The sequence below is a fragment of the Bacillus sp. FJAT-44742 genome (assembly GCF_002797315.1).
In the GTDB taxonomy this organism is placed as follows: Bacteria; Bacillota; Bacilli; order Bacillales; family Marinococcaceae; genus Thalassorhabdus; species Thalassorhabdus alkalitolerans.
Genome location: NZ_KZ454936.1, coordinates 486,475 through 600,714, shown reverse-complemented (window position 1 = coordinate 600,714; position 114,240 = coordinate 486,475). Strand labels below are relative to the sequence as shown.

Below are 114,240 nucleotides of genomic sequence, written 5' to 3'. Positions count from 1 at the left end.
CAAGAATTCAAATCGTATCGTCACATAAATGATAATACCAACAGAGGCAATCAGAATTGAGATCAAAGCGTTCATTGCCAGCTCCTGGCCAACCTGGGGCGAGACGGTACTTACATTCGGCTCGACTCCATATTCCTCGATAAAATAAACTTGAATTTCTGCAATCTCTTCTTGCTCAAGCATACCGATGAACCGGGCATGAGCCAATTCATTGTTGTCACCAGCTAACGTTACATCGTCAGGCTCATATCCCTCACCAATTTGAGCGAATTCCTCATACACCATTTCTTCCGTAAAAGGCTCATCGCCTTGTATTTCAACCCGAGAGCCGCTTTCAAAATCAATCCCTAAATTTAATCCAAGAGTGGACAAAAGGATGACACCAATTAACATAAACGCGAGTGAAATACCAAAAAACTTTTTTCGGTGCTTAACAAAATCAATGTTCCGATTCTCAAAGTTATAGTTCACTGATTTCACTCTCCTTTACACCAAAAACCCTGGGCTTTTTATTAAATACCCGGCTTTTCACCCATAGACCTAAAAGGAGACGTGAGCCATACACTGAAGTTAAGAAGCTGGTTAAAATGCTGACGATCAGCATGACTGCAAAGCCTTGCACTGAACTGGTCCCGTAATAGAACAGAACACCTGCAGCCAGAATCGTCGTAATGTTTGCATCAAGTATGGTTGATAACGAACGGCGGCTTCCAGCTTTAAATGCCGACATTACAGATTTCCCTGATTTCAGTTCTTCTTTTATCCTCTCATAGGTAATAATGTTCGCGTCAACAGCCATACCGACACCAAGGATCAATGCTGCTATTCCAGGGAGAGTCAGCACGCCTTGAATCAGATTGAACATTAACATCACGATATAAATATAAGCAGAGAGGGTGATCGCGGCAATAATGCCCATAAACCTGTAATAGATGAGCATGTAGGTCAGGATTAACGCAATCCCGATAAAACCTGCATAAATTGTCATTTCCATTGCCTGTTCACCTAAAGAGGCACCAACGGCGTTTGAATATACTTCATTTAATTCAACGGGCAGGGCACCGGCATTCAATACTTCTGCTAAAAACCTGGCTTCCTCAATGGTGAAGTCGCCTTGAATGACTATATTTTCTGTATACAGAGGCTGGTGTACCGTTGGTGCTGACAAGTACTTAGGATCAGCCTGCTGGGCTTCTTCATAAAATGAATCACCCTCTTCATAATCAAGCCAGATAACAAGGCGGCTTTCATACTGATCATAGCGTTCCATAATGTCTTCTGTAATTTCACCAAAAGCATTTCCGTCTCTTAATGTCACTCCGACTTCCGGCTGATTGGCTTCATTAAACGTGACACTTGCTCCATTTTCCGCAAGCTCGTCCCCAGAAAGCATTAAATTATCGTCCACATCCCGGAAAGTAAGATTGGCTTCTGTAGCCAGTAGCTCTCGTGCCTGCTGCTGATCCTCAACCCCAGCTAACTGCACACGAATTCTGTCCTCTCCTTCAATCGAAATGTACGGTTCGGATACACCAAGGACGTTTACACGTTGATTTAAAGCACTTACGGTTGCATTCAAAGCGTCTTCCGTAATCTCTGTATCCTCTGTAGGCTCTACTTGATACAAAATTTCAAAGCCGCCTTGAAGATCGAGTCCTAAGTTTGTATCAGCTGCAAGATCGTCTGCAGTCTGGTAAATGACGCCTCCCAGCAAAAGGACAATCACAAAAAACACAGCAATTCTCCACATTCTTCCCATGTACCTTTCATCCTCCTTCGGCTCTATGAGCCTTTTCCCTGCTTTCAAACACAGGGAGAACCCCGGACAGATTAGCTCTCCGGGGTCAATGCTTAAGCTATGATCTATGTACGGTTTACAATAGTGTGCGCTGCAATATTTAGATTATACTGATAGACTCTTACACCTGTCAATCTGCTCTGGTACCTTCCGGCTTTTCCACTTCCCCCAACAAAGCCCCAAGTTCATCTTCATAGGAACTGCTAAGCAGGTCTGGGCCTTTATACGCTTCAATTGTAAGCTGATTCATATAATCGCTTACCCTTAATGTGAAAATTTCGTTAACAAGAGCATGAAACCTGATAAACTCTTTTTTCTTCTTAACTTTGTGCATGACACACTGCCATACTTCCTCATTTGTGGCCTTATCATAACCCATTAATTGAAATTCCTCAGTTTTGCTTGATAAGACTGGTTCAAGGTCATTCTTCCATACGTCGAATTGCTGTTCATTCTTCACAACAAAACCTCCTTGATAGTTAAATGAAAAGAGGGTATGAAGCAATCCCTATAATGGTGGTGGCAATCACTACTCCAAAGCTTATCGCAAAAAAAGCGGCACGAAAAGGGATAAAAAATAACACTGCCGCCAGGCAGGCCGAATAGGCCCCGGTCGTCGGGAACGGAACGGCCGTAAATAATATTAAGCCTGCAGCCCCCCATTTTTGAACTTGTGCCCCTTTTTTCATCGTGCGTTCAAAAACCCAATCATAAAACTTCTTGTAATACTGAAACCTGAGCAGCCACCTGCTGACAGGACGAAATAATAAAAGCACAGGTGCAATGGGCAAGAGGTTGCCTAACAGGGCAAATAACAAAGCCGATTCAAACGGTACCCCTAACAAGGCAGCTGCAGGAATACCTCCTCTTACCTCAATGACTGGAAATGCCGACAGAAGCAGCACAAGCAGTTCAGAAGGAAAAAAACCAAAAGTCTCCATTACCAACTCTGAAAAGGCCTCTTTCATGAATGACTCCCTTTCTGTCTGATTTCTTTCATTCTATGAAAACTTGTCATGCTTGACCCTCTTCTTAGCATATTAATTATTGCGCGGAAATACCATCCTTTTTTGAAGGAGGAGGGAGATGTCAAAACAAACCTTCCTGCAGGGAACATTGATTTTAATTATGGCAGGACTGATCACACGCTTTTTAGGCTTTATTAATAAAATCGTCGTAGCAAGGATAATGGGTGCTGAAGGCGTAGGATTATATATGATGGCTGTTCCTACCCTGTTATTAATTATCACTTTAACTCAGCTTGGGCTTCCCGTTGCTATATCAAAATTAATTGCCGAGGCTGATGCTGAAAACGACACAAAAAAGATGAAAAAGATTTTGGTTGTTTCATTAGCTGTAACAGGATCTTCAAGTATTATCTTTACAATAGGAGTCATGGCAGCTGCTCCTTTTCTTTCCTCATTTCTGCTGACAGATGCCCGGGCTCTTTATCCCTTATTAGCGATTATTCCTATTGTGCCTATTGTTGCCTTGTCTGCCGTGCTGAGAGGTTATTTTCAAGGCCGCCAGAATATGAGACCTACCGCATATTCTCAAGTTATAGAGCAAGTTGTCCGCATTACCTTAGTTGCTATATGTACGAAAGCTTTTCTTCCTTATGGCGTTGAATATGCTGCTGCCGGGGCTATGCTTTCAGTAGTGGCTGGTGAGCTTATATCTTTACTCTATATGATCTGGATGTTTAAAGCTAAAAAACCTATGAAGGTTCGCAAACAGTTTTTCTCCTACGTCAAAGGAGGGAAGAAAACATTTAACGATCTCATGACGATTGCCCTGCCGACAACAGGCAGCCGTCTTGTAGGGTCCCTTTCGTTTTTCTTTGAACCAATTGTCGTTGCCCAGAGTCTTGCCATTGCGGGCGTCGCTACTGCAGCTGCCACTGCCCAGTACGGTGAGCTCAGCGGCTTTGTGATTCCATTACTCACTCTGCCTACTTTCATCACTGCTTCCCTTTCTGTCTCACTCGTACCTGCCATTAGTGAAGCTGCAGCGAGAAATGATTACCGTACAATTCAAAAAAGGCTCAGACAGGCTTCCAGAGTCGCTTTTATTTCTGGTGGTATTTCAGTCGTGGTCTTATATGTATTTGCTGTACCAGTCATGGACCTTATGTATGACGCTCCTCATGCAGCTGTCTTTTTGCATGTAATGGCTCCTTTTACCATATTCCTTTATTTCCAAGGACCGCTCCAGGCAACCCTGCAAGCTTTAAATATGGCAAAGGCTGCTATGTACAACAGCCTGGCTGGGGCGATTGTTAAAATAGGAACTATTGCTGTTCTAGCCTCTCAGCCTGGTTTGGGAATCATGGGTGCAGCTCTAGGAATTACTGTCAGCATGGTTTTAGTGACACTGCTTCATTTTACAGCTGTGGCAAAAACAATCAGCATCACAATCGAAACAAGAGAAATTCTTTCCATACTGGTTATCATGCTTGGTTCAGGTTGGGCTGGACACTGGTTTTTTCATGAAGCCCTCCAGCATTCCCTCCTTCTTCCAAGGACAATACTTGCCCTCATTCTTACAGTGCTTTGTTACGTGGCAGGGTTATTTCTCTTTAGAATCGTAACCATAAAGCATGTTTCACGCTTGCCTTTCTTTACACTTTTTCAAAAAAAATAGCCCTTACGCGGGCTATTTTTTATTGTCATCCAAATCGACAAACATGGTGCCATCTGTCCGAAAGGCACAGTATGATACTTCTTTAACTGTTTTAATTCCAGCTTTTCTTAATTCCCTTCTCAGCCAAAGTTCATTTTTGCCTGCTTTTTTTAAATGAGAATGCTGAATAACCCCGTCAATGATAAAGGGGAGGGGCATAGAAACTTTGTCTTCGTCATTTTCTTCAAATACAGAGAGCTCTCCTGAAGGCTCCAAGATAGCAAATTCTACATCAGAAAGATCCTTTATGTTTTTTTGCCTTAACTGCATCATCAAGTCATCAAAATTGTATCTCTGTCTGCGCATTTCCTTTTCATCTATTTTTCCCTCTTTAATGATGTATGAAGGTGTACCGTCTACCAAGTGACGGATTTTTTCACTTTTCAATGATAGAAATGCTAAAGCAATTTGGATGACAGATAAAAGGACAATAGGGAGAAATGCTTCTACCATGGACATCCGAATGTTTTCTATGGAGATGACCGCTAATTCTGCAATCATTATCGATACAACAAAATCCAATATAGAAAGCTGTCCAAGTTCTCTTTTACCCATGACTCTCAGGATGATCAGCAAGAAAATATAAACAAGCAATGTACGAATAAGGATAGTTACCGGATCCATACCATTCACCCTTCTTCCCGCTGCAAATTCTAACCACGGAATTTTAGTATGCCCCTTTACGTTTTTTTCATAAAAGAAACAAAGATACAAAAAATCCCACGCTTATTACAAGCAGGGGATTTTTTAGTTTGCTCTTGAAGTTGAAGTCAGTTTTTAGTAGAACATTAAATACCTTACATAAAGATAAATCGTTGAAATAAGAAAAGACACTAACGCGGTAGGGGCACCGACTTTAAAAAATTCATAATAAGAAAATCCCTGGTTTGCTTTTGCTGCAAGACCAGCAACAATCACATTAGCCGTGGCTCCAATAATTGTGGCATTGCCTCCAAGGCATGCTCCAAGAGCCAACGCCCACCATAATGGCTCAAGATTGCCAATACCATAGCTTTCAAATTCCAGAATGACTGGAATCATCGCTGCCACAAAAGGAATGTTATCAACAAACCCTGATACAATGCCTGAAACCCAGAGAATAAGCAAGGAAGTCTGGGGTACATCTCCCCCTGTATAATAAATCAGACTTCGTGCCATTTCTTCAATCAAACCTGATTCTTCTAAACCTCCAACGAGCATAAATAAGCCGATAAAAAAGAAGATTGTCACCCATTCAACCTGTTTAAAAACCTCTTCAACATTAGACTCTTCATGCGTTAAAAACAAGAGAAGAAGGGCTCCACCCATTGCAATAGCCGTTAATTCCACCTGAAGCATCGGCTGGGCAATAAAAGCTGTTACGGTCAGAAGCAAGACAAACACAGATTTGATCAACACAGATTTGTTTTTAATATAAGAAGCAGCGTTGATTTCCATCAGCTTCTTTTGAGCCATATTGTTTTGATTCGTTTGAAACTCACCCTTGTAATAAAACGCCAGCCCAGCCATCACCACGATGAAAATTAACACTACTGGAGGCCCAAGGTGAACAAGAAAATCATTAAAGGTTAAGTGAGAAACAGCCTGGCCGATCATAAGATTTGGCGGGTCTCCAATTAATGTGGCCGTCCCTCCAATATTTGACGCCATTACGATAGCTATCAAAAAAGGAACAGCGTTCATTCCCAGGATTCCGGTTAAGGTAAATATAATAGGTGCTACCAAAAGAACTGTTGTGACGTTATTTAAAAATGCAGATCCGACTGCAGTGAGAACCGAAAACATAATTAACAAGGATATTGGCTTTCCACGCACAATTTGCGCGGCTTTCACGGCTACATATTCAAACATACCACTCTGACTGGAAACAGACACCAGGATCATCATCGAAAAAAGTAAAGCGATGGTATGCCAGTCGATGTACCGAAAAAAAGCCATATCCAAGTCAATAATTCCTGCAAAGAGCATTAATGAACCGCCTGCACATGCCACTAAAGCCCGGTTCCCCTTTTCTGTAATAAGAAAGAAATAGCTGAAAATGAAAATAGAGATGGTTAAGATAGCTTCAATCACAAGGCCGCCACCTTTTCTCGGGGTTTGTACTATTTGTATGACCAGGCGGCCCTTAACATGAGACTTGTTTTACTGCTTCGTCCAAATCAATCTCCAATGGCAGGGACTAACAAGCTCTTTCTCTTTATTGATCTATAAAAAAATTTTGAAAAGATCCTTTGAAAAGGAAAGTACATTCTATTTAAGACGGGCCATGAATATACATGAGTACAAACTGTAAAAGAGGTGTGGACCATGGCGGAACAGCAACGGTTAATGACGGCAGTGTTCTATGGAACCGGGACCATCATTGCTCTTGTTTTTTTGTTTAGCTTCGTACTGTCTTTGATTCTCCGATTCACTAATTTTTCCGAGCATTCTCTTACATGGCTTGTGATTACTCTGTCTATTGGCGCAATGCTGATTGGAGGAATCACAGCAGGGGCCCGGTCCGCTTCAAGAGGTTGGCTGACAGGATTTCTTGCGGCTCTTCTTTTTGTTTGCTTAGCTTTTTTAGTTCAATTCTTAGGCTATGATAATGCCTTTACAGGACACCAAATGTTAATGCATGCCTTATTTCTCGGAACTGCAACGTTAGGGGGCATGATAGGAGTCAACCTTTCTTCTAAGTAAGACTGTTTAAAACGCTGACACCCTTGCGCTGCAGCTATTAAGAAACAGTTCCTTTTCGTATAAAGGATCTGACTCGTTGAATAAAGTGTTACTTCTATAAGCAAAAAAGCACACAGCCCTTAGTAGGAGCTGTGTGCTTTGTATGTAGAAGTCATGAAGACTGAATTAATCTTCATTGACAACTTCTCTTACTGCACTGCGGTCAAAAGTCAGCTTACGGTTATCGTTTACAAGAACGATAATCGTATTTTCATCTAACGCATCGATCGTTGCGTGCAGTCCGCCAATTGTGACAACCTTGTCGCCTTTTTGCAAGTTATCGTGCATTTCACGCACTTGCTTTTGACGTTTTTGCTGAGGACGAATCAGCAGGAAGTAAAAAATAGCAAACATCAGGATCAGCATAATTATAGCTTCCATGAATGAATTCCCTCCCTTCTTAACCTAATTGAATGAAATGTTAGAAGTTCTTGGCACCGGGCTTATTAAACCCATATTTCTCAAAGACCTCGTCACGGAAGTCCAGCAGACCGTCTTCTCGAATCGCTTGTCGAACCTGCTCCATTAATTCTAACAAGAAATAAAGGTTGTGGTAAGAGGTTAACCGAAACCCGAATGTTTCGTTGCATTTGACTAAATGACGAATGTAAGCCCGAGAATAATTTCTGCAAACATGACAGCTGCAATTTTCATCTAGTGGCCCAAAGTCTCTGGCATACTTAGCATTCCTGACCACAACTCTTCCAGTACTTGTCATACAGGTCCCGTTGCGCGCAACACGAGTAGGCAGGACACAATCAAACATATCAATGCCTCTGATAACTCCGTCGATCAATGAATCAGCTGAACCTACCCCCATTAAGTAACGAGGTTTCTCTTCAGGCAGCAGGGGTGTGGTGAATTCAAGCACCTTATTCATTACATCTTTCGGCTCTCCTACCGATAATCCACCTACAGCATACCCGGGAAAGTCAAGAGAAATCAAGTCTTCTGCTGATTGTTTCCTCAGATCTTCATATTCTCCTCCCTGTACAATCCCAAATACAGCTTGTTTTTCAGTATTTTTATGAGCCTCCAGACAACGCTCTGCCCATCTGCTTGTCCGCTCTACTGATTTCTTCATATAGTCTCTCTCTGCTGGATAAGGAGGACATTCATCAAACGCCATCATAATATCTGAGCCGAGAGAGTTTTGAATCTGCATTGCCTTTTCAGGGGAAAGAAAGAGTTTTTCACCGCTAATATGATTACGAAAATGCACTCCTTCTTCCTTTATATCCCGAAGATCACTCAAACTGAATACTTGAAACCCTCCAGAGTCTGTAAGAATAGGCTTTTTCCAGTTCATAAAGCTGTGAAGGCCGCCTGCTTCTTCAATAATATCTTCCCCAGGCCTGAGCCAGAGGTGATAGGTATTGCTTAATATAATCTGAGAACCCATTTCTTCTAGTTCCTCAGGGCTCAATGTCTTTACTGTGGCAAGGGTACCTACGGGCATAAAAATCGGAGTCTCTATCGAGCCATGAGGGGTATGGAGGCGGCCTAAGCGCGCCCCGGATTGCTTACATGTCTTAATCAATTCATATGTTACTGCTGTCATTTGAATCCTCCCTGTGGGTAATAAACATAGCGTCTCCAAAACTGAAAAAACGGTATTTCTCCCTCACCGCTTCGTTATAGGCCTTTAGGATAGTTTCTCTTCCGGCGAGCGCACTTACGAGCATGACTAACGTGGACTTTGGCAAATGAAAATTTGTAAGGAGAGAATCAATACCTTTAAACTGATAACCTGGATAAATAAAAATATCTGTCCAGCCTGATTCTTCATGAAAAGACCCATTATTTCTTCCAGCTATTGTTTCCAGTGTCCGTGCTGAGGTTGTCCCTACTGCAATTATGTTACCGCCCTGCTCTTTTGTTCTATTCAATAAATCTGCCGTTCCTTCACTCATTTGATAAAATTCAGCGTGCATGACATGATCACTAATTTCATCTACAGCAACAGGGCGGAAGGTACCTAATCCTACGTGAAGCGTAATGGTTGTCACGTGTATACCTCTGGCTCTTGTCGCGCCCAGAAGCTCATTAGTAAAGTGAAGGCCTGCTGTTGGAGCAGCAGCCGAGCCATCTTGTTCCGCGTAAACGGTCTGATAGCGTTCACGATCATCCAGCTTCTCTTTAATATAAGGAGGAAGCGGCATTTCTCCTAAAGACTCAAGGACCTCAAGGAAAACACCTTCATATTGAAAATCAAGCACACGTCCTCCATGTTCTAACACATCAGTGCAAACAGCTTTTAATCGTCCGTCTCCAAATTCAATCACTGTACCTGGTTTGATTCTCTTGGCGGGCTTTACCAGCGTTTCCCATTCGTCGCCTTTTACTTGTTTTAATAGCAGGACTTCTGCCTGACCACCGGTTTCCTTTTGGCCGAGAAGGCGAGCTGGAAGCACCCTTGTGTCATTTAATACAAGGGTGTCTCCTTCTTTCATGTAATCTAATATGTCCGGAAAATGTCTGTGCTCTACATTTCCATTAACAGGGTTTACAATCATTAATCTGGAAGCATCTCTTTTTTTCAGAGGAGTTTGAGCGATCAATTCCTCTGGCAAAGTAAAATCAAAATCATTGACGTTCATTACGTCTACCTCTTTTCTTTCTGGCGCTGCGTAAACAATCTTTCTCATCATACAAAAAACAGGTATCTGTGACAAGCTTTACCTAAATCGTCCAATAATAAAAAGGATAATCGACAATACGATACTGATAATGATTGAAGTAACAATCGGGAAGTAAATCGTTGTGTTTCCTCTTTTAAAAAGAATATCCCCTGGCAGCTTGCCAAGAGATATGAATTTTCCTCCCACTTGCCAAATCAGCCCAAAGATAATTAATGCTATTCCTATTCCAATAATTATTTTGGGGAAATCAGCCATTTTTGGGCACCTCCATATTGAAATGCTCGTAAACAAGGTGGGTTACAACTCTTCCTCTCGGGGTTCTTTGCAAAAAGCCGATTTGCAGCAGATAGGGCTCATATACGTCTTCAATGGTGTGTGACTCTTCGCCTATTGTAGCAGCAATGGTTTCAAGACCTACAGGACCGCCGCGGAACTTTTCAATAATGCTTAATAGAAGCTTGTGATCGATATGATCTAATCCCAGCTTATCTACCTGCAGCCTTTCAAGAGCATCCACTGCAAGCTCTGTTGTAATGATCCCGTTTCCCTGCACCTGGGCAAAATCTCTGACCCTTTTTAACAAACGGTTTGCTATTCTCGGGGTTCCTCTGGATCTGCGGGCCATTTCCCCGGCTGCCTCTTCCTCCATTTCTACCATAAGCAGGTCCCCTGTCCGACTCACAATATCAGCAAGTTCTTCTTCTTTATAGTATTCCAGTCTTGAGAGGACGCCAAACCTGTCTCTTAACGGAGCAGACAGCATCCCCGCCCTCGTAGTAGCTCCTACCAGGGTAAAAGGAGGAAGGTCCAAGCGGACGGATCGGGCGGTTGAATCCTTTCCGATGACTATATCAATACAAAAATCCTCCATAGCCGGATAAAGAACTTCTTCGACCGACCTTGGCAGTCTGTGGATTTCATCAATAAATAATACATCCCCAGGCTCTAAAGCAGTCAGAACTGCTGCTAGATCGCCAGGCCTTTCAATGGCAGGACCAGAAGTCGTCCTTATATTGACTTGCATTTCATTAGCTATGATCATCGCAAGCGTTGTTTTACCAAGTCCGGGGGGACCATAAAGCAGGACATGGTCCAGGCATTCCTCTCTCATCCTGGCTGCTTCAATAAAGATCTTCAGGTTTTCTTTTACCTTTGTCTGCCCAATGTATTGGTCAAAATCAAGAGGGCGTATCCCTTGATCAAAGGATTCTTCTTCAGCCTGGGCTTCTTGTGAGATAATTCTCTCGTCCATACTTACCACCCTCTTTTCATTAATTTAACATGAGCTGAAGAGCTTTTTTCACATATTGGTCAGCAGAAAGCTCTTCTTGTTTGAGTTTCGGAGTGACTTTGCTGATTTCCTTTTCGCCATAGCCTAAGGCCCTTAAAGCCTCCAGTGCCTCCTCAAGGGGTGACATTGTAGCTGTGGATTCCTTTTGGGATGCTTCTGCAAACAAGCCTTCGGCCTCTACATATCCCAGCTTCCCTTTCAGGTCTAAGATCATCTGTCTGGCTGTCTTTTTGCCGACACCAGGAAATTTAACTAGAAATTTTTCATTTTCCTGTTCGATGGCTTCAACTACTTGATCCGGTCGTCCAGATGCTAAAATGGCCAACGCACCTTTCGGACCAATTCCTGAAACCTGTAGAAGCTGCTGAAAAAGCTCTCTTTCCTGACGATCCGAAAAGCCGTATAAACGAATTGCGTCTTCTCTGACATGCTGGTATGTATAAACGGTTACTTCTTTTCCTTCATCCTTTTGATAAATGAAGGGATTAGCACAATAAACAAGGTATCCGATTCCTTGAACATCCATCGTAATAAATTCTGTCTCTATATAAACGATCTTTCCTCTGACAAACTCAATCACTGTTGCTTCTCTCCCCATGGCATTCAATTATAAATGCGAACGTGCATTTCCTTTATCATAGCAAATATATGCCAAGGTGGAAAATAACTCTTTTGTCGAATCTTTTCCAAGTCAATGATTTTCCCCTATTCGAAGGCTTTCATTTTGACTAATCTCATAAAAAAAGCAGCCTCTCGGCTGCTGGAGCTTAGAGCTGTTGGGTAAGTCCTCCCAACTGCCTGCTATTTAGTTATAGGTTTTCTTGCACCATAAGCGAGTTTCTGGGGCCATGAAATATATAAAGTAGTGGCTCTCACCAACGGTGAAGCCCCTTGTTTACCAGACTTTTATCCAGGGCCTCATTCACATTTGTTCTGCTTTGGCTTCTTCAAGGACTTTTAGTACACTTTCGTATGTTTCTTTGGTTTTTACAGGAATTCCTTCCCCCAACTGCTCAAGGTAATGACTTTCCAATCTCTCAGTATCAATTTGGTAAAAAGACTGAATGACTTCATTTCCCTCTGGCCTTCCTTTAAATATAGTAAGAACACCGTTTTCATCTAAGCCAAAATAGCCGCTCCATTTTAACAGGGGAGAAATATCTTCAATGTCCTGTGTAAAAACAATTCTTTCATTATTTTGATCCTTTAACGACCATCCAGAATAATGAGCCCAAAAATCTTCTTGTGCCCAAATAGTCTCCTCAATTGTCTCTTCACTTATCTGGCCATCTAAATAACGTCTTTCGAGCACCACTTTTACGGTTTTAGGCCCTTTGACCGTTTCAATACTCTTTTCTAATTCCATTTTTTCTTCTTGATTGATTCTGCTTTCTCCATTTGTATTTTCTTCAGAACCAAGTAGAGCTGTAGAGGCATAAGAAATGACAAACAATAGGGATAATAAAGCAGTCATCAAGAATATAGCTGATTTCTTTACGCTTACTTCTTTTTTACTCATAACTTTTCACCGCCAAAAAAGCTTCCATTTTGGTATAGTGTCACCAATAATGGAAGCTTTTATGCAGGGGGTTAAACCTCCAGTCGCTCAAGCTGCTTTTCCTCTATTTGAAAATTATGGTACACACTTTGTACATCATCGTTATCTTCAAGGGCATCAATAAGCTTAATCATTTTCTCAGCATCGCTGTCTCCAAGCTCGGACATGGTTGAAGGAACCATTGTAACTTCTGCTGTTTTAAAAGTGTATTCAGATTTTTCAAGGGCATTTTTTACGCTCTCAAAATTCTCCGGATCAGTCAATAATTCGTATGCCTCTTCCAACACTTCAACCTCTGCAGCCCCGGCTTCTATAGCATCCAGCATTAACTCCTCTTCATCTCCCCCTGCCGATTCCTTATCTATGGCAAGAACCCCTTTCCGTTGAAACATAAAGGATACACACCCATTTTCACCTAGGTTTCCGCCGTTTTTGTTAAAAGCCAGTCGCACATTAGCGGCAGAACGGTTCTTATTGTCCGTAAGAACTTTCACCATAACAGCAGCCCCTCCCGGACCATACCCCTCATAAGTTAATTCTTCGTATGTAACTCCTCCCTCTTCACCTAGAGCTTTCTTAATTGTACGTTCAATATTATCGTTTGGCATATTCTCAGCTTTGGCTTTGCTTAATGCCAGCCGTAATCTCAGGTTCGTTTGTGGATCATCTCCACTTTCTCTCACTGCTGCAAATATTTCAGTGGAAATTTTGGTAAAAACCTTCGCTCTTTTAGTATCCTGGCTTTCTTTTCTTCGTTTTATATTATTCCATTTAGAATGTCCTGCCATTAGGCTTCACCCCTCTCCTTGCATTTCCGTATTCTATACTATCATAACAGAGGTCAGCGAACTTCCTGAGTAAAATGAGCGAGTAAATACCAGAAAAATTTATTACCTGTCATATTTCTCATATTTAAAAAAGGGCCCGACAAAAGCTAGGCTTTTGGGACCCTCTTTCAAAGTTAACGGCTGCGTTCAAAAGGCCGTTGAGCAAAGTTTGCTACATCTTGAATCATATCGGTTATTGTTTCTCCAACTTCTTCAACAGGCGCTCCGCCTCTAAGCTGCTCATCAATGTTTCTAACGTTGGTATATTGCTCTTCATCAGACACAACATAGACATTTTTTCGACCGTCAAATGCCTGCTCTACTTTTCTCTCGATACGGTTGCCTAACGTTTGTTTTTGTTCATCATTAATACCAGTAGTGTCAATACCAATCAATACATCATCTTCTCTTACAATGACCCGAGAGTCGTTAACAGTGTCCATTTTTTCAACTGCATTTGAAATCTTCTGTGCTGTTTGTGCATCATAATCTTGATGGTAATTTCCTAATGCCTGAGGCTGCTGCTGAGTTCCAAATCCTCTATTTCTCTGAACTCCCAGACCAGCTTGCCCTTGCTGTTTATGGGCCCCCTGACCTGTAATTCCTGCCCCGGCACCTGCTCCATGCTGCTGGCGAGCATTCAACGTGCCATCTTCACCAACCATACCAGGACCGCCAACACGGCCGGTACGAGGAGCCAGCTGGTTTTGCATTCCATGGGTCATCTGCCGTCTTTCATTAAAAGCGCCAGTACCTGTCATTGTTCCGCCATAGGTACGGTCACCTCCAGCAAATCCGGTAGTTCCTCCCATTTGGCCTGCTCCCCTGCGGTTGCCTTGCCCCAATCCAGCTCCTGCTCCCATGCCATCTCCTGCACGGTTTGCACCTACATTACCAGTACCTGTCTGGTGTCCTCTTGTTCCCATATTCCCAGCGCCCATACGGTGACCAGTTCCCATACCTGCTCCCCAGCCTGTTCCACGCTGGATATTGTCACCTGTACGGCGGTCATCCACAGTCAGCATATCTGTAACAGGCCCTTCACCACGATAATTATTACGCTGGCCAAATTGACCAGTATCACCCCGTTGATCTAAACCTTCATATCCAAAGTTTCTTGTATCTTGAGCGCCCATGTCGCCATTTTGATCATCTGCTCCACATCCAGCCAGTCCCCCAGCAATTATAGAAGCTGCTGTAATACTTAAAGCGAATTTTTTCATATTTTAAAACCTCCTTTCACCGATTAGGGTGAGTAAAGGAGGCTTAAAATAAACTGTTAGTTAGAGGAAAGAGTGGTAATCTCCTTACCGTACTTTTACACGGGCTTTATTCGTCGTCTTCCTCTCGCTGATATGGCTGAGCTCCCATCTGACCATTGGGCCACATTCCATTATAGAAATTTTGAGGGAACTCACCATTCATTGGCTGCATCATACCGCCACTGGTAAAATAATCTTCAAAGCCTGCTTGTGACCACTGCTGATCTGGCCATTGCTGAGCCGGATCAAGGTCGTGCATAGGCATCATCGGCTGCATTGGCTGCATCATTGGCTGCATTGGCTGCATCATTGGCTGGGCTCCATATCCAAAATAATCCGGATAAGCTCCCATCCCCATACCATAAGGATGATGTGCAGGATGATAACCTAGAGGAGCACACCCTGGCATCACCGGAGTTACAGGGATCCAATGCACAGGAGATGGCGGGCACGGATAAGGTTGCTTCATTGGCTTATGGACCTCTGGTGCTTTTGGCATTGGCTGGTGAACTGGCAATTTAGGTGCTGGAGCTGTAGGTGCCACTTTTTTAGGTTTCTTCATCTCAGGTTTTTTTATCTCGGGTTTCTTTATCTCGGGTTTTTTCATGTAAGGCTCTTTTTTAGGTGCAGGTTTTTTTACAGGAGGTTTCACTGGCATTTTTTTCTTAGGTTCTGCTTTCGGTTTTGCAGGGGGCTTTGGTTTAGGCTGAACCTGCGGCTGGTAGGGTGATTTGTAAAAGTTGATATTCATCTGCTGCTGCGGCTGAATGTGTGACACATGAGGCTGCTGTGGTTTCATTTCTGGCATTTTAATTTCTGGCATTTTAATTTGTGGCGGTTTTGGCGGCTTTGGAGCTTCTTTTTTCTTTGGCGCTTTTTTTACAGGCTCTTCATAAACAGGCTTTTCCTTCACCGGTTTCTCTTTCACCGGCTTTTCCTTCACTGGCTGTTCTTTTACAGGTTTTTCTTTTACCGGTACTTCTTTTACTGGTTGCTCTTTAGGTTGATATTCTTCTTTTACTTGCGGTTTTTTGTGTTCTTCTTTTTTAATTTGTACACTTTTGGAAGGGACCTTAATTTTCATTCCTGGCATAATCATGTCAGGGTTAGCCAGATGAGAGTTCGCTCCCTTTAATTCTTCAAAGTCCACCCCGTATTTTTGTGCCAGATTCCACAACGTATCTCCTTTTTGGACGATATGAATTTTCATGCATTTTTCCCTCCTATAGGAACTGTCAATATTTATATAAATAACAATAAGGCCACACATTCTTCCTTGAATACAAACTTAATTTCGTTCAAGCTACTCAGCACAACATATGCTGAAATCTCTAGTCATATGCCAAGTGACTCTTCGCAAACGATAAGGGGAGCATGGTACAATAAGGAGTGTTCTTAATGTTTTTATACAGGAAAATAAACAAGATAAAATCTGCACAATTTTGGCATGCACTTTACCATAAACGGAAGGGAGAATAGTGGTGGAAGTTAATAAAGAAAAGATACTTGGGGAAAAACGCAGGAACTTACTTTTACAATGGCTTCGAGAATCTTCCAGCCCATTAACCGGAAGCAGACTTGCTGAACGTACCAATGTAAGCAGACAAGTCATTGTACAGGACATCTCTCTCCTTAAAGCAAGAAACTACCCAATTTTAGCAACAGCACAGGGATATATGCTTATTCCAGGGGAGACGGAAAACACGAAACGCAAAAAAATTGTCTGTTTTCATGAAGATGACCCTGCAGTAACTGCTAAAGAGTTAAACTTGATTGTAGACCATGGCGCCACAGTTATCGATGTTTCCATTGAACATCCTTTATATGGTGATATCACTGCCTCTTTAATGCTTTCAAGCCGAAGAGATGTAAAACAGTTTATCGATAGGCTCTCATCAAGTAATGCCGGCCTGCTTTCAGCCCTGACTGATGGAACCCACTTACACACGATAGAAGCCGCATCAGACGAAGTCCTTGATGAGGTAGTACAGATTCTTGATCAGGAAGGATTTCTCTTAAAATAGTTAATAACATGCAAAAAACCCTGTTCCACTTATTTAGGAACAGGGTTCTTAACACCTTCTTCTACGTTTTGTAACGAAAAACAGGGATAACTCCCAAGGACTCTTACCCCACAGCCGAGCGCTTCAAGCTCTTGCACTACTCCTGGGATTAACACTTCATCCATTGCCTGATCCACATCGATCACAAAAAAGTAATTACCCAGACCTGTTTTCATAGGGCGAGACTCTATCTTTGATAAATTCAGCTTTCTCCATGCAAAGGCTGAAAGCACCTGGTGAAGAGCTCCTGAATAATCGGAAGGGAGCGTCACCATTAAAGTTGTTTTCTCACCGGTTTTTAAAGAAGAAGAAACATGAAACGAAGTCTCTGGCCTTTTTAAAATGACAAACTTTGTATGGTTATTCACATAGTCGTGAATGTTTTTTTGGGCGATTACCAGGCCGTATTGTTGTGCTGCAAGTTCATTGGCAATAGCAGCAATAGGCCGGTCAGATTCTTCCAGCACCTTTTTAGCGGCCGCTCCTGTTGAATTTGTATATTGCAAGTCACTCCCAGGCAGCTCTTTGTTGAGAAAATCATGGCATTGTGCAATGGCATGGGGATGAGAATAAATTTCTGTACATCCCTTCCATTTATCTGCCATTGAGGGGGCTACCAGGAGATGCTGTTCTATAGGAACAACTATTTCTCCTATTATCGGGAGGGTATGCTTGTGTATTAAGTAATCCATGGATAAGTTAACTGAACCCTCAATTGCATTTTCCAAAGGCACAACTGCAAGATCTGCTTCCTTGTTTGCAACAGCATCCATACACGCTGGAATAGTTGAAAACGGAAGGTGGGATCCTTCTTTAAATAACCCTTTTACCGCCAACTCCGTAAACGTTCCTTGGGGGCCTAAATAACCTATGGTCTTCATATTCTTTCAACAATCCTTTCTTCCAGGTCTCCTGTCATCTCTTCTTATGAACCTGAACCGACGATTTCCACGCTTACCACCGCTTCAATTTCCTTAATCTTGGAGACAAGCTGACGCAGCTCCATGCTTATAGCAGCAGTATCTATGGTTAATGTTACATTTGCTCTCCCTTGCAGTGGGATGGTCTGGTTTATCGTAAGAACATTAGAGTTCGCTTGTGCCACTACTCCTAACAACTCTGATAAGGAACCAGATCGGTCTTCTAAATGTATAGACAGAGTAATAATTTTCTCTTTTATCATCGTATGAAAGGGAAAAATGGCGTCCCTGTATTTGTAAAACGCACTTCTGCTCAAATCCACCCGTGTGACAGCGTCTCCTACTTTCGTTTCCTTGCCGCTTTCTAAGAGTGCTTTTGCATCTAATGTCTTTTGCATCGCTTCAGTGAGCATATCCTGCCTTACTAAATAAAATCGGTCAATGCGATCTGCCACAATTGTTCACCACCAGCGTTTTACTAATACTTGAAATAAGACTAGTCATGTCTTTACTCATTTGTCATCCTGACAAATAGTATAACTGTTTATTCATTATAAAGATGTATGACTTTTTTGACAATGTTTCTTGTTATGATATGGGGCCCTCATACATGGAAGAAGGCTGCTTTTACAGCAGCCTTCTCGCTATTCGATAAATTCAAATTCAAAATCAAGGAGACGTACGGTATCTCCGTTTTTTGCTCCTCTCTCTCTTAACGCTTCATCTACTCCCATGTTACGAAGCTTTCTTGAGAACCTTCGAACAGATTCATCATGAGTTAAGTCTGTCATCTTAAAGAGTTTTTCAATACCGGCCCCTGACAAAACAAAGGTGCCATCATCATCCCTTGAGACGATAAAAGGTTTCTGTTCTTTTTCATATTTGTAAAGGACTCGCTGCTCTTGTTCTTCTTCATCATAAAGTGGAAATTCAGGGGTCTGTTCAATTAAGTCAGCGACCTTTAATAACAGCTCTCTCAGTCCTTGTCTAGTCAGGGCTGAAATTTGGAAAACAGGGTAGTCTTCTGTAAGCTGTTCTTTGAATAATTCTAATTGAGCTTCGCTATCCGGCATGTCCATTTTGTTTGCTACGATGATTTGAGGGCGTTCAAGAAGTCGCATATTGTATTGTTTCAGCTCATCATTGATCTTAAGGAAATCTTCATAAGGATCTCTTCCCTCAAGGCCAGACATATCAATGACATGAACAATAACTCTCGTCCGTTCAATATGACGAAGGAATTGGTGGCCAAGACCTACTCCTTCATGTGCTCCTTCTATTAAACCAGGAAGGTCAGCCATCACAAAGCTTCTTCCGTCACCTGCTTCTACTACTCCAAGATTTGGGCTCAACGTTGTAAAGTGATAATCAGCGATTTTAGGTTTAGCGGCTGAAACAACGGATAGAAGGGTTGATTTACCTACACTTGGGAAACCCACCAGCCCCACATCAGCAAGCACCTTTAACTCCAGGTTTATAAATCGTTCTATTCCTGGTTCCCCATTTTCACTGATTTCAGGAGCCGGATTTGCAGGAGTAGCAAAGGTTGAATTTCCCCTTCCTCCTCTCCCTCCGCGTGCAACTACAGCTGTCTGCCCGTGAGTAAGAAGATCTGCTAATACTTCTCCTGTCTCATCATCGGTTACAGTTGTCCCCGGGGGAACTTTGATAACCAGGTCTTTTGCATTTTTCCCATGCTGGTTTTTGGACCTTCCATTTTCCCCGTGTCCTGCTTTAAAATGCTGCTGATAACGAAAGTCCATCAGCGTCCGCAATCCCTCATCCACTTCCAAAATAACATTAGCACCTTTTCCACCGTTCCCGCCAGCAGGCCCGCCTTCCGGTACATACTTCTCACGGCGGAAAGCTACCATTCCATTCCCGCCGTCACCACCTTTAACAAAGACTTTTACCTTATCTATAAACACTAGGGTCACCTCATTTATCATTCATCATTAAAACTAATACTTCTTCGTTCTTTATTACAGCTTCCTTGGGAATCCAGGAAGTCTTTTGCTGCCACTGCCGCTCCACCCATTCTTCCATGGAAGCTTTATTCTTTAACTCCCCTTGAAAGTCCATTTCAATGTAAGGGGCATCTGTTAAATGGAACGTTACCAAAAGGTGGTTGTCTCCCTTTTCACTCACTGTTTTGTCAAGATGCTTTGTAAAAGAAGTGATTAGTGTATACCAGTCTTCTTCAAACCCGGCATAATCATTTGTTTCCCCCAGTACTTCTACATCTAAGATAAACCAATGGTTTCCCCAGTTGAAGGTTAGTAAAAAATCAGCAACTTTTGGTACATTCATTGTCGACAGTCTGCTCTCGTGTCTTGCCTTCTGGACAATACCCCTTATAATTTCTTCCACGCGCTCATATCTGCCCAATGATATATTTCCCTGAATGAGCTGTATTTGATTCAGCCAATCATGTCTCGCATGCTTTAGTATTTCTACTGCCCTTGTACTATTTTCCGCCATAATTGCACTCCTATAACTCTAAACTTCGAGCTTTTTATTGCAGATAACTCATATTGTACCATAAAGTAACAAAAAATTGGCAGAGAGGCTTTTTTAAGGACGGATCCTTGATTTATATCGCTGTTGCTTACTGATGTATATTCTAGGAGCCAGGGGACAATATAAATATCGCTACACCATTTATCTTTTCAGGGAGGTTCATTATGCCACAACAAAACCAGCAAGCTCAACAAGCTCAACAAGCAATTCAGCAAGCTCAACAAGCTGTACAAAATGCCCAGAATAATCCTCAGCAGCTTCAGCAGGCTCAACAGCAGCTTCAGCAAGCTCAGCAAATGCTTCAACAGGCTTCCCAGCAGGCTCAGCAGCCTCAACAAGCCCAGCAGCAGCAGTTCCAGCAAATTCAACAAGAGCTTCAGCAGGCTCAGCAGCAGCTTCAGCAGGCTCAACAGTCTCAACAGTCTCAACAGTAAATGAAGCAATGTTAAGCGGAGTCGGACCTATCCGATTCCGTTTTTTTTTTAGAAATGCCGGTTAGTAGAACAACCAAAAACATTTATCCATTCACACTCTGGGACATAGCTGCTTCAAAATCATTAAGGCATGAGAATTTTAATGTTTTATTATTTTTAATTAGGGAATTTTTAACCTTATACTTATGTTGAAAGGAGCCGCCTATGTCAGGGGAAACAATTTATGGAAATACTCCTTGCTTTTTAAACAGTGAAAAATTAGTTAATAACCGGGATAAAATGAGCGAAAAGGATATAGTTTTTTATGGAGTGCCATGGGAAGGAGCTGTCACATGGGGGGATTACACAGGGTGTGAACTTGCACCTAAGGTAATCCGCCTCTGTTCAGCTAGATACAGCTGTTATCTGCCAGAACTTAATCATATGGACATGGCAGAACACCTTGCCATGGGCGACCTTGGAGATGTGGATGTAGTGCCCGCTCAAGTTGACGAAACAATGGAAAGAATCCAATCTTTTTCCGGAGAGATATGGAAAAGCGGTGCCTTTCCGATTGCTTTTGGGGGGGATCATGGCATCACCTATCCAATTATCGAATCCTTAACTAAGGAGACCGAAGGCAAAGTAGGTATCATACACCTTGATGCCCATTATGATAATAACCTCCGCTCCGGGGGCGATTTGTATGGACGCGGATCTCCCTTTGCCCGCCTGTATGAAACCGAAGGAGTAAGAAATGAAAGCCTTGTACATCTTGGAATACACGGTCCTAGAAATAAACCGGAAAATGGAAAGCTTGCTAAAGAAGCAGGAGCTTCAACGTTCACGATTAAAGATATTCGTGAAGCTGACAGCCTGCAGAACTTTTCAAAGAAAATTTATGATATTGCCTCTGAAGGGACAGAGAAAGTGTACCTGAGCATTTGCAGTGATGTGTTAGATTATGCTTTTAATCCAGGGGGGCCGGCTGACGGAAACGGACTTACATCTTATGAACTTGTCACTATGATACATGAGTTTGCCAGCATGGGCCTTTGCGGGATGGACTATGTAGAAGTATATCCTCAGCAGGACACAAACGACTTTTCCTCTCACTTTGTTTCGACTGCTGTGCTTTATGCGCTGGCAGGTGTAGTAAAGAATCGCCAGCCTGATCAAGCTTAAGCGTAGAATAAAAAGAAGAAGCCGCTCTCTTTTATAGTAAAAGGAGCAGCTTCTTCTTTTATTTAGAAACAGCCATAGGTTTTTCGGGAACAGAAGAAAGAACTTTGTGTACTGCTTTTTCCCCTTGAGTAATGCAATCAGGAAGACCAAGCCCTTCATAAGAAGCCCCGGCCAAATGTATACCCGGCATTTCCTTATCAAGGAGTTCCCTCATTTTTTTAAGTTTCTGCTTGTGTCCGACTTCATATTGAGGCATTGACTGCCTCCACCTTGTAATCCGGGAAAAGGAAGGCCTGCCCTCTACGTTCATGATTTTGTTTAAATCTTTCAATACAACCTCAAGGATCTCTTCATCACTTTTCTCAACGATTTCTTCTTCTCCTGCTCTTCCTACATAGCACCTGAGTAATGCTTTGCCTTTAGGAGCAACATGTGACCATTTTTTATGAGTCCACGTACAGGCAGTAATCGTATAGTTACTTTTTTTCGAAACGACAAAGCCAGTCCCTTCAAATTCCTGTTTTACCTGTCCTTCGTCAAAGGCCATAGCCACTGTTGCTACTGATGTTGCAGGAATTTCCATAAAATCGTCATTATGGAGATCTTCAGGCAGCATGTTCTTCACTACGTCGAGCGGGGTTGTGATAATGACTCTGTCAAAATAAGCTGGGGACTGATCTTTAAAGTTAATTTCATACCCGCTTTCCTTCTTTTTAATAAGGGTAATAGGCGCATTTTTATGAACTACATCCTCATCAAGATGATTTTCAATACTATCAACGAGGGATTGCAGCCCTTTTTTAAAAGAAAGAAAATTACCTTTTGCTTTTCCCTGAGAAGGCTGTTCTTCCTTCTGAGCCATTGAGGACTTCATGCCAAGGATTAAACTTCGATGTTTCTGTTCTATTTCTTCAAATTGCGGGAAAGTTGCTTTTAAGCTTAAATTATCTATATTCCCGGCATAAATACCTGAAAGAAGCGGATCAATTAAGTAATCAACCACTTCATCACCCAGGCGAGTGCGAAAAAATTTTCCTAGTGATTGATCATCGCTTCCATCACCAGACTTAGGGATGATTAAGTCTCCGGCAGCCCTTGCCTTCCCAAGAGGAGAAAAAAGCTTGGTCTTCACAAATGGCCCCCACTTAGTCGGAATCCCCATCACAGCCCCTCCTGGAATGGGATGCAATGTTTCCTCTTTAAGCACATATGCCTGGCCTGTCTGGTTGTAAAGGAGCTCCCCTTCAAGTCCAACTTCTTTTGCAAGACGGGAAGCGCTCATTTTTCGTGCCAAAAATGAATCTGGTCCTTTTTCAATAATAAATCCATCCGAGTAATCAGTTTGTATTTTTCCACCTAAGCGGCTGTCTGCTTCATACAAATGATACTCAGCATCCAGATTCTTGGCCAAAATTTCTTTTTGCAAGTAATAAGCGGCTGATAACCCAGTAATTCCTCCACCTATAATGGCTATTTTCATATCTCATTCCCCGTTTTAATTGATCCGTACTTTTTCAAGCTTGTCACTCACAATATCTGCCAACGCATCTATAAAAAGCGGCTCGGCATTAGGCATGTCCGGACGATAATACTTGGCTCCAATTTCATCAGTCACCAGCTTACATTCCACATCGTTGTCAAACAGTACTTCTAAGTGGTCCGCGACAAACCCAACCGGACAATACACAAAAGAGGTATACCCATGTTTGTTGTACAAGTCCCTGGTTAAATCCTGAACATCAGGACCAATCCATGGTTCAGGAGTGTTCCCTTCGCTCTGCCACCCGATTTCATAATTCTTAATGCCAGCTCTCGCAGCAATCAAGTCAGCGGTTTCTCTCAGCTGTTCAGGGTAAGGATCATTGTTCTGGATAATTTTCTCTGGAAGGCTGTGCGCAGAGAAAATGACGACGGCCTCATCCTTATTTTCAATTTCGGCAAAAGTGCTTTCAACTTGTTCTGTCCAATATTGAATAAATTTGGGGTGATCATACCAGCTTTCGATACTGGCAATCTCTGGACCTTGGATTCTCCCTGTTTCTTCCTGGGCCCGTCCGTTATAAGACTTCACACTAAACGTGGAGAAGTGAGGAGCGAGGACAATGCTCACGGCTTTTTCAATCCCATCTTCCTTCATTTGTGCAACAGCATCTTCAATAAACGGGTCAATATGCTTCAGGCCAAGATAAGGAATAAATTCTTGATCTGGGTGAATTTCATTTAGGCGCTCCGCAAGGCGATGTGCCTGCTCTTCTGTTATTTTTGCTAAAGGAGAGATTCCCCCAATCGCTTCATACCTGGAAATCAAATCTTGAAGGGCTTCATCGGAAGGTTTTCTTCCTCTGCGAATATGCGTGTAATAAGGCTCCACTTCTTCAAGACTTCTAGGTGTTCCATACGCCATGACCAATAACCCTATTTTTTCTCTAGTCATGCCTCTCTCTCCTTTTTTCTCTGTGAAGTATATTCATGTACAAATGCAGTTAACTTTTTTAAAGTTTCCGGCTTTACTTCTGGAAAAACGCCATGACCTAAATTAAAGATGTACCCATCATCTTCCAAACCTTGCTCCAAAATTTTTCTTGCATGCTCTTCGATTACTTCCCAAGGTGCCAATAAAATGGAAGGATCAAGGTTCCCTTGCAGCGTCTTGGTTACACCCATTTCCCTTGCTTCTTTTACTGACAGGCGCCAGTCAAGACCAATTACATCCAGCGGAAGGTCATCCCATTCTTTAATTAAATGACTTGCACCGACACCGAACATGGTCAGTGGTACACCTTCTTTTCTAATGGCTGTAAAAATCTTGTTCATAACGGGCTTTACAAATGTGCGGTAGTCCTCTACATTCAGCGTTCCCACCCAGGAATCAAATATTTGGATGGCCTGGGCTCCTGCTTTCACTTGTGCCTGCACATAAGTTATTGTCATTTCACCAAGCTTATCCATCAATTCGAACCAGGCTTCTTGCTCAGCATACATAAAGGCCTTTGTTTTATGATAGTTCTTTGAGGGGCCGCCTTCTATCATATAGCTTGCAAGAGTAAAAGGCGCACCGCTGAAGCCGATTAAGGGAACAGATAACTGCTCTCTTAAAAGTTTAATCGTATCAAGGACATAAGGAACGTCTTCTTCCGGGTTGATTTCCCCCAGCTTTTTCACATCGTCTAGTCCTTTTATCGGGTTATCAATTACCGGGCCTATCCCTGATTTAATCTCTACATCTACCCCTATGGCAGGAAGAGGAGTCATAATATCTTTATATAAAATAGCTGCATCATTGTTATATTGATCAACCGGAAGCTTCGTCACATAAGCACACAGTTCAGGCTGCCTTGTAATTTCAAATAATGAATATTTTTCTTTAAGCTTTCGGTATTCGGGCTGAGACCGTCCTGCCTGCCTCATGTACCACACTGGTGTATGAGCTGCTTTTTCCTGCCGGCAAGCTTTTAAATAGGTATTATTTTTTGGCTGTTGCGCCATATATAGCACTCCTTTATTTCCTAGTAAGTTATATCAGTATGTACTCTTTATTATTGTTTCACACGAGCAAATTCCAATCCCTTTTTACCATAACCCCATCCTTTTGTCATGTATAGTCCAAATAAAAAATGTTCATAAAATAGAAGAAAACAAAAACCCTTATTCTGTTTGTTGCCCCCTAAAGTCAGCGTAGTGTTACCTTCACCACGTTCTATTAAAAATTTGTACCGCAGCACAAACCATTATATCCTGACAAGTTTGTCATAGGAAAAAGTTATGCTTACAAGAAGGGATTTATCAATTATCTTAAGTTCCTTATTTCCTTTTATGTAAAAAATACCCATATCCTTCAAACAGAATAGCATAAAAAATGAGCCGGGACATTTAATCCTGGCTCATTTATTGCGAAGTAAGGTATGGGACAGTCCCTGCATGTCGAACACGCATGTTCAGGAAAGCATTAAAAAGAGAAACCGATATTGACCTCAGCCACATTAGAAGGTTCGCCTTCTGTTTCTGTAAGTGGATTATAGGGGACGATCATGTAATCATCTAATGAAAACATATTGACACCGTCAACTGTAAATTCACCTTTCCCTTCCACTTCTCCAACCTTTTCACTTTCACCATTTTTCACTTCATAAACTTGATAAATAATTCGATCATCCTGCGAGGGCGTCCAGGATAAGTTTACATTCAGCAGACCTCCCCCTCTCAAGCTGAGTGAGGCATTTAAGTCACCAATGTTTGCCAGCTGTATCGGTTCTTCTAAATCTTTCACGTCTTCCGGCTTATGAAAGGCAATGCTCTCTCGATCCAGATCCTTTCCATTCAAAATCCGTTTAAATAAGGCCGTGGGATAGGAGCTGCTGGCAATCGATTCTTCTTCAACAGCTTCGTCGTACCCCATCCACAGAGCCCCGGTCCATTTTGGTGTGTAACCGACAAACCATGCATCTCTCGCTCCTGTTGTAGTCCCTGTCTTGCCTGCTAATGCATGCTCTGTGGACCCGGCAGTACCTGTACCTTCCGTTACAACATTTTCTAACAGCCTTGTCATATACCAGGCATTTTGAGGATTTATCACTTCATTTAGTTCAGGCTCTGCTCCCCCTATTTGCCGCCCATTCCTATCATAAATTTCTTCAATGACATAGGGCTCTACTCTATTTCCTTCATTTGCAAAGGCTGTATATGCTGAGGCCATTTCAAGGGGTGTATAGCCTGTAGAAAGACCGCCTAATGCCACTGCCAGCCCGTCATCCTCAACAGGAAGTCCGAAATCCTCCATCCAGGAGGTTGCATAATTAACTCCTAGTTCATTAAAAAGCCAGACAGCAGCTGTGTTAGTTGACTGTGCCACAGCCTCAGCCATTGAGATTTCCCCTTGATACTCTCCATTAAAGTTAGCAGGTGAATAACCATCGTAATCAATCTGCTCATCCACCAGCATGGAATAGGGATGGTAGCTTCCTGATTCCAGTGCAGGACCATAAACCGCAGCGGGTTTAATAGCAGATCCTGGCTGCCGTTTTACATTAACCCGGTTAAGGCCGTGCCTTACATATTCTCTTCCTCCTTGTAGTGCAGCCACACCGCCGGTATGGTGATCAATCATCACATATGCACCCTCTACAACATTTCCTGGGAAATTCCCGGAATCCTGAAACATGTCATAGGCTTCCAGCTGTAGCTCTTCATCTACTGGTACCACAATATCATACCCGCCTGTATGGATTTCTCTGGAAGTCAGATTATACTTTTCTTCTGCCTCTTGAAGAACCATATCAATATATGTGAAAAAAGCAGGATCATTTTCATACCTCTGCAAATCCTCAGAAAGAGACCTTCCTTGATAAGCCACCGTTTCCTCTGCAGTCAAAAAGCCATGGCGTTCCATAACAGCTAGTACTGTATTTCTTCTTTGTTCTGCTCTTTCAATATCATTGGCAGGAGAATAATGGCTAGGTGCTTTAGGAAGAGAAGCAAGCAGAGCTCCTTCGTCCACTGTGAGTTCCCCCACATCTTTGCCAAAATACAATCGTGAAGCTTGTTGAATGCCGTAGGCTCCGTGCCCAAAATATATATTATTTAAATAAAAACCAAGGATTTCATCCTTGCTGTATTTTCTTTCAAGGCTCATTGCAATGAGCACTTCTTTTGTTTTTCTCAAAAGCGTTTTGTCGTGGGTCAAGAAGACATTTTTTGCTAATTGCTGAGTGATCGTGCTGCCGCCTTCTACCCTTGCACCAGCTAGAATATCTCTATACAGGGCGCGGCCAATTGCTCGCGGGTCAATCCCCTGGTGATTGTAAAATCTTACATCCTCTATTGCCACAAAGGCATTTTGAACGTGAGATGGTACGTCATTAATGTCTACAACCTCTCTGTCTTCCTGAAATAACTTTGCTATCAATTCGCCATCTGTATCATAAATATGGGATGTTTCATTCATAACCAGCTGTTTCTCATCAATCGCTACTGTCCCGATGACAACCACTGCAAAATATATAGCAACACCAAGCCCAAAAACAGCGCTGAGCATGGCCATCCATAATAAAATTTTTCTTTTTATCTTCATTCGACAACTAACTCCTTTTGTCGATCACTTCTTTATGTAAAATCATTATAGTATAGATTCGTCCATACCTGAATATATTTTCTCCAATTGTGGTGCCTGGCACCCCATCTTTTTGTAACATTCCTGTAACATACAACTCGTGGTCAGTTAGCACTTCCTCATCCCTTTCTGCTGTTTCGTTTGTAAAAATGTCAATGTTCGTCCATTGTTTCTTTACTAAAATAAGCTATAATTTACTATGGTGCTTTTTTTTAAATATCTTTCGAATTGGAGGTGCCTTATTTGACTGAGGTAACCATCTGGTTAGCATTTGGAGCTGGTGTCATTTCTTTCCTGTCTCCTTGTATCTTTCCCCTGGTGCCAGCGTATCTGGCTCAATTAACAGGGACAACCATATCTGAAAACCAAATTCATGCCGAACGCCGCATGATTGTATCAAGAAGTCTTGGTTTTATTTTAGGATTCACTATTATTTTCCTTATTTTAGGAGCATCCTCTACCTTTATCGGACAATTCTTTGCCAGATACAACACGCTAATTGAACAGCTCGGCGGAATTATCATTGTAATTTTTGGTTTGCAAATGGCCGGGGTTATTTCTATTCGTGCTCTTCTATCTGAAAAGAAAATGAAACATAACCCTAAAAAGTCAACTAGCTTTGCAAGCTCAGTCGTATTCGGACTAGTGTTTGCTGCTGGCTGGTCACCGTGCATAGGACTTGTTCTTGGAGCTATCCTGACTCTTGCCAGTCAGGCAGAAACAATGACTTCTGGAATGGTGATGCTCTTTGTCTATTCTATCGGACTCGGGATTCCTTTCCTTTTAGTTGCTCTTTTATATTCACGCTCCTTAAACAAAATGAAGAAAATAAATAAGATTATTCCTCGCATTCAAAAGGTAAGCGGGTATATCATGATTGGCCTTGGAATTATGCTCTTTACCGGGTACTTTCAACTGATTTCCAGTTATTTGGCAAGGTTCGTTCCTTTCGGTATTTAATTTAATTCTGGTAGAATAAAAGAATAACATTGTCTCTCAATAAGGTTGGGCTCATACAGCAATACCTTCGGGTTATCGCATAAGCTTTGCTGTATGAATAATTGGGAGACTTCTTTGTTGATAACTATTTCGCTTTACGAAAAAATTTCAAAAAGGGGGCTAAGAAACTATGGAAAATAAAGTATATGATTATCTGGACACGCTATACAATGAAATGGTTGATATCCGCAGATATCTCCACCAGCATCCTGAACTATCTTTCCAAGAAGTACATACACCAAAATACATCGCCGAGTTTCACGAAAAACTTGGCCACAAAGTTGAAACAAACGTTGGCGGTCGAGGAGTCGTCGCGCGTCTGGAAGGGGGATATCCTGGCCCTGTCATTGCGCTGCGTGCTGATTTTGATGCTCTTCCTATTCAAGATGAAAAAGAAACCCCTTATAAGTCAACCGTTGATGGCGTAATGCATGCCTGTGGACATGATGGTCATACTGCCACATTACTCGGTTTAGCTAAAGCACTGAACAAAGTTCAGAATGAACTTAAAGGTACGATTGTTTTTATCCACCAGCATGCAGAAGAGTATGCTCCAGGCGGAGCGATTGAAATGATAAAAGACGGCTGCCTCAATGGTGTCGATGTTATCTTTGGAACCCATTTGTGGGCCACAGAGCCAGTTGGAAAGATTCAATATCACTCAGGGCCAGTCATGGCAGCCGCAGACCGTTTTGAAATCAAAATCCTTGGAAAAGGTGGACACGGTGCTATGCCTCACCTTACAAAGGACGCCATAGTCATTGCTTCTCAGCTTGTTGGAAATATACAACAGCTTGTAAGCCGCCATGTAGATCCTCAGGAATCTGCAGTAGTTTCTATCGGAAAGTTTGAAGCGGACAATGCCTTTAATGTGATTGCTGATACAGCTAAGCTTGTTGGCACGGTCAGAACTTTTAACGAAGAGGTCCGGGATCAAATTGAAGCAGATTTAAAAAGATTAGTAGATGGTGTATGCCTGGGAGCAGACGTGCAAGCTGAATTTGATTACTTTAAAGGTTATCCTCCTGTAGTGAACCATGAGGAGGAAACTGCCTATCTAGCTGCTGCTGCTAAAGGTGTGCCAGGAGTAGAGATTATTGAAGATATGAAACCAATGATGGGCGGCGAGGATTTCGCCCATTATCTGGAACATGTAAAGGGAACCTTTTTCTTTACAGGGGCTAAAAACCCTGAATGGGAAACTGCCTACCCGCATCACCACCCAAAATTTGATATTGATGAAAAAGCCATGCTGATTGCAGCAAAAACCATGGCTAAGGCAGTTATTCATTACAAATAGAAAAAGAGGATCCTATTTATGAGGATCCTCTTTTTCTATTAAAAGACGAAGACGATATCCGTTCTTTGCTGTTTCTGCCAGCACATCAAGGAAATGATAATTCGCGGCTGCCCCGACAATAGCACCAAAGCCCGGGATCAGCTGAAGCGTTTTAGGGAGGTCTATAAAGTCCCGGTATTCAAGCTGGAACTCAGTCCAGTTCACCTCATCATTTAAGGAAAGCTCTTTGGGTTTATCTTTAATATACTCTCCCCAATTTTCTAGTCTGTCGACTACTTCCAAACGCTTTCGTTCACTTGAAAATGCTGTTTGAAATAAATGGAGAATGTATAATCTTTCTCTGTAATCAGACGTATCAAAGCCATATATGGCAGCTGCTGAAAACAAGAACCTCATCTTTATTCCCAGAAGAAGAGGAAAATCAGCCATTCCTAAAAGAATTCCTCCTGCGCCGGTGCCAGCTCCCTCAGCTGCTGCTGTTCTTCTGTATGCAGCAATGGTTTCTTCTAGTTTTCTTTCCCTTTCTTCTAGTGAAGCGTGCAAGATGACTTCTTGTTTTTTACCATACTCTGTCCCTGCCAGAGCTGTGTTTACCATATGCCTTACGGCTTCCCCTATAGAGTCATGAACTTTCTTTGGAATATAGCTGTTCATTTTCATCTGCATTGTTTTTGTTAGTTTCTTAGACATAGAGGAAGGCTTTTTTACCTTTCTCAGCCAGCTTTCAAGCTCATCATGAGCCCGTTGTTCATATTTATAAACAGTCACAACAACCCTCCTCTTTGATCAAAGGTGCTGACTCTTTATCCACCTTATGCAGCTTTCCTTTTTTTAAATACCAGTTTTCTTGCATAATACGAGCTAAATACGACACCGGCAGCTAAAGCGGTTATGAGAATAAGGATGTTGACTCCATAAAGTCCTAATATGACACCAAACAAAAGAGCCTGCACCCAAAGGAGTCTCTCTATGATAAACGTAAAAGACTGCTTTTTTAATGTATGTCTGACCGGGTACAAGTCAGTCCAAATTTTCACATCATAATGATTCCAAAGTGTGGAAAGCTGAAGTCCGGTCATGTAAATAAACAAGACTGCTAAAAAACCTCTCCCCAAGTCTGAAGGAATAACAGACATCACTAAGCTTCCTACGATAAACAACCGAACGTAAATGCCAAAGTAATCATTTGCTCTAATAAATGTTTTTCCATAAAGATATGTGTATACGGAGGTCTTATTATGGGCTGCTTTATCTACCCATTTAGAAGCCCATAAACGTCCCTTCACGCTTGACTTCAAGTGAGGAACGTCGGTAAATGAGTTAGCAATCCTGTAGAAGAAGCTGACCATTCTCTCTTCCATTTCTAATACATGCTGCCATTTTAATCCATGTTGGGTATGAAGTTTCTGGTAGTAAAAAAGATAGACAAATACCATAGCCCCCATGATGACAAGCGGGTAAACGACAGGAGCAGCTGAAAAAAGAAAAAACGTGAAAGTAACGTTAACTAAAAACCTTAAACCAATGTGAATATCCCGAGTGGTGACAGATTGAATTCTCATCTCTGCCCACCTGCTAATAAGGTTCCACCATTTCCCTGCAGCAAGCCAAAGAAGGACAGTAAATAGATAACCTGTACCCGGATGAATTCGGTCTAAAAATAAGGGACCGAGAACCATAAATAACAAAGCGATGAAAAAGAGCTGCATGATAAAGGTATATATCAATGATTTTCTAAAATAGGAAGTAAGCTGGGTCTCGACTGGAAGCAAGAAAACCAGGTCTCCTTCTTTTAAGAAGGTACGGATGGGGCTTCTTGTCAAAAGCAATGCAAACAGCACTGAAAAAAACAGAACAGCTGGAAAGGCCGGAGGCAGCCATTCTAGAAATGAACTGTAATAATATCCCCCCATCAAAAACAGGACATATAAAGTGAACACAAACCCGCTGTTCCCTATCAAACGCAAATACCTGACAGCTTCACTCCAAAATGTTTGAGATCGATGTCCCCACAATTCATGAACCTTCATGATTCTTCTTCCTTTGTCATTTCAATGTAAATATCATCCAACGTGGCTTCAGGCATTCCAGCTTGTTCTCTTAGTTCACTCAGGCTGCCCTGCATACGAATTCTTCCTTCGTGCAGCAATACGAACCTGTCACAATAGCGTTCGGCCGTAGAGAGAATATGCGTAGACATTAAAATCCCTGCCCCCTGAGACTTCATTTCCATCATCATGTCAAGTAGTGACTTAATAGCCACTGGATCCAGACCTACAAACGGTTCATCAACAATATACAAATCAGGTTCTACAAGGAAGGCACACATAATCATAACCTTCTGACGCATCCCTTTAGAAAAATGGCTTGGAAACCATTTGCGCATTTTTTCCATTCTATATTCTCGAATAAGTTTATCAGAACGTTCTTTAAAGGTTTTTTCGTCAATGTTATAAGCCATAGCGGTCAGACGCAGATGTTCCATTAATGTTAATTCTTCATACAATACCGGTGTTTCAGGGATAAAAGTAAAATTCGAACGGTATCGGTCAGGGTCCTGCTGAAAGGTCTTTCCATTTATGCGAATCTCACCTTTAGAAGGCTCCATAAGCCCTAAAACATGTTTAATGGTAGTACTCTTACCTGCTCCATTTAAACCTATTAAACCGACTATTTCCTCTTCATTGATAGAGAAAGATAGGTCGTGAAGAATTGGTTTATGTATGTTGTACCCTCCGCTTACTTCCTCTATTTCGAGTAACCGTGCCATAGTGGATGCCCCTTTATATATAAAGATAATCGTCTCTGACTTTTAATGTATGTAATTAGATATTATACGTTGCTCCGGTTCCTATAGCAAAACGTACTGCCTTAGAGTCTGTTTCATAGAAAAAAACAGCTTTCTCCTATAAAGAAAAGAAAGCTGTTTTTGTAGTCTTTACGCTTCTGGCTGCGGAGTCGGAGTAGCTTCAGGGTAGTCATCTGTATTATAGTAGTCATCAATAGCATCTCTGATTTCTTTGTCTGAAGCACCATTTTCACTCATTTGAACAGCAGAATATGCTATTTCAAGACAAACACCGCATTTCATGCCATGATCATCCCAAGTAATTGTACCATCTTCATTTACTTGATTTACAAAGCAGTCATACACATTCCGGTGGCCTGCAGATTCATAACAACCACAGTAACAGGGAATATGTTCAAGAAGGTCTTTATGATGGACAGACTCAGCATAGACAGAGGAAATATCTTCATGAGTATGCTCTAGAAACTCAGGAAGTTCTGCAGCTGAAGCTGTTGTTTCTAAGATATCAAAGCCGTGCTCCTTTTGTTCCCCGACAGCTGGACTTCCGTCTGCATTTTCATTCCCGCATCCTGCTAATCCTGTCAGTAGAACTGCAAGCATTAGAATACTCAGCCATTTCATAACAGCTCTCTCCTTTACTATCGATAAGATACCTAGAAAAAATTATAGCACAGCAAATAGGAGGTTTGAGAGATAATTTTTGTCGATGAAATGACAGAATAGGGCTCACTGTAATATCCTAAAACCAACCTTTTCATCCTGGGGCCGAGCCCTTACCTTTTAATTTACCATCCTGCCGTTTTCTCCCCAGAATTCCTTTCTGATTTGTACTTTTTGTATCTTTCCAGAGGCAGTTTTTGGCAGGGCGTCTGTAAAGGTGATCCCTTTTGGTGCCTTAAAATGAGCCATTTTAGAGCGGACAAACGAAATTAATTCTTCTTCACCAGCTTGGGCTCCTTGTTTACGTACAATCACAGCGTGAGGAACCTCTCCCCATTTCTCATGGGGAACAGCGATAACGGCTGCTTCCAAAACAGCTGGGTGATTATACAGCACCCCTTCCACTTCAATTGAAGAAATGTTTTCTCCTCCGCTGATAATAACATCCTTTCTCCGGTCTACTATTTCTATATAATTATTATCATAGACCACAGCCATATCCCCTGTGTAAAGATACCCGTTTCGAATCGTTTCTGAGGTTGCTTCAGGATTTTTCAAGTATCCTTCCATTACATTATTGGACCGGACGGCGATTTCTCCAATCGTTGTCCCGTTACGAGTAACTTCCTCCCCCTTTTCATCTAATACTTTTACATCAGTGCCTATCATGGAGTACCCTGTTTTTGCTTTTAACAAGTGTTTCTCTTCTTTTGGCAAGTGTTCTAACGTAGAAGGAATATCTGAGATGGTAACTAAAGGGGAGATCTCCGTCATTCCATATACCTGGATAAATTCCCAGCCAAAGTCCTCCTCCACTTTTGTGACAAACGCCGGCGGCGGCGCTGACCCGGCAATGACAACTCTCATATCCTGTCCGAGCACATGCTCTTCAGGGTTCAGACTATGCTCTTCAAGAAGCATATTTAAAACGGTCGGAGCCATATGAGCAATGGTTATCCCGTATCGGTCGACTTTTTTAAAAATTTCCTTCGCGTCGACTTTACGCTGCATAACCTGTGTTGCCCCGTTAGCAGTATAGTAGAAAGGCGATCCCCACCCATTAACATGAAACATAGGAAGCACATGAAGAAGCGTATCTCTGTCAGAGACTCTAAGATGATGCATAACGGTCAGAGCATGCAAGTAATTAGACCGGTGCGTTAATAACACTCCTTTAGGGTTTCCAGTGGTTCCGCTCGTGTAAAGGAGGCTTGCTATATCAGATTCATCAAGTTCCTCCCGGTCAAAGGCTGAGTCTGGAAATTGCGTAAGCCACTGGTCGTAGCTATAATAATTCTCCTGATCTTCGGCTGCTCCATGGGCAATGATTGTTTCAATTGTAGTCAGCTGATCTTTGATCGGTTCTATTAACGGGTAAAGTTCCTTTTCAACAAACAGCACTTTACTTTCACTATGGTTTAAAATAAAAAGATAATCTTCTGGCTTTAATCTTGTATTTAGCGGAGTCATTACCGCGCCAAGCTGAAATACTCCATAAAACCCTTCAAGCATTTCTAACGTATTAGGGGCTAAGTACGCTACCTTGTCCCCTTTTTGAATGTTAAGCGCTTTCAATCCATGAGAAAGCTGATTTACCCTGCTGTTTAACTCTCTGTACGTGGTTTCCCTTTCTTCATCAATTACAGCAACCTTTTCACTATACAGCTTTACGGCCCGGTCTAGAAATTGTGTTAATACGAGAGGGACATACATAACAGTTCCACCTTTCCCTTCATTGCTATTTCAATATTTTTCTGCCTCACAACTATAGTACAACACATTTGTTAAAAGTGTAAGAAAATTTAGAAATACGGTAAAATGCTTTTCTATTGATATATTTTTCTGACCAATTGTTATACAACATGAGTATTCTTGTACAGGCAATACCATTTTTTGCTACACTAAGGCTAGGATGTCTTTTCATAAGGAGGAAATCATATGTCTCACTCACCCGATTGTATATTTTGTAAAATAGTAGGTGGAGAAATACCTTCAGCAACTGTTTATGAAGATGAACACGTAGTAGCATTTATGGATATTGGACAAGTGACTAAGGGACACACCTTGTTAATTCCCAAAGATCACCAGGAAAATATTTTTGAACTTGAAGAGGAAACAGCTGCTCATTTATTTTCAACTGCTCCGAAAATCGCACGTGCATTACAAAAAGAATTCCAGCCTAAAGGGATGAACCTTGTGAATAACAACGGAAAAGCAGCATCTCAGTCTGTGTTCCATTATCATTTACACTTCATTCCTCGATATGACGAAAATGATGGATTCCAACCGACGTGGGAGGACAATAGTTCCGATTACTCCCCGGAAAAGTTACAGGAAATGGCGAAAGCTGTGCAACAAAATATGTAAAAAGTGCACCATAAAGGTGCGCTTTTTTTATCGGTTGGTTATGACTCTTTGGTTTAAAAAAATCACAAATTATTCTTTTCCCGGAGTGTTTGCTTTAAATTTTCTTTTTTTATGTTGTTAGAAGGTTCACAAATTTAAAAGAAAACTGTAACGTATTAAATATGTAAAGCAAAGTAACCCTAATTACCAGAGATAAAAAAGGAGTGGAAAGAGAAAATGAACCGAGCCCATAATTTTAACGCCGGTCCTGCTGCCTTGCCAGCCGAGGTATTAGAAAAAGCGAAAGAGGAACTTCTTAATTTTGAAGAAACAGGCATGTCTGTCATGGAATTAAGTCATCGGAGCAAAGAATATGACAACGTACATAATAAAGCAATATCGCTTCTAAAAGAGCTTCTTAACGTACCTGAAGATTACGAGGTTATTTTATTGCAAGGTGGTGCAAGTCTGCAATTTTCCATGATCCCTATGAACTTTTTAAAGTCAGGAGAGACAGCAAACTATATACTTACCGGTTCATGGTCTGAAAAGGCTTTAAAGGAAGCCAAAATTCTTGGTGAAACGAAAACAGGAGCTTCTTCCAAGGAAACGAATTATGACCGTATCCCGGAACTTTCAGAAATAGACATAGATCCAAAAGACTCTTATGTCCACCTTACTACCAACAACACCATTTTCGGTACACAGTGGCCATCCTTTGAATTTGATTGGGATACACCCGTAATGGCTGATATGTCCAGTGACATATTATGCCGTCCAATTCCATTGGAAAAATTCTCTCTTATTTACGCTGGTGCTCAAAAAAACCTTGGTCCTTCAGGTGTTACAGTGGTTATACTTAAGAAATCCCTTCTTGAGAAAATTCCTGATGACATTCCTACGCTGCTGAAGTATGACACACACACCAAATCTAATTCGTTATATCATACCCCTCCAACCTTTGGTATTTATATGCTGAAAAACGTTCTTGAGTGGATTCAGGAGCATGGAGGATTAGAAGGCATGGAGAAAAGAAATAAAGAAAAAGCAGATATTCTCTACAAAGCTATTGATGAGAGTGATGGCTTCTATAAAGGCCACGCTGATAAAGACAGCCGCTCCTTAATGAACGTGACTTTCAATCTGCCTAATGATGAGCTTAACAAACTGTTTTTAAAACAAGCCAAAGAACGTAACATGATTGGCTTAAACGGCCATCGTTCGGTTGGCGGCTGCCGCGCATCCATATACAATGCTGTTTCACTTGAGTCTTGTAAAGCCCTTAGAGATTTTATGCTTGAGTTTCAGCAACAGCACGGATAATAAAATTAATTGCACAGGACCTCCGTCCTGTGCTTTTTTCTCAAAGGTATCTTTAAATAATAGTTTGAAGGGATACAGAAAAGAGGAAAATAACCATATAAGACTTTTCCGTAAAAATATTTCCAAAAAGGAGCGAGAATTGTGAATACAAAATCAATTGTTTCCGGAATAGCAGCAGGTGTTTTGATAGGAGGAGCCTACGTGCTGTTAACCACTCCCCAATCAGGAAAAGAGCTAAGAGAAAAGGCTAAAAGAAAAGAGGAATGGACAGCGTTTAACGAACAGACGCTCAATAAAAAGGATGAGATAAAAGAAAAGTGGAATGAAATTTCTACAGAAGGAAAAGAAGCACTCTCAAATCTTTCTTCAGAGATGCAAAGAACCTATAACCTTTATGAGGAGGACGTAAAGCCTGAAGTACAGGCAATTCAAAAGGAAGTGCAGGAAATTTCAGACACTATTGCCACTTTAAGTGAAAAAGTAAGGGAAGAAGCTGATGGAAAAGAAAATAAATAATATTATTTTATAAAAAAATCTTAGTTCTCCTTTATTCCTTACTCAATTGTTGTCATAATAGTAAGAAAGTATCTGCCTATAATAAGGGGGGGAAATCTATGGCTAACTATTCTTCTGACTCCATTCAGGAGTCCATTATTTTCAGCCACAAAGTGGCCCAATTAAGTAAAGCATTGTGGAAATCCGTTGAAAAGGATTGGCAGGCGTGGATTAAACCGTTTGACTTAAATATTAATGAACACCATATCCTATGGCTCTCTTACCAGATGAAGGGTGCCTCTATATCTGATATCGCTAAATTTGGTGTCATGCATGTTTCAACTGCTTTTAACTTTTCAAAAAAATTAGAGGAAAGAGGCTATTTAACTTTCTCTAAGCGTGAAAAAGACAAAAGAAATACCTATATAAAATTAACTGACAAAGGTGAAGAGCTTCTGCTAAAAACTTTTGAAAGCTATGACCACAATACCTATAGTGTTTACCAGGGGGCTATGCCAATTAAAGAATTGTATGGAAAATTCCCAGAATTTTCAGAATTATATACCATTGTTCGTTATATATACGGTACTGAATTTATGAATTCTTTAGATGAGTCCCTTCATACATTTGAAGAGGAATTTAAAGAAGAAGAGGGGGCTCTTCGTCCAACTTCTGCAAAGTAGCCGGGTTTAGTCATTCCCCCCTATTCGTCTCTCCCTTATCCGATCCTGAAGGACCGTCACCAAATCTATGTACAACCCCTGCTTTTTCAGTGCCATGATGGTTTCTTCAGGATTTAACTTAGGGTTCAGTTCTCCTATAAATTCATCCAGCAGTTCCCCGTGATAGACCATTCCCTGTTTTCTTTCTTCAGCCAGCTTTCGCTCTAACACCGCGCACAAAGAATACAGTTTACTCATTTCCTTTTCTGTTATCTTTCTTTTTATAATTAGTCGGTAAAAGGGATGCTTTTCCTCAATAAGCTCCATCAAAAGCTTTTGATGAAACTCCAGCCTTTCAATTCTCTCTCTCCATTCTTCATCCATATAACAATTTTTCCTCCTTCCCTTTTCTTTTTTGACTCTGTTAAAGGCTAATATTTTTTAAAAGTTATATGCGTGTAGATAAAGTCGTGAAGACCACGTGAATTCGGATAAAGGGAAACAAGGTACCTTTAGGTGCAAGCGAGCTTATAAAAAACACAAATCAACGACAAATGGAACAAAGCTTTTTTATAAGAAAAGTACAAAATTGTCGAAAATCTATGTTTTTTAATAATTTATGTCTTACCTATTGATTTTTTAAGCAAATCCCTCTAAATTAATCAAAGAGATGGCTGAAGGGAGGAGATTGGGATGAACTGCTGGAAATCAGTAAATACACTCAAAGATTTCGATTCATCACGACTGATGCTCATTTCATTAGGTATAACATTATGTATTTTCATTATAACTTACCTGATTTTTAGTCTCTATTATGGAGATATCAGCTCACAAGGCATCGGTTTCACGCTTACAGTTGCTGCCATAGTCACTTTATATCCAGTTCATACCATGTTGCATTATGTCCCCCTTTGGTTTTCAGGGATCAAGACGGACGTACGGCTTTATAAAGTGAAAAAAAAAGGAAAACAAAAAGTAACAATGAAAGTAGAGTTTAACAAGCCTGTCGCAAAAAACCTCTACATTACAGCTTTACTATTTCCCTCATTTTTGATTACGATAGGGGCTCTTCTTGGAGCATTAACATGGCCTGAGTACATGCATTATTTTCTGTTAATCACCTCAATCAATGCAGGGCTTTCTGTTTATGACTGGGTATATGTAAAACAATTAATAAAAGCACCTAAAAACAGCGTAGTAGAGAGAAATAAAAATGGTGTAGACATTTTAGTAAAGCAGCCATCTTAAGACGGCTGCCTTACCATTTATTCCTGAATTCTTAGAATATCAATTTCAATATTATTTTCCAGTAAATCAATTTCTCTGATCGCTGGTACATATTCATCATTAATCTCTATTTCTGAAAGAGAGATATAGATGGCTCGCTCTTCCGGATAAATTTCTGCCCATTCAGGCAAGTCTGCTTGTGATTTGAGGACTTGTAATGCTTCGGGTCCTGGCAGCTGCAAAATGCCAAGACGGAGACCATCCTCGCGAAGTATAAGATCTCCATTTTCCTGAACTTCTGGAGCAAAGTTCATCTCTAATTCAATAGACCTCCCAAGAAGCTCTATTGAAGATTCAAGGATTAGGCGGTCCTCTGCTGCTTCTACACTGAATTCTTCATCTTCCAGTTCTTCATACAAGAAATAGTTCAGTTGTTCCTTTGTAGTAGTAAGGGTAAAAACAGGTTCTTCTGGCTCTTCCACTGTCGTCTCAGGCAGCTTTTTAGAATCTTCTGTCTCAGGTAAGTAATGGTTGATAGCTGCCACCCCTCCGATTATAACAATTATATTTACACTAAGGAGGAGGAAAAAGGCAATCATCCAAATATTTTTCATTTTTTTGCTCTCCTTTGCCACACACCTGCTTTATAAATTATTTCCTCCGCTTTCTTTGTAGTTTCCTTTTTTGGAAGTGAAAAAACTATCTTTTTCCTTGAACTTTTGGTAAGGTAAAGAAGATATGAGTTATTGGGGGTAACATTATGTTCGTTGTCTTCTTTGTAATTTTTGCTCTTTTTTATTTATTTGTAATCAATTCCATGACTAACGCCCTTTGCACACAAAAAGAAATTTCGGAAGAGCGTCAGCCTAAAGTGTTTCGTACAATTAACGTTCTCATTACCATTTTGTTAACATCAACGTACGTCAGAATGTTAATTGCAGCCTAGACGCATTTCAATCCAGGCTGCTATAGTATGCAATTCAAGCCTGAACCAGGTCGTTTATCAATAAGGGTCTCCCTTGAGGCTTTTCTTCATGTTTCCAGCAGGAAATGGTTCTGTTTCTATCTGCCCATTTCTTATTGGTTCCAGTGAGGAGAAGACATCATAAGGGAGACCTTTTTTTGGTTAAATAAGCTGCTCGAAAGCTAACTCTTTATCTTAATACCATGAAGCTCCAACAATAACTAGTAAGATGAACAGGACTACAATTAACGCAAACCCGCCGTAATATCCTTTAGACATGAGAACACCTCCTCCTGCCTCATTTACGATAGTTTATTCTTTCCCCCTTTGGCATGCGTGGGCTTTTGCCCAAAAACTCTTTTTTCTTCTATAGCGTTTATGGTATAGTATGTTTGTCTATAGAAAGGCACTACTTGAGGAGTGAACAACAATAATGAATAAGCGATTAATCACGTTGTTAAGCATTGGCGGAGCTGTAGCAGCTTTAACTGCTTGTAACAACAATGAACAAGATGCACAAAACGGTGAAACAATTGTTGAAGTCAACGATACTGTTATTACTGAAGAGGAATTTATAAATGAACTAAAGGAAACTTACGGCGAGCAAATGTTAAATGAAATGGTACAAACAACTGTGCTTGAAGATAAAGCTGAAGAAGTTGGAGTGACAGAAGAGCAGGTTCAAGAGGAATTAGACCAGTATAAGGAAAACTTTAATGCAGAAGATGATGATGAGCTGCTCATGCTGTTACAGACACAATATCAGCTTCCTGTTACTTCTATAGAGCAATTTAAGAATGAACTTATCCGACCACAGCTTATTCTAGAAGAGCTTACACGTGAAGATGTGGACCTGTCTGATGAAGCGAAACAAGAATATTTTGAGGAGAATGAAGAAGACCTGGCTGAAGTCAGGGCTCGTCACATTCTCGTTGAAAGTGAAGAAGAAGCAGATGAGCTTTATGAAGAATTACAAGAAGGTGCTGACTTTGAAGAGCTGGCAACAGAACATTCAATTGATCCAGGATCCGGGGCACAAGGCGGAGATTTAGGATTTTTTAGCCGCGGAGAAATGGTAGAAGAGTTTGAAGAAACTGCATTCTCACTTGAAGAAGGCGAAATCAGTGAACCTGTAGAATCAGATTTTGGGTTCCACATTATCGAAGTCATAGAAAAAAGAGAATCTTTTGAGGAGCTTGAAGAGCAAATTGAAGAAGCTCTCATTCAGCAAGAAGCACGCAGTCCAGAAGAAGTAATGGAGGAAATTATGGCTGATGCAGAAATTAATGTGCAAAACCCTGCATACAGCGATTGGATTGAGCAATAAGAAAAAAGCGCGGGACAGGCTGATGGCCAGTTCCGCGCTTTCTACACTCAAGAAAGAGAATTTTCCCTGCTTCTTTTTGCCTTTTCATCTTCCATCCGCCGAATAAAGATTCTACCTTCCTGCTCTATCCACTTTTGTTCTTCCTGCCGTTCTTCTTTCGATGTTTTATACCACATATACCCGCAATATACTGAGCCGACAGCTATTAAAATAACCCACCAGGGCAAGGCTATCCCGCCCATCTCGGCAAGCCGCTGTAAGGTTACCAACACTAAGAATAAGGCCACTGATATAAAAAGCAATCGCTTGGAATGAAGGTTCATGGTCTCCCCCTCCTCTTACATTTAAACTTGTCCTCCTGGTTATTAACTTATGAGCGGGAGCACCATTATATGCCAGGGTTATTTACGATTTAGGAATCGTAATCTTAAAACTTACACCATCTTCTTCATTAAAGACCTCGTGATAGCCGTGATGAAGCTCAGCTATGCGACGGACGATAGCCAGTCCTAATCCGAATTGCCCTTTGTTCCCTTTTCTGAAAGGATCAAATAAATGAGGGATGTCCTCTTCTTCTATCTTTTCACCATTGTTTTTTACAATAATAGCTATATTTGTTCCTTCATCAACGGCCCGAATCCATATGGTATCCTTGGCATACCTCATCGAGTTTTCTACAAGGTTTTCCAAGAGAACTTGAAGATGCTCAGAGTCCCCTTTGAACTTCAGATCGGCTCCCTCAATGACAAAGCTTATATCCTCCCTTTGCATCCGGAATCTCTCTTCTATTCTGAATGCTAATGCGCCAAATACAAGTTCTTCCAAGTTGATTGTTTCTTTTTTTAAGGCATCAAGTTTTGTAAAATAAAGCATGTCCTTTACACGCTTATCCATCCGATCCGCTTCCTCCAAAATAACATCCATTGTCTGCCCGAGATCATCTTTAGGCATGATGCCGTCTTTTACTGACTGGGCATACGTTTTTACCACCATAATGGGTGTCTTTAATTCATGGGAAGCATGCTGGATAAATGTTTTTTGAGAACGGTCGTACCTGATAAGATTTTGGCGCATCCTCTCAAACTGATCTGAAAGCTTTTGAAAATCTTCGTCCCCTTCCCATCGAAATGGCTCTTTCCAATTTCGCTTGGCAATTTGCTCAAATCGATCTCCAAGCACTCTTAAAGGCTGCCTTAAATATCTTTTCAGCCAAATAGCCGGCAGAAGACTGAGGGCACTTGTAATTAACATTAAATAAACTAGTCTTTCCCAAAGACGATTTACCATCAAATCTCTATATGTGTCCCACATATAAGAGATCTGATAGGCCTCTTCTCCATCAGATTCGATACGAGAAATTACATAGAATAAAGTAGCTCCGTGGTACGTTAACTCATACCTTTGCCGGTTTCCCTCCTGGTTTACTGCATTTGAAACGATCTCCTGCAGTACTTCATCAGGTGGAATAGGCTCTCCGCGCAGAGTGCCGAGCTGGTCAAATAAAAATAAATGACCTACTGACCTTTCTGCTTCCCTTCTTTCAATAAAATCAAGCTCTGATTGCGGTGGAGAGAAATAGTCACTGAATGGATTGGCAAACCTGGCCTGCTCCTGTTCTATAATCCTGTACGTTTCATCAGTCAAGGTGCCGCGAATCGAAATTGGATAAATAACCGTAATTGTCAGACCAACCAGAACAATAATTGCAATAAAAGAAAGCCAGATTCTCTGGGTTAAATTTACCTTCATCATGATGATAGAACACGGTATCCATAACCATACAGTGTTTCAAGATGTATGCGATCCATCTTCTTTCTAACTCGGCGCACAACATCATCCACTGCCCGTTCAGACCCGAAGTAATTTTCCCCCCATACCTGTTCAATGATATCCTCTCTGGAAAGAGCTTTCCCAAGCTCTTCTGTAAGCAAAAGAATTAAATCCATTTCCTTTGTTGTTAAATCAATGACTTCATTATTATTAAGTCTGTCTGTTACTGTTCTTGCCTCAGGGTCGATGACGTAATCGTTAAGCTCCCTTTTCTTTACTTCCTGAACCTGAGAGCCATATACGCGAGAGAGAAGCTTTTTCGCACGTATGATTAACTCCTGGGGGAGAAAAGGTTTAGCTAAATAATCATCACTTCCCATTTCCAGCCCCAAAACCCGATCAAGATCCTGGTCCCGGGCTGAAATAAAGATTACTGGGACCTCTCCTTCTTTTTCACGGATCCCTTTTAAAATTTGGTATCCGTCTGTTCCAGGAAGCATAATATCCAGGACCCACAGGTGGGGAGGCTTATCGATCGCGGAAATGGCATCATCCCCATTATCATATACCTCTACTGTCCAGCCCTCTTTTTCCATATATGCTTTTAAAACTTCCGATAAATTCTGTTCATCTTCCACTAAGTAAACGGTATAACTCATAAGCCTCTATTCCTTTCACCTTAACGTTATTTGGCCTTACAAGGCTTTACCTTCGATCTCTTCCCACACATCGTATCAATCTTTTTATGAAAGTGCCATCTCTTTGTAGTAGATACCAAATTTTTAAACACTTTCTCCGTATTCCTCAGATAAGTGATTAACTCTAGCCGGACTTATCTCTTCTTTACTATGAGAATGACATGAAAAGTAAATAATCTGCCGGGTTTGTGACAATTGGCTTAACAGGGAAAAAGCTCGTTTTCTTCGCTGGTCATCAAAATTCACAAAAGGATCATCCATAATCAGCGGAAAGGAAAGGGCAGGATCATGAATTTCGGCCAGTGCTAAGCGTAAAGCCAGATATAACTGTTCAGCCGTTCCCCTGCTTAATTCCTCAGGGGAAAACCTTAGACCTCGTTTATTTTCTGCCACAAACCGCTGTTCCCCCAAAGGGGCAAACAAATTTACGTATTCCCCTTCTGTAAGAACAGCAAAGTATCTGGCTGCCTTTTTCATCACTTGCGGCTGTCGTTCTTTTTCATGGACAGCTTTTGCCTTATTAATCATTACTAAAGCCGTTTTGTAAACTGCCCATTCTTTTGCCAGTTCATTTACAGTTATTGTATCTTCTTTATACCGTTGGAGTTGCTCTTCATAGGTTCCTCCCTTCTCTATAGAGGTCAGCCTTTGTTTCTTCTCTGCTTTTTTTTCTTGAATTTCCTTTTCTCTGGCTTGATAATATTTTATTTTTTGTTCCTTCTCACCAAGCAATACAGAGGAGGGCTTTTCCATTGCTCTTATTTCAGCCTTTAGTGCTTCAATAGTCTCTCCTTCATCCCTGTACGGTTTCATTTGACCCAAAATGAGTTCATATCTTTCAGCCAAGCGGTCATGCTCACGCTTTTTTGTCATTGCGTTATAATACTCTTCAACTGTGTTTACATGAAAAGAAGAGAGGATTGAATTGATAGAATCCTTTATTTGATACATGCTTTCTTTTTTCTTTTTCATTTCTTTTTGCAGATTCAACCATTCTTTTTCTTTATCGCTTTTTTCTGTTGCTTTTTCTTTTTCCAGGTCGAGAGTTTTTTCCATTTGGTAAATCAACATTCGAGTCTCCTTGACAGATGAAATCGCAAACGTATCAGCCAGCTGTAAAACCTCTTTTTCATACTGATTGAGGCTTTTTTCTAAATGCCCGATATCTTCTTTTTTTTGAGCCAGGGAACGACTCTTGTTTTGCATTTCTTTTATCCGGTAAAACACTTTCTCAGCTAACCTGGTATTCAGGTAATCTGGGAAACCATACTCTTCTTTCCAATAAACAAACTCGGTTTCTTTTTGGAGGCGAGTGCGGGAAAATTCTTCTTTCTTTTTATGAAGCTCCTGTAAAGTCTTTTCTTCTTTTTCTTTCTTCCATTGCAATTGCTCCAACTGTCTTTTTAAAAAATCATCATCCTCTATTCTTCTTCTTGCATCCATGCTGTTGTCATCCTTTAAAGAGCCTTGAGTTGCGTTTTTATTTGCTCCTTGTGTCCTTACCAGCCATAAGTAACCTCCTAACGCCAAGGCAAAGAATAACACCCCGAGAAAGGGAGAAGCTGTAAAGACCTGCCAGCTTCCTAGGAATACGAAGCTTATAATAAATAACGATACTGCAAAGATAGAAGAAGAGGTATCCTTGTCTTCTCGTTTATCATGAACCTTTTCTTGTACATTTGCTCTTTCCTCATAAGAGAGCAGCCACCTCTTCGCTTCTGTTGCTTCTTCTTCTGCCAATCTGACTTTCTCTTCCTGAAGGGAAAGTTGTTCTTGAAAAAAGCGTTCACGATCAAGTGCCTGCCTTACGGCTTCTGTAATGGTTACCAGTTCCTGCTCTGCTGCAACTGAGGTATTTGGATAAAAAACGCCTTCAGGTCTTTCGCTTTTCCAGCCCGTATCTCTTGCCAGCGATAAAATTTCTTCTTTTTCTTTTTCCGCTTCTTTTTTTATCCCGGCGATTTCTTCTTTTTCTCGTTCGTGAACTCCAAGGCGGTCTTTTAGAGCATAAAAATGTAATTCGTTTTTCAATACTGTTTCATTTATCTTAATAGAAGAGATATCCTCTTCAAGCTCTGTCATTTTATATGTTTCTGTTTCAATCCTTTCAGAAAGCTCCTTTTCTGCTCTCTGTAAACGCTCTAATTCTTTTTCAGCACTCACTGAAAACATACTGTACACTTGTAATTCTTGTCCTCTTTTTTCAAGGTGGTCCATTTCTTCTACCAATGTTTCTAAGGCAAGAAGACGTTTTGTTCTCTCTATTTCCTTAGCTGTTTTTTCTTTTTTCTTTTGTATCAGCTGAACTTCTTCTTGTAACGATTTATGTTCCTCCTGAAGTTTATCATATTCAGAAAAGTAAGCTTCCCATTGGAGTAAAGCCTTCTTTTTCTCTTGTAAATCATTGACACCCTTATTAAGAGAAGGATTTTGGCCTCTGGGCTTAAACAGTTCATCAAGCTTCTGTTTATATTCCTTTTCAATATAAGACACCTGTCTGGTTCCAGTCATTCCTGCTTCATATAGGTAATTGCTCAATGTCTTACCGCTTGCCTGCTGTATATGATAAAGGCCCTCAAGGCCAAAGCTGTAAATGGCTTTATATAAAGAACGGTCCATTTGATGCAAAAAGACATTCAGCCATTCTTCCCCTTCGGTTGTACCGTCCTCCAAGAAAACACTTACATCTCCTGTTGCTTTTTTTCCTTTTACACGCTGTATTTTCACCTTATTACCATCTTTTGAGATAAGAGTAATAATACCTCCATATGCAGAAGAAGATCGCGGTTCTAAGCGCTGCTCTTTCTCCTTTTTTGTAGGAAATCCGAATAATACAGCTTGAATGAATGCCATTATCGTAGACTTTCCAGCTTCATTTTTCCCATAAATCACTTGAAAATGATCATCAGAAAAAGATAGAGAAAAATCCTGAAACTGCCCGAAGCCAAATATATAAATTTCCTTTATTCTCATCAGCATTACTCCTTCATCCAAGCATCACCAAGCAATTTTTCTGCTTTTTCAATGATTTCCCTGCTTTCATCTTTATCAGGCTTCGTAATAAACTTTCTTGCCTTGGGGTGGGAAAAGAGCTCCTCCCATTCTTCCCATATAGATTCAGCGTCATTTTTGAGGACTTCTCCAGCTTTAAAAACGTCACCTAGAAAATGACCTTCCCTCGCCAATGCTGCTTTGTCCCATTCGAGGTTTGTCTCGTTTTCTACACCAATGACTTGTAGAAACGGTTTATCAGTCTCTCCAAGAGTATTTATAACATCTTTCATTTCCTCTACAACTTGTTCTTCTGATAAATGTGATGAGATAGCTCCCGTGCCTGTTAAACAAAGTGATACAAGGTAAACTTTCACTTCTTCTAAAACATTCATCTTCATTTTTGTCCAAAATTTATTGATTATCTCATCCACGCTTTTGCAGTCAGTCACAGATAGCGTTACATTAACAAATTGTACAGGAGCGGAGGAACAAAAGGTTACCTCTGGATCTTGGGATTCTTTAAGTTCTACAAATAAATACCCTTTTTGTCCTGTTTCTTTCTTGTTTCTTCCTTGAATATTGCCCGGGTAATGAATGGAGGGATGAAGAGACTGCCTGGTGTGAATATGTCCTAACGCCCAGTAATCCATTCCTTTCTCTGATAATTCTTTTACAGTAAAAGGTGCGTAAGGAGCATGACTATCCAGCGACCTTTCCTGTCCATGTAGAATGCCAATATGAAAGCAGGGTTCGTCCTCCTTCTTATACGAAGCCGCCAGGTTTTCTGTCACAGCCTTTTTGGGATAACTGCAACCGTACAAATTAGCAACAGGAAGTTTATCTTTCTCCAATGTCATAACTGTACTTGCTGAAGGAAAAACATAGACATTGTCAGGCCAGGTGACAGGAGCAAAACGGCTGTCCAAAGGATCATGGTTCCCAAAAACGATGTACACCTTTATGTCAGCCTCCTTTAGCTTTAAAAACTCCTCTCTTAGCCAAAGCTGTCCCTTGACACTTCTGTTTTCATCATCAAATAAATCGCCTGCTAAAATGACAAAATCAACTTTCCTGTCAATTGCATCACGAACCATCCTCGTTATTGACTGATGAATGCACTCCCTAATAATATCTTTTATATAATCGCTTCCATGAATTTGGGCAGAAATAGGACTGCCTATATGTAAATCTGCAGCATGAATAAATTTCAATTCTTTCATAAGTTGATACACCTGCTTTTTATATCCTTTTTTCTCCATTATATCAAAAAGGGAGCATTTGTTCTTACATATAATAGTTCCTTCTATGTTTAACATTTTTCAGCAAAAAATAAAAGAAGGCACTAAGAAAGTGCCTTCGTGTCTTACCAGTATCCAAACCCAGGTAGTGCAGAAAGAGCGACAAGAGCTGCTAATGGAAGAATAAGCCGTTGGAAGCGGCGCGGACGCGGGAAGAATGGTGGACGACCATACCATCCGTATGGATATCCTCCAAAACCATAACCTCCTCCATAGGGGCCTATAAATTGTCTTTGTTCTTCAGCCCCTAGGCTCGCATTTCTTGTACCGCAGCCACATCCTGAGCCTGCCGGCTGCTGCATCATATGTGTCGGCATGTGCTGTCCCGGCTGCATGCCACCATAAGGCATCATCTGCTGATGCATCTCTGGCATCATGTGAGGCTGATGCATCATTTGCTGCATATGCATCATATCTGACTCATCGTATTCAGGTACAGACAGATAAACATTTTCATCATCTACATTCTCAATAATCCCGTTGAACATTTGATGATCAGCGGTTTGCAGAGCTACATGCTGGCCAATGTGCTGCTGACAAAGCTGTTTCATATCCCCCATAGTGTGATGTGTACCATGGTTATTATTCCAATTGTTATTCCAGTTATTGTCCCAGCCGTTGTCGTTCCAGTTATTGTTGTTCCAGTTATTCATGATAAAAGCCTACCCCCTTTTACACGAGTATCCTATTCAGGGAGCAGGCTTATTGTGTTAATTATTTTGTTTTTAACACGAGGTACGTTTGTGTAATCATAAATAAACTTCCAGCAAACCAGTACAGTGATAGGGCAGAAGGCAGGGCGAACCCGACACCAATAAGCATCACAGGCATTAAATACATGGCAGGTTTCATATTTGCAGGCATTTCATTCATTCCGAGCTTTGTCTGCATAAACATTGCAGCACCTGCCAGAAAAGGCATGATATAAAAAGGATCAGGCTGACCAAGGTTCATCCACAAAAACGAGTGTGAAGAAATCTCCTCTGTCCTCATAATAGCAAAGTAAAAGGCCATTAGAATTGGAAGCTGTACCATAATGGGGAGACAGCCCGCAGCCGGATTGATTCCATTGCTTTGATAAAGGCCCAGCATCTCTCGCTGATACTTTTGCATTTCTTTTTCTTTCTTTAAATCATACTTATCTTTAAGGCGCTCCATTTCAGGCTTTAACTCTCTCATCGCCTTCGCGCTCTTTTGCTGCTTTAAAAACAAAGGAAGGAGCAGAATTCTAATAAAGATAGTCATTAGAATAATAGCAGCACCGTAGCTTCCATTTAAAAGGTTGGCAACCGCAATAAGCATCCAGGAAAGAGGGTAGACAAAGTAATGATTCCAGACCCCTTCGCTTTCCATCGTGATATGGGATTTGTCCATTCCGCAGCCTGCTGCCAAAACCGAAAGTAAAGCAAGCAAAATAATAAAGATTAGCGTTTTTTTATTCAATTATTATTTCCTCCCTATAATCGTATTTTTAAAATACAAATAGGGAGGTGTCTTCGTCATCCTTATTTTCATCTGCTCCGGGAATTTTCCTGCGCTGCATAATAAAGGTAAGCCGCCTTGCTGTTTCCTGAGCAGGAAGCGTTTCTTTTTCAGGTACGGAATGGGAGACAGGACGTTTATGGAATGAAAAAGCCGCGCTTAGTACTTGAACTGCTACCCAGCCGGAAATCATAAGCACGGATAGGGTAAAAATAATTTCAAGCCAGCTTATATCAAGTAATAGCTCCAGCATTTTCCTGTCCCCCTTTCGCTATTTATTCTTCCTAATAGACAAGTCTTTACACCGGCCTGTGCTTGCCATCCATTTCACTAACGTTCTTCATTATATCCGCTCTACAGGACATTCATAATCAAAACAGCTATTTTTATGGCAGAAAACTCGAAAATAGTTTCATGACGGTTTGTTCAGACTTATCTACTGCAACAAAGTCTTCGCTATAATTGTCTGCGTATTCCAGCACCTCATCGACATACCAGTCTGCCCGGTTGTAAGCAAAGACAGCATTTTCATAGTTCCCTTCTGCAGCCCCATTGGCAGCAAGGAATTTAGCTGCAGAAAATACTGAGTCCTCAATATCCCAAGGATCAGCTTTCCCATTGCCCGATGCATCAACGCCGTATCCGCCATACTCATTAATCACGTCCGGATCGGTCATTTCATCTTCAGCTATTTCAGCATCCCCTAAGCCTCCGGCACAACCTGGGTAGTTCCAGCCTACAAATGTACAAGGCATAAACTGCATATGACCGATTGCCCCTGCAGGGCTCACCATGTTATCCATAGTGGAAAAAACGGTTTCTATTCTATGAATGGAAGCTAATAGATTCCAAGGAACTCCGTATTCCTCCTCCGCTTCTTTATACACAGGTATATATTCCTCAGGTATTTCATTTTTTCCAAAATAAGTCATAGATCCGCCTTTAAAGCCTCTGAATGAGTCTTTGTTTTCTATATAAAAACCCCAACCCAGCGCCAGCACCGCTATGCAAAGAACTGCCGGGACGATAATCAGTCTTTTTTTCTTTTTCTTATTTTTTGCCATCAGACACCTCCGGCACCCTATTCAAAGGCACCCCCATTTACGATTCTATGATCTTATTATACTTCACTAGAGAAAAAAACAAAGAGATAAAATAGGCTAATTTCGAAACATTTCTTTCCTTTTTTCATTGCTGCACCAGGACTTTGAGCGGAATTTAAAAAGGAAGAGCACATGCCCCTCCTTTTATTACAAAATCATTACAGTATGTCTTGGTGCCATATGTCTTGGTGCCAGGCACCTTCTATTTTAGCTTGAATGCTTTTCTTAGTTCTTTCAGGGAACGAGAGGTGCCATACATCAAGACTCCCCCTCGGTATACTCGGGCACCGACCCAGGCAAAGAAAGCGATAGCAGCCAGCATCAATACGATAGATAGAGCGACTTCCCATACCGGCACCTCCAGCATTCCCACTCGCAAAAACATAATCATTGGTGTAAAAAACGGGATAAAAGAGGTAACCGTAATAATTGGCGATTCCGGGCTGCTCAACCCAAACATTGCTATGAAAAAAGCTGATATGACAAGCATGTTCACAGGTGTAATAGAGGCGTTGACATCCTCTATGCGGCTTACAATTGAGCCGAGCATGGCTGATAGGGTGGCGTATAACAAATATCCAAGAAAAAAGAAGACAAAAGCATATAAGAGTAATACAAGAGAAAGATCAGTAGCTTCAAAGAACGGCAGGCCTCCAGCTGGCTCTTGAACGTCTGCTGGCTGCTGAGCCGGCTGACCCTGAAAGGACCAGAGCCCTATTAAGAAAATCAAGAAAAACTGCGTTAATCCTAACAGGCCGATGCCTGCTATTTTACCGAACATCTGTTTCACCGGAGAAGCGCTGGAAATTAGTATTTCCATAACGCGAGACGATTTTTCCGTGGCCACTTCCATTGCTATTAAGCTCCCTAAAAACAAGACAGAAAAGTAAATGACAAATAGAAGAATATAAACGAGAAAACGAGCTTGATTTAATTCCGCTTCAGACCTTGCTCCTTCATCTAACGCGGTTCTTTCAAACGACACAGGAGCGTAAATCGCTTCCACCGTTTCCTGATCAAGATCTAAAGTAGCAGTCATGTGCTCTATTTTCACCTGTTGGAGAGCCTGCTCAAGCTGCAGCGGCAAGCTTTGTTCTGCGACAGTCGGTGCATAGTATTCACCGCCTGGAACCTCCCCATTTTCATAATCTAAAATCAGCAGGCCGTTAAAATCTCCTCGTTCCACAGCTTCTAACGCCGCTTCTTCATTTTCACCGACATCAACCAGGATAATATTGTCGTATAATTGCTGAACATGATAGTCTGCCGCTTCAAACAAATCGTTTGTTTCATCAATCACGGCTACCTCTGCAGCCGGTTCATCATCCGTTTCAAAAAGTGCTATAATCCGATCTATGTTCATAAACCCGAACACAAATAACAGGGTAATCAGAGTAGTAACAATAAATGCCCTTGATTTTAGTTTTGACAAGTACGTATGGAACATAATGATAAAGAACTTATTCATAAGACTTACCTGCCTGTTCAATGAAAATATCATTTAAGGACGGATCTTCCAAAGAAAACCTGCGGACAAAACCTCTTCCCTGCAACGATGAAAATATATGATGAGCTGTTTCTTCCGAGCTGATCTGCAGTAGCACCCCTTCTGCTTTTGGCTGGTATTTCACGACTCCTTCTACATTTTCTAAATACCTTGTGTCAAAATCTGCATGAATAAGTAAATTCATTTTGCCAAAGGAGCGTTTTATCTCCGTCAGTTTTCCATAAACGACAGGGCTTCCTTGCTGAAGTATGCAAAGGTGCTGACATAGCTCTTCTACATGCTCCATTCTGTGACTTGAAAATACAATCGTGGTGCCTGTTCTCTTTATATCTAGTACGGCTTCTTTGAGCATTTCCACATTTACAGGATCCAGCCCGCTAAAAGGCTCATCTAAGATCAGAACTTCTGGTCTATGTAAAATAGAGGCTATAAATTGTATCTTTTGTTGATTTCCTTTAGAAAGCTCTTCTACCTTCTTTTTTTCATAATGAGCTACTTCAAAACGCTTCAGCCATTTCCTCATTTCCGGAATAATGTCAGCCTTTTTCATCCCTCTTAACCTGCCTAAGTATACAAGCTGGTCTACCACTTTTACTTTAGGATATAATCCTCTCTCTTCAGGCAGATAACCTATTCTGTGACTTTCTTTGTAGCCAAGTGGTTTCCCCTTCCAAAGAATGTTTCCTTTTGTAGGGTCAAGAAGCCCGATAATCATGCGAAAGGTTGTGGTCTTTCCAGCACCATTTGAACCAAGCATTCCAAACATCTCTCCACTTGGTATCTCAAGGTGTAAGTTATTTACCGCAGTATGCCCGCCAAACTTTTTTGTAACTCCTTTAAGTTCTAATGACATAGTTGTCCTCCTAAGACATATAACAAGTTTCAAGATACATTATGATACCACAAGCTGCTTATTCGAGAACAGAAGTCCTTACTATTTCCTAGTATAACAGCGAGGAGCTATGACCATTTATTTTATGGCGATGTTAATTTCTTTCTTCTATCTTGCCATTTTAAAAAGGTTTCTTTACAATAAAAATATGAATGGTTATTCAGTCATGTGAGGGGGAGACTCTAATGAAGGATTATTTTCTGACGGTCTTTGATAAAAGCGGAGAAATGCTCTTGAATGAAAGCTTTCAGTTCAAATCCGATGATGAAGCTATTACTCATGGAAGAAAGCGTTTAGAGGAAGAAAACTATGAAAAAACAACACACCGAATGACCCGTTCTGGAAAATTACTTATTTTTCAGCGTTAGAATTAAAAAAGGGGCTTTGTCCCTTCAGGTTGCTAAGTAATTAAATACTGATTAAAAAATTTTTGGATGTAAAAAAATTGGAGCAAAGCCCCAGCTAACAAGAATGAGTCAGGAACAAAACCCAGCCAGAGAGAAGAGCCCTCACCATTGGTGAAAGCTCTTTCTTTATTTTCAGTACTCTATTGGTTGAATGTTTAAAGGTACACTCGGATGCCCAGGAAAACGTCCGAATGTGGAGTGTTTTTCTAGTGGGGGAATCTTATTTAATAACACGATTTTCATCTGCATCTAAGTAAACAGTATCGTGTAAAAATGGCTGTTGAAAAAGCCTGTGGGGAACCACAGGCCTCTTTATTTTGTGGATGCAGCTGAGTCCTTGGTTTTAAACAGCTCTTCTAGCTGTTTAATTTTTTTATTTGTATAGTCTTCATATCCATTATTATAGCTGACAGGGTCTTTAGGATTGGCAAACCTGGTTATTTTTCCGGTTCCAGGCTCCACCCATTTGCTGGCTGCCCCGCACCCCAGCCCGATAATCGTCTGCACTTCTTCCATAATAATAATATTATAGAGGCTTTCTTTCCCTCTAAAGGAGTACCCTACGTTCTCTAAATTTCCAAGGATGTTTTTCTGCCGGTAAAGATAATAAGGGACATACTCATTTTCCTTTGTCCATTTTGAGGTCATATCCATCATTTGTCCAATTTCTTTACGGCCAGCCACTTTATACTTATTCTTTTGCTTTGTCATGGCAGAAGCTCTTTTAAAAGAAAGAGTATGAACTGTGAGAGATTCAGGCTTTAATTTTTCCGTTTCCTGCAAAGAATACTCCATTTCTGAGACTCCCTCTCCCGGAAGCCCAATGATTAAATCCATATTAATATTTTGCAGTCCCATATCGCGTGCAAGCTTGTATTTTGTCACAGTTTCTTCAACAGAATGGTGGCGCCCGATTGCTTTAAGAGTCGTATCCTCAAATGACTGAGGATTTATGCTGATGCGATCGATATTCCACTTCTTTAGTACTTCAATTTTTTCCGGGGTAATTGTATCAGGCCTGCCGGCTTCTACAGTAACTTCCCTTACCTTCTCCATTCCTGAAAAAACCTTGTACATATGACTGTATAACTTGTCCATTTCTTCTGCTGAAATGCTTGTAGGGGTTCCCCCGCCAAAATAAACAGTCGTTACGGGTATGTTATGTTCTTCAAGCCATTTTCCTGTTTGTTCCATTTCATAATGAAGGCCTTCAAGGAAGGTTTCCACTGACCCGTTTCTCCCGTTTATAGCGTAGGCTGGAAACGTGCAATAAGCACATTTCGTAGGACAGAAAGGAATACCGATGTATATGCTTACACCTTTGTCAAGTTCATATAAATCAGGGAGGACACTATGCTGACGCTCTACAATCTTCGCTAAAAGATTAAGTTTTTCGTCTGAAAGGAGATAGTCTGTTTTTAAATAGGAATGGATTTGGGTGGTTGTCCATCCTTCCTGAATAAGCTTATGATAAAGCTTTGTAGGCCGGATGCCCGTCAAAGTGCCCCAGGGTTGTACGGTACCGGTATACTCGGATAAAAGCTTCACCATAATGTGACTTACAGCTTGTTTTGCTTTCTTATTTCTATCCTTGTCACTTTCACCAGAAAACGTTTCCTTGCAAAAGTCTGCTTTTTTAGTGCTGTCTTTTTTGTCCTGTAACTGTCCTTCTGTATAATATGCAGTTTGTTTATCTGCTTGGATAATATGAATAAAGAGATCCCACTGATCGGTTTCTCCGATTGTGATTGTGCTTTCTTCATAATAAAGATTGGCAATATGCTGAAGGGTTTGATGCATATTTTCTTCTACTCCGGTGACCTTTATAATCATCGCTAAAATCCCTTCCTCTTCTAAAATCACGTTAAGTTTACAGAATTGCCTTCGCTCAGTCAACTGTATCTTAGCCTTTTCTCCTTATTTGCTTTTTCCTGGTGCTCTTTTATTAAGCCGCTGCTGTTTGTTCTCTTTACCAAACCAAAAAAGGGCACCTGCCGGCCCTTTAAGGTTGATCTACTTTCATTTGTTTTCTAAATACCTCTTTTATCATATAAGGAACGCCATTCTGGTTATTTGAACGGGTAATCCAATTTGCTTCAGCTTTTACTTCTTCCGGCGATTGTCCCATGGCCACTCCCAGGCCCGTCATTTTAAGAGAAGGAATATCATCCGGCTTTGAACCAACCATGACTACCTCCTCAGACTGAATACCCAATTCTCTGATCAAGAAAGCCAAGGCATTTTCTTTTGAAGCCTCTTCCCTGCATATTTCCACTTCCTGTTCCTTCCTCCGCACCTTGATTCCGGGGATGGAATTTTTCAAATCTTCGAAGGCTTCTTTGCTTTCTTCCCTGCTTTCAAAATTGCCTTTTATTTTTAAAGCACCAATCTGATGGTCAAAGATATGACCGGTTAAATTATCTACATATGTTTTAGGATAGAACAAAGACTCGCCAAGCCCTACAGACATTTTCCCTAATAAATTCTTGGACTGCTGATGTCTGTTTGCCAGTTCAAACCTTTCATTTTCTACTTGTACCTGGCAGGAGAACCTTTCAAGAATTTCAACCACATCATAAGTCAAGTCTGGGTTCATTCTAGCTTCATAAATTGGCTTTTCAACATGGCCCGCAATAAAGGCACCGCCATGGGAAATAATCTCATGCTCCATCTTTAGCAGTTTAGCTACCTTTTTCGCTCCATGATGTGTTCGGTTGGTAATAAGAGTGACATAGACGCCTTTATTTCGTACGAAGTCAATAGCCTCTTTGGTTTCTTTCGCCATTCTGCCATTTGACCTTAAGACTGCCCCATCAATGCTTAATGCTAATAAACGATAGGTCACTGCTGCATTCCCTCCCTTGTCGTTCACCTTTTCTTCTACACTTTATGTAGGACAGGATGCAAATAGAACGAAAAAGTCAGGACGTCCTCCGACCATAAAAAACCCCTGCTCTCTTTTGAGCAGGGGTATTACTATTACTGTTCTTCCGGCTTGCCGTAAAGTTCTTCTAATGGTTCAGTAATAATTTTGTTAACATCGCCAATCACTGTGCTCATACGTTGTTCTTCTTCCATCAATTTTGAAATCGTCTCATGCTGCTGCACCATTTCAAATTGCTTTTGAGCCTGTGTGATTTCCTCTTCTGTTGGCTGCTGGCCTTGCATTTGCTTTTGTTGAAGCTCTAATTGAAGCTGGCGGAAGTTATCGAGCATACGCTTTGCCACGTCGTCATTTTCCACCTTTTCATGAAGGTCCTTCAAATTAGAAAATTCATCGCTCTCACGCAATGTGCGTGCTAGTTCATGAGCCTTATCATATACATTGGACATAGTTTATAGTCCTCCTTTAATGAGTCTTTTACGAGGATAACATGAAGAAGGGTTAAAAATCACCATTAAACAATGATTTATGCGAAAAAAGTTACGATAATACCTTGGATAAAACCGACAAATCCTCCTAGTAGTGCTCCCAGGTAAGTAATCATTTTAAATTCTCGGCGTGAGATCGTAAGAACCATGCTTTCGAGTCGCTGCACAGAAAATGCCTCAACCTGGAGTCTTATCACTTCAGCTAAATTTAAACGCTGTAAAAATCCACTTAGCCTCGAAGCAAGAAAGGATTGGGCTTCTGTCACCATATAAGGAACTCCTTCATAGAGTACTTTTTCCTCATATTGCATTACCCACTCATTTAAAGGAGCGTCAAGCCAGTCATATACAGGGACCTTTTGTACCACCCACTCTGTAATTTTCCCAGCACTTTTTTCTTTGTCAACCCAAGTTTCAACCTTAGAAACTGGTAGTTCTTTCAATTGGTCCCATTCTTTATATATCAACTGCTCAATAAAACGTTTTGAAGCGGGATCTTTAAAAAATTTCACAATTTCAGGCTGAAGCTTAGCTACTATTTTATCATTTCCAAACATTGTCCCTAGAAAATTGAACATTGAACCTTTTCCAGCGAAGAATTTCTCAAGAAGAACATGAAGCTGATCTGTGCCTTCCTGGCTGGAAAAATACTGAACTCCTCGTTTCGTAACCCATTCTCCTATAAGGGGAGCTAAGTCATCTCCTCTTTTTAATACTTCTAACGGCGCGACATCTTTAATTTTTTTGTATCTGTTTTCCTCAAAGAACTTACCAATCGATTCTTTTATAAAGTCATGAGTCGTTTGTTCAGCCCACTCTCTTGGATTACGTTCAAATTTCTCAATCATAAATTCAGAAATCGATTGCTCGGTTCTAAGGAGCTTAGCCGTTTCATCCTGAGCCCACTTGGTCATTTCTTCTTTGAAAAAAGGGTCGTTGATTTTTCCCTGAATTCCTTCAGGAGTTAACAAATGAGTAACGACTAAGTGTCCAAGCTGTTCAGCCAATTCTTTTCTTCTCTTTGGAATCAGGCCGGGAGTAAAGGGCACCCTCCACTTTCCGATATATTTTGGGCTGTAAGGCCGGAATAACATTTTTATCGCTAATGAGTTCGTCATGCCGCCAATTAATGCCCCTATGATAATCATCAGCAAAAATAAAAAAATAACTTCCATTTATGTGCTCTCCTTTTTGACAACCTCACACTTTTTGAACGTGGAACATACAATACTGTATCAACTCCTATGTTTTACCGCAAGCTTGGCCGCCTACCTTTCCCTGGGAGAAAAAGAAAGGAGTACGCTTCATGATAATTCTCTCCCTTCACCAAAACAATTGGCGCAAATACCGAAAGAAGGCCTTAAAACTCATTAAAAAGACAGGAAACAAAAAAGAAAGACAAGTATTTTCTGCGATAAATGAAGAAGATATCAATTCAGGTTCAGTAAAAATTGAAGCTGTGTTATGGGATGGAAAAGTAATTGCACTATCTATTATTTTTCCAAGGATTCAGGCCTGGTGGACATTTATTGATCCAGATTATTATTTTACCTCTATTTCGTATTTTGTAAAAAGCAAGCAGCCAATAGTTACACACTGGCACCAAAAGATTTGGTTTATACCCAACTGGTCTTCCTAGCGTTTCATCCCAAGAAACGCTTTTCTTACGAAAACGCTGTCATTTGTGCTAAAATATATACTAACTGATAATGCATTTGAAGGGGCGAACTGCATGATTTCTCATTTTCAATGGAAAGAGCTGCGCAACAATTTAGTTAGAAGAGAATGGGCCTTTTCTTTCTATTATAAAGGTACTTTTTATAAAGGCACGTATTATAAAGACGGCACAATTGAATGGACACTAAAAGAGCCTGAAAACGAGAAAGAAAAAGTCGAACAACAAATTCATGACCTTATGCTGTATCACATTTACGAAGACCATAACCCCATTTCTTAAAATATAAACATAATTACTTCCCTGTCTGACATACTAAGCCTATCTAATTCTAGGGGGCTTTTTTATGGACAAAAAACAAAAAGGGCAAGTACAAGGAAAAAACTATTCTATAGATGTTGACCGAATGATTAGTGAGGGCATGGCCGGAGGAGTTGTAAAGACGGACCACGACTTCCCGCAAATTGAAGGGGCTCGAGAATTAGACAAAGAAGAGAAACCTGGTGAAAATTAATCTCATACTGTCAGAAAGGCCAGAGTAATTCTTGAGGAACTCCCCCGGCTTGAAAAAAAGTCGGGAGAACATTCAGCTCGTTTTTTTCTCATAGGAATTGCTGCAGCAGGTCGCTTCCAGGCTACCTGCTTTTTAGTGCTGAGCCCGCTCACAAAACGAGGCAGAGAAGAGCAAAGCCAGGTCAAAATAACTTACAACTCCAATCTTCATTAATACTTTCAAAGAAACAGGCTGCTGAGAATTCATTTCTCAACAGCCTGTTGCCAGCTAAAGTCGCTTTTATTTTTCTTTTATATAAATAATGGTTTCCCGTTTACATTCAGGGCAAAAAAGAAGGTGAGGACAAATATGATTCACTAGATCATCCTTGATCCCATCTGATTTTTTTTGCATATCAATATCTTCATATGGACTGTAATCGTCAAAACGGTCTATCACTTTGCCAATATCGTCCATTACATGAAAACAGCTCGGGCAATTTATTTTTTCTAATGGTTTTAATCCGTTGCACACAGGACATAATGACATAAGAAAAGAATGGCAAACAACAAAATGATCAAAAGAAGAGACAGCTAATGCTGTCTCTCTCTAGCCATATTATTTAATTATTGCTGTTGGAAGCCGCTCATTTGCTGTTCAGCCATTTGAACAAGACGCTTAGTGATTTCTCCCCCAACAGAACCGTTTGCACGAGAAGTTGAGTCAGCTCCAAGATCTACTCCAAATTCTTGAGCAATCTCATACTTCATTTGATCTAGAGCCTGCTGTACTCCAGGTACAACTAACTGGTTAGAGTTGCCGTTGTTGTTGCTTGCCATGGTTGTCACCTCCTCTTTCTTTGTACTCCTAGTTTGCATCGAAATTGCAACTCTATTCTTTCCAATTTAAGTCAAATCGTCCAAATTAAAAAACCTCCGGTAAGGGAGGCTTTTATATATGTTTCCCAAGTTTTCTTATCTCCTCTACTGCTGATGGATTCTCAAGTGAAGATAAGTCCCCTGCTTCTTTATTTAGAAATGCAGCCTTAATCGCTCGCCGCATCACTTTGGCATTTCTCGTTTTGGGAAGGTCACTGACAGAAAATATTAATTTAGGGCGCAATGCTTTTCCAAGCTTCTCTCCAGCTAAAGCCACCAATTCATTTGAAAGTGCATTAGTAAGCTCAGTTCCTTTTGTTAACACTACAAAGCAGACAGCGGATTCTCCCTTAATATCATCAGGTATGCCAATGGTGCCCGCTTCCACTACTGCCGGATGATCAACGAGCACTGATTCCATTTCAGCCGGACCAAGCCGTTTCCCGGCTACATTTAAAATATCATCCGAACGTCCAGTAATAGTCCAAAATCCTTCTTTGTCTTTCATTACCCAATCACCATGTACCCAGACATCTTCCCATCTGGACCAGTATGTGTCTTCATAACGTTGCGGCTCTTTCCAAAAGCCTTGCGTCATTCCGACCCATGGTTTTGTCAACACCAATTCTCCTACTTCCTCGTCTACAGGCTGTCCTTTTTCATCATATACATAGGCAGCCATTCCCGGAAGAGCAGAATTAAAGGTGACAGGACCAATTGGCTTAATGAGAACGTTCCCTAAAATGCCTCCTGAAATTTCTGTTCCGCCGGAATAGTTAAATATAGGGATTTGCTTCTTTCCGACCTTTTCAAAGAGCCATGTCCAGGGCTCAGGATTCCAAGGTTCACCGGTAGAGCCAATCACGCGAAGGGTTGCTAAGCTGTGCTTGTTAACCCACTCTTCCCCTAACTTCATAAAAGAACGAATTAACGTGGGAGAGATACCTAGATGTGTAACTGAGTGATCCGCCACTAATTTCCATAAACGATCAGGCTCGGGAAAATCTGGCGTTCCTTCATACATAACCATGGAAGCACCATTGATTAGAGCTCCATATACAAGAAAAGGCCCCATCATCCATCCCATATCGGTAAACCAGAAAAGGGTTTCTTTTTTCTTCAGATCCATTCCGATTCCAGCATCAAAAGCTGCTTTAACCGGAAACCCAGAATGAGTATGAACGGCTCCCTTAGGTTTACCTGTTGTACCTGAGGTATATAGGATCATTAAAGGATCTGAACTTTCCATTCTTACTGTTTCGGTAAAGGGAGGAGCTTTTAGCATGTCTCCCCACTCAACATCCTGACCCATATTCCAATTTACATTACGGTTTAATCTCTTTATAACAATTACCTTTTCCACTGACGGGCATAATTCAACTGCTTTATCGGCTTCCTCCTTCATAGGAACTTCTTTGCCCCTGCGTAGAAAACCATCAGCAGTGATCAGGAATTTAGATTCGGCCGCATTCATGCGAATGGCTACTGCATCAGCCCCGTATCCCGAAAAAGTTGGTGAATAAATTCCCCCCAGTTTTGATATGGCCATCATGGCAATGACTGTTTCTGGAACCATCGGCATGTATATGGAAACTATATCGCCTTTTTTCAGTCCTAGAGAACGAAGGCCCCCGGCAGCACGAGCGACTTCTTCCGCTAATTCTTTGTAAGTATAATTTATGACTTCCCCAGTTTCACTTTCCCATATTAAGGCTTTTTGCCCTGCCATATCAGAATCCTTTGCCCATTTTTCGATGGAGAGGTGAACGGCGTTCACTTCTCCATCAACAAACCACCGAGGCCACTTGGTTCCTTTTGAATCGTTCAGAACTTTTGAATACTTGGAATACCAGTCTAAATCCAATGCCTTTTCTGCTTCTCCCCAAAACCAGCTGACATTATCAGTAGAATCTTTTAGGAATGTGTCATAATCTTCATATCCTAATTTTTTTATCCATTGATACAACCTCGTTGCTTCTATTTGAGATTTCTCCGGAAACCACACCGCGTCTGAAGACATGGATTCATTCTCCCTTCTTATACCGGATACACTGGATGCTTTCTCTCTGAAAATACCATATACTTACTCATATAAGCTTCAAGGCGAACGGAAAGCTCTTGGCGCAAATCATTTCCACGAACAATATCATCAATCACCATCTCTGAAGCAAGTCGGTAAATATCGATATTTTCCTTGTATTCTTTTCGTTTTTCTTCAATAAAAGCTGGCCTTTCTTCTTCTGGCAGCTCAGCAATCTTATTTGCATACACAGCATTCACTGCAGCTTCAGGTCCCATTACTGCAATTTGCGCACTAGGCAGTGCCAGGCAGCAATCAGGTTCAAATGCGGGACCTGCCATAGCATATAACCCAGCTCCGTAAGCTTTTCTCACAACAACAGACATCTTTGGCACAGTAGCCGAAGACATTGCTGCTATCATTTTTGCTCCGTGCCTGATTATTCCAGCTTTTTCTACTCTCGTTCCAATCATGAATCCAGGAATATCAGCCAAAAATAATAACGGAATATTAAAGGCATCACATAATGTAATAAAACGTGCTGCTTTATCGGCTGAATCATGGAATAGAACGCCGCCTTTGGCTCGAGGCTGATTAGCAATAATCCCCACAGCCTGGCCTTGCAGTCTGGCAAATCCTGTGATCAATTCAGGAGCAAACAGCTTTTTCATCTCAAAGAAGCTGTCTTTATCAATTACCTGCTCAATAAACGTATACATGTCAAAGGGTGCATTTTGGTTGGCAGGTATTAGTTCCTCAATTGTTTTTTCAAACGTCTCTGGTTCAAGGGGGAGGTTCTCCGGAGGCAGCTCACGGTAATTGGCCGGGAAGTATGAGAGGTATTCCCTTGCCTTTTGAATCGCCTCTTTTTCATCTCCAGCAAGAATATCTCCGCAGCCCGAGACAGAGCAATGCATTTTTGCTCCACCCATTTCCTCAAGTGAAACTTTTTCTCCTATAACCATTTCAGCCATCCGAGGAGAACCTAAATACATTGAAGCATTTCCGTCAACCATAATTACTACATCACAAAAGGAAGGGATGTAAGCACCTCCTGCTGCCGAAGGTCCAAATAAGAGACAGACTTGTGGCACTCTTCCCGAAAGCTTCACCTGGTTATAAAAAATTCTACCGGCTCCTCTTCGTCCTGGAAACATTTCAACCTGATCTGTAATTCGAGCTCCAGCTGAATCGACAAGATAAAGCATGGGGACGGCAAGCTTGTCTGCCGTTTCTTGTATTCGTATAATTTTTTCCACTGTTCTAGCTCCCCAGGACCCAGCTTTAATCGTCGAATCGTTTGCCATAAAACATACAGTCTGCCCATTCACTTTTCCGGTCCCAGTAACCACTCCATCTGCTGGAAGCCCCTCGGCATTACAATTTGCAAACTTTCCGTCTTCAAATCTCACTCCATCGTCAAACAGAAGCTCAAGGCGCTTCCTGACAAACATCTTTCCTTTTCCTTCATTACTTTCATGGTATTTTGGTGCACCGCCTTTTTCTATCTTTTCCATTCGATCCTTCAATTCCGCTTCCCAAGTCATAATCCTTCCTCCCCTATTTTCCAGAGTATTGTGGCTTGCGCTTTTCCTTGAACGCTTGCAGTCCTTCCAACCTGTCTTCTGTTGGGATAATTACCTCGTAACACTTTTCTTCTAAAGTAAGCCCTGTATTAAGGTCTGTTTCAAGGCCTGCATTTACAGCTTTTTTTGCCTGTTTTAAGGCCACCGGACCATTCTCTGCTATTTTCCCCGCTATCTCTTGAGCTACAGATAGGACTTCTGCAGATTGGGCACTGCATGATACCAAACCTATTTGCTCTGCTTCCCGCCCTGAAATTTTTTTGGAAGTAAAAATTAGTTCTTTAGCTTTTTCTGCTCCTATCAACCTTGGAAGCCTTTGGGTCCCACCGGCCCCTGGAATGATCGCAAGGGAAGTTTCAGGCAATCCGTATTTTCCGTCTTCTGCTGCCACTCTCATATCACAAGCGAGCGCCAGTTCCAGTCCTCCTCCCAAAGCACTGCCGTTCATGGCAGCAATCACTGGCTGTGGAAGCTTTTCTACAGCCTCGACTGTTTTCCGGATAAGAGCGACCGTCTTTTTGACTTGCACTGGATCCATCCCCGCTCTTTCCTTTAAGTCAGCGCCGGCACAAAAGACCTTGTTTCCCGCTCCCGTAATAATAAGAGTTCGGACTGAATCATCAAATGAGAGATCCTGAAAATAATGATTCAGTTCTTGAAGCATTTGCAAAGAGAGTGCATTAGCTGCCCTTGGGCGGTTCAGTGTAATGATTGCTACATTGCTCTTCTTATCTAAGGTCACCTGGTTTTCCATTTTTCTAACCCTCCATAAGTCAATGGCTTTCTTCTCCTTTTCTTGCCTGCAGGACCCTGCTCGGCAAATTTTTGCCTAACTTTTCTTCAATAAACAAGGAAGCAAGGAGAAGCTTATCCTCCTCTACTCCTGTCTCTAGTCCCATCCCATGAAGCATATATAATAAATCTTCAGTAGAGACATTTCCTGAGGCACCTGGTGCATAAGGACAGCCTCCAAGACCTCCACAGGCACTGTCAAAAGTAGTAATTCCCGCCTGTAACGAGGCCAGTACATTAGCAAGAGCAGTGCCACGGGTATCGTGGAAGTGCATGGCCAGCTTATCTTTAGGAAGCTTTACAACCAGGTGATCTAAGACATCCTGAACCTGCTTAGGATTAGCTACACCAATTGTGTCACCAAGAGACAGCTCTTCAATTCCCATGTCAAACAGAGTGTGAGCCACTTTTAATACTTGTTCTGTATCAACCATTCCTTCATATGGGCATCCAAACACCGTTGAAAGGTAGCCTCTTACAGACTTTCCTGCACGCTCTCCTTCTTTTACGACTTCTTGTAATACCGTAAATGTTTCGTCTATGGATTTATTAATGTTTTTCCTGTTATGTGTTTCGCTGGCTGACATAAAAATTGAAATTTCATCAATATTTGATTCAAGCGCCCCTTCCAGTCCTTTCATATTTGGTACCAGCGCTGCATAGGTAACTTCTTTCTTTCTCTTAATGCCTTTTGCCACTTCTTTTGCATCGGATAATGCCGGTACCCACTTTGGATGTACAAATGAAGAAATCTCTATATAAGATAGCCCGCTTTCTGTCAATTGATTGATCCATGAAATCTTATCTTCAGTGTTAACGAAAGAAGATTCATTTTGCAGGCCGTCTCTTGGTCCGACTTCTTTTATTTGAACCTTTTCAGACAACATCCTCACCTCCTCTTTCTCTTTTGTCTATTCAAATATCAGGAGGTCTTCGCCTTCATTAACAAAGTCTCCTTCCTGCTTAAGGATAGTCTTCACACTTCCTCCCTGTTCAGCTGTTACCGGGATCTCCATTTTCATAGATTCCAAGATCATAATATCCTCACCCACGTTAACTGTATCTCCTTCTTTCACTAAAACCTTCCAAATGTTCCCTGCCATGTTTGCCGAAATCTTACTCATCATAAGCCTCCTGAACTTTTATTGTTTAGTTCGAGCAGAAACACCCGTTCTTCCCGCTCGAACTGAGCTCTCTGTTATACCGAAGGTGCTCGCAGCACATCTTGAATAAAAGCCGTTGTTGCTTCTCCTTTAATAAATGATGGATGTTTCACTACCTCTAAAAGCATGGAAATGTTTGTTTTGATTCCTTCTATGCGGTAATTTTCCAAGGCTTTTTGAAGTTGTTCAATCGCTTCCTCTCTATTCGTACCGGTAACAATTAACTTTGCAAGCATTGGATCATAAAAAGGAGTCACTACTGAACCCTCGCTCACTCCGCATTCGTGCCTTACAGCTTTTCCTGAAGGCATTTCAAAGACTGTGATTGTTCCAGGGGATGGGAAAAATGTCTTTGGATCTTCAGCGTATATCCTTACTTCTATCGCATGGCCACTTAAGCTGATTTCCTGTTGGGTTAAAGGAAGCGGCTGTCCTGCTGCTACTGCTAGCTGCCATTCAACAAGATCAGTTCCAGTTACTTCTTCGGTTACTGGGTGCTCTACTTGCAATCGAGTATTCATCTCTAAAAAATAGAAGTTCTTTTCCTCATCTACTAAGAACTCAATAGTACCTGCGTTCTGATACCCTAGTGCTTTCGCAGCTTTCACTGCTGTTTCTCCCATCTCTTTTCTTAAGGAATCACTGACAAAAGGAGATGGAGATTCTTCAACAACTTTTTGATTTCTCCTTTGGACAGAACAATCCCTTTCACCTAAATGAACGCAGTTTCCATGTTTATCGGCAAACACTTGAATTTCAATGTGCCGGGGATTTTGTACAACTTTTTCCAAATACATGGCTCCATTGCCAAAGAAACTTATAGCCCTTTTTTGGTTTCCTTCATATATCTTTCGCAGTTCTTCTTTTGTCTCAGCTCTCTGCATCCCTATTCCACCGCCTCCTGCCGAGGCTTTGAGCATGACAGGGTAACCAATTCTTTCCGCTGTTTCAGCAGCCTCATCTACATTCTCAATCGGGCTGCTGACACCTGGTACCACCGGGACTCCTGCTTTTTCCATTTCAAGGCGAGCTTCGATTTTACTTCCCATCTTTTCCATTACCTCAGGAGTCGGGCCAATAAATGTAATGCCTTCGGCTTCACATTTGCGGGCAAAATCTCCGTTTTCTGAAAGAAGGCCGTATCCCGGGTGTATCGCATCCACTCCAGAATCCTTGGCCGCTTGAAGGATAGCATCTATATTCAAATAGCTTTCATTAACTTTTGGAGGGCCGATGAAATGAGATTCATCAGCCATCCCTGCATGAAGAGCACTCTTGTCTGCTTCTGAATAAACGGCAACCGTTTTAATCCCTAAATTCCGGCACGTTCTTATCACCCGGCAGGCAATTTCTCCACGATTTGCAATCAGTACTTTTTTGAACATACAGCCACCTCTATTCCTCTTTAGATTTCAAATGATGACAACGCTTTCAAAATCAATATCAGCTAGACGTAGAAAATGTGTCTTTTGCCTGTTCCCTCAGTTTAAATTTTTGAATTTTTCCTGAGGCAGTCATTGGATATTCATCGACAAATGTAATGTAGCGAGGAATCTTAAAACGTGAAATTTGTCCTTCACAATAGTTACGTATTTCTTCAGGAGTGCAGCTTTCTCCTTCTTTTAATCTAATCCATGCTGATACTTCCTCTCCGTATTTCTGATCAGGTATTCCTACAACCTGCACGTCTAACACTTTAGGGTGCTGGTATAAAAACTCTTCTATTTCTCGCGGGTAAATGTTTTCTCCACCGCGAATAATCATATCTTTTAATCTTCCTGTAATCCGGCAGTATCCATATTCGTCCATCACTGCAAGGTCCCCGGTGTGAAGCCACCCATCTTCTGTCAGCACTTCTTTTGTGGCTGCTTGATTATTATAATAGCCCTTCATAACATGGTAGCCCCTCGTGCACAATTCTCCTTGTGTACCTGGATCCACTTCCTTGTCCGTCCCAGGCTCGACTATTTTTACCTCGACATTCGGCAAGGCTCTTCCTACTGTTTCAACCTTTCGTTCAATAGAGTCATCTACTCTTGTCTGGGTTATCACAGGGGAAGATTCAGTCTGACCATAAGCAATAGTTATTTCTTCTGCTCCCATTTTGTTCATTACATTCCTCATTACTTCTATAGGGCAGTTTGTGCCTGCCATAATACCCGTTCTCAGACTTGAAAGGTTATACTTATTAAAGTTTGGATGATTCAGCTCAGCTATGAACATTGTCGGCACACCGTGCAGAGCTGTGCACTTTTCCTGTTCTACCGCCTGGAGAACTTTTTCAGGATCAAACTCCTCTACTGGAACCATGGTTGCCCCTGTGGTTACACAAGCCATTGTACCTAGAACACAGCCAAAGCAGTGAAAGAAAGGGACCGGGATACATAATCTGTCTTTACTTGATAGATTCATACATTCACCAATGTTAAGACCATTGTTTGTTATATTATAATGAGTCAGCATGACCCCTTTTGGAAAACCAGTGGTCCCTGATGTATACTGCATGTTAATCACATCATGGGGATCTAGACTTGCCAGCCTTTTATCGAGAGCTTCGTCTGTTACTTGATCACCTTTTTCCATAACATCCTGCCATGTATACATTCCAGGCAGCCTCTCCTCCCCAAGAAATATGACATTTTTCAAATGAGGAAGTGTTTCAGACTTTAAGTTTCCAGGCTCTGCATTTTTAAGTTCAGGCACAATTTCATAAAGCATCTCAACATAGGAAGATCCTTTAAAGCTTTCTTGAAGAATGAGAGTTGAGGATTCTGATTGCTTTAATAAATATTCCAGCTCTGATGTCCGGTAATTCGTGTTAACCGTAACAAGAACCCCTCCCATTTTCCCTGTGGAAAATTGAGAAATAAGCCACTCTGGTTTGTTTGTTCCCCAAATTGCCATATGGTCTCCTTTTTCAATTCCAAGGCTCATAAACCCTTTTGCAGCCTGGCGGCACACCTCTTCAAATTGAGCGTACGTATAACGGAGGTCTCTGTCAGGATAAACGACGGCCTCAACTTCCGGCTGTTTCTTTGAGACATTCTTTAAAAGCTCCCCCACCGTCACGTTAAGAATATCTGCCATGGTTCTTCCCCCTTATTAATAAAGTTAGAATTAACAGCCAAGTTCTCTGGCAATGACAAGACGCTGAACTTCAGAAGTTCCTTCTCCAATTTCCATAAGCTTGGTATCGCGAAGCATGCGCTCAACTTCATACTCCCTCATGTATCCATAACCGCCATGAATTTGTATCGCTTGATTACACGCTCTCGTAGACATCTCTGAAGCAAACAGCTTTGCAAAAGATGCCTCTTTTTTGAATGGCTTGCCTTGATCCTTCAGCCAGGCAGCTTTTAACACCATTGTGCGTGCCAAATCAATTTCCATTGCCATATCTGCAAGCTTAAATTGAATTGCCTGGAAGCTGGATATAGTTTTGCCGAACTGCTTTCTTTCTTTTGAATATTGAAGAGCTCTTTCGAATGCTCCTTGTGCAATACCTACTGCTAAAGCAGCAATAGAGATTCTTCCACCGTCAAGGGTATATAAAAATTGCTTAAAGCCGCCTTTCGGGTCTCCTAAGATATTTTCCTTTGGAACTCTTACATCCTCAAGAATTAACTCTGATGTGTTAGAACCCCTCACGCCCATTTTTTCGTAAGGACTTGTAATGGTAAAACCTTCAGCATCTGTTGGAACAATAAAAGCTGAAATAATATTTTTTCCTCTTTCATCTTTGCCTGTCACAGCAGTCACCGTTACTGTCCGTGCATACTGGGCATTAGTTATCCAGCATTTTTCACCGTTAATTACATATTCGTCTCCCTCAAGAACTGCTCTTGTCTGGGTTCCGCCGGCATCTGAACCAGCGTTCGGTTCAGTCAGACCAAAAGAAGCTAATGATTTACCAGTAGCCAAAGGAATTAGATGTTCCTGCTTTTGTTGTTCAGTCCCAAAATAATAGAGGGGACTTGCTCCCAGAGATACAGCTGCAGCATAACTCAATCCTGTGCTTCCACAAGCTTTCCCAATTTCTTCTACCGCCAGGGCATAAGAGATAGTATCTCCCCCAGATCCTCCATATTCTTCAGGAAAGGGGATACCTAACAAGCCCAATTCTCCCATCTTTTTAAATGTTTCCTCAGGGAACTTTGCTTCACGGTCGACTTCTTCTGCTTTCGGGGCTACCTCTTGTTTAGCAAAATCCCTTACCATATTTCTTATCATTGTTTGTTCCTTAGTCAATTCAAAGTTCATTCTTTATTCCTCCTTTATTTATAACAGCATGTACACTGAGCCAATGCTCAGAATTTATAAGAAAAATGATCCTAGATAAGGAGTGGTCCCTCCTAGGAATATATGCGGGGAAGCGTCACACTACACCGGACGCTTCTTTTGTCTGTAAGTTTTTGTGTTTCGGTAATTGTTTCTCCCATTACTTCCTCCGCCTAAGTACAAATCTTTCACTTCGTCATTATCAAGCAGTTGAGCTACCTTTCCTTGGAGAACAATACGGCCGTTTTCCATGATATAGCCGTAATCAGCAATGGAGAGTGCTACATTGGCATTTTGTTCAACAACCAGAATAGAGGTCCCTTCTTCCTTGTTGATTTCTTTAATATTGTGGAAAATTTCTTTGACTAACAAAGGAGCTATACCTAAAGATGGCTCATCAAGCAACAGAACCTTTGGTTTAGCCATGATTCCCCTGCCAATGGCAAGCATCTGCTGCTCCCCGCCAGAGAGAAATCCTGCGGCTCTTCCTTTCAAGGCTTTAAGCTTCGGGAAATAGTGATACACTCTTTCCAGGTCTGGTTTCAACTGGTTACGGTCTTTTCTTGTGTAGGCTCCAGCCAGCAAATTTTCTTCTACTGTTAAATGCTTAAACACCCTTCTTCCTTCAATACACTGAAAGATTCCTTTGCTTACTACTTGATCAGGCGTCAGTCCATTGAGTGACTCATTGTTAAAAGAAATGGAACCATTGACTATCTGTCCCCCTTCACCTTTAAGCAGACCAGAAATCGACTTTAGGGTTGTGGATTTTCCGGCACCGTTGCTTCCCATCAGCGCCACAATTTTCCCTTCTGGTACCTCAAGAGACACCCCTTTTAAAGATACTATTATCTTTGAGTAGACCGTTTCTAAATTATGAACGCGAAGCATATCAACACTCCGTTCTTTAAGTAAGATAGATGATAAAGGCATGAGGAACACAGTAAGTTATCTCTATGTTCCTCTGCCGGTATTCTATTCGTAATCTTCGTGACTGAAGTAGTCTTCAATAATCTCAAACTGACCGTCTTCAACTTGAGCCAGCCTGATATCCTTCGTTCCAGCATGATCATCAGCGGAGAAACTCACCGGTGCTGCCAAACCGTTAAGATCCAAATCAGTAATCTGTTCAATTCCTTCTTTAATGCCGTCTCCTGTTAAGTCAGGGGCATTGCGGATTCCTTCTGCCATTATGCTTGCAGTTACCCATCCCTGTACAAATTTCTGGTCAATATCTTCTAATGTTTTTCCTTGAGTTTCTAAATATTCTTCAATTTCATCCAATCCTTCCAGGTCCTCATATGGAAAGGCATGGGTTACTACTCCAATCATCCCTTCAGCAGCATCCCCTGCAATATCAATGACACCTTCACCTGTAGCCCAGTTTAATCCGATAAATTGTGTATCAATTCCAAGTGTCTGTGCTTCACGAAGTATAGTTGATGTTGCTCCCCAGGTTTGTTGGATAATAGCATAATCGGGGTCTTTACTCTGCATATTAAGCATTTGAGATTGTGCCTCTGTGGCTGCTACATCAATAACCTGCTCATCCACCACCTCTACACCATGCTCGGCAGCATATTCCTTAATATCTTCAACCGGAGAGCGACCAAAAGCTGTATCATTATATAATAGTGCTAATGTAGGATCACCGTCTCCTTCATGGTTTTCTTTAATCCATTGGACAACTGCTCTTCCTTGGTCAGAGTAAGTAGCTGCAGTTAAGAAATTATAAGGGCTTTCATCCATATCTTTTAAATTTTCTGAATAAGCAGCTGAGAAGTATGGCAATTGATCATTAGCAACCTGCTGCCTAAGTGCTTCTGTATCAGCTGTTCCCCATCCTAATACGGCGGCTACTTCGTGGCGGTCTCTCAGGGTTTGATAAATTCTTTGTCCCTCTGAAATATCATAAGCGTAATCCTCGCCAATTAACTCCACCGTAACGCCATCAATACCGCCGTTTTCATTAAGCCATTCCACATATGCCTCCTCGCCGTCAGCATATGGAGAACCAACATCTCCTGTTCCTCCAGTAATATCGTAAAGAGCACCAATTTTCACTGTATCACCGGCTTCTGCTACGTCCGCTTCTCCTTCAGCGTCCTGAGTACTACTGGCTCCTTCCTCACCGCCTCCACATGCTGACAGTGCTCCTGCTAATAGCATGCCTGTACCTGCTGCCCCAATCCATCTTTTCCACTTTATTGTCATTTGATCTCCCCCATGTTTTCTTTTATCAGGAACAGACAAAACGTCTGGCGTCCTCATTAATAGGTAAACGGCCAAAGCTTGAAATAATTTCTTATATTGCTCCAGATATGGGCTAGCCCTCCTGGTTCAAAAATAAGAAACAAAATAATGACTGCCCCAAAAGCAATTTCCTGAATCGCTGCTAACTGGTGGCCGGCATTAGGCAGAAACACAGATAAAACTTCAGTGAAATAGGAAAGGCCAACGGGCATCAATGTAATAAAAAAGGCGCCTAGAATTGCTCCTAGAATGCTCCCAAGTCCGCCGACCAGGATCATTGCTAAGTACTGAATAGAAACATCAATACTGTAAAGCTCAGGACTCACAATCATGGTGTAATGTCCCATTAATGCCCCTGCAATTCCAACGAAGAAAGAACTGATGGCAAAAGCAATGACTTTATAATTGAATAGATTAATTCCCATAATTTGAGCAGCAACATCCTGATCTCTGACCGCCATGAAAGCCCGGCCTGTTCTCGTCCTAAATAGATTGAGAGAAAAGATGGTAGTAAACAGCAGGATGACCAGACAGAGATAGTAATAACTGGAGGCCGACATTAAGGTATACCCGCCAATTGAGGGGCGTTGCAGCACCATACCGGAAGTTCCTCCTGTTAATCCGTCCCATCTGCTAATGACAAAAAGAATAATTACTTGAGCTGCAAGTGTGGCGATGGCAAGGTATAAACCTTTCAGCCTAAGTGACGGAATACCAAATATTCCTCCGACAAAAGCTGTAACAAGTCCTGCAACTGGAACCGCCAGCCAGAAGCTTAGACCAAGACTCGTCGTTAAAATAGCCGACGTATATCCCCCTACCCCTAGAAAAGCCCCCACTCCGATAGAGATTTGGCCAGTAAACCCAGTTAAGATGTTAAGGCCGATTGCCCCTATAGAGGCAATTAAACAAAGGGTTGCCAAACCTACTACGTAATTTGATGTAAACAGCGGAACTAAGGCAAAAAGGGCAATAAGCAAAACCATTCTCATCTTCACTCTCGGTATGGTAAAGAGTGCCATATCATGATTGTATTTTGTTTTATAATTACCGCATTCCATGACAAAAGGATTTCTCATTTTCTCCCATCACACCCTTTCTATACCGCCCTTACCGAACAATCCATGGGGTCTAAGCATTAAAATGAAAACTACCAGGATAAACGGGACTACTTCTTTTAACCCTCCTCCAACCATTGGATCCAGGTATCCACCCGCCATGCTTTGGAAAATTCCGATCGTAAAGCCGCCAACTATAGCTCCCGGAATACTGTCAAGTCCACCTAATATGACAACTGGCAAGACAGTCAGGCCAATAATAGCCATGGTTGCATTTACACCATTGATGTTTCCTAACAAGACTCCCCCTACAGCAGCTACGATAGAAGCAATGGCCCAGGTTACAGCAAAGACCTTTTTCACACTTATCCCCATAGACTGTGCAGCCATTTGGTCATCGGCAACAGCTCTCATCGCAAGGCCCATCTTGGAGTATTTGAAAAACAGTGTAAAAAGAAGAAGCAGTGTCATAACAATGACAAAGGACCAGAGATACACAGGTGTAATGACTAAATCCCCAGCTCTAATTGGTGTGGCTGGAAAGATTTGCGGATATGTTCTTGTTTGATGTCCCCAAATCAGGTGAACAATCCCCCCGAGTAAACTTGCAAGTCCTATGGTTGCCATTATCACTGAAATAACTGGAGCATTTTGTAATGGCCGAAGAACGGTCTTCTCAACTCCCAGCCCTATAACGGCGTTTACCGCCAAGGTAATGGCTAACGCGAGAAGAAACGGAATTTGAAAAATGGTGATAAGAGTTAAACATACATATGCCCCGATTAAGACAAACTCACCGTTGGCCAGGTTTAAAGCATCACTAGCCTTATAAATTAGAACAAATCCTAAAGCTACCAGCGCATAAATACTGCCGACTACGATGCCGCTAACCAGCATTTGCATAAAAAACGTCACCTAGGCAACCTCCCTCTTTTCACCTAATGAAATAACAGGAATGATTTGTTCGTTTACATTTTCTTTTGTAAATGAAACCCTTTCATCAGAGGAATATAAAGAATCAAGCAACTGTTTATATTTTTGTTCTACGTAAGGCCGCCTAAGCTTGTACGTGGGAGTCATTTCATCTTCTGCTGCATTAAGCTCCTTTGGAAGAATAATGAATTTCTTAAAATTAACACTTTCTGGCAAGAGAGTGGTGATCTGAGACACTTCTTCATGTATCAGCTGGATAACATCCGGATTCGTAGATAAATCCTCATAGGTAGTATAGGAAAGCTGCTTTTTGTCAGCCCATCTTCCTACATTTTCCATACTGATATTAATTAAGCCAACCATATAAGGCTGCTGTTTTCCATAAAGCAAGGCTTCTTGAATATAAGGACTCATCTTCAGCTTGCTCTCTATCCAGCTTGGAGCAACACCTTGACCTTGAACTCCAGTAATGACTTCTTCTTTCCTTCCAGTCAGACGAACCTGGCCGTCTTCCAGCTTTTCCCCTGTATCTCCCAGGTTTATATATCCATCTTCATCAATGTTCAATGCTTCCCCGTTAAGATAACCAAGACACTGTCCAGCGGATTTTATAAGGATCTCTTTATCCTCTGTAACCTTAAGATCTACATGTGGCAGGGGTTCTCCAACACTTTCTGCATCTAGCTTTCCGTCTCTTTGAACAAGAGAAATACCAGAAAGCTCAGTCGCTCCATAAGTTTGTTTTACATTTACTCCAATGGAATGAAAGAAATGCATCCCCTCATTACCTAAAGAAGCTCCATTTATATAAGCCCTTTTGATTCTTGCTAATCCCAGGTGATCTCTTATTGCACTAAACACTAAGTAGTCGCCAAGTTTGTAGATGACTTTCTCTATTAAAGATAGAGGTTTTTCTCCAAAATCTGCTTCTGCTTTTCGTTTTCCATAGTGGTTGAAAAAATTGTAAACTTTCTTCTTGAAGGACGAGGTATCATTGATACGGAGATTGAATCTAGCTATGATATTTTCGTAGGTTCTTGGAGTTGCCATCAAGAGATGCGGACCTATTTCCCTTAAGTCCTGCAAGGCTGTTGATGGTTCTTCTGGGAAGTTAATTGTTAGTTTTTGCTGGAATGATAATGACAATACAATCAATTGTTCAGACGCCCATGCCAAAGGCAAGAATGATAGATAATCATCTTTAGAAGAGACCGGGTCCACTTCTTGAAGAGCTGTACCAGTAGCCAGTAAATTATGATGGGATAATAAGATTCCTTTAGGATGTCCCATGGTTCCCGGAGAGTAACACAGGAAGGCTGGATCTTCACCATTCCCCTGTTCAATCTCTTTAAGGATTGTTTTTTCTCTGCTCTCCTTTGCAGCTTTTTGAACATCATCCCAAAAAATGAGCCGGTGATCAGAATAGTTTTTTAATCCTTTTGGGTTAATAAAAATAATTGTTTCAACTAAAGGAAGATGGTCTATGATTTTTAACACTTTATCTACCTGTTCCTGGTCTTCTGCCACTATAATCTTTGCTTTACAATCGTTGATCAAGTGATCAAGCTGTTCAGGAGTGCTTTCCTGAAACAGCCCCGTTGAGATCCCCCCAAGACTTTGACAAGCAAGCTCAGCATAGATCCACTCCGGCCTATTGTCACTTAAGATGACCATCCGGTCACCTTTTTGAAATTCAAATAAGTGCTTTATAGCAAGAGCAAAAGATTCAACATTATCTTTGACTTCTTTCCATGAAATTTCTTTCCAAATGCCAAGGCTTTTTTTTCTGAAAGCCGTCCTTTCTGGCTCACTTTCTGCAAGTTCTAACAGAAGCTTTGGAAATGTGTCTTTTCCCATTTATAAGAATCCTCCCCTTGTCAGCTTACTTCTTCATCTTCTTCCTCTCCTAAATAAGCACTGATCACCGCTTCATTTTCTTTTATCTCTTCAGGAGTACCAAAGCCTATAAGCTTTCCAAAATCAAGTACGGCTATATGGTCGGATAAATCCATTACCACACCCATATCATGTTCAATGAGCACTACCGTCATATCCTGGAGAGCATTCATATCAAGGATAAAACGAGCCATGTCTTGCTTCTCTGAGCTGTTCATACCAGCCATAGGCTCATCAAGGAGAATAAGCTCAGGCTGTAATGCCAGGGCCCGGCCTACTTCTACTCTTTTTTGCAGCCCGTAAGGAAGCCTTCCTACTGGAGTATGGCGAATATCCTTAAGCTCTAAAAAGTCAATAACTTCCTCCACTGCTTTTCTGTGAGCTACTTCTTCTTTTTGAGCAGCTCCCCAGTAGAGTCCCCCGGACAAAAGTCCTGACTTCATTTTTGTATGCCGGCCCAGCTTTAAATTATCAAGCACAGACATTTGAGAAAATAATGCTATGTTCTGGAAAGCTCGGGATATTCCTAAGTTTGTTCTTTTATGGGGTTTCATGTTGATAATATCCTTCCCCATAAATTTAATTGAGCCTTGAGACGGACTATACAATCCGCTAATGCAGTTCAGCATACTTGTTTTCCCTGCACCATTAGGCCCAATAAGAGAAAAAATTTCTCCTTTTTCAATATGATAAGTAACGTCTACCAAAGCCTTAACTCCCCCAAATTGAAGTGAAACGTTTTCCACTTCTAATGCTGGCATCCTCTTCCCTCCCTTTATGTAAGCGCTATCATGTTTCTAAGATTGATTATAAGGATGAGCTATCACTCAAGTCAACAAAATTTTGATAATTTTTAGAAAATTATCAAAACTATTGTTGTTTTATCATTTGTTAATCACATGAATATATTTTTTTTTAAAAGAACAAGAGACCAGCAGGAATAGGAAATAAGATACTCGATGAGACCAGTCAGAAAGGCACAATTTTTATGAATTGCAGGTAATTTTATTTCAAGTATAGAAAAACACAAGCATAGAAAAACACAAGCATAGAAAAACAATTACAGACATCTATATCAGTATTTGATGTAAGTATATGCTTTTACGACAAAAGCACTGTTTCCTGAAGCCACTCGACCCTTCTTTCTGTATAAGGTGTATGAAGGGGCATAACCTTTCACTCTTCCTTAAGTTCCAAATTTATTTAAAGATTCCAAATATTTGTCAGAATCCATGATATAATGACTTATAGGCTATTGCTAAAGGGGTTAGACAACATTAAGAAGTCACACTAAAGGGGTGTTATTTCATTGACTTTTGCCATTATATTAGGTGTCATACTTGTCGTTTCGATCATTTCCTGGATCATCGGCTATAACCGTCTAATTAAATGCTTAAATTGGGTGGAAGAATCATGGGCCCAAATTGACGTGCAGTTAAAGAAAAGATATGAATTGATACCAACTCTGGTAGAAACGGTAAAAGGATACGCACCTCATGAAAGAGAAACACTAGAAAAGGTTTTAGAATTACGAAATCAAATTACAGCATCCTCAAATGATAGAGCTGAACAAATGGAGGCAAACGATCAATTGAGCGGAATGCTTGAAAACTTATTTGTCTTGGGAGAGGATTACCCGGAATTAAAGGCAAATGAAAATTTTAAAGCTTTGCAGGAAGAATTAATCCAAACTGAACACAAGATTGCGGATGCTCGTCAACTATACAATGATACCGTTAGAAAGTATAATTCACGCATCCAATCTATCCCTACCAACTTTGTAGCAAACATCCATAATTTTAACAGACGAGACATGTTAGAGACTCCGGCAGCAGAACAAGAAAACGTTCAGGTATCTTTTTAAGCAGGAGCATAAAAGGAGGTACGACTGTTCTTCTTTATTTTCCTGATCGGTTAAGAAGGAAAGTTTCAAGCCTTCCGACTCTGGCAACCTCCGCGCCTATACAAGAAATATTCACAGAACATCAGCAATATAAAGATTCTCTATAACAATTTACGATTTCAGCACTTCCAAAAAAATTCTTAGAGTTATATATAATGACCAATTGCCAATAAGAAAAGAAATAAAGGAGTTTAGTTTTCTCTCATTCCATGTAACAAGAAACGAAGAAATATTACGAATTTGATATAGTAGTGACAGAGGGAGGCGCTTTGGTTATATTCCAAACAGCAAGAGATGTCCTTTTTCGACAATTTTAGATCATCTCAACCTGCCTCTGATACGTACGATACCATTTTGGGTGGCTGCATGCCGCCTCTTTTTTTGTCTTTTTTACTATACATATACCGGCAGACTTTCACCTAATTGAATGTGTTCCAGTGTCAGTATACAACGTCTGCCCAGCAACGTTACACCTCTTTCTTTTGCTTCAAGAAGAGCTTTTGCAAAAGCAGGATCGATATAGTCTGCAGGACTGATAGACTTTACATCATTTCGCTGAGCCACAAATAAGACACCGGTTTCTATATTTCCTCTCTCTTGAAAATGAGATAACTCTTGTACATGGCGTGCTCCTCTTTTAGTTACAGCGTCTGGAAACAGGCCCTGTTCACCTTTTGCAAGTGTCACACTTTTCACTTCTAATAACATCTTTTTATTGTCCTTGCTTTCGAGGAGAAAATCCCACCGGGAATCTCCAAACTTATACTCTGCACGCTTAAATTCCCAGTCACAAAATTCCTCTATTTTTTTCTCTTTTAAGGCTTTTTCAATTAACCGATTGGGAAAAGTGGTATTAATTGAAACAAGCTGTCCTTCAGAAGAAGAGGCTAAAACTGCGCTCCATTTTGTTTTTCTTGCAGGCTTATTTATGTACTGCAGCCACACTTTTCTCCCAGGTATGAGCAACTCCTTTAACCTGCCTGGATCAGGAAGATGAACGGTAACCGGCTCACCTGCCGGCTTGTTTAGTTCTTTATTAATAAGCTGGCAGTGAATAATAAACCGATTGGGCCTTTTGATAAAAATAGCTGGGTGCAATGGTTCATCATAGTAAATCACTGGCTTATCAGACATTTCCTTTCTCACCCTTCAACAGGAAATGAACCAATGACTGGGGTTCAGCAAAAACAATAATTCTGTCAGCCACTTGTTCTGATAAAAAACCTTCTTTCACCATATGTTTTATGAGCATAAGTAAAGGATCATAATATTTATCGGTATTAAGCAGTGCACAATACTTTTCATGCTGCCCTATTGCATACCAGGTGAGAACCTCTACAAATTCCTCCAGCGTTCCTATGCCCCCAGGAAGAGCTATAAATGCGTCAGCATACTCGTACATTTTTGCCTTTCTTTCATGCATTGTCTTTACGGTGATCAATTCTGTTACATGCTGATGAGCGATTTCTATATCCTTTAACGTTTCAGGCACAATCCCAATCACTTCTCCTTGCCTTTCTAACGCCCCATCTGCTACAGCTCCCATCAACCCGCTGCTTCCTCCCCCATATACAGTTATGATCTTATTTTTGGCCAGCTCCTCTCCAAGCTTTTTAGCTTCTTGAAGGTAGAGGGAACGGTTTCCCTTTCTTGAGCCGCAAAAAACTGTGATATGCTTCATTCAATCAGCCATTCCTTTCTTTGAATCTTCGGATTAATACATCAATTTGAAGTTTGCGAGTGGAATCAACAAACCAATCTGCTTCTCTCGCAGCTTGTTCTTCCCCTACGCCGACAGAAAAGATACCAGCCGCTTGAAGCGCTCTGATACCTGCCTCACTATCTTCAATTCCTGCACATTCTTTTGGACTTACTCCCGCCATTTCCGCCCCTTTTAAAAATATTTCAGGATCAGGCTTGCGATTGGAAATGGTATGTACATCCACAATATGGTCAAAATAGTTTTTAATCCCGACATTGGAAATGACCGTCCTTGCATTAGTACTTGAAGAGGTTAATACTGCTTTGAAACCGGCAGCTCTGGTCTGTTCTAGAAAATCTTTAACTCCAGGTAACAAGTCTTCCGGGGTAAGCTCCTCTATTAAAGCCTGGTAATATGTATTTCTCTGCTCTCCAAGCTTTAGCTTTTCTTCGTGAGAATAGCTCCCTTCCTTTTGTTTCAAAAGAGCTTTTATGGCATCCATACGGCTTCTTCCCTGGAGCTTCATGTTCATTTCATGATCAAAAAAGACACCAAGATCTTCAGCGAGCATTTTGTTCGCCTTGTAATGAAGAGGAACGGTGTTGGTAAGGACTCCATCAAGGTCAAATAAAACAGCTTTCAAACTAGAATTCAAAAAAACCCCTCCTTTTATGCTTTATTATTTTATCACACCTCCTTTCACTCTATGGTCAGCAAAAAACATTCCATTTTTATCAAGAAAAGTTTCATTGCCAATACCTACCTGATAAAATGAAGGCTAAGCATGAGTATGATGGTTCAAATTAAAAAAGCTCACAAAGGAGAATGTTTATGACAGACTTTGAGAAAAAGCTAACGAATTATGCAGAGCTTGCTGTTAAAAAGGGAGTAAATATTCAAGAGGGACAAACCCTTGTGATTAATGCTTCACTAGAACTTGCCGAGTTTGTAAGGCTGGTAGCAAAGACTGCTTATAACGCAGGCGCAAGGAATGTTCATGTCGAATGGAGCGATGATAAGCTGACAAGGATAAAATACGACATGGCACCTGAAGAAGCCTTTGAGGAGTATCCTGAATGGAAAGCGAGAGGATTTGAAGAGCTTGCCGAAAAGGGAGCTGCCTTTATGACCATTAAAGGAACAGACCCTGACCTGCTTAAAGGAGTAGATCCAAAACGTATTTCTGCGGCCAACAAAGCAGCAGGAAAAGCTATGGATACATTCAGGGATTACATACAATCTGATAAGGTAAGCTGGCTTGTCATCGCTGCCCCTACCAGGGAATGGGCCCAAAGAGTGTTCCCTGATTCAACTGGAGAGGATGCTGTAAGCCATCTGTGGGAAGCTATTTTTAAAGCTGTCCGTGCAGATGTGAATAATCCGGTACAGGCATGGGATGAACATGACCAGAAGCTTCAGGACAAAGCAAAGTTCCTAAATAACAAGCGGTTTCAAAAGCTTCACTATACTGCCCCTGGCACTGACTTAACGATCGAGCTTCCAGAAGAACACATGTGGATTGGCGGTGGAAGCCCTAATAAAAAAGGGGTTCACTTTATTGCCAATATGCCTACTGAAGAGGTTTTTACGGTACCTTATAAAACGGGAGTAAATGGATATGTAAAGAATTCCAAGCCGCTTAACTACAGTGGAAATTTAATTGATAATTTCACTATCCACTTTAAAGATGGAAAAATCGTGGATTTCTCTGCGGAAGAAGGAGAAGAAACGTTAAAGCATTTAATTGAAACAGATGAAGGCTCTCACTATTTAGGTGAAGTAGCTTTGGTTCCCCACAGTTCGCCAATTTCTCAAACAGGCATTCTATTTTATAACACCCTCTTTGATGAAAACGCCTCTAATCATTTAGCGATTGGCAGCGCATATGCTTTTTGTGTAAAAGACGGAGACAAAATGGATAAAGAGGAAAAAGAGAAAAATGGATTAAATACAAGTATAACTCATGTTGATTTTATGATTGGCACTGGGGATATGAACATCGACGGAATAACAAAAAAAGGAGAGAAAGAACCTCTTTTCAGGAATGGAGAGTGGGCTGTCTAGTCTCCTTGAAATGGAAGAAGAACTGCTGTTATCTATACCGCAGTTCTTTTTTTCACATGCCAGGTTTCGGAGATGCACAACAAGGAAATGTATTAACCATAAAGTCCAGGTATGAGAAAGGAGTTGTCACTTTTTATGGGTTTACCCAGGGTATTAACAATCGCTGGCTCTGACACAAGCGGTGGAGCAGGGATTCAGGCTGACTTGAAAACCTTTCAAGAGCTTGGAGTATACGGAATGACCGCTTTAACAACCATTGTTGCCCAGAATCCTTTTAAAGAATGGCAGCATGATGTATATCCTCAAGAACTGTCTGTTCTTGAGGCACAGCTGGATACAGTTTTATCCGGCATAGGAGCGGATGCTGTGAAAACAGGCATGCTCGGTTCCAAAGAGGTGATTGACCTTGCAGCAAAAAAAATAGACCAGCACAACATTGAAACAGTAGTAGTGGATCCTGTCATGGTTTGCAAAGGGACTGATGAACCTCTTAACCCGGAACTTGACCAGTATTTAAAAGAAGTCCTCGTACCTAAGGCCTTGCTGGTGACACCAAATCTATTTGAAGCTGCCCAGCTGTCCGGATTGAACCAAGTAAGCACACTTGAAGACATGAAGAAGGCTGCTGAAATCATTTATGAGTCAGGACCAAGCTTTGTCCTTATAAAAGGTGGAAACGATATCGACCCTGACACTTCAATTGACGTCTTTTATGATGGGAAAAGCTTTGAGTTTGTGGAATCTGAACGTATTAACACTGAATATACTCATGGAGCAGGCTGTACTCATTCCGCTGCAATCACGGCACAACTGGCCAAAGGGCGGCCAATGAGGGAAGCTATTGAAACAGGTAAGCAATTTGCATCATCTGCCATAAAAGAATCCTTTAAGCTTAATCAATACGTTGGGGCAGTAAATCATACGGCATACCGGTATCATTCAGTGACAAAAGATTAATAGAAAAAGCACCCTGTTATCCAGCTACTCTTCTCAATTGTTTTAAACAACTGAGGAGCAGCTACTCACAGGGTGCTTTTTATTTGTAGAGTGGTAATTTAATCAAGGGCCTGAGGACACTGTATAAATTATGAAAGAACCTTGCTTAGAAAGCTTTGAGTACGGGGATGCTGAGGATTATCAAAAACTTCTGCCGGAGTTCCTTCCTCCATGAAAACACCCTCATCAATAAAAAACACTCTGTCCCCTACTTCCTTAGCAAATCCCATTTCGTGTGTTACAACTACCATAGTCATTCCCTCTTGGGCCAGCTCTTTCATTACACTAAGGACATCTCCGACCAGCTCTGGATCTAATGCAGAAGTCGGCTCATCAAACAGCATCACTGTTGGATTCATGGCCAGCGCTCTGGCAATGGCAACCCGTTGTTTTTGCCCCCCTGACAGGCTGTTCGGATAAGCAGCAGCTTTGTCAGCCAGCCCTACTTTCTCGAGCAGAGACTTTCCTATTTTTTCTGCTTCCTGTTTTGCCATTCCTTTAACCTTTTGAGGAGCCAAAGTTACATTCTCTAATACTGTTTTGTGAGGGAATAGGTTAAAATGCTGAAAAACCATTCCTACTCGAGAACGAACATCATTAATGTCAGTATGAGGATCAGTGATGTCGTCCCCGTCTACAATTACTTGCCCAGATGTGATTTCTTCCAGCATGTTCAGGCAGCGCAGAAATGTGCTTTTCCCTGAGCCCGATGGACCTATAACACACACTACTTCTTTTTCCCTGATTTCGGTAGTAATCCCCTTTAACACTTCTGTGGCACCAAAGGACTTTCTTAAATCTTTAACTGTAATCATTCTCGTTCCAGCCTCCGTTCATAGCGGCGTAATATAACCATTGATGGAATTGTAATGATAAGATAGAACACACACACCATGAGGTATGGCTCAAAGTAAACAAAGGTTCCGCTCGCATATTGCCGGCCTTGATAAAGAATGTCTGTCACTGCAATAGCCGAAAATAAAGATGTATCTTTTAAACTGATAATGAACTGATTTCCAAGCGGCGGAATCATTCTTTTTAAAGCCTGGGGCCAAATAATGTAGCGCATTGTCTGGGAAGAAGATAGTCCCAATGAGCGTCCTGCCTCGGCCTGCCCCTTTTCTACTGATTGAACGGACCCTCGCACAATTTCAGCAATGTAGGCTCCGGCGTTAAGGGCAATTGCCAAAATGGATGCTGTCAGCTTGTCCAAATTGACTCCCAGCAGCTCTGGGAGACCAAAATATAAAAAGAAAATCTGTGCCAAAAGAGGAGTACCCCTTACAATTTCAACATAAACCGTGGCTATTCCATAAACCAGTTTATTATTTGAGATCCTCATTAATCCAAATATAGCACCTATAATAAAACCAAAAAATACCCCTACAAAGGTAATTAACAAGGTATATTGCAAACCTTGTAATAAAAATGGCATAACGTCTATGTAATGATTAGCTGTATAAAGATACATGACGGAATATTTCATTCCTTCCTTTTCTAAGTGGTAAAAAGCGTGACAAGTAGATACCTGCCACGCTCTTTTGCCTTATAATCCTTCTGGACGGTAACCGAACCATTTCTCGTAAATATCCCCAAATGTTCCATCTTCCTTGAGTGCATCAATTGCTGCATCTACTTCATCAACCAGCTCTGAACCTTTAGGAAAAGCAATTCCGTATTGCTCTCCCGTAAGCGTATCGCCTACGATTTGAAGCTCTCCGCCTGTCTCGGTTTCAGCGTAGTATTGTACGTTTGGAAGATCATAAAGAACTGCATCTGCTCTTTCTGTTAATACAGCTTGGTAAGCCTCTGGAATTTCTGGAAATGCTTCAATGTTTGCTTCTGTGTTTTCGTTTAAGTAGTCTTCGCTTGTTGACCCAACACGAGTCGCTACCGTTAAACCATCCACATCATCAATAGATTGGATATCTGATCCGTCTTTTACAGCCAGCACGAGCCCAGCATCATAATATGGCTGAGAAAAATCTATGTTTTCTTCACGTTCTTCCGTAATTGTCATACCTGCAATACCCATATCAAAACGTTCTGATGGAATAGCAGCAACAATTCCTGAGAACTCCATTTGTTCAATTTCAATTTCAAATCCAGCTTCATCTGCTATAGCATTAATTAAGTCGATATCAAATCCAACTAATTCACCATCTTCAATAAACTCAAATGGAATGTAATTGTTATCAGTCGCCACAGAATAGGTTTCTGTCTCTCCGTCTAAAGCTGCTTCTTCACTATCTTCCTCTGTGCCTTCAGTTTCTTCTTCAGCAGCATCCTCCGTCTCTGCATCTACACCAGTATCCTCATCCCCGCCAGTATCCTCTGCTTCACCACAGGCTGCTGCGAACATGAGAATAAATGACATAAGAAGAAATAATAATACCTTTTTCATGCGTTATCCCCCTTTTGTACTAATCTATTTCTACTTACAAAGTGGATTATATCATAAAATTACAAATAAATTTATTAATTTTCAAAAAATTTTACTTGTGAACTCGAAATTTGAAATTATTCAATAAAACACCTTTTTCGTAGAAACAAAGCGATTTTTATAATTATGCAAATAAGGTTAATATTTACCTCCTCCTCTCATATATAGGGAAAAGAGACTATATACGTTTTACTCGCTCTCTAACTAAATATTTTGAATATTTGATTTTATTTGGTATGATAAACATGCAACAATCATATACGAAAGGATGACTTTCATGCACCGATACTCTTCAACGTTTATTTCTGATGTTACTTATGAGTCTGAGGTCTTTCATGACATCCCTTGTCGTTTTTCATTAACTGTTGCCTTTAACCGGCCCAAAGGCCGCCACCTTTCTTTAATATTGTCGAATCCCTTTACTTATGAAGAAGACCGGGGAGACCCTGCTTTAAAACAGCTGGAAAGCCTGGCCGTCAATCATCTTCATGATGTTTCTTCGATGACCATTATCAGCCTTCTCCCTTTTTGCGGAGACTCTGAAGAAGTAAAAATCCATACCCAGGAATCCATGCATAGAAGTACGTATGAAACAATTATAAAAAGAAACCAAAGCACCATCAAAAGAGCTGTTGCCTTGTCGGATGGTTTAGTAACAGCCTGGGGGCCACCTCCTTACAATGTTAAAAGAGATCCTGTCGGGCGTTTGTATCAAAAAGAGAAAAGGTGGCTTTTGAAATTCCTCAAAGCTGAAGACAAGCCGCTTTTTGTGTTGGACAAAAATGAAGATCAACCATTGACAAAAGGATCCCATCCCCGTGAACCTCACAGAGGTAATTCGTGTGTCGGGCTGATTCCTTCGCTTATCATAAGCAGCACCCGTGTAGGTATAGCCGAAGCATAGTAGCTAACGAATAAGAAGAACCCTCTTCGAGGGCCCTTCTAAGGCTGTTGAGATACACTTTTCAACAGCCTTTTTTCATGGGCTGCAAAAGATTACGAACTGTAAATGATTTTACTTGAGCACACTTAGCTGGCCTTGAAAATACAAACTCATGACGGATCAAGCAACCTCAAAAAAGAATCCCTCAAAGAGGATCTTCTTTTTTTGTTTCTTACCGAAGCTTTTATGAGGGTACTTCAACAATAGGTAAATAAATGGTGAAAGAGGTCCCTTTGTTCACTTCACTTTTCACTTTAACTTCTCCATTCATTGCCTTAATAATGCTATAAACAACCATCGTTCCTAATCCAGTGCCTTTGTCTTTAGTGGTATAAAAAGGGGTTCCTAATCTTTCAATCTGCTCATCATTCATTCCTGAACCTGTATCTTCGACCTGTATGACTCCTTTATGATCTTCTCGTCTTATGGAGATTGTAATCTTGCCACCTTCCGGCATGGATTCTATGCCATTTTTTATTACATTAATCAGACATTGATGAAACTTTTCCCCTTCTCCCGCCACATGAACTTCTCCTGTTTTTTTCACTTCAATCTTCACATTATTCATAGAAGCAAATGGGCTGACTACTTTTAAGATGTATTGTATCTCCTTATTTATGTTCAAGATTGTTACATCCTCAATTGTCGGCTTGGCAAAAGTAAGATAATCACTAATTGTTCTCTCCGCTCTGTTAAGCTCTTCTAAAGCAAAGGTAATATAATATTGCTTGGTATCCTCTGTAATATCTGAATCTCTTAATAGCTGAATAAACCCCTTTGTTACTGTTAACGGGTTTCTCACTTCGTGAGAAATACTAGCTGCAATCTCACTGACCGTTTTAAGCTTTTCAAGCTTTCTCAGTTCTTTTTCAAGAGCCTTGTCTTTTCTCCCTTTTTCAATAAAATTAATAAACGAGAAAATAGCAGCAGTCTGAACGATTAGAAAAAGGATTATAAAGCTGATATACCTTCCGCTTACTATTTCCGGATACATCATAAATGTAACCAAAAGCATGGTTAGAATCCCTGCAGAAGAAACAGTTAATGACAAGGTCACTTTTTTCTTTATACTAGGAGCATTTTTATATCGTGGAATGATATACAGAAGAAGACCTAATATCATAATGTTTACCAAAAGTGCCCCGTAGACTCCCTCCCATTCCATAGAAAAACGATATGCTATAAGAATGATAAATAATGAAACCGCTACCTTCCTTCCTCCGTATAAGGCGCCCAGAATAAATGGTACTTGCCGTAAATCAAAAATATGGCCAGTATCGCTAAAATTAACTGTAAAAGTCATACAAAGAATAATAGAAAGTCCGGAAATAACTATAAGGAGCAACTTGTTTACTGAAACTGAAGTCTTATCTTCTATGAATTTTTGATAGATAAAGAAAAAAGTAAAAACGAAAAATATATTTAAAAGAAATGTTTGCAAATCATCAATGATATACTGAATCTTAATCACCCCAAACTTTCACTTAACGCCTAAGCCCACACTAAACCAGGCAACTTTGAAATTCACATTTATGTAAATAGCATCTGGTAATACTTGAAATTACCAAATGATGGAAATTCCACCCGTTACGCATACGTCATGACAAAATGCAGCACAACAGTCGAAGACGTTGAATTTATATAGGTGTGACTCCTGTCTCCGTTAAACTTTATGGAATCAAACTCTGATAAAGAAAACGTTTCATTTTCTATAACTAAGGAAAGCTCTCCTTTCATGACTGTTACATATTCAATAACACCAGGCTGGTGAGCACCTGGAGAATATGTACTGTTTGGCTTTAAGAAAGCACGGTGTATTTCGCTCGTAGCAAAGGCAGGCATGTTAAACATCGGTTCCAGGGTGCATGCCTTATTTTCGCTCACTACTTTATTCCCTACACCTTTTCTGGAAATTTCTACTTCCTCTGGTTCCTTTACTAACAAGGAAATGGGGATAGATAAACCGTTTGCTATTTTCCAAATTACTGAAAGGGAAGGGTTTGCTTCTCCTCTTTCAATGTTTCCTAAAGTCAACTTACTTACCTCTGTTTCCTCAGCCAAGTTCTGGAGACTCATTCCTCGTTCTCTGCGAATTGACCTTAATGTTTCCCCTACCTGTTTGGCCAGCCTGGCTGCGTCATTGTAGTGATTGTCACGACTCAAAACATTTCCTCCTTTTTATAGTAGTAAGCAATGTAGTATAATATATTTTATTAAAAGTTAATAATATCATACTAATAAACACGGAGGTACGTATGAGAGAAATAGTAATCGGTTTTTTTGCTTCCATGTTCTTTGCAGTTACCTTCATTTTAAATCGATCTATGGAGCTGTCGGGTGGAAGCTGGATGTGGAGCTCCTCTCTTCGTTTTATGTTTATGTTTCCATTTTTTTTGCTCATAGTATTTTTTCGCCGTAACGGAAAACAAGTCCTCCAGGAAATTAAAAAACAGCCCCTACCCTGGATTTTGTGGAGTTTTGTAGGGTTTGTGATGTTTTATGCCCCCTTGACGTATGCAGCCTCCTTTGGACCTGGATGGCTTATTGCAGGAACCTGGCAAATCACTATTATAGCCGGAGCATTGTTGGTTCCTTTTTTCTTTACTGAAAAAGTAAAAACAGCAAAAGGGATGAAAATAATTAGAAAAAAAACTCCTAAGAAATCTTTAGCTATCTCATTACTCATTTTAGCCGGGGTATTGCTTATTCAGCTCCAGCATGCCAGCTCACTCCCTCTTCAAACTCTCATAGCTGGGATACTTCCGGTCCTTGTCGCAGCATGTGCATATCCCCTCGGCAATCGTAAAATGATGGAGATAAGCGGCGGGCGCCTGGATACGTTTCAACGGATATTTGGGATGACATTGGTAAGTCTTCCTTTCTGGCTGCTGCTCAGCTTCATTGCTTTTATCGATTCAGGAGCTCCTTCAACAGATCAAGTGGTTCAAACCTTTATCGTGGCTGTTTTTTCTGGCGTCATTGCAACAACCTTGTTTTTTGTTGCTACAGACAGAGTTAAAAATCATCAAGGAAAGCTTGCTGCTGTTGAAGCAACACAATCAACACAGGTTTTATTTGTCTTAGCTGGTGAAGTCTTTTTATTGTCATCATCTTTACCAAATGGCCTGGCTATTTCCGGGTTATTCATTATCATGCTTGGTATGCTTTTGCATAGCTATCTTTCAAAAAAAAACAGCTCCCCGCCCCAGCGTACCCCCTTTCTTTTTCATAAGAGCAAAGGTGAAAAACTTTAATATTAATTTTTCTTATAATGGTTATCCTAAGGAAAAACACAAGAAGGAGCAGAGGTATGGATCATAAAAATGAAGAGCAAAACAGCGAAGAAGCATATACCGATTTTGCCAATGTAGAAACTCAGAGGAATTTTTTAACGAGAGAAGACCTTATTGAAGGTCCTTATGGGTCTCCGATAAATAGAGACGAGCCAGTAAAAAATAAAACAACTCCATGGGAAAAAGACCAACAATATTACAGTGCCTTCACGTATGAATTTAGAAACCTTCACCAACATCTTCCTAGACAATTCCCTGGTGCCCATCCCCCCCATGACGAAAAAAAGAAAAAGGAAGAAAAACCTTACTCTACCCCCGAATCAGATTGATAGTTAACTAAGAGGATTTTTATGTAGTAGATGAATAAAGCTCCCTCCTTTTGTGAAGCATTCGTATCCTAACTTTCGGACTTTATTCATCATCTTCCTCTGAGTTGTTTAACGCTTTTAAAAAAATGATTGTTGGAAGCAGAAAGCCCAGGGCGGCCTGCATGAGTGCAAAAAACCTTGCACTTCCAACCGGTACCAGGTCACCATATCCCACTGACAGGATCGTAACCCCGCTGAAATATAAAAAGTTTAAAAATGTTGGTTCTGCCGGATCCTCAGTAGGATCATTTATTACTAACACCGTTTCCTGAAAAGATAACAAATAGTAAAGGAAAGCAAATCCTAAAGTAAGTCCTAATAAAACAAAAAACAAATTATAAAATAAGACAGAGTCAAAGCCTGCTTTCTTAAATGTCTTGTTTGTGAAAAAATAAAAAAGATTACCAATTAAAAATAAAATTGTTAATAAAATTAATATACCTGCAAACATAGACTTTCTCCCCTTTCCCTACTGCTTACTACCCCTCCCTTTTTCAAAAGAAACGTTTTTCATTTTTTATTCCTTATGTGATAACGGGCAATCAAATTGTTCCTTTGGAAAAAACAGAGCAGCAGAAAATGTTTGATTACTTAGAGGAACTCTCATTTAACGCAGCAATTGATGAGGTTGGAAACATTAAGGAATCAGGTTAAAAACAAATAAAAGAATTACAACAAAGATGGTGCTGCCAAGAGTCAGAGCTTTAGGACACCATCTTTATTATTATTTTATTCATTCACCAATACGATTCTGCCATTGATCCTGCCATCCTTTAATTTACAAGGGGCATATTCATTATGTAGCTTTATTAGAAGCCTTTTGAGCTGAATCTGACATTTCATAGGACTTGAATTTAACCATTGAAATAATGCCTAAAACAGGACCAATGCTTAACAGGCTGAATACCCACTGCCAGCCAACTGTTCCTTGAAGCAAAGGAATGAGGTTTATAGATAAAATAGTAATAAGAAAACCTATGCACATTTGAAATGTTAAGGCGGTACCCACATACTCTACGTCCGCAAACTCAGAGACAGCTGCCGAAAACTGAGCTGAATCTGAAATAACAAAAATTCCCCAGATGACTGCAAGAGCAAAAGTAAGCCAAATCGATTGTCCAAATGTAAACCCTATTACAATAGCACACACTCCACTGACTCCCATTGAAATAATGGTTAAATACGCTCTGCCGATTTTGTCTGCCACCAGCCCTCCCACTACACAGCCTAATCCTCCCGCTACCCCAATAGAAATAAAGGAGGCCAGAGCAATAAACCAAGTGCTCACTTCTGTCGTTTGTGCGGTAAAGCTTGCTGTAAGAAACACGGGAAGCCAAGTCCACATAGCATACAACTCCCACATGTGACCAAAGTAACCATAATTCGCAAGCATTACTGGTTTATTTTTCACTACTTTTCGTATTAACTTAAAGGAAAAAGGAGTTTTCCCTGGTGATCCAGGTGCATCTTTAAGTAAGAAATAAACAATAAAGGCCGCTGTTAAAGAGAGAATCGAACTTGTAACAATGACCATTTGCCAATTGACCGCCAAGAAAAATATGACAATAAAATGAGGAAGAGAAGACCCGAGGGTCAACGCTGCAATCAGGACGCCAATAGCCACCCCTCTTTTTTTGGGAAACCACTGGGACAACAATTTTACTGCTGTAGGATACACACCAGCAAGCGTGACACCGGTCAATATTCGAAGTGCAATACCTATCCACGCACTTTGAGAGAAAATTAACAATAAATTTAATAGAGCCCCTGCCAATGCTGATACTGCAAATACCTTTCTCGTATTAAAACGGTCAGCTATACCAAAATAGGAACTAAATAAAGCACCGATCACAAACCCTATAGGAACAGAAGCTGTAACCCATGCTTCTGTAGTCGGGGTCAAAGCCCAAAGATCTCTGAGTTCCTGGACGATAACGGAAGCACTAAACCACAAGCTTAAAGCAAATAACTCAGCAACAGCAATTAAAAATAAAGCCCACCACTTTCCATTTTTCACAAACATCTTCCTCCCCCGGGACGGCAGCTTCTCTTAATAAATTACTTTGTTAAAGGCCAATGTTGACTTAAAATCGTATGACGCCTTCAGGAATAGCCTTAACCGAAGATCCCTAAGGGTGGTTTTCACGGTGAAGCTGAGACCTGCCCGAAATCCTTAAAGCAAAAAAGCATCTGGAAAGCAAAGCATGAATGAAGTTCTCATTTTTATCTTTAGATGCAAACGAACGTCTTTTAACAACAATCACCAACAAAATGTAACATCATATTCTATTGTTTAGCCATCGCTATATTTCCATAGTAAAAAGTTTACTTTATCTTGTAAACCTTTTCAAAATATTCTTACTTTATGTTTCGTAAAAATTTCTATACAATAAAATAAACCAAACAAATTGTGAGGTAATAAAACATGGAGAAATTAAGAGAAAAGAACCTGGAATTTATTAAGGAAATAAAGAAAGAAGATCCTTCTTATTTCGACCGCTTAAAAGAAGGGCAGTCACCAGAGTACTTCGTCATTGCCTGCAGTGATTCCCGAGTCTGTCCTTCTGTTATTACCCAGATGCCTTTAGGCAATCTTTTTATTCAGCGTAACATTGCAAATCAAGTAAATGAAAATGATGAAAGTCTTACAGCAAGCTTATATTATGCTTTAAAGCACCTAAAAGTAGAGAAAATCATTATTAAAGGTCATACTGGCTGCGGCGGGGTGAAAGCAGCAGCTGAGGGAAATGATGAGCCTGAGCTAAAAGACTGGATAGATAGCATTCAGAGTTCTCTTCCGGCTGAGAAAACAGACCACTCTCTTGATGACTTAGCAAAGGTGAATGTTTTGGCTCAAGTGGAAAAGCTAAAACAACACCCTACTTATATCAAACACGGCAAAGGAGTACCCGTTATCGGTTGTATGTTCCATGTGGAAACAGGAGAATTAGAAGAGCTTGAAACGGTTGGTGCGTCTGCCGGAGATGTAGAAGAAACAATATAAAAGCAAAAGAAAAGGCAGGAATTTTCCTGCTTTTTCTTTTTGTCCTCCTGGTGCCTTTTTCAACAAACTCCCCCATATTTTTTCCACTAACATATTTACTGAATATTTCTTTATATTTACTGCGTTCCATCATCTTCCTGTGATACATTAAATACGACAATTAATACATAGGAGCAAAAAATGAAAAAACAATTGTGGCTTTACATGGCACTTATCATCAGTTCTTGTTTATTTTTAGTATTTTTTATTTTTTATTTGATGGAAAAAGAGCAGCCGTATCAATGGTTCACTGGTATGGGAGAAGACATTGCTATTTCTTCAGACGATTCTGCCATGGCTTTTTCCTATTATGTAGATGGCTGTCGCTCAATTTATACGGCAGATCCCAGCGGAACCATACAGGGGAAGGTCACAGAAGATAAATGTGCTCAGGAACACGCTCCCGCTTTTTCATCCGATGGAAACTATATCTTATATTTAGCGGAAGGTGATCCGCTAGTCAGTTCATTGTTTTTATATTCTAAAGAGGATAGAGAAGTAACCCGGGTAACTGGTAATCATTTACATGTCAGAGACGCTGTGTTTTCCAGGGAAGGAGATATCATTTATTTTATAGGAATAAAAGCAGAGGATTGGCTGGCTGAAGAACATGAGGATGCTGGAGGGTTTGATTTATATTCAGTGAATCTAGAGAATAGCGAACTATCGAAGCTGACGAATCGAGATGATTTTCTGATGAATGATTTATCGATAAGTTCAGATAGCAGCTCACTTCTTTTTACTGCTTATGAGGACATGGAAGAAACCATTTTTCTTCACTCGTTAAAAGAAAGTGATCAGGACACACCTTCTCCATTAGATAACCTGCCATCCGGACTCTATTCTCCAGAACTTTCACCTGACGGGGAATGGTTTGCCTATACCACAGTCACCGATTTAGCCAGTGAGGATATTTATACATATGAATTATTCTTATACAACAAAGAGAGCGGCCAAAGCCAGCAGCTCACTGACAGAGGCGTGAATATAGATCAGCCTACCTTTTTTAATGAAGATAACCGACTTGCTTTTTTAACCCAGAAAAACTGGCCAGAAACACCAGCTAGTTATAAGCTTGAAACCATCAACCTCGACACAGGGGAAACAAGTCAAATAGACCTGAATACATACGAAATTATTGAAAACAATTGGTCTGTCACTCTTATTTTAGATCAATTAGTTAATGATTACACAACTGGATCCCTTTATCTCCTTATGATTCTGTTTATTACTTATGTCCTCCACCAAAAAAACAAACGGCCGATTGTAGCCATTTTAGTTAGTGCAGGTCTGGGCCTCATTATTTTTGCAGCCTGTTATACAGCTGTTTATCTTTATCCCTGGATGAGTCTTTCTATTTTTACTGTGGGTGTTTTTCTAACTTTATCTGCTATTTTTGCCGGAACAGCTGCCATTTTTTTAGAAAAGTATAAACAACCATCCCTCTCTAAATAATCGAGTAGGAGGAGGTGACTAACCTCCGTCCTCTCACACCACCGTACGTACGGTTCCGTATACGGCGGTTTCATAAAATTCTAACGTTAATTCAATGATTTCAAACCCATACGCTGCCAATAATGGTCATTGAGTGTGCGATGGAGAATAGGGCTGCTGGCTATACGCCAGTAGCCTTTTCTTGTGTTTCCCCATTCCAAGGCTTTCGCCTTTGTCACTCCCAGTGCCATCAGATTCTTCACCTTTGTTTTGGGCAGCTTCCATTCCTTCCATCGAATCATTCGGAGTCTTCTTCTCAACCATTCCATCAGTCTTTTGAAAATGGATGGCGTTTCTGCCAACTGAAAGTAGTTATACCATCCTGTAAGAAATGTATTGATTTTCTCAATTCGGTATTTCATATCGGTACTCCATTTTCGACTTGTCAGTTGACGCAGACGTTGCTTAGCCTTATGAACCGAATCATTATGGACACGCACTCTAGCCTTACCTTTCACCGAAGGTGTAAAGCTGAATCCGAGAAACTTACGTTTCCACGGGCGGCTCACCGCACTTTTCTCTCGGTTTACCTTGAGTTTTAACGTCTTTTCGATGAAAGTTGTCATATTCCTGAGGATTCGCTCGGCGGCTCGTTTAGAACCTGCATATATTTGGCAGTCATCGGCAAACCGAACGAAGCGAAGCCCTCTGGATTCCAATTCTTTATCCAGTTCATCGAGCACAATATTAGAAAGGAGTGGGCTTAATGGACTTCCCTGTGGTGTTCCTTTTCGGTTTGGGGTCGTGAGCCCACCTTCCATAATGCCTGCTTGGAGGTATTTTCGGATAAGACGAAGCACCCGGGGGTCTTTAATGCGGAAGCTTAGCGTTCGCATCAACCGGTCATGGTTAACCTGGTCGAAGAATTTCTCGAGGTCGATGTCTATCACCCAGGTGTACCCCTCATTGATATAGGCTTTCGCCTGTCTCACCGCATCATGTGCTCGCTTTCCTGGTCGGAACCCATAGCTTTGCGGAGAAAACTTAGGGTCATACATCGATTGAAGATAGAGGTTGAGCGCTTGTTGGATCGTACGATCCATCACCGTAGGGATACCTAACTTCCGTTTGCCTCCGTTCGTTTTCGGGATTTCGATTCGACGGACGGGAGACGGTTGGTACGTACCCTTCAGAAGTTGGTCGTGGATGGTGTCCCATTCTTCCGAAATCTGAGCTTTCAGTTCGGAAGTGGGAACTCCATCAACGCCGTGACTTCCTTTATTCTTTGTCACCTTGTAGTAGGCGGCATTCAGATTGTTTCGGTGTAGAATGTGTTCCAACATGTTGCTCACCCTCCACGTGACCATTTCGTTCTTTTGTGTGGCGACCATCCTCCACCCTACCTGCGCCCTCGAAGACTTCACTTCTCTTTCGTAGGTAGTTGGTCTATTCTGTGTCATCGGATGACGCGTACGCCAGGGAAATGGTACTCATTTTATGATTCAGCCCTTCCCTTACCTTCCGGAAGGTAAGGTACTATGGCTTCGGCTGACTTCTGATGGTTCAGCGATTCTTTGAGAATCGGTTACCGCATGTGTGCGGCGTTCCCATCAGACCTCCCCGGGTAAGGGCATAAACTTCCCTTCCATATCCCCGCCTCATTTACTGCCTATCCCTTTGGTCGTTGGGGCTTTGTCTTGTATTGCAGACTCATCCCAGACAGACAGCCTTCTATGAGGTTCGTATTCCTCGGGGCGGAAGTTTGTCTCCGGCTTCCTTTAGATTCCAGGTCACCCTGGACACCCTTGCCTTTGACTAGCGGTTACAACGACCTTCACCGTTCGGGACTTTAACCCTAGAGTTTATACCCATGCCGGGCACACAATAAAAACGAAGGCTCAGCTGTTACAAGGAGCCTTCGTTTTAAGGAGTTGTTCTGAAGAATTATTTTTCCCTTGAATTTTTTTCGTGATTGATTTCACTTAACTCCTCGGATAGTTCTTCGTCAGTCAAGATGTCTTTTTTTGGAGTCTGTGACAGCCTTGCTTTATTTTTATGTTTGTTGTTTCTTGATTGTCCTCTCGTCATGCTATGCGCCCCTCTTTCAAAAAGTGTTATGGTTTGTTTTGAAAAGACCTGGCCCGTTCCTGTGCTTGCTGAAGCTTTGACATGGCTTCCTCCACATCCCTCTGCTCCTGCTTAACCTGCTGCTGTGCATGAAAAAGCTGCTGTGTCTCTTTTTGTACTTGCTGTTGAGCTTGCAATAATTGATCATTTTCAGCCTGCAGCTGCTGGTGGGCTTTTTGTACTTCCTGTTGAGCTTGCTGCAATTGTTGTTCTTCTTCATGGTTAAAAGCCTGAATAGTTTGAAGCTGCTGCTGAGCCTGGGCCACTTCCTGCTCTGCTTGTTGAAGGAGTATACTATCCTTTACTTGTTCAATGCCTTCCTGAGCAAATTCAACATCCTGCTGGGCCTGGTTGTAGTTCAGGCTTGCCTGTGTATTTTGCAGAGCCTGCTCAGCTTGCTGTACGTCCTGTTGGGCCTGAGTGTAATTCATGCTCGACTGGGTATTCTGCAAAGCCTGTTCAGCTTGCTGTACGTCCTGCTGGGCCTGAGTATAATTCATGCTCGACTGGGTATTCTGTAAAGCCTGTTCAGCTTGCTGTACATCCTGCTGGGCCTGAGTGTAATTCATGCTCGACTGGGTATTCTGCAAAGCCTGTTCAGCTTGCTGCTGTACATCCTGCTGGGTCTGAGTATCAAAATCTTCAATTACATCCTCGAAACTAGCCGTCACATGAGAACTAGACGCAGTTTGTGTATCTTCAGCTAATTGTTCAGCTTCCTGAATATCTTCCAGAGCAGTGTGCAAGCCTTCAACTTCTTCCTCTTCTTCTACTTCCTGTATAGCTTTTTCTGCAATTTCTTCAGCTTGTTCTTCAAAATTATCCTTATGCTGATCCATTGAATAACTGCCTCCCATCCATTATTGGTGTAATGCTTCTTGATAGTTATCCTGCTCATAATCAATTTTTCTATGCTATAAAGCACTGGTTGGATAGGTTTATCTGCTTTTTCCTCCAACATTAGAACCCAAAAATATATTCAAGCCAGGTTCTTGACCGCTGATTATTTGCTTCTTCCATCCTTCTTTCAGTGTCAGCCTCTCTTTGTCCTTCTTCTGGCTGAAATTCAGCCTCACCATCGATTAACTGCTCTAACGTTCTCTCTATATTAATTAAGCCAAATCCGTAGTACTCATCATAACCAGCAGGACCTATATCTTCTGTTGTATTTCTTAGTAATTCCATTACTTCTTCGTTTGTTAATTCTGGACTGATTGAACGCACAAGTCCTGCAAGCCCAGCAACATGAGGACATGACATTGAAGTGCCTGACATAAATACGTATTCGTCTTGAAGGAAGGTACTTGGAATATGCTCTCCAGGTGCGGTGACATCCATGTAATCTCCGTAATTCGAAAAAATTGCTTTCTCTCCACGCTCATTTACAGCAGAAACAGCCAGAACTTCTTCAAATGCAGCCGGGTACATAGGTACGTTTGTATTGTCGTTTCCAGAGGCTGCAATCAGCATCACATCATTGTCATATGCATATCTCACCGCTTCATGAAGCATAGAGGAAGGATGTGCATCCCCAAGGCTTAAATTCATTACATCTGCCCCCTGATCGGTTGCCCACGTAATCCCTTCAACCAATTCATAAAGTGTTCCTTCCCCCTCATCGTCCAAGACTTTTACAGGCATGATTAAATTATCCCAAGATACACCGGCAATACCTGACACATTGTTTGTAATCGCTGATGCAATGCCAGCTACGTGTGTACCATGCCCGTTGTGATCTTCATAATCATTATTCCCTGTAAAAGCATTAAAACCGTCCACTAATTTCTCAGCCAAATCAATATGATCCGGATCTACACCTGTATCTAATACAGCAATGGTTACATTTTCACTTCCCTCAGATATTTCCCACCCTTCAAGGGCCTGGATCATCTCCAAATTCCATTGGTAAGGTCCAAAAAACTCATCGTTTGGAAGAGCTGAGTTTATCTGCTGGCCAAATACATAATTGGGCTCTACTTCTTTAATTTCAGGTTCCTTCTTAAGCTCTTCCATCATGTCTGTTGTAGACATATCCTTGTGCTTGAGTAAATAATACTGGTTACAATGTTTTTCCTCTTTAAATTGTGTATTGTTTTCAAGCCACTGTTGTCCTGTTTCTTCATTGGTGAATTTCACCATTACTTCCCCTTCTTTGTATTCCCTCTCTACTTCCTGTGTCTCTTTTGAATGGACGGAAATTTTCCATCCTACCTCAGGGATTACTTCCTCCGAAATATCATCAGGCACCTCCCCTTCTTCCCACCTGACTTCTGGCTTTTCATCTCCGTTTCCACTTGAAATAAAGAGATTGCCTTCACCATCTGCCACTTCGGCAACCTCACCAACGTACGATTGGACAAATCCAAGATCAATCTCCCCGGCGATCCACTCATCTGACTCTCTCTCATACGCCATTAACATATAGGGAGAGCCATCCCGGCTGTAGGGATTTGAATAAAAGAGGTGTCTATCTATATTACGAGCCAGCACTTCATTACCGGTCGGCGCATAAATATCACGAAGCTTTTCAGCTGGGAAATTTCCTGCTTTGTATCGCAGGTCACCATCTTTAATAAATGCAAACGAATGAAAATATTTATTTTCTTCACCCTCTAATTCTTCAAGAAATAACTTCTCCATTTCCGTGCCTTCCTCCACATCTGTCCAGCGCTCCAGCTGTAAAGCCATTTTGTTAATAAACATGGACGTTGTGAATGAAAGATCCTCCGCTAATAAACTGTCCATTTGTGCCTGTATATCATTGTCTTCAGGACCTGGCGAATAGCCAGTACCCTCTATATTTTGACAACCAGTGAACAGAAGTAAAATAAGTAAACCGCTAATGTAATGTCTTCTCATTCTCCACACTCCTTACTGATTCTTTGTTTAGAGTGTGCTACTCGTTCTAAAATCAATCCTCTTTTTCCAAATTAACGAACAGAACAAGAAAAAAGCTGAACTTTCGCAAGTTCAGCTTAACTGTCTTATTATTTTTTTATGAGGACTACGAGCTGGTTGAACCCTTACTTTTGGATTCAAAGCTGTTACTGGTTTGCCGTTGAAACTCCATCGTTTATCTGTCATATTCCTGTAAATACACTTTACTCATACAACACCGTTATCTCTCTAATCATTTCCAGGTCTTCTTTCTCTCACTTTTGCTTTTTCTAAAAGCAGAGTAATCCTTGTAATGATTTGTTTTCTTTCCGAGTCAGATTGACTATATTCTAATTGGGACTGAAGAACATGCAATTCTTTTTGTTCCTCTTTATTTAAATAGTTATAGTCGTTCACTAGGCATTATATCCTTTCTTCTCCAACTAAAATTCTTTGGCAAAATAAGATCCACCTATATCATACCACAGGTATTTTATAATTAGGCTTTGTTGCATTCTAGTGTTGATTTTCGATCTTTCATCTCACTCCTTTTTGAAAACCCCTGAGAAATAAAAAAAGCTATAGAAGCAGATATAATAGCTGCCAATACAGGATAATTTCTCCTTTCCCCAAAGCTTACTTCAGAACTGGCATACCCAGCTTCGGTCAATGCAGGATCAGGAGAATACATAGCTGTAAGAATCATTCCAGTAATCATTTCGACAGCGATAAAAATAAACAAGAAGACTGTAAGAAATATAAAGTAGTTTTTCATTTTTTTCACTCTTTCTATACTCTCTTTTTACCTTAACATAATAATCCAGTGAGTTCCTTTGCTCCTGTTTCCATTCGTTTGAATAGAGCAGCCCCCATGCTGGTTAATGTAGGAATCTTCTGGTAGTGTGGGGAGGAGACTACATTTTGTTTCATTTGAGGGGGCTCTTTTTTAGTGAAAAGTAACTTATTACAATCTCTTCCCACCATGGAGTTATTGACACAGGCAATGGATTACACTCGCGTAGGTGTAATTATTACTGATCCAGAACTGCCAGATAACCCAATCATTTACGCAAACAAGGGGTTTATAAATGTAACGGGGTATTCGAGGGAGGAAATCATTGGGAAGAATTGCCGCTTTCTACAAGGGGAAAAGACAAATCCAGAAAAAATAGAAGCCATGAGAGAAGCAATAGCACAAAAAATATCGCTATCTATTGAGTTGTACAATTACAGAAAAGACGGAAGAGGATTCTGGAACGAGCTAAACATAGATCCAGTCTATGTAGAAAAAGAGGACAAATATTATTTCGTAGGGGTACAAAAAGATATTACACAAGAAAAAGAGTATAAGGAAAATCTACAAAAACATATAGAAGAAATAAATATGCTCTCTACTCCTCTCGTTCCAATTTTAGATCATGTTTATGCTATGCCGTTAATCGGAAATGTGGACAAGGAAAGGTTCACCATGATCCATAGTACCATTACTCAATCAATATATGAATCAAGCATAGAAACCCTTATTCTTGACCTTTCAGGCCTGAACAGTTTTGATGAAGACGTAATAAGTGAAATCTTTTCCTTTCACAAATTACTGAATCTGCTTGGTACTGAGCTGATCGTTACCGGGATTACGCCTCGACTTGCTTTAACTTCCCGAAAGCTTAATTACGATCTGACAACACTGCAAACTTTTGGAACAATTAAAGATGCAATAAAAGAAAGAAGAAGATAGGGCTATCTTCTTCTTTCTTTTATTATTGAAACAGCCTTTTAATATTGATTACAGAAATATATTTTGTTATAAAGCTTAACAGTTCCGCTTTTACCGAAATATCCAGTATTATTTCGTCAACCTTTATATCTCCTTCGCCCATAGGAGGAGTATGATCAACTTGTATGTAGCTGTCTTCTTCAAAATCTGTGTCATTATGATCTTTAATATCTTTAGAGAAACGCTCTTTAATGGCCGTGAAAATTTCATTTAAATTCTCTACTTTATAAAAATAGGATTTACTAGGATCTCCATTTTCATATGTCCACACATTTAAATTATTCATGGATTATCCTCCTTTTCTGTCATCGTGATGAGTATAATTACACCCTAACAAAGAATAGGAAGAAAATCTATTCAAGACAAAGGCCTGCGCATTCGTAACGCAGGCCAGATTAATCTGTCCCTTATAGCTTTACATTGTCTTCCTGGTTAGTAACAACGACCAGAACCTTCCCCTCATCAAGCTCTTCTTCCAGCTCGGCAGCTTTTGACTCTTCAATTCCAATCTCAGCCATTTTCGACCTTAGTGCGTCACCAGCTTTTCTGAAGACATTTTTTGTTGAAGTACCCAATCCTGTTACACTGGGCCCAATTTTACTGGCATCTGTTTCTTTTTTCATACGCTTAGTATGACCTCGGTCGTGAGAAAGGACGAAAATATCATCATCACTGACACCGTTGCTTTTAAGCTCTTCGATCGTATCAATCACATTTTGGTCGTTTTCAAATAGCTTATAATTCGGTTCCATTGATATCGCCTCCTCGGAATTTCGATACCCTTTTTCACAAGCTTCTAAAACCGGAGAATGAGAAGACAATGAGCAAGATAAATGGAGACGCATAAACTAAAGCAACTCCGTCTTTGATGAACCTTCCTCTCCGAAACAATAACTTTCAAAGAGACCAACATGTAGCATACCCTCTGGATTATACCTGGTTAGTAAGGGGGAGAGAATCCAAAAGTGAGCAACTGGAGATACAAAAGAACCATTTCAAAAAACAGGCCGGTTGGAAATGTCTGGTTAGTTTACCATCCAAAATTAAAAAAACACGGGTATTTTAAGTACCCTACATCCTTAAGCAACACTCACAGTGGTCCTCTGGCAGCCAACGAATATATCGCATATCAGCTTGGAAAAGAACTTAATTTGCCCATGGCTCGAACAAGATTAAGAGTGATTCACGGTAAGTCTGGTGTTGTCTCGGAACGAATAAAAAGAAGGAGGTTATACAACTGGAAAGAGTTAAACAGGCGCTATTCTAACGTTTTTTCTAAGCTTAAACACCCTTACCTGCTATTAAAGATGTTTATTTTTGATGTTTGGCTTGTTAATATCGATAGAAACAACCGAAATATCATTTTGTACCGTGAAAAAAACTCAAGGAAATATAAATTTTATTTAATTGACCATGGGTTAACAGGATTTGGCTCGTTTACCTGGAAACATGTTAATTGGGACAGTTCCTACTGGGAGGATATAAAAAGATATAACAACAATTACTTGACGGGACTGAGGAGGTATATCAAAAAACACCAAAAAAAGCTATGGTCATATGTCTGGGAAATACAATCATTCCCGGATTTGAAAGTGAGGCAAATCATAACGAAGATCCCTCCAGATCTATTAACCGAACACCAGAAAAACGTCCTGATCACTTTTCTTGTCCAGAGAAAGCACCGTCTGCATACGATAATAGAAAGGTTTATCAAATAGATAACAGGTAAGAGGATAAGGAATATCAGAGCTTTAAAGTATAGGACTAAACGGCAAGTGAAGAAAACAAAAAGCTGACTCAGAATCGATGTTTCTTGGAGTCAGCTTCTTCTTTTTCAATATTTCCGTTATGATTGTATTTCCAGTTTACCTGTTGACCTTTCTTGCCCGATTTTTTACGATAAAGCCATCTTACATAAACAAAAAAAGCCAGAACGACAAGGCCCAGAAAAACAACTGACAGGCAAATAACAAGCATGGTACTTAACGTCAGAGAAACTATACCATCAAAGACAAAAATGCTACCACTCCTTGTCTGTGTTATAGTGGCGGCTGCGACAAGTAGGAAATAGTTAAGTAGTTAGTCTATAGCCACGTAATGCACAATTTAATGAGTATAAGTGGTGTGACTGTTCCAATGCGGTCACCTTACGTGAGGTATTCCTTCATCAATCAGTCTCTAAACTTTGCCTTTTTCATTTTTCTCTTTATAACAGAGTGACGCCTGAAAAACATCTTCCTTTCTGATAGATTGAACAGCGGAAATGGTGATGAAAAGTCTTCGGCTGATGCTTGGGATTCCTTATATTTTCCTCTCTTCTTGGCAACGATGAGTACAAACTTAACAATGTTTGGAGGACAGGAAATGCTCTTTATCTTCGACCTTTTAAAAATGGCTGTAAAGATAAGAAAGCTTACTTTGTTTTTAGTAACGATTGTCTTTTTCATTGCCAGCTCCTTCATCATTCACTGGCTCGAACCAGCTACCTTTCCAGACCCCTTTATAGGCTTTTGGTTTGTTATGACGACGGTAACTACGACAGGGTATGGGGATTTTGTTCCGGAAACGACGTTAGGAAAGGTGTATGGGATATTTTTATATTTTTTTGGGATTGCCTTAATAGGAATAGTCATAGGTAAAATTGTTGAAAGCTTTGGGATCTATCGAAAGTTAAAGGAGGAGGGAAAGTTGAATTATAACGGGCACGGTCATTATGTCATAGTAAAGTGGTCAAATAAAGCCAAACATACAATGAACGAAATTCTTGAAATTGATGAAAAAGCAAAAATCGTCCTTATCGACTCATTATCTCAAACACCTTTTGAACACGAAAGACTTTACTTTATACAAGGAAACGCGACAGACACGGAAGTACTTGATAAAGCAAATGTGTTAGGAGCCAAGGCTGTCTTAATTTTCACGCAGGATAACGAGGTAAACCACGTTAGTGCTGATGGCACCTCATTGCTGACTGTTTCGGCAATTGAAGGCTATGCAGCAGAGAAAAAGAAAGACATTTACACTATTGTAGAAATCCTTAAAGAAAAGCACATACCAAATTTCAAACATGCCAATGTAGATGAGTTTGTCATTGCTGATGAAGCACTTTCCGATTTAATGGCTAAATCAGCCGTAAATAAAGGATCCAGTAGATTAATTATGAACCTGTTGAGCAGAAAAAGTGGAGTTGACATTTGGAAACTGTCCAGGCATTCATCCTGGACAACCTACAATGACGCATTTGATGATCTTAAAAGAAAAGGAGCGATTTTAATTTCTGATCGAAATGACTTTACCATTGTCAGTAAGCTGTCCAAATCAATACCAGAGGATGCAGAACTCTTCGTTATATGCAGTAAAGATACCCTCAAAAAGCTGAAACAAAGTATGAATTAAAATGATTGATAGACAATCTCCTTTTTTGCCATTCATTAACTTACCTTAAGAGTTTTGTGTTTGTTCTTGCGTTTTTTCCTTTTCGAAGAAGACTCTTTCCCTAATGCCAGCATTAATATCATGCCGATAATGCAAGCAGTTCCTATACATTGAATAAGTCCAAATGGTTCTTGTAATATTAAACAGTCAATAATAAAAAACCAGCAATAAGTAACCGTACTGCCACAAGCCAGTTCACATCAACCGAGTATTGTTGAAAGAGTTTCTGTGATACTGTGCCGCCAAGCCCCCACAATGTCGCTCCTATGATAACAAGAAGCAGTCCTGTTCTTCTCGTCGGTCTATTCATTTCCGCTCCCCCACTTTTCTGTTGCCCATTATACTAAGGTAAACTAAACTTACCATAGACTGCTTTTTAAACAATAGGCTTTGTTCATTATTGCGTTAAACCGATAGGAAAACCTAGAGGAGACCTTATATCGCATTCCACGTTAGCCTATTTATAAAGGTACAAGATAATTTGATTATTTGTCTGCATAGAATGATATTCAACTATGGCTGATTACCTATATAGGGAGGCTGATTCATGAGCCCTTATTATGTAAATTCTCACTACTCACATGGTGACGGATATGAATATACTTCAGACTTATTGAACACATCTCAAATGCAGGAACAATATACTGACCATGAAAGACAATTTATACCGCCTTTTGGACCGCCTTTGGGACCGCCTTTTGGTCCACCTGGACCGCCAAGTCCACCTTTTGGACCTCCTGGACCGCCAGGAGCCCCAACCTCACCACCTCCAGCATTTACCCCCTCTCCACCAGCAGAGATTGGCGTATTTGCAGTTGACCCAGGAGCGATTCGTCGATGTTTGTTTAGATACACTTATGTATGGCTAACGAATCGACAGCAGTTTTGGTTCTACCCGGTGTTTGTGGGCCGAACATCTATTGCAGGATTTCGCTGGACCGGATTCTTCTGGGTTTATTTTGGAATAGACCTAAGACGGATATCTTCATTTCAGTGTGTCTAAATGAATTAATGGATGCGAACAGAGGGATTTTTTTGAATATCCCTCTGTTTTTTCAAGATTCCTTATCACACTATGCTTTTGTCCCACTTCCATCTGAATCAAAACACTAAAACAACATCCACGGCTGGCACTCCTTTCTCCATCTTTGTTTTTACATAACAGTGTCAGGGTACAATATAGATAACTTTACTTAAGAGAAAGAAGGAGAAGAAACAATGAGCACCAAAAAAATGAACGAGTCACGCGTCGTAAAAACCGACTTGGTCCTCCCAAACGATACGAACAACCATAACACTCTTTTCGGCGGAGTATTAATGAAGCACATTGACGGAGTAGCTGCGATTTCTGCAAGACGTCACTGTCGTATGGAAGTTGTCACGGCTTCAACAGATTCCGTTGACTTTTTAGAACCCATTAAACCGAGTGATTCCGTGTGTTTGGAGGCATTTGTCACCTGGACAGGAAGAAGCTCTTTGGAAGTTTTTGTAAAAGTTATTGCAGAGGACTTGCTGGCAGGAGACCGGCGCATCGCTGCCACAGCATTTTTAACTTTTGTAGGCTTGGATGAAACCGGAAAACCTTCTGCAGTGCCCCAGGTTGCACCTGAGACCGATGAAGAGAAAAAGCTTCATGAAATGGGAGAGGAACGAGCAAACGTGAGAAAAGAAAGACGCAAAAAAAGCAAAGAACTGGCTTCCTTTCTCACTTTAAGAAAACCTTGGGAATAAAAAACTTTTTGCAACGTTCCAGTGGGCTCTAACCCACAAAATAGTCCTAACAGATACCATGGCCTTCCCTCTTATTGTTCAGGCCTTCTTCTTAAAAAATATGCTGCAGCAAAGCTAAGCCCAACAAGATTAAGAACGACCATTATAATATTGTACGCAGTGATGTCTCCCCCCATCAGGGCAAACAAATAACGTATTAAATTAAAAAAAATAATGATAGCAAGAATGATATATAAAACTTTAGACTTAATAGTCGATTCTCCTTTCAAATGGGTATTATCGAAAAGATTACTATGTACCTTTTATAATTACACTTCTCCCCGTTCGTTGAGCAAATTATAAATAGCTTACTAAATTATTAATTGTGATGCTTATTTCATTACTAAAAGCAAAGAACATGATCAGCGAAGTTACAATGAGTAGACTTACATCATATTTTTTTCTGTTTTTCTTCGGTTCTTTCATGTTTGTTTCCCTCCTACCCTTTATCGTATCAAAATAAAGTCGTAAAAAAAGTACTTACGTCAAAATCATGTAAGTACTTCCAGATAGTAAAGGAACCCGCTTCTTATCCCCCTGTCACCAGCTGCGTCTCACTATTTTAGAATCATCTTTACTTCTACTTCTTTAATCTCATATGACTCTTTAATTCCCATTTCCTTTGCCATACTTTGTGCTTGTTCTTTTAAGAAAAACATTCTTGCATCATCAAGAGTGTTTGTGCGGCCTGCCTCGGTTACTTCCCCCACGATCGACAGCAACCCATAAAATTCCCCATGTCTCAAAAACGTTCCATCCTTAAATTGAATCACATACTTGGAATCTTGCTTCCCCATCAAACTCCCCCTTTAATTTACTATTCTGAAAAATAATAATGTACTTTTACCGCAAGCAAATCGTTTCCTATTCTTTTATTTTACACCAAAAAAAGAACAATACATACAGGAAACAGATTTTTCCAAAGGGCGAAAAAACTATGTTTGGATTCTAAGAAGCTACCATTAAGGAATTTAAAAATGAAAAACCTAGTGCCCAGCTTACTTGCCTATTGTTAAGGTTTTGCATGGTGAATTTATGTTAGGTACATTTGGGGACCGCTTAGTAGGGTGTTTCCTAATTCATTTAAGAAAAACCTTTCTTCATTCTTTACAAAATCTTAACCGGAGAAATTTTTGTTTTTTGTTATAATATCATTAAACGATATCGGTAATTGATTAGAAAGGAGATAAAATGCTAAGAGATTTTTTCCTAGGAACCATTAAGATTCATATGTTATATCATGCTTCAAAAGAGCCCATATATGGTTCTTACATAATCGAAGAACTGAAAAACCACGGTTATGATATCAGTCCCGGGACGATTTATCCTACTCTTCACCAGCTTGAAGAAAAGGGTTATTTAAACAAGGAAGAAAAAGTGGTCAGCGGAAGAATTCGAAAGTACTACACTACCACAGAAAGTGGTAACAATTTACTTGAAGAGGCAAAGAAACAAATTAGAGAGCTGGCAGAAGAAGTCCTCTATGAAAACAAGGAGTGAAATGAGATGGAGAAACAAAAACGAGGAACACTGCTGGAAATTTTAGGAGTCTCCACCAGGTTAGGCTTCACTTCCTTTGGCGGTCCTATTGCACACTTGGGCTATTTTCATGATGAATATGTTAAACGAAGAAAATGGTTGGACGAGAAAGCCTACGCTGACTTAGTTGCACTTTCTCAATTTATCCCAGGTCCTGCCAGCAGCCAGGTTGGAATCGGGATTGGGGTGATGCGTGGAGGCTTGGCTGGTGGAATTGTATCCTTTCTTGGCTTCACTCTTCCCTCTGTCATTGCCCTTGTCCTCTTTGCCTTTCTGTTGCAAGGGTTTGATATAGGAAATGCCGGCTGGATTAATGGCCTGAAGATCGTCGCTGTTGCGGTGGTCGCTCACGCCATATTAGGGATGGGACAGAAGCTGGCTCCCGACCGAGAAAGAGCAACCATTGCTATAGGGACGCTCATCCTTGTCCTCCTCTGGCAAACCGTATACAGTCAAGTTGCTCTAATCTTGTTAGCTGCTGTCATCGGTTTATGGCTATACCGAGGAACAGAGAAAAAAGATGTTGAAGACATGCCTATTCCACTTACATACCGTTTTGCGTCCATTTGTTTAGGATTGTTTTTTGGATTACTCATCCTTTTGCCTATCCTTCGTCAAATATTTTCCTTTCAGTGGCTTGTCTTATTTGACAGCTTTTACAGAGCCGGGGCTCTTGTATTTGGCGGAGGCCATGTCGTACTACCCCTTCTTGAAAGAGAGGTAGTGCCTGCAGGATTAGTAGGCGAAGAAGCTTTCTTAGCAGGATACGGGGCTGCCCAGGCTGTACCTGGCCCTCTGTTTACCTTTGCTTCCTATTTAGGTGCAATATCTGATGGCTGGATGGGGGCAATGGTGGCAACAGCCGGCATTTTCCTGCCCGCCTTCTTACTCATTCTTGGGACGCTCCCCTTCTGGAATGTCTTGAGACAGAATCGAAGAATTCAAGGGGCGTTGTACGGGGTAAATGCAGCAGTTGTCGGTATTCTTGCAGCAGCTTTATACCACCCTATCTTTACTACCTCCATTCAATCCTCTGTGGATTTTGCCTTAGCCATTGGTTTATTTGGCCTGCTTGTCTTCTGGAAGCTTCCGGCCTGGATGATTGTAATCATTGGAGCAGCAGGAGGTACAATGATTCAGTTAATGTTTTAATAAAAAGTTGTAAAGAAAGGGAACCTCCTCTCATAGCAGGTTCCCTTTCTTTTTGAACTAACGCTGCCCACTATTTTCAAAAAACAATTTGAAAACCACTTTGCTTTGTCATTCACACTAATACAGACATTGTTACTTCTCCCTTTTTTCCTCCCAAAGCCGTAGCCGTTCTTCATGACTGACCTCTTTATGTACTTGGTGCAGCATCCAAATATAACCAAAAGTGTCCATGAATATGGCGTTTGATACCCCGTAGTCAGAAATCTCGGTCACCGGCTGCACCTCTGTACAACCTAAATCCATCGCCTTTGCATAGGTTTCCTTAATGTCCGGGACAGTAACATTCACCCAACTAGTTTTAGGATCGTCAGGTGTTGGTGCGATCAAATGGAATTCTGGATTTTCATCTAACATATGAAATTGAAGGTCGTATAGGATAAAAACGGCCTCATTTTCACCACGAGGGAAGTTTGAAACCTCCACCCGCTTGACGTCAAATATACTTTCGTATAACTCCAATGCTTTTAAGCTGTCTTTGACAACCATGTTAATTTCGACTCCAACCATCATTAACACGCTCCTTATATGAATTCTTCCACTACCATTTTCCCCTTTTTTAAACTAAAGTTCCACATTCAATGTATTTTTCACGGTGTTAGTCAGAGGGAGAACACTTTCGATTCAAGCAGGAGAAGAAACGGTTAGCAAGGTTCGTCCTCAAGGCTCTCTCCATAATAAATGTAAAGATGCCTTACAATCCTCACCAGAGTGATCTTTTTAAAGGATTGGGCAAGAAGGAAAAACTATTAAAAAACTGACTCATAAACGATGTTTCTTTGAGTCAATTTCTTCGTTCTCAATATCATTCTCATTTTTATATTTCCATCTTGTGTCTTGGTTTTCAACCTTTTTTCTACGTAACGACCGTACATAAACGACAAATGCAAGCACAATCACGGTAAATAATATACCTATTAGACAGACGATTAGAATTGTAGTCAGTGTAACGGTGACTATGCCATCAAAAAGAAAAATCTTCCCCTCCCTTTAAAAAAAGGGACATAGACAGGTACCTTATCTATGTCCCGCTCCTTTTGCTTTACAAATACATGAGTAAAGAAGTTGCAATAGTAAAGTAAATAAGCAAGCCTAAAATATCGTTAACTGTAGTAACAAAAGGTCCTGAGGCAATGGCAGGATCTAATTTCAGTTTGTTAATAATAAGGGGAAACAAAGCTCCAGTCACGGTAGCAATACTTAAAGATAAAAAGATGGATACGGCTACGACACCGGCTAAAACCAAATTCCCATACAGTATGGTAATCAACCCGACAAGGACAATAGCGCAGGATAACCCTATTAACACTCCCGTAGAAAATTCTCTTCGGATCGTCTGCCATAGTCCTTTCTTTTCAAAAGATCCTGTAGCAAGGCTTCGAACAACAACAGCAAGTGACTGTGTTCCCGTGTTTCCAGCAGAGTCCATTATGAGTGGAATAAATGCTGCCAGAATAACAATTTCTTCTAATGTTCCTTCGAACTGATCAATCACACCAGCGGTAATCATCCCAAAAAACATTAACAGAATAATCCAAGGGGCTCTTTTTTTTGCTGCTTGAAAAGCAGAGAGGTTAACATCAGTTGCTCCTCTCGTGGCGGAGATTTCACCGATGTCTTCTGTGACTTCTTCCTCGATAATGTCGATCACATCATCGACTGTCACAATCCCAACCAGGGCGCCATCGTCAGTTACGACTGGAGCTGCCAGCAAGTCGTACCTTTGAATGAGCCGTGCTACTTCCTCCTGGTCAGTGGTGACTTTCGTTGAAACGACCCTTGTTCCCATAATATTCTCCACTTTTTCCTCTGTAGGAGAGACAATAAGGTCCCGTAAAGACACTACGCCAACCAGCTGATCTTCCTGATTGGTAACATATAAATAGTATACCGTCTCTGCATCTGGCCCTTCCTTTCGTAAAAACTCAATCACATCGTTTACTCGATTATCGGCTTTTACCGCAAGAAACTCTTTCGTCATGATAGCTCCAGCGGTTTCTTCAGGGTACGAAAGAAGCTCTTTGGCGTCATCTGCTTCTTCCTTATCCATTGCGGTTAAGATAGACGAGCGCTTTTCTTCAGGCAGTTCTCCAAGAAAATCGGCAACATCATCTGAATACATGTCGTTTAGCATATCAGCGATATAATTGTCATTTAATTCGCGACTCACCCATTCCTGTTCAACAAACTCCATCCCCTGAAATATTTCAGCAACCTCTTGAGGCTTTAGATAAGCATATAGTCGTTTTCTTTCTGTCTGATTTAATGTGTGAAAGATACTTAACTGGTCTGTTGGATGAAGCTCCAAAAATTGGTTCCTAAATTGAGATTCTTCTTCTTTTTGCAACAAGTCTATCACATGTTCCGCGTATTCTTGACGAGAACGTGAATCAAGCTTTTTCATGCCATGCCCCCTAACGCTTTTTTCACTCCCCTGACCATCAACGAAATGAAAAAAAGTGCTTTGTATTTTTATTGTTCCTTCCCAACTCAGCCTCTAAACTATCACTTTCTTTCATTTCGAACCTCCTTTTTTTTGGAATAAAAAAGCGTCCTCCACAAAAAGAGGACGCCAAGTGCGCACGATACAACATGATCAGACCCTCCATTCGTAGAGCTTTAGCACTGTGCGGCATAGGATTAAAAATTCCAGCTGCATTAGAAAGGGCCTTATGTCGACCGTTCCAGTTGACCCATTGGCGTCTTTGGACGTTTTTGGGCAGCAGCATATCTCCAGCACAGGAGCCTCACCTAACGAGGTGTATTTTGTTTATGAAAATGCCTTATGTGTCATATGCAGTGTAATAAAATAGACAAAATGTTGTCAACATGAATTGTGAAACATTGGATTTTATTAATTATTCACCCTTTTAATTTCCAGTAAATAAAACGTTCAGGTAACCAGATTCAATTTCCTACTCCCTCTTACACTTAATAAAACAGCTAGAAGCAGAGCTGGCAATAGTAACTCATAATAGCTGATCATTCCGTCCTGGTAAGGCGCTAACAGCATGGAGATAATCAGCAAAAGAGCTACCACGATTGCTGACGATTTCACTAAAAGACCCACGATTAAAGTCGCCCCTACAATTATTTCAATAATCCCTGTCAAGTTTCCTAAAAACAAAGGAATGCCTGCTTCTTCAAAGGTTTGATTGGTCCGGGAAATATCGGTCACTTTAATTATTCCATGAAGGGCTATAAATCCCCCAAGCAATATACGCAGTAAAAAAAGGATCCATTCTGTCCCTTGTTTAATCAATCTTTTCATCTCTGTCCCCCCATTTCTCTACGTCCTATTCTAATAAACAAGACAGCAATAAAGGGAGGTGTTCCATTGAAGAATTTGTGACATATGCCTTCATACTTTAAAAATATGCACCTTTACTTCCTGTATTTTCCTCACACTCCCTAACATTTTTCTTTGTCTGTTGAGACTGTTGTGTAAGCACTCGCAGCATTTTTACAAAGTCATAATAGAGAACTACAAAGCAATAGGGAAGAAAATAAGTAAGCAGGGTTTTATAAATATTCCAGCCGTTTTTATACAGGAGTTTTCCTGCCAAAAGAGCAGCTATTTCAGCCGTCGCAGACAAAAGTGTAAACAATGTGATCCATATCATCCTAGGCCATATCCTTTTTTGCGCGAAATATATCATGAAACTGGCCACTACTGGAAAATAACCAAGGTTCAACGGATAGATCGTACGATACTGTTTTTCTTTAATTCTTGGCTTTAAGAGCCAGTACCGAGATCCTTTTGTGTTGATCACAAAAGCAATCAACACACATAAGGGGATGGTTGTTACCATCAGGTATTTGTCTTTATGATAAAGGTAGCAGCCAAAGACCCAAGGGAGCAGAAAACCAAATAGTATGTTAACTACCATGTTATCATCACCTCTCTTCTCATGATTTACCAATGATAAAGAGACGATGTATTCTTATGAGAATATCAATTTAGAATTTTTATTATCCTTTGTATTTCTTGTAATACGTCTGATAAATTGAGCAGCTTCCCCGTCCCCCGGGATAAACACTTTCTCTCCATAAATTATTTTTTCTTAACCCAAAAAAAATAAAAAAAAGATGTTGACTGTCATTAAGAGATGATGTACCTTAAACATTGTGTTTAAAAGAGAATATCTTCGTTAGGTGAGGCTCCTGTGTTGGAGATATGCTGCTGCCCAGAAATGTCCAAAGACGCCAATGGGTTGAACAGAGGTCATCGAGATAAGGTGGCATCTAATGCAGTTGGATGAATCCTATCCGCACAGTGTCAAAGCTCTACGAATGGAGAAAACAGATGACCGTGTTTCTTTTGAAAGAAACCAGCGAGCTTCTTTGTGTTGACAAAAACACCTTCATTCGTGAAGGTGTTTTTTTTGCACCGCTAAGAAATTTTTACAAAGAAAGGATGGTGGTGGGTGAAATGGAAGATCCTTCATCGAGTTTTACCATAAATTATTTGACAAAAAATCGAAGACAGACATGGTTACGCGCACACTGCCATCTTTCATATGTTCAAACAAAGGTGGCCATGAACTACATACTTAGGAGGTAATTCTCATGGCTCGTACAGAATCAGATCTACAAGCTCAAAAAGACATGACTCTTTTTCATGAAGCAGAAAGGAAAAAGAGTAACATATTAGTAAACGGAAGCATGA

At 40.8% G+C, this 114,240-nt stretch carries 122 protein-coding genes, 1 pseudogene and 2 riboswitches (2 of these 125 cut by a window edge); of the genes and pseudogenes, 35 read left to right on the top strand and 88 right to left on the bottom strand.

From position 1 onward, the window contains the following. From secF to CEF17_RS03030, 4 genes are all read right to left on the bottom strand, one after another. A protein-coding gene (secF, locus tag CEF17_RS03045) for a protein translocase subunit SecF (protein ID WP_100398235.1) crosses the window boundary here: on the bottom strand, positions 1 to 471 show its 5' portion. Its footprint begins 477 nt before the window's first position; the window shows 471 of its 948 coding nt (coding positions 1-471); its start codon is at positions 469 to 471; its stop codon lies beyond the left edge, outside the window. Further along, complete coding sequence (gene secD / locus CEF17_RS03040; protein ID WP_100398234.1) at positions 461 to 1,759, bottom strand: protein translocase subunit SecD; 1,299 nt, start codon at positions 1,757 to 1,759, stop codon at positions 461 to 463. The genes secF and secD overlap by 11 nt, the downstream gene beginning before the upstream one ends. A 169-nt stretch (positions 1,760 to 1,928) precedes the next feature. Continuing rightward, the gene (locus CEF17_RS03035; RefSeq protein WP_100398233.1) at positions 1,929 to 2,258 is read right to left on the bottom strand and encodes a post-transcriptional regulator; all 330 of its coding nucleotides are present in this window, start codon (positions 2,256 to 2,258) and stop codon (positions 1,929 to 1,931) included. 19 nt (positions 2,259 to 2,277) lie between these two features. Further along, positions 2,278 to 2,766, bottom strand: coding sequence for a COG2426 family protein (locus CEF17_RS03030; RefSeq protein ID WP_100398232.1), 489 nt, complete (start codon positions 2,764 to 2,766; stop codon positions 2,278 to 2,280). A 118-nt stretch (positions 2,767 to 2,884) separates the two neighbouring features. Between CEF17_RS03030 and spoVB the strand changes: the two genes are divergently transcribed. Beyond that, the gene (spoVB, locus tag CEF17_RS03025; protein ID WP_100398231.1) at positions 2,885 to 4,441 is read left to right on the top strand and encodes a stage V sporulation protein B; all 1,557 of its coding nucleotides are present in this window, start codon (positions 2,885 to 2,887) and stop codon (positions 4,439 to 4,441) included. A gap of 12 nt (positions 4,442 to 4,453) precedes the next feature. Here the strand turns inward: spoVB and CEF17_RS03020 are convergent, their stop codons facing one another. Continuing rightward, on the bottom strand, positions 4,454 to 5,104 hold the full coding sequence (locus CEF17_RS03020; protein ID WP_100398230.1) for a DUF421 domain-containing protein: 651 nt from the start codon (positions 5,102 to 5,104) through the stop codon (positions 4,454 to 4,456). A gap of 153 nt (positions 5,105 to 5,257) precedes the next feature. Beyond that, a complete protein-coding gene (locus CEF17_RS03015; protein ID WP_100400770.1) occupies positions 5,258 to 6,550 on the bottom strand; it encodes an ArsB/NhaD family transporter in 1,293 nt (430 codons plus the stop codon). Positions 6,551 to 6,787: 237 nt separating this feature from the next. Here CEF17_RS03015 and CEF17_RS03010 point away from each other — a divergent pair, with 237 nt between their 5' ends. After that, on the top strand, positions 6,788 to 7,165 hold the full coding sequence (locus CEF17_RS03010) for a TIGR04086 family membrane protein (RefSeq protein ID WP_100398229.1): 378 nt from the start codon (positions 6,788 to 6,790) through the stop codon (positions 7,163 to 7,165). A 165-nt stretch (positions 7,166 to 7,330) separates the two neighbouring features. Here CEF17_RS03010 and yajC read toward each other — a convergent pair whose 3' ends face one another. The 10 genes from yajC to safA all read right to left on the bottom strand — a co-directional run bounded on the left by yajC (position 7,331) and on the right by safA (position 15,994). Further along, positions 7,331 to 7,585: a preprotein translocase subunit YajC gene (gene yajC, locus CEF17_RS03005; protein WP_100398228.1), complete on the bottom strand. Its 255-nt coding sequence runs from the start codon at positions 7,583 to 7,585 to the stop codon at positions 7,331 to 7,333. 40 nt (positions 7,586 to 7,625) lie between these two features. Beyond that, the gene (gene tgt / locus CEF17_RS03000) at positions 7,626 to 8,765 is read right to left on the bottom strand and encodes a tRNA guanosine(34) transglycosylase Tgt (RefSeq protein WP_100398227.1); all 1,140 of its coding nucleotides are present in this window, start codon (positions 8,763 to 8,765) and stop codon (positions 7,626 to 7,628) included. Beyond that, positions 8,746 to 9,804 carry a tRNA preQ1(34) S-adenosylmethionine ribosyltransferase-isomerase QueA gene (gene queA, locus CEF17_RS02995; protein ID WP_100398226.1) on the bottom strand — a complete coding sequence of 353 codons (1,059 nt, stop codon included), beginning with the start codon at positions 9,802 to 9,804 and terminating at the stop codon, positions 8,746 to 8,748. Before queA ends, tgt begins: the two co-directional genes overlap by 20 nt. Positions 9,805 to 9,882: 78 nt before the next feature. After that, complete coding sequence (locus tag CEF17_RS02990; protein ID WP_100398225.1) at positions 9,883 to 10,101, bottom strand: DUF2905 domain-containing protein; 219 nt, start codon at positions 10,099 to 10,101, stop codon at positions 9,883 to 9,885. Beyond that, on the bottom strand, positions 10,094 to 11,098 hold the full coding sequence (ruvB, locus tag CEF17_RS02985) for a Holliday junction branch migration DNA helicase RuvB (protein WP_100398224.1): 1,005 nt from the start codon (positions 11,096 to 11,098) through the stop codon (positions 10,094 to 10,096). The genes CEF17_RS02990 and ruvB overlap by 8 nt, the downstream gene beginning before the upstream one ends. 19 nt (positions 11,099 to 11,117) lie before the next feature. After that, complete coding sequence (gene ruvA / locus CEF17_RS02980; protein WP_100400769.1) at positions 11,118 to 11,717, bottom strand: Holliday junction branch migration protein RuvA; 600 nt, start codon at positions 11,715 to 11,717, stop codon at positions 11,118 to 11,120. Between the two features lie 342 nt (positions 11,718 to 12,059). Further along, entirely contained in the window at positions 12,060 to 12,656 is a 597-nt protein-coding gene (locus CEF17_RS02975) for a BofC C-terminal domain-containing protein (protein ID WP_100398223.1), read from the bottom strand. Positions 12,657 to 12,727: 71 nt separating this feature from the next. Next, entirely contained in the window at positions 12,728 to 13,483 is a 756-nt protein-coding gene (locus tag CEF17_RS02970; RefSeq protein ID WP_100398222.1) for a YebC/PmpR family DNA-binding transcriptional regulator, read from the bottom strand. Positions 13,484 to 13,656: 173 nt separating this feature from the next. Further along, positions 13,657 to 14,745 carry a YhcN/YlaJ family sporulation lipoprotein gene (locus tag CEF17_RS02965; RefSeq protein WP_100398221.1) on the bottom strand — a complete coding sequence of 363 codons (1,089 nt, stop codon included), beginning with the start codon at positions 14,743 to 14,745 and terminating at the stop codon, positions 13,657 to 13,659. Positions 14,746 to 14,851: 106 nt separating this feature from the next. After that, a complete protein-coding gene (gene safA, locus CEF17_RS20270; RefSeq protein ID WP_198508869.1) occupies positions 14,852 to 15,994 on the bottom strand; it encodes a SafA/ExsA family spore coat assembly protein in 1,143 nt (380 codons plus the stop codon). A 271-nt stretch (positions 15,995 to 16,265) separates the two neighbouring features. On the opposite strand from safA, the gene CEF17_RS02950 reads away from it, so the two are divergent. Then, the gene (locus CEF17_RS02950; protein ID WP_442857426.1) at positions 16,266 to 16,808 is read left to right on the top strand and encodes a transcription repressor NadR; all 543 of its coding nucleotides are present in this window, start codon (positions 16,266 to 16,268) and stop codon (positions 16,806 to 16,808) included. A 29-nt stretch (positions 16,809 to 16,837) separates the two neighbouring features. Here CEF17_RS02950 and pheA read toward each other — a convergent pair whose 3' ends face one another. From pheA to CEF17_RS02930, 4 genes are all read right to left on the bottom strand, one after another. Continuing rightward, the gene (gene pheA / locus CEF17_RS02945) at positions 16,838 to 17,728 is read right to left on the bottom strand and encodes a prephenate dehydratase (RefSeq protein ID WP_100398219.1); all 891 of its coding nucleotides are present in this window, start codon (positions 17,726 to 17,728) and stop codon (positions 16,838 to 16,840) included. A gap of 44 nt (positions 17,729 to 17,772) precedes the next feature. Further along, positions 17,773 to 18,180, bottom strand: a complete 408-nt coding sequence (locus CEF17_RS02940; protein WP_232725556.1) for an ACT domain-containing protein — start codon at positions 18,178 to 18,180, stop codon at positions 17,773 to 17,775. 231 nt (positions 18,181 to 18,411) lie between these two features. Next, entirely contained in the window at positions 18,412 to 19,695 is a 1,284-nt protein-coding gene (gene obgE / locus CEF17_RS02935; protein WP_100398217.1) for a GTPase ObgE, read from the bottom strand. Positions 19,696 to 19,705: 10 nt separating this feature from the next. Further along, complete coding sequence (locus CEF17_RS02930) at positions 19,706 to 20,248, bottom strand: Spo0B C-terminal domain-containing protein (protein ID WP_100398216.1); 543 nt, start codon at positions 20,246 to 20,248, stop codon at positions 19,706 to 19,708. Positions 20,249 to 20,451: 203 nt separating this feature from the next. On the opposite strand from CEF17_RS02930, the gene CEF17_RS02925 reads away from it, so the two are divergent. Together CEF17_RS02925 and CEF17_RS02920 are read left to right on the top strand one after the other, a co-directional pair. Continuing rightward, complete coding sequence (locus tag CEF17_RS02925; protein WP_100398215.1) at positions 20,452 to 20,721, top strand: hypothetical protein; 270 nt, start codon at positions 20,452 to 20,454, stop codon at positions 20,719 to 20,721. A gap of 204 nt (positions 20,722 to 20,925) precedes the next feature. Then, positions 20,926 to 21,885 (top strand): agmatinase family protein, encoded by a 960-nt coding sequence (locus CEF17_RS02920; protein ID WP_100398214.1) that lies wholly within the window; start codon positions 20,926 to 20,928, stop codon positions 21,883 to 21,885. A 58-nt stretch (positions 21,886 to 21,943) separates the two neighbouring features. On the opposite strand, the gene hemY is transcribed toward CEF17_RS02920, so the two are convergent. The 4 genes from hemY to CEF17_RS02895 form a co-directional block, all read right to left on the bottom strand. Further along, positions 21,944 to 23,365: a protoporphyrinogen oxidase gene (gene hemY, locus CEF17_RS02915; RefSeq protein WP_100398213.1), complete on the bottom strand. Its 1,422-nt coding sequence runs from the start codon at positions 23,363 to 23,365 to the stop codon at positions 21,944 to 21,946. Between the two features lie 15 nt (positions 23,366 to 23,380). Next, complete coding sequence (hemH, locus tag CEF17_RS02910) at positions 23,381 to 24,319, bottom strand: ferrochelatase (protein ID WP_100398212.1); 939 nt, start codon at positions 24,317 to 24,319, stop codon at positions 23,381 to 23,383. Beyond that, positions 24,316 to 25,371, bottom strand: coding sequence for a uroporphyrinogen decarboxylase (hemE, locus tag CEF17_RS02905; protein WP_100398211.1), 1,056 nt, complete (start codon positions 25,369 to 25,371; stop codon positions 24,316 to 24,318). The genes hemH and hemE overlap by 4 nt, the downstream gene beginning before the upstream one ends. A 460-nt stretch (positions 25,372 to 25,831) precedes the next feature. Then, complete coding sequence (locus tag CEF17_RS02895) at positions 25,832 to 27,952, bottom strand: transglycosylase domain-containing protein (RefSeq protein WP_198508867.1); 2,121 nt, start codon at positions 27,950 to 27,952, stop codon at positions 25,832 to 25,834. A gap of 273 nt (positions 27,953 to 28,225) precedes the next feature. Between CEF17_RS02895 and CEF17_RS02890 the strand changes: the two genes are divergently transcribed. Both CEF17_RS02890 and CEF17_RS02885 read left to right on the top strand, forming a co-directional pair. Beyond that, entirely contained in the window at positions 28,226 to 28,951 is a 726-nt protein-coding gene (locus tag CEF17_RS02890; protein WP_332835275.1) for a cytochrome c biogenesis CcdA family protein, read from the top strand. Positions 28,952 to 29,120: 169 nt separating this feature from the next. Next, the gene (locus tag CEF17_RS02885; protein ID WP_100398208.1) at positions 29,121 to 30,290 is read left to right on the top strand and encodes a M20 metallopeptidase family protein; all 1,170 of its coding nucleotides are present in this window, start codon (positions 29,121 to 29,123) and stop codon (positions 30,288 to 30,290) included. A 12-nt stretch (positions 30,291 to 30,302) separates the two neighbouring features. On the opposite strand, the gene CEF17_RS02880 is transcribed toward CEF17_RS02885, so the two are convergent. The 5 genes from CEF17_RS02880 to CEF17_RS02860 all read right to left on the bottom strand — a co-directional run bounded on the left by CEF17_RS02880 (position 30,303) and on the right by CEF17_RS02860 (position 35,472). Further along, a complete protein-coding gene (locus tag CEF17_RS02880; RefSeq protein WP_100398207.1) occupies positions 30,303 to 31,058 on the bottom strand; it encodes an EcsC family protein in 756 nt (251 codons plus the stop codon). A 44-nt stretch (positions 31,059 to 31,102) separates the two neighbouring features. Further along, entirely contained in the window at positions 31,103 to 32,320 is a 1,218-nt protein-coding gene (locus CEF17_RS02875; protein ID WP_100398206.1) for an ABC transporter permease, read from the bottom strand. Continuing rightward, positions 32,317 to 33,060, bottom strand: a complete 744-nt coding sequence (locus CEF17_RS02870) for an ABC transporter ATP-binding protein (RefSeq protein WP_100398205.1) — start codon at positions 33,058 to 33,060, stop codon at positions 32,317 to 32,319. The genes CEF17_RS02875 and CEF17_RS02870 overlap by 4 nt, the downstream gene beginning before the upstream one ends. Positions 33,061 to 33,228: 168 nt before the next feature. After that, on the bottom strand, positions 33,229 to 33,720 hold the full coding sequence (locus CEF17_RS02865) for a PCYCGC motif-containing (lipo)protein (RefSeq protein WP_100398204.1): 492 nt from the start codon (positions 33,718 to 33,720) through the stop codon (positions 33,229 to 33,231). A gap of 159 nt (positions 33,721 to 33,879) precedes the next feature. Then, positions 33,880 to 35,472: a long-chain-fatty-acid--CoA ligase gene (locus CEF17_RS02860; RefSeq protein WP_100398203.1), complete on the bottom strand. Its 1,593-nt coding sequence runs from the start codon at positions 35,470 to 35,472 to the stop codon at positions 33,880 to 33,882. Positions 35,473 to 35,697: 225 nt separating this feature from the next. Here CEF17_RS02860 and CEF17_RS02855 point away from each other — a divergent pair, with 225 nt between their 5' ends. The 4 genes from CEF17_RS02855 to CEF17_RS02840 all read left to right on the top strand — a co-directional run bounded on the left by CEF17_RS02855 (position 35,698) and on the right by CEF17_RS02840 (position 38,606). Further along, positions 35,698 to 36,126 carry an HIT family protein gene (locus CEF17_RS02855; protein WP_100398202.1) on the top strand — a complete coding sequence of 143 codons (429 nt, stop codon included), beginning with the start codon at positions 35,698 to 35,700 and terminating at the stop codon, positions 36,124 to 36,126. Between the two features lie 216 nt (positions 36,127 to 36,342). Beyond that, positions 36,343 to 37,428 carry a 3-phosphoserine/phosphohydroxythreonine transaminase gene (serC, locus tag CEF17_RS02850; protein WP_100398201.1) on the top strand — a complete coding sequence of 362 codons (1,086 nt, stop codon included), beginning with the start codon at positions 36,343 to 36,345 and terminating at the stop codon, positions 37,426 to 37,428. A gap of 141 nt (positions 37,429 to 37,569) precedes the next feature. After that, the gene (locus tag CEF17_RS02845; RefSeq protein ID WP_157842907.1) at positions 37,570 to 37,944 is read left to right on the top strand and encodes a YtxH domain-containing protein; all 375 of its coding nucleotides are present in this window, start codon (positions 37,570 to 37,572) and stop codon (positions 37,942 to 37,944) included. A gap of 98 nt (positions 37,945 to 38,042) precedes the next feature. After that, complete coding sequence (locus tag CEF17_RS02840; RefSeq protein ID WP_100398199.1) at positions 38,043 to 38,606, top strand: HTH-type transcriptional regulator Hpr; 564 nt, start codon at positions 38,043 to 38,045, stop codon at positions 38,604 to 38,606. Positions 38,607 to 38,612: 6 nt separating this feature from the next. On the opposite strand, the gene CEF17_RS02835 is transcribed toward CEF17_RS02840, so the two are convergent. Then, a complete protein-coding gene (locus tag CEF17_RS02835) occupies positions 38,613 to 38,969 on the bottom strand; it encodes a DUF1878 family protein (RefSeq protein WP_100398198.1) in 357 nt (118 codons plus the stop codon). Between the two features lie 309 nt (positions 38,970 to 39,278). On the opposite strand from CEF17_RS02835, the gene CEF17_RS02830 reads away from it, so the two are divergent. Next, a complete protein-coding gene (locus CEF17_RS02830) occupies positions 39,279 to 39,833 on the top strand; it encodes a DUF3267 domain-containing protein (RefSeq protein ID WP_100398197.1) in 555 nt (184 codons plus the stop codon). Between the two features lie 17 nt (positions 39,834 to 39,850). Here the strand turns inward: CEF17_RS02830 and CEF17_RS02825 are convergent, their stop codons facing one another. Further along, entirely contained in the window at positions 39,851 to 40,426 is a 576-nt protein-coding gene (locus CEF17_RS02825) for a YpmS family protein (protein WP_100398196.1), read from the bottom strand. Positions 40,427 to 40,572: 146 nt separating this feature from the next. Here CEF17_RS02825 and CEF17_RS02820 point away from each other — a divergent pair, with 146 nt between their 5' ends. Continuing rightward, on the top strand, positions 40,573 to 40,758 hold the full coding sequence (locus CEF17_RS02820; protein ID WP_054635569.1) for a hypothetical protein: 186 nt from the start codon (positions 40,573 to 40,575) through the stop codon (positions 40,756 to 40,758). Between the two features lie 213 nt (positions 40,759 to 40,971). On the opposite strand, the gene CEF17_RS02815 is transcribed toward CEF17_RS02820, so the two are convergent. Further along, entirely contained in the window at positions 40,972 to 41,055 is an 84-nt protein-coding gene (locus CEF17_RS02815) for a YjcZ family sporulation protein (RefSeq protein ID WP_035710302.1), read from the bottom strand. Between the two features lie 154 nt (positions 41,056 to 41,209). Here CEF17_RS02815 and CEF17_RS02810 point away from each other — a divergent pair, with 154 nt between their 5' ends. Further along, positions 41,210 to 42,103 (top strand): peptidylprolyl isomerase, encoded by an 894-nt coding sequence (locus CEF17_RS02810; RefSeq protein ID WP_100398195.1) that lies wholly within the window; start codon positions 41,210 to 41,212, stop codon positions 42,101 to 42,103. Positions 42,104 to 42,150: 47 nt separating this feature from the next. Here the strand turns inward: CEF17_RS02810 and CEF17_RS02805 are convergent, their stop codons facing one another. The 11 genes from CEF17_RS02805 to CEF17_RS02755 all read right to left on the bottom strand — a co-directional run bounded on the left by CEF17_RS02805 (position 42,151) and on the right by CEF17_RS02755 (position 53,808). Then, entirely contained in the window at positions 42,151 to 42,426 is a 276-nt protein-coding gene (locus CEF17_RS02805; protein ID WP_054635572.1) for a sporulation YhaL family protein, read from the bottom strand. Between the two features lie 82 nt (positions 42,427 to 42,508). Beyond that, positions 42,509 to 43,855, bottom strand: coding sequence for a sensor histidine kinase (locus CEF17_RS02800; protein WP_100398194.1), 1,347 nt, complete (start codon positions 43,853 to 43,855; stop codon positions 42,509 to 42,511). Beyond that, positions 43,852 to 44,532, bottom strand: coding sequence for a response regulator transcription factor (locus CEF17_RS02795; RefSeq protein ID WP_100398193.1), 681 nt, complete (start codon positions 44,530 to 44,532; stop codon positions 43,852 to 43,854). Before CEF17_RS02795 ends, CEF17_RS02800 begins: the two co-directional genes overlap by 4 nt. Before the next feature lie 123 nt (positions 44,533 to 44,655). Then, entirely contained in the window at positions 44,656 to 47,544 is a 2,889-nt protein-coding gene (locus CEF17_RS02790; protein ID WP_157842906.1) for an ATP-binding protein, read from the bottom strand. Between the two features lie 5 nt (positions 47,545 to 47,549). Further along, the gene (locus CEF17_RS02785) at positions 47,550 to 48,785 is read right to left on the bottom strand and encodes a metallophosphoesterase family protein (protein WP_157842905.1); all 1,236 of its coding nucleotides are present in this window, start codon (positions 48,783 to 48,785) and stop codon (positions 47,550 to 47,552) included. A gap of 143 nt (positions 48,786 to 48,928) precedes the next feature. After that, on the bottom strand, positions 48,929 to 49,516 hold the full coding sequence (locus tag CEF17_RS02780; RefSeq protein ID WP_100398190.1) for a hypothetical protein: 588 nt from the start codon (positions 49,514 to 49,516) through the stop codon (positions 48,929 to 48,931). A 61-nt stretch (positions 49,517 to 49,577) separates the two neighbouring features. Then, on the bottom strand, positions 49,578 to 50,306 hold the full coding sequence (gene yidC / locus CEF17_RS02775; RefSeq protein ID WP_100398189.1) for a membrane protein insertase YidC: 729 nt from the start codon (positions 50,304 to 50,306) through the stop codon (positions 49,578 to 49,580). A 28-nt stretch (positions 50,307 to 50,334) separates the two neighbouring features. Next, the gene (locus CEF17_RS02770) at positions 50,335 to 50,598 is read right to left on the bottom strand and encodes a hypothetical protein (protein ID WP_100398188.1); all 264 of its coding nucleotides are present in this window, start codon (positions 50,596 to 50,598) and stop codon (positions 50,335 to 50,337) included. 133 nt (positions 50,599 to 50,731) lie between these two features. Continuing rightward, entirely contained in the window at positions 50,732 to 51,409 is a 678-nt protein-coding gene (locus CEF17_RS02765) for a lytic transglycosylase domain-containing protein (protein ID WP_100398187.1), read from the bottom strand. 241 nt (positions 51,410 to 51,650) lie between these two features. Beyond that, positions 51,651 to 52,916, bottom strand: coding sequence for an ABC transporter permease (locus CEF17_RS02760; protein ID WP_100398186.1), 1,266 nt, complete (start codon positions 52,914 to 52,916; stop codon positions 51,651 to 51,653). Beyond that, on the bottom strand, positions 52,909 to 53,808 hold the full coding sequence (locus CEF17_RS02755; protein ID WP_100398185.1) for an ABC transporter ATP-binding protein: 900 nt from the start codon (positions 53,806 to 53,808) through the stop codon (positions 52,909 to 52,911). Before CEF17_RS02755 ends, CEF17_RS02760 begins: the two co-directional genes overlap by 8 nt. 224 nt (positions 53,809 to 54,032) lie before the next feature. Between CEF17_RS02755 and CEF17_RS02750 the strand changes: the two genes are divergently transcribed. Further along, positions 54,033 to 54,215, top strand: coding sequence for a YhzD family protein (locus tag CEF17_RS02750; protein WP_100398184.1), 183 nt, complete (start codon positions 54,033 to 54,035; stop codon positions 54,213 to 54,215). A gap of 351 nt (positions 54,216 to 54,566) precedes the next feature. Here the strand turns inward: CEF17_RS02750 and CEF17_RS02745 are convergent, their stop codons facing one another. The 4 genes from CEF17_RS02745 to CEF17_RS02730 all read right to left on the bottom strand — a co-directional run bounded on the left by CEF17_RS02745 (position 54,567) and on the right by CEF17_RS02730 (position 58,801). After that, positions 54,567 to 56,087, bottom strand: coding sequence for a coproporphyrinogen III oxidase (locus CEF17_RS02745; protein ID WP_100400766.1), 1,521 nt, complete (start codon positions 56,085 to 56,087; stop codon positions 54,567 to 54,569). A gap of 169 nt (positions 56,088 to 56,256) precedes the next feature. Then, the gene (locus CEF17_RS02740; protein WP_198508866.1) at positions 56,257 to 57,126 is read right to left on the bottom strand and encodes an HAD hydrolase family protein; all 870 of its coding nucleotides are present in this window, start codon (positions 57,124 to 57,126) and stop codon (positions 56,257 to 56,259) included. Between the two features lie 107 nt (positions 57,127 to 57,233). Further along, positions 57,234 to 57,587 carry a YlbF/YmcA family competence regulator gene (locus CEF17_RS02735; RefSeq protein ID WP_054635583.1) on the bottom strand — a complete coding sequence of 118 codons (354 nt, stop codon included), beginning with the start codon at positions 57,585 to 57,587 and terminating at the stop codon, positions 57,234 to 57,236. Positions 57,588 to 57,664: 77 nt separating this feature from the next. Further along, complete coding sequence (locus CEF17_RS02730) at positions 57,665 to 58,801, bottom strand: DUF445 domain-containing protein (protein WP_100398182.1); 1,137 nt, start codon at positions 58,799 to 58,801, stop codon at positions 57,665 to 57,667. Between the two features lie 131 nt (positions 58,802 to 58,932). Between CEF17_RS02730 and CEF17_RS02725 the strand changes: the two genes are divergently transcribed. The 3 genes from CEF17_RS02725 to CEF17_RS20265 all read left to right on the top strand — a co-directional run bounded on the left by CEF17_RS02725 (position 58,933) and on the right by CEF17_RS20265 (position 59,815). Beyond that, entirely contained in the window at positions 58,933 to 59,265 is a 333-nt protein-coding gene (locus tag CEF17_RS02725) for a hypothetical protein (RefSeq protein ID WP_100398181.1), read from the top strand. Positions 59,266 to 59,358: 93 nt separating this feature from the next. Next, the gene (locus tag CEF17_RS02720; RefSeq protein WP_100398180.1) at positions 59,359 to 59,583 is read left to right on the top strand and encodes a YheE family protein; all 225 of its coding nucleotides are present in this window, start codon (positions 59,359 to 59,361) and stop codon (positions 59,581 to 59,583) included. A gap of 64 nt (positions 59,584 to 59,647) precedes the next feature. Next, positions 59,648 to 59,815: a hypothetical protein gene (locus tag CEF17_RS20265; protein ID WP_198153415.1), complete on the top strand. Its 168-nt coding sequence runs from the start codon at positions 59,648 to 59,650 to the stop codon at positions 59,813 to 59,815. 279 nt (positions 59,816 to 60,094) lie between these two features. Here the strand turns inward: CEF17_RS20265 and CEF17_RS02710 are convergent, their stop codons facing one another. From CEF17_RS02710 to CEF17_RS02635, 16 genes are all read right to left on the bottom strand, one after another. Next, complete coding sequence (locus CEF17_RS02710; protein ID WP_232725399.1) at positions 60,095 to 60,271, bottom strand: cysteine-rich KTR domain-containing protein; 177 nt, start codon at positions 60,269 to 60,271, stop codon at positions 60,095 to 60,097. A gap of 149 nt (positions 60,272 to 60,420) precedes the next feature. Continuing rightward, positions 60,421 to 60,633: an alpha/beta-type small acid-soluble spore protein gene (locus CEF17_RS02705; protein WP_100398177.1), complete on the bottom strand. Its 213-nt coding sequence runs from the start codon at positions 60,631 to 60,633 to the stop codon at positions 60,421 to 60,423. Positions 60,634 to 60,745: 112 nt separating this feature from the next. Then, on the bottom strand, positions 60,746 to 62,692 hold the full coding sequence (locus tag CEF17_RS02700) for an AMP-binding protein (RefSeq protein ID WP_100398176.1): 1,947 nt from the start codon (positions 62,690 to 62,692) through the stop codon (positions 60,746 to 60,748). Between the two features lie 17 nt (positions 62,693 to 62,709). Continuing rightward, a complete protein-coding gene (locus CEF17_RS02695) occupies positions 62,710 to 64,239 on the bottom strand; it encodes an acyl-CoA carboxylase subunit beta (RefSeq protein WP_100398175.1) in 1,530 nt (509 codons plus the stop codon). Between the two features lie 13 nt (positions 64,240 to 64,252). Further along, positions 64,253 to 65,032, bottom strand: a complete 780-nt coding sequence (locus CEF17_RS02690; protein ID WP_100398174.1) for an enoyl-CoA hydratase — start codon at positions 65,030 to 65,032, stop codon at positions 64,253 to 64,255. Between the two features lie 19 nt (positions 65,033 to 65,051). Continuing rightward, positions 65,052 to 65,954, bottom strand: coding sequence for a hydroxymethylglutaryl-CoA lyase (locus CEF17_RS02685; protein WP_232725398.1), 903 nt, complete (start codon positions 65,952 to 65,954; stop codon positions 65,052 to 65,054). 27 nt (positions 65,955 to 65,981) lie between these two features. Next, positions 65,982 to 66,194 carry an acetyl-CoA carboxylase biotin carboxyl carrier protein subunit gene (locus tag CEF17_RS02680; protein WP_100398172.1) on the bottom strand — a complete coding sequence of 71 codons (213 nt, stop codon included), beginning with the start codon at positions 66,192 to 66,194 and terminating at the stop codon, positions 65,982 to 65,984. Between the two features lie 74 nt (positions 66,195 to 66,268). Continuing rightward, positions 66,269 to 67,618: an acetyl-CoA carboxylase biotin carboxylase subunit gene (locus CEF17_RS02675; protein ID WP_100398171.1), complete on the bottom strand. Its 1,350-nt coding sequence runs from the start codon at positions 67,616 to 67,618 to the stop codon at positions 66,269 to 66,271. Positions 67,619 to 67,676: 58 nt separating this feature from the next. Next, the gene (locus CEF17_RS02670) at positions 67,677 to 69,320 is read right to left on the bottom strand and encodes an AMP-binding protein (RefSeq protein ID WP_100398170.1); all 1,644 of its coding nucleotides are present in this window, start codon (positions 69,318 to 69,320) and stop codon (positions 67,677 to 67,679) included. Between the two features lie 30 nt (positions 69,321 to 69,350). Beyond that, positions 69,351 to 70,493: an acyl-CoA dehydrogenase family protein gene (locus CEF17_RS02665; protein ID WP_100398169.1), complete on the bottom strand. Its 1,143-nt coding sequence runs from the start codon at positions 70,491 to 70,493 to the stop codon at positions 69,351 to 69,353. A gap of 120 nt (positions 70,494 to 70,613) precedes the next feature. Beyond that, positions 70,614 to 71,402, bottom strand: coding sequence for an ABC transporter ATP-binding protein (locus CEF17_RS02660; RefSeq protein WP_100398168.1), 789 nt, complete (start codon positions 71,400 to 71,402; stop codon positions 70,614 to 70,616). Between the two features lie 84 nt (positions 71,403 to 71,486). Continuing rightward, the gene (locus CEF17_RS02655; protein ID WP_100398167.1) at positions 71,487 to 72,725 is read right to left on the bottom strand and encodes an ABC transporter substrate-binding protein; all 1,239 of its coding nucleotides are present in this window, start codon (positions 72,723 to 72,725) and stop codon (positions 71,487 to 71,489) included. Between the two features lie 56 nt (positions 72,726 to 72,781). Continuing rightward, complete coding sequence (locus tag CEF17_RS02650) at positions 72,782 to 73,843, bottom strand: branched-chain amino acid ABC transporter permease (protein WP_100398166.1); 1,062 nt, start codon at positions 73,841 to 73,843, stop codon at positions 72,782 to 72,784. Positions 73,844 to 73,852: 9 nt separating this feature from the next. Beyond that, the gene (locus tag CEF17_RS02645; RefSeq protein ID WP_054635593.1) at positions 73,853 to 74,737 is read right to left on the bottom strand and encodes a branched-chain amino acid ABC transporter permease; all 885 of its coding nucleotides are present in this window, start codon (positions 74,735 to 74,737) and stop codon (positions 73,853 to 73,855) included. Further along, entirely contained in the window at positions 74,738 to 76,612 is a 1,875-nt protein-coding gene (locus CEF17_RS02640) for an AMP-dependent synthetase/ligase (RefSeq protein ID WP_100398165.1), read from the bottom strand. Between the two features lie 20 nt (positions 76,613 to 76,632). Beyond that, complete coding sequence (locus CEF17_RS02635; RefSeq protein ID WP_100398164.1) at positions 76,633 to 77,412, bottom strand: ABC transporter ATP-binding protein; 780 nt, start codon at positions 77,410 to 77,412, stop codon at positions 76,633 to 76,635. Between the two features lie 548 nt (positions 77,413 to 77,960). Here CEF17_RS02635 and CEF17_RS02630 point away from each other — a divergent pair. Next, entirely contained in the window at positions 77,961 to 78,515 is a 555-nt protein-coding gene (locus CEF17_RS02630) for a LemA family protein (protein ID WP_100398163.1), read from the top strand. A 432-nt stretch (positions 78,516 to 78,947) separates the two neighbouring features. Here the strand turns inward: CEF17_RS02630 and sfsA are convergent, their stop codons facing one another. Genes sfsA through pgmB form a run of 3 tightly spaced genes read right to left on the bottom strand, consistent with a single transcriptional unit; the run spans position 78,948 to position 80,911 of the window. After that, on the bottom strand, positions 78,948 to 79,688 hold the full coding sequence (sfsA, locus tag CEF17_RS02625; RefSeq protein ID WP_100398162.1) for a DNA/RNA nuclease SfsA: 741 nt from the start codon (positions 79,686 to 79,688) through the stop codon (positions 78,948 to 78,950). Next, positions 79,681 to 80,235, bottom strand: a complete 555-nt coding sequence (locus CEF17_RS02620) for an LOG family protein (RefSeq protein ID WP_100398161.1) — start codon at positions 80,233 to 80,235, stop codon at positions 79,681 to 79,683. The genes sfsA and CEF17_RS02620 overlap by 8 nt, the downstream gene beginning before the upstream one ends. 4 nt (positions 80,236 to 80,239) lie before the next feature. Then, a complete protein-coding gene (pgmB, locus tag CEF17_RS02615; RefSeq protein WP_157842904.1) occupies positions 80,240 to 80,911 on the bottom strand; it encodes a beta-phosphoglucomutase in 672 nt (223 codons plus the stop codon). Positions 80,912 to 81,087: 176 nt separating this feature from the next. On the opposite strand from pgmB, the gene CEF17_RS02610 reads away from it, so the two are divergent. Both CEF17_RS02610 and pdxK read left to right on the top strand, forming a co-directional pair. Beyond that, positions 81,088 to 82,320, top strand: coding sequence for an aminopeptidase (locus CEF17_RS02610; protein ID WP_100398159.1), 1,233 nt, complete (start codon positions 81,088 to 81,090; stop codon positions 82,318 to 82,320). A 135-nt stretch (positions 82,321 to 82,455) separates the two neighbouring features. Continuing rightward, complete coding sequence (pdxK, locus tag CEF17_RS02605) at positions 82,456 to 83,277, top strand: pyridoxine/pyridoxal/pyridoxamine kinase (protein ID WP_100398158.1); 822 nt, start codon at positions 82,456 to 82,458, stop codon at positions 83,275 to 83,277. A gap of 128 nt (positions 83,278 to 83,405) precedes the next feature. Here the strand turns inward: pdxK and CEF17_RS02600 are convergent, their stop codons facing one another. The 3 genes from CEF17_RS02600 to CEF17_RS02590 form a co-directional block, all read right to left on the bottom strand. Continuing rightward, positions 83,406 to 84,131: an amino acid ABC transporter ATP-binding protein gene (locus CEF17_RS02600; protein ID WP_100398157.1), complete on the bottom strand. Its 726-nt coding sequence runs from the start codon at positions 84,129 to 84,131 to the stop codon at positions 83,406 to 83,408. Continuing rightward, positions 84,128 to 84,787 (bottom strand): amino acid ABC transporter permease, encoded by a 660-nt coding sequence (locus CEF17_RS02595; protein WP_100400765.1) that lies wholly within the window; start codon positions 84,785 to 84,787, stop codon positions 84,128 to 84,130. Before CEF17_RS02595 ends, CEF17_RS02600 begins: the two co-directional genes overlap by 4 nt. A 75-nt stretch (positions 84,788 to 84,862) precedes the next feature. Further along, complete coding sequence (locus tag CEF17_RS02590) at positions 84,863 to 85,720, bottom strand: transporter substrate-binding domain-containing protein (protein ID WP_100398156.1); 858 nt, start codon at positions 85,718 to 85,720, stop codon at positions 84,863 to 84,865. 316 nt (positions 85,721 to 86,036) lie between these two features. On the opposite strand from CEF17_RS02590, the gene CEF17_RS02585 reads away from it, so the two are divergent. Beyond that, positions 86,037 to 86,663 carry a DUF1643 domain-containing protein gene (locus CEF17_RS02585; RefSeq protein ID WP_157842903.1) on the top strand — a complete coding sequence of 209 codons (627 nt, stop codon included), beginning with the start codon at positions 86,037 to 86,039 and terminating at the stop codon, positions 86,661 to 86,663. 223 nt (positions 86,664 to 86,886) lie between these two features. Here CEF17_RS02585 and CEF17_RS02580 read toward each other — a convergent pair whose 3' ends face one another. Both CEF17_RS02580 and CEF17_RS02575 read right to left on the bottom strand, forming a co-directional pair. Further along, positions 86,887 to 88,173: an ATP-binding protein gene (locus CEF17_RS02580; RefSeq protein WP_232725396.1), complete on the bottom strand. Its 1,287-nt coding sequence runs from the start codon at positions 88,171 to 88,173 to the stop codon at positions 86,887 to 86,889. A gap of 116 nt (positions 88,174 to 88,289) precedes the next feature. Then, on the bottom strand, positions 88,290 to 88,865 hold the full coding sequence (locus CEF17_RS02575; RefSeq protein ID WP_100398154.1) for a helix-turn-helix domain-containing protein: 576 nt from the start codon (positions 88,863 to 88,865) through the stop codon (positions 88,290 to 88,292). A 92-nt stretch (positions 88,866 to 88,957) separates the two neighbouring features. On the opposite strand from CEF17_RS02575, the gene CEF17_RS02570 reads away from it, so the two are divergent. Together CEF17_RS02570 and CEF17_RS02565 are read left to right on the top strand one after the other, a co-directional pair. After that, entirely contained in the window at positions 88,958 to 89,956 is a 999-nt protein-coding gene (locus CEF17_RS02570; RefSeq protein WP_100398153.1) for a DMT family transporter, read from the top strand. A gap of 56 nt (positions 89,957 to 90,012) precedes the next feature. Then, positions 90,013 to 90,324, top strand: coding sequence for a cytosolic protein (locus CEF17_RS02565; protein ID WP_100398152.1), 312 nt, complete (start codon positions 90,013 to 90,015; stop codon positions 90,322 to 90,324). An 82-nt stretch (positions 90,325 to 90,406) separates the two neighbouring features. Here CEF17_RS02565 and CEF17_RS02560 read toward each other — a convergent pair whose 3' ends face one another. Then, a complete protein-coding gene (locus tag CEF17_RS02560; RefSeq protein ID WP_100398151.1) occupies positions 90,407 to 90,814 on the bottom strand; it encodes a potassium channel family protein in 408 nt (135 codons plus the stop codon). Between the two features lie 77 nt (positions 90,815 to 90,891). Here CEF17_RS02560 and CEF17_RS20815 point away from each other — a divergent pair, with 77 nt between their 5' ends. Further along, on the top strand, positions 90,892 to 91,017 hold the full coding sequence (locus CEF17_RS20815; protein ID WP_269799438.1) for a hypothetical protein: 126 nt from the start codon (positions 90,892 to 90,894) through the stop codon (positions 91,015 to 91,017). Positions 91,018 to 91,159: 142 nt separating this feature from the next. Here the strand turns inward: CEF17_RS20815 and CEF17_RS02555 are convergent, their stop codons facing one another. Further along, complete coding sequence (locus CEF17_RS02555) at positions 91,160 to 92,380, bottom strand: MFS transporter (RefSeq protein WP_100400763.1); 1,221 nt, start codon at positions 92,378 to 92,380, stop codon at positions 91,160 to 91,162. 408 nt (positions 92,381 to 92,788) lie between these two features. Between CEF17_RS02555 and CEF17_RS02550 the strand changes: the two genes are divergently transcribed. Both CEF17_RS02550 and CEF17_RS02545 read left to right on the top strand, forming a co-directional pair. Further along, positions 92,789 to 93,367 carry a carbonic anhydrase gene (locus tag CEF17_RS02550; protein ID WP_100398150.1) on the top strand — a complete coding sequence of 193 codons (579 nt, stop codon included), beginning with the start codon at positions 92,789 to 92,791 and terminating at the stop codon, positions 93,365 to 93,367. A 180-nt stretch (positions 93,368 to 93,547) separates the two neighbouring features. Then, on the top strand, positions 93,548 to 94,861 hold the full coding sequence (locus CEF17_RS02545) for a TolB family protein (RefSeq protein ID WP_100398149.1): 1,314 nt from the start codon (positions 93,548 to 93,550) through the stop codon (positions 94,859 to 94,861). Between the two features lie 86 nt (positions 94,862 to 94,947). Here the strand turns inward: CEF17_RS02545 and ltrA are convergent, their stop codons facing one another. The 7 genes from ltrA to CEF17_RS20810 all read right to left on the bottom strand — a co-directional run bounded on the left by ltrA (position 94,948) and on the right by CEF17_RS20810 (position 100,774). Beyond that, the gene (ltrA, locus tag CEF17_RS02540; RefSeq protein WP_100400762.1) at positions 94,948 to 96,183 is read right to left on the bottom strand and encodes a group II intron reverse transcriptase/maturase; all 1,236 of its coding nucleotides are present in this window, start codon (positions 96,181 to 96,183) and stop codon (positions 94,948 to 94,950) included. 601 nt (positions 96,184 to 96,784) lie between these two features. Then, positions 96,785 to 96,928, bottom strand: a complete 144-nt coding sequence (locus CEF17_RS19810; protein ID WP_157842902.1) for a YfhD family protein — start codon at positions 96,926 to 96,928, stop codon at positions 96,785 to 96,787. Positions 96,929 to 96,954: 26 nt separating this feature from the next. Beyond that, positions 96,955 to 97,806 carry an efflux RND transporter periplasmic adaptor subunit gene (locus tag CEF17_RS02535; protein WP_100398148.1) on the bottom strand — a complete coding sequence of 284 codons (852 nt, stop codon included), beginning with the start codon at positions 97,804 to 97,806 and terminating at the stop codon, positions 96,955 to 96,957. 121 nt (positions 97,807 to 97,927) lie between these two features. After that, the gene (locus CEF17_RS02530; RefSeq protein ID WP_100398147.1) at positions 97,928 to 99,826 is read right to left on the bottom strand and encodes a S8 family peptidase; all 1,899 of its coding nucleotides are present in this window, start codon (positions 99,824 to 99,826) and stop codon (positions 97,928 to 97,930) included. Between the two features lie 267 nt (positions 99,827 to 100,093). Next, positions 100,094 to 100,261 carry a hypothetical protein gene (locus tag CEF17_RS19805; protein WP_157049756.1) on the bottom strand — a complete coding sequence of 56 codons (168 nt, stop codon included), beginning with the start codon at positions 100,259 to 100,261 and terminating at the stop codon, positions 100,094 to 100,096. 82 nt (positions 100,262 to 100,343) lie between these two features. After that, on the bottom strand, positions 100,344 to 100,619 hold the full coding sequence (locus CEF17_RS02525) for a hypothetical protein (RefSeq protein ID WP_100398146.1): 276 nt from the start codon (positions 100,617 to 100,619) through the stop codon (positions 100,344 to 100,346). A 32-nt stretch (positions 100,620 to 100,651) separates the two neighbouring features. Beyond that, positions 100,652 to 100,774 (bottom strand): hypothetical protein, encoded by a 123-nt coding sequence (locus tag CEF17_RS20810; protein ID WP_269799437.1) that lies wholly within the window; start codon positions 100,772 to 100,774, stop codon positions 100,652 to 100,654. Between the two features lie 19 nt (positions 100,775 to 100,793). On the opposite strand from CEF17_RS20810, the gene CEF17_RS02520 reads away from it, so the two are divergent. After that, on the top strand, positions 100,794 to 101,579 hold the full coding sequence (locus CEF17_RS02520) for a YtvA family blue-light photoreceptor (protein ID WP_442857425.1): 786 nt from the start codon (positions 100,794 to 100,796) through the stop codon (positions 101,577 to 101,579). 22 nt (positions 101,580 to 101,601) lie between these two features. Here CEF17_RS02520 and CEF17_RS02515 read toward each other — a convergent pair whose 3' ends face one another. Both CEF17_RS02515 and CEF17_RS02510 read right to left on the bottom strand, forming a co-directional pair. Next, entirely contained in the window at positions 101,602 to 101,904 is a 303-nt protein-coding gene (locus CEF17_RS02515) for a hypothetical protein (RefSeq protein WP_100398145.1), read from the bottom strand. 121 nt (positions 101,905 to 102,025) lie between these two features. Continuing rightward, positions 102,026 to 102,370 (bottom strand): YflT domain-containing protein, encoded by a 345-nt coding sequence (locus CEF17_RS02510; protein WP_054635613.1) that lies wholly within the window; start codon positions 102,368 to 102,370, stop codon positions 102,026 to 102,028. 213 nt (positions 102,371 to 102,583) lie between these two features. On the opposite strand from CEF17_RS02510, the gene CEF17_RS02505 reads away from it, so the two are divergent. After that, complete coding sequence (locus CEF17_RS02505; RefSeq protein ID WP_100398144.1) at positions 102,584 to 103,336, top strand: hypothetical protein; 753 nt, start codon at positions 102,584 to 102,586, stop codon at positions 103,334 to 103,336. Between the two features lie 532 nt (positions 103,337 to 103,868). Beyond that, on the top strand, positions 103,869 to 105,014 hold the full coding sequence (locus CEF17_RS02500; RefSeq protein ID WP_100398143.1) for a potassium channel family protein: 1,146 nt from the start codon (positions 103,869 to 103,871) through the stop codon (positions 105,012 to 105,014). A 181-nt stretch (positions 105,015 to 105,195) separates the two neighbouring features. On the opposite strand, the pseudogene CEF17_RS02495 reads toward CEF17_RS02500, so the two are convergent. Then, positions 105,196 to 105,363 (bottom strand): annotated as a pseudogene (locus CEF17_RS02495) (EamA family transporter); the annotation flags it as partial. Positions 105,364 to 105,600: 237 nt separating this feature from the next. On the opposite strand from CEF17_RS02495, the gene CEF17_RS02490 reads away from it, so the two are divergent. Next, positions 105,601 to 106,056 carry a hypothetical protein gene (locus CEF17_RS02490; RefSeq protein WP_232725395.1) on the top strand — a complete coding sequence of 152 codons (456 nt, stop codon included), beginning with the start codon at positions 105,601 to 105,603 and terminating at the stop codon, positions 106,054 to 106,056. Positions 106,057 to 106,271: 215 nt separating this feature from the next. Further along, positions 106,272 to 106,784, top strand: a complete 513-nt coding sequence (locus tag CEF17_RS02485) for an acyl-CoA thioesterase (RefSeq protein ID WP_100398142.1) — start codon at positions 106,272 to 106,274, stop codon at positions 106,782 to 106,784. 596 nt (positions 106,785 to 107,380) lie between these two features. On the opposite strand, the gene CEF17_RS02480 is transcribed toward CEF17_RS02485, so the two are convergent. Next, positions 107,381 to 107,620 (bottom strand): hypothetical protein, encoded by a 240-nt coding sequence (locus CEF17_RS02480; RefSeq protein ID WP_100398141.1) that lies wholly within the window; start codon positions 107,618 to 107,620, stop codon positions 107,381 to 107,383. A 394-nt stretch (positions 107,621 to 108,014) separates the two neighbouring features. On the opposite strand from CEF17_RS02480, the gene CEF17_RS02475 reads away from it, so the two are divergent. Further along, positions 108,015 to 108,323 (top strand): PadR family transcriptional regulator, encoded by a 309-nt coding sequence (locus CEF17_RS02475; RefSeq protein WP_100398140.1) that lies wholly within the window; start codon positions 108,015 to 108,017, stop codon positions 108,321 to 108,323. A 6-nt stretch (positions 108,324 to 108,329) separates the two neighbouring features. Then, positions 108,330 to 109,514, top strand: coding sequence for a chromate efflux transporter (gene chrA, locus CEF17_RS02470; protein ID WP_100398139.1), 1,185 nt, complete (start codon positions 108,330 to 108,332; stop codon positions 109,512 to 109,514). Between the two features lie 132 nt (positions 109,515 to 109,646). Here the strand turns inward: chrA and CEF17_RS02465 are convergent, their stop codons facing one another. The 4 genes from CEF17_RS02465 to CEF17_RS02450 form a co-directional block, all read right to left on the bottom strand. Beyond that, complete coding sequence (locus CEF17_RS02465; RefSeq protein ID WP_100400759.1) at positions 109,647 to 110,081, bottom strand: VOC family protein; 435 nt, start codon at positions 110,079 to 110,081, stop codon at positions 109,647 to 109,649. A gap of 532 nt (positions 110,082 to 110,613) precedes the next feature. Further along, positions 110,614 to 111,975: a magnesium transporter gene (gene mgtE / locus CEF17_RS02460; RefSeq protein WP_100398138.1), complete on the bottom strand. Its 1,362-nt coding sequence runs from the start codon at positions 111,973 to 111,975 to the stop codon at positions 110,614 to 110,616. Between the two features lie 193 nt (positions 111,976 to 112,168). After that, a riboswitch (M-box (ykoK) riboswitch) is annotated at positions 112,169 to 112,337 on the bottom strand. Positions 112,338 to 112,464: 127 nt separating this feature from the next. Beyond that, on the bottom strand, positions 112,465 to 112,842 hold the full coding sequence (locus CEF17_RS02455; RefSeq protein ID WP_100398137.1) for a DoxX family protein: 378 nt from the start codon (positions 112,840 to 112,842) through the stop codon (positions 112,465 to 112,467). Positions 112,843 to 112,939: 97 nt separating this feature from the next. Continuing rightward, the gene (locus tag CEF17_RS02450; protein WP_100398136.1) at positions 112,940 to 113,461 is read right to left on the bottom strand and encodes a hypothetical protein; all 522 of its coding nucleotides are present in this window, start codon (positions 113,459 to 113,461) and stop codon (positions 112,940 to 112,942) included. A 250-nt stretch (positions 113,462 to 113,711) separates the two neighbouring features. Then, a riboswitch (M-box (ykoK) riboswitch) is annotated at positions 113,712 to 113,876 on the top strand. 264 nt (positions 113,877 to 114,140) lie between these two features. On the opposite strand from CEF17_RS02450, the gene CEF17_RS02440 reads away from it, so the two are divergent. Next, on the top strand, positions 114,141 to 114,240 hold the start of the coding sequence (locus tag CEF17_RS02440; RefSeq protein WP_100398134.1) for a magnesium transporter. The gene runs 524 nt beyond the window's last position; only the first 100 of its 624 coding nucleotides appear in the window; its start codon is at positions 114,141 to 114,143; the stop codon falls past the right edge of the window.

Bases quoted from the DNA above. Each gene is read 5' to 3' on its own strand.
- CEF17_RS02720 (WP_100398180.1), top strand. From the start codon at position 59,359: ATGATTTCTCATTTTCAATGGAAAGAGCTGCGCAACAATTTAGTTAGA.
- CEF17_RS02675 (WP_100398171.1), bottom strand. From the start codon at position 67,618: ATGTTCAAAAAAGTACTGATTGCAAATCGTGGAGAAATTGCCTGCCGG.
- CEF17_RS02930 (WP_100398216.1), bottom strand. From the start codon at position 20,248: ATGGCGGAAAATAGTACAAGGGCAGTAGAAATACTAAAGCATGCGAGA.
- CEF17_RS02665 (WP_100398169.1), bottom strand. From the start codon at position 70,493: ATGAACTTTGAATTGACTAAGGAACAAACAATGATAAGAAATATGGTA.
- CEF17_RS02545 (WP_100398149.1), top strand. From the start codon at position 93,548: ATGAAAAAACAATTGTGGCTTTACATGGCACTTATCATCAGTTCTTGT.
- CEF17_RS02515 (WP_100398145.1), bottom strand. From the start codon at position 101,904: ATGAATAATTTAAATGTGTGGACATATGAAAATGGAGATCCTAGTAAA.
- yajC (WP_100398228.1), bottom strand. From the start codon at position 7,585: ATGGAAGCTATAATTATGCTGATCCTGATGTTTGCTATTTTTTACTTC.
- CEF17_RS02730 (WP_100398182.1), bottom strand. From the start codon at position 58,801: ATGGAAGTTATTTTTTTATTTTTGCTGATGATTATCATAGGGGCATTA.
- CEF17_RS02590 (WP_100398156.1), bottom strand. From the start codon at position 85,720: ATGAAAAAGGTATTATTATTTCTTCTTATGTCATTTATTCTCATGTTC.
- CEF17_RS02895 (WP_198508867.1), bottom strand. From the start codon at position 27,952: ATGAAGATAAAAAGAAAAATTTTATTATGGATGGCCATGCTCAGCGCT.
- CEF17_RS02925 (WP_100398215.1), top strand. From the start codon at position 20,452: ATGCCACAACAAAACCAGCAAGCTCAACAAGCTCAACAAGCAATTCAG.
- CEF17_RS02695 (WP_100398175.1), bottom strand. From the start codon at position 64,239: ATGACTTGGGAAGCGGAATTGAAGGATCGAATGGAAAAGATAGAAAAA.
- CEF17_RS02760 (WP_100398186.1), bottom strand. From the start codon at position 52,916: ATGAATAAGTTCTTTATCATTATGTTCCATACGTACTTGTCAAAACTA.
- ruvB (WP_100398224.1), bottom strand. From the start codon at position 11,098: ATGGACGAGAGAATTATCTCACAAGAAGCCCAGGCTGAAGAAGAATCC.
- CEF17_RS02975 (WP_100398223.1), bottom strand. From the start codon at position 12,656: ATGAGTAAAAAAGAAGTAAGCGTAAAGAAATCAGCTATATTCTTGATG.
- serC (WP_100398201.1), top strand. From the start codon at position 36,343: ATGAACCGAGCCCATAATTTTAACGCCGGTCCTGCTGCCTTGCCAGCC.
- CEF17_RS02710 (WP_232725399.1), bottom strand. From the start codon at position 60,271: ATGGACGATATTGGCAAAGTGATAGACCGTTTTGACGATTACAGTCCA.
- CEF17_RS02640 (WP_100398165.1), bottom strand. From the start codon at position 76,612: ATGGGAAAAGACACATTTCCAAAGCTTCTGTTAGAACTTGCAGAAAGT.
- CEF17_RS02475 (WP_100398140.1), top strand. From the start codon at position 108,015: ATGCTAAGAGATTTTTTCCTAGGAACCATTAAGATTCATATGTTATAT.
- tgt (WP_100398227.1), bottom strand. From the start codon at position 8,765: ATGACAGCAGTAACATATGAATTGATTAAGACATGTAAGCAATCCGGG.
- CEF17_RS02785 (WP_157842905.1), bottom strand. From the start codon at position 48,785: ATGAAAGAATTGAAATTTATTCATGCTGCAGATTTACATATAGGCAGT.
- CEF17_RS03030 (WP_100398232.1), bottom strand. From the start codon at position 2,766: ATGAAAGAGGCCTTTTCAGAGTTGGTAATGGAGACTTTTGGTTTTTTT.
- CEF17_RS02620 (WP_100398161.1), bottom strand. From the start codon at position 80,235: ATGAAGCATATCACAGTTTTTTGCGGCTCAAGAAAGGGAAACCGTTCC.
- CEF17_RS02765 (WP_100398187.1), bottom strand. From the start codon at position 51,409: ATGGCAAAAAATAAGAAAAAGAAAAAAAGACTGATTATCGTCCCGGCA.
- CEF17_RS02700 (WP_100398176.1), bottom strand. From the start codon at position 62,692: ATGTCTTCAGACGCGGTGTGGTTTCCGGAGAAATCTCAAATAGAAGCA.
- CEF17_RS02970 (WP_100398222.1), bottom strand. From the start codon at position 13,483: ATGGCAGGACATTCTAAATGGAATAATATAAAACGAAGAAAAGAAAGC.
- CEF17_RS02450 (WP_100398136.1), bottom strand. From the start codon at position 113,461: ATGGTAGTTAACATACTATTTGGTTTTCTGCTCCCTTGGGTCTTTGGC.
- CEF17_RS02485 (WP_100398142.1), top strand. From the start codon at position 106,272: ATGAGCACCAAAAAAATGAACGAGTCACGCGTCGTAAAAACCGACTTG.
- CEF17_RS02530 (WP_100398147.1), bottom strand. From the start codon at position 99,826: ATGAGAAGACATTACATTAGCGGTTTACTTATTTTACTTCTGTTCACT.
- CEF17_RS19810 (WP_157842902.1), bottom strand. From the start codon at position 96,928: ATGACGAGAGGACAATCAAGAAACAACAAACATAAAAATAAAGCAAGG.
- CEF17_RS02940 (WP_232725556.1), bottom strand. From the start codon at position 18,180: ATGCTCACTGAAGCGATGCAAAAGACATTAGATGCAAAAGCACTCTTA.
- CEF17_RS02920 (WP_100398214.1), top strand. From the start codon at position 20,926: ATGTCAGGGGAAACAATTTATGGAAATACTCCTTGCTTTTTAAACAGT.
- CEF17_RS02535 (WP_100398148.1), bottom strand. From the start codon at position 97,806: ATGGATCAGCATAAGGATAATTTTGAAGAACAAGCTGAAGAAATTGCA.
- CEF17_RS02455 (WP_100398137.1), bottom strand. From the start codon at position 112,842: ATGAAAAGATTGATTAAACAAGGGACAGAATGGATCCTTTTTTTACTG.
- CEF17_RS02525 (WP_100398146.1), bottom strand. From the start codon at position 100,619: ATGAAAAACTACTTTATATTTCTTACAGTCTTCTTGTTTATTTTTATC.
- CEF17_RS02885 (WP_100398208.1), top strand. From the start codon at position 29,121: ATGGAAAATAAAGTATATGATTATCTGGACACGCTATACAATGAAATG.
- CEF17_RS02800 (WP_100398194.1), bottom strand. From the start codon at position 43,855: ATGATGAAGGTAAATTTAACCCAGAGAATCTGGCTTTCTTTTATTGCA.
- sfsA (WP_100398162.1), bottom strand. From the start codon at position 79,688: ATGTCTGATAAGCCAGTGATTTACTATGATGAACCATTGCACCCAGCT.
- CEF17_RS02780 (WP_100398190.1), bottom strand. From the start codon at position 49,516: ATGAATAACTGGAACAACAATAACTGGAACGACAACGGCTGGGACAAT.
- CEF17_RS02750 (WP_100398184.1), top strand. From the start codon at position 54,033: ATGAAGGATTATTTTCTGACGGTCTTTGATAAAAGCGGAGAAATGCTC.
- CEF17_RS02810 (WP_100398195.1), top strand. From the start codon at position 41,210: ATGAATAAGCGATTAATCACGTTGTTAAGCATTGGCGGAGCTGTAGCA.
- CEF17_RS02565 (WP_100398152.1), top strand. From the start codon at position 90,013: ATGGATCATAAAAATGAAGAGCAAAACAGCGAAGAAGCATATACCGAT.
- CEF17_RS02705 (WP_100398177.1), bottom strand. From the start codon at position 60,633: ATGGCAAGCAACAACAACGGCAACTCTAACCAGTTAGTTGTACCTGGA.
- CEF17_RS02635 (WP_100398164.1), bottom strand. From the start codon at position 77,412: ATGCCAGCATTAGAAGTGGAAAACGTTTCACTTCAATTTGGGGGAGTT.
- CEF17_RS02990 (WP_100398225.1), bottom strand. From the start codon at position 10,101: ATGGCTGATTTCCCCAAAATAATTATTGGAATAGGAATAGCATTAATT.
- CEF17_RS02510 (WP_054635613.1), bottom strand. From the start codon at position 102,370: ATGGAACCGAATTATAAGCTATTTGAAAACGACCAAAATGTGATTGAT.
- secD (WP_100398234.1), bottom strand. From the start codon at position 1,759: ATGGGAAGAATGTGGAGAATTGCTGTGTTTTTTGTGATTGTCCTTTTG.
- CEF17_RS02965 (WP_100398221.1), bottom strand. From the start codon at position 14,745: ATGAAAAAATTCGCTTTAAGTATTACAGCAGCTTCTATAATTGCTGGG.
- CEF17_RS02480 (WP_100398141.1), bottom strand. From the start codon at position 107,620: ATGGGGAAGCAAGATTCCAAGTATGTGATTCAATTTAAGGATGGAACG.
- CEF17_RS02680 (WP_100398172.1), bottom strand. From the start codon at position 66,194: ATGAGTAAGATTTCGGCAAACATGGCAGGGAACATTTGGAAGGTTTTA.
- mgtE (WP_100398138.1), bottom strand. From the start codon at position 111,975: ATGAAAAAGCTTGATTCACGTTCTCGTCAAGAATACGCGGAACATGTG.
- CEF17_RS02725 (WP_100398181.1), top strand. From the start codon at position 58,933: ATGATAATTCTCTCCCTTCACCAAAACAATTGGCGCAAATACCGAAAG.
- CEF17_RS02865 (WP_100398204.1), bottom strand. From the start codon at position 33,720: ATGAAATGGCTGAGTATTCTAATGCTTGCAGTTCTACTGACAGGATTA.
- ltrA (WP_100400762.1), bottom strand. From the start codon at position 96,183: ATGTTGGAACACATTCTACACCGAAACAATCTGAATGCCGCCTACTAC.
- hemY (WP_100398213.1), bottom strand. From the start codon at position 23,365: ATGAAAATAGCCATTATAGGTGGAGGAATTACTGGGTTATCAGCCGCT.
- CEF17_RS02650 (WP_100398166.1), bottom strand. From the start codon at position 73,843: ATGAGAAATCCTTTTGTCATGGAATGCGGTAATTATAAAACAAAATAC.
- spoVB (WP_100398231.1), top strand. From the start codon at position 2,885: ATGTCAAAACAAACCTTCCTGCAGGGAACATTGATTTTAATTATGGCA.
- CEF17_RS02550 (WP_100398150.1), top strand. From the start codon at position 92,789: ATGGAGAAATTAAGAGAAAAGAACCTGGAATTTATTAAGGAAATAAAG.
- CEF17_RS02755 (WP_100398185.1), bottom strand. From the start codon at position 53,808: ATGTCATTAGAACTTAAAGGAGTTACAAAAAAGTTTGGCGGGCATACT.
- CEF17_RS02855 (WP_100398202.1), top strand. From the start codon at position 35,698: ATGTCTCACTCACCCGATTGTATATTTTGTAAAATAGTAGGTGGAGAA.
- CEF17_RS03010 (WP_100398229.1), top strand. From the start codon at position 6,788: ATGGCGGAACAGCAACGGTTAATGACGGCAGTGTTCTATGGAACCGGG.
- hemH (WP_100398212.1), bottom strand. From the start codon at position 24,319: ATGACTAGAGAAAAAATAGGGTTATTGGTCATGGCGTATGGAACACCT.
- CEF17_RS02825 (WP_100398196.1), bottom strand. From the start codon at position 40,426: ATGAAAAATATTTGGATGATTGCCTTTTTCCTCCTCCTTAGTGTAAAT.
- hemE (WP_100398211.1), bottom strand. From the start codon at position 25,371: ATGGCGCAACAGCCAAAAAATAATACCTATTTAAAAGCTTGCCGGCAG.
- CEF17_RS02660 (WP_100398168.1), bottom strand. From the start codon at position 71,402: ATGCTTCGCGTTCATAATTTAGAAACGGTCTACTCAAAGATAATAGTA.
- CEF17_RS03020 (WP_100398230.1), bottom strand. From the start codon at position 5,104: ATGGATCCGGTAACTATCCTTATTCGTACATTGCTTGTTTATATTTTC.
- pheA (WP_100398219.1), bottom strand. From the start codon at position 17,728: ATGAAGACCATAGGTTATTTAGGCCCCCAAGGAACGTTTACGGAGTTG.
- CEF17_RS20810 (WP_269799437.1), bottom strand. From the start codon at position 100,774: ATGAAACAAAATGTAGTCTCCTCCCCACACTACCAGAAGATTCCTACA.
- CEF17_RS02670 (WP_100398170.1), bottom strand. From the start codon at position 69,320: ATGGCAGATATTCTTAACGTGACGGTGGGGGAGCTTTTAAAGAATGTC.
- chrA (WP_100398139.1), top strand. From the start codon at position 108,330: ATGGAGAAACAAAAACGAGGAACACTGCTGGAAATTTTAGGAGTCTCC.
- CEF17_RS02830 (WP_100398197.1), top strand. From the start codon at position 39,279: ATGAACTGCTGGAAATCAGTAAATACACTCAAAGATTTCGATTCATCA.
- CEF17_RS02805 (WP_054635572.1), bottom strand. From the start codon at position 42,426: ATGAACCTTCATTCCAAGCGATTGCTTTTTATATCAGTGGCCTTATTC.
- CEF17_RS02835 (WP_100398198.1), bottom strand. From the start codon at position 38,969: ATGGATGAAGAATGGAGAGAGAGAATTGAAAGGCTGGAGTTTCATCAA.
- CEF17_RS02815 (WP_035710302.1), bottom strand. From the start codon at position 41,055: ATGTCTAAAGGATATTACGGCGGGTTTGCGTTAATTGTAGTCCTGTTC.
- CEF17_RS02465 (WP_100400759.1), bottom strand. From the start codon at position 110,081: ATGGTTGGAGTCGAAATTAACATGGTTGTCAAAGACAGCTTAAAAGCA.
- CEF17_RS02735 (WP_054635583.1), bottom strand. From the start codon at position 57,587: ATGTCCAATGTATATGATAAGGCTCATGAACTAGCACGCACATTGCGT.
- safA (WP_198508869.1), bottom strand. From the start codon at position 15,994: ATGAAAATTCATATCGTCCAAAAAGGAGATACGTTGTGGAATCTGGCA.
- CEF17_RS02820 (WP_054635569.1), top strand. From the start codon at position 40,573: ATGTTCGTTGTCTTCTTTGTAATTTTTGCTCTTTTTTATTTATTTGTA.
- CEF17_RS02875 (WP_100398206.1), bottom strand. From the start codon at position 32,320: ATGAAGGTTCATGAATTGTGGGGACATCGATCTCAAACATTTTGGAGT.
- CEF17_RS02570 (WP_100398153.1), top strand. From the start codon at position 88,958: ATGAGAGAAATAGTAATCGGTTTTTTTGCTTCCATGTTCTTTGCAGTT.
- CEF17_RS02490 (WP_232725395.1), top strand. From the start codon at position 105,601: ATGAGCCCTTATTATGTAAATTCTCACTACTCACATGGTGACGGATAT.
- CEF17_RS02595 (WP_100400765.1), bottom strand. From the start codon at position 84,787: ATGTATCTTTATACAGCTAATCATTACATAGACGTTATGCCATTTTTA.
- pdxK (WP_100398158.1), top strand. From the start codon at position 82,456: ATGGGTTTACCCAGGGTATTAACAATCGCTGGCTCTGACACAAGCGGT.
- CEF17_RS02795 (WP_100398193.1), bottom strand. From the start codon at position 44,532: ATGAGTTATACCGTTTACTTAGTGGAAGATGAACAGAATTTATCGGAA.
- CEF17_RS02655 (WP_100398167.1), bottom strand. From the start codon at position 72,725: ATGACAATAAAGTGGAAAAGATGGATTGGGGCAGCAGGTACAGGCATG.
- CEF17_RS02600 (WP_100398157.1), bottom strand. From the start codon at position 84,131: ATGATTACAGTTAAAGATTTAAGAAAGTCCTTTGGTGCCACAGAAGTG.
- CEF17_RS02585 (WP_157842903.1), top strand. From the start codon at position 86,037: ATGCACCGATACTCTTCAACGTTTATTTCTGATGTTACTTATGAGTCT.
- CEF17_RS20265 (WP_198153415.1), top strand. From the start codon at position 59,648: ATGGACAAAAAACAAAAAGGGCAAGTACAAGGAAAAAACTATTCTATA.
- CEF17_RS02690 (WP_100398174.1), bottom strand. From the start codon at position 65,032: ATGGAAAACCAGGTGACCTTAGATAAGAAGAGCAATGTAGCAATCATT.
- CEF17_RS02790 (WP_157842906.1), bottom strand. From the start codon at position 47,544: ATGAGAATAAAGGAAATTTATATATTTGGCTTCGGGCAGTTTCAGGAT.
- CEF17_RS02610 (WP_100398159.1), top strand. From the start codon at position 81,088: ATGACAGACTTTGAGAAAAAGCTAACGAATTATGCAGAGCTTGCTGTT.
- CEF17_RS02870 (WP_100398205.1), bottom strand. From the start codon at position 33,060: ATGGCACGGTTACTCGAAATAGAGGAAGTAAGCGGAGGGTACAACATA.
- CEF17_RS02860 (WP_100398203.1), bottom strand. From the start codon at position 35,472: ATGTATGTCCCTCTCGTATTAACACAATTTCTAGACCGGGCCGTAAAG.
- CEF17_RS02745 (WP_100400766.1), bottom strand. From the start codon at position 56,087: ATGATTATAAAGGTCACCGGAGTAGAAGAAAATATGCATCAAACCCTT.
- CEF17_RS02770 (WP_100398188.1), bottom strand. From the start codon at position 50,598: ATGCTGGAGCTATTACTTGATATAAGCTGGCTTGAAATTATTTTTACC.
- queA (WP_100398226.1), bottom strand. From the start codon at position 9,804: ATGAACGTCAATGATTTTGATTTTACTTTGCCAGAGGAATTGATCGCT.
- CEF17_RS02840 (WP_100398199.1), top strand. From the start codon at position 38,043: ATGGCTAACTATTCTTCTGACTCCATTCAGGAGTCCATTATTTTCAGC.
- CEF17_RS02560 (WP_100398151.1), bottom strand. From the start codon at position 90,814: ATGTTTGCAGGTATATTAATTTTATTAACAATTTTATTTTTAATTGGT.